The sequence below is a fragment of the Marinobacter albus genome, assembly GCF_030238305.1.
Classification (GTDB): Bacteria; Pseudomonadota; Gammaproteobacteria; order Pseudomonadales; family Oleiphilaceae; genus Marinobacter; species Marinobacter albus.
Map to the genome: position 1 here is coordinate 2,171,381 of NZ_JASSQD010000001.1, position 114,839 is coordinate 2,286,219.

Below are 114,839 nucleotides of genomic sequence, written 5' to 3' on the forward strand. Positions count from 1 at the left end.
TGGTACATTGATAACAACGTCGCCCTGGATCAGGAAGGTGTTGAATTGGAAGCATCACTTGAATTTTCCGGAACGATGCTGCGGGCAACCTACGCCTACCTTGACCAGGAGGGTCGATATACCGGTGATCCTGACAAGCTTCCCCCTAACACGCAACAACGAGCGGTGGACCTGCTGGGCCGACTCTCTGCCGGCCATTCAGGGAGTGCGGCCTGGATCCAGGACCTTCCCCTGGGATTGACCTCCTCTGCGGCTTTCTATATTGCTCAGGAGGTTCGGGATACGCGTTTCAAGCGGGCCGATTTCAGACTCGCCCGGCGAGTGGATCACTCGAATTTCAGCTACGTGCTGGCGTTGACCCTCCAGCATTACATCGACATGGAGCCCTGGATCAGCCCTGACAATATTATTGAGGACGCCAACCAGTATTTCGTTGAGGCCGGAATTAGATTCTGAACACTGACCAAGGATAGGACGTGACCCGGGACGGTATGACACGAGACCTCTGTTTCAGATGGCGGACCCTGATGCTGTCAGTCAGTCGTATTTGCCTTAAGCGGGTCCTCTGGGTTGTTGCCGGCCTGGTTTTACTGGCAACCGGTAACGCTCAGGAATCTCCCAACCAAACAGTCTACCTCGCCGGATCCGGGAATACCGCACTGGACCAACACGTTCAGGGATTGCTCCAAGAGAGGCTCGGCAACAACGTCACCATGCTGCCGATTGCCGACGAACAGATTCCGATGGTCGAGAATACACCAGTGGTCTCCATTGGGCCTTCAGCATTCTCCCGGGTACGCCAGGCCAATCGGTCGGCCCCGGTCCTCGCCATGCTGGTGGAGAAATCCTTCATCAAAGGCTTTGCAGAGATCGCGCCAGGCCAGATTTCAGGTGTCTTCTACGATGTTCCACTGCTGCGTCAGGCCCTGACGGGCAAGGCCATTCTGCCCCACGCCAATACGATTGCCATTCTGGCGACCACCAATTCTGTCGAACTGTACGAGCCGCTCATTGATCAACTCCCCGCCCACGAAATGAGTGCCCGGGTGTTTGTGGTCGATAGTAATGAGGATCTGATTCCCTCGCTGGTCAGAGCCCTCGGATACGGTGATTTCCTGCTTGCGGCACCGGATGACGCGATCTACAACCCGAGAACCATCAAACATATTCTGTTGACGGCATACCGACGCAATAAAATTGTCATCGGCCCGAGTCAGGCTTATGTCAAAGCCGGTGCCCTCGCCTCAAGCTATGCGCCCTTTCCCGCAATGGCTGATCGGGGCGCGGAGTTCCTGAACCAGTTCTTCGCGACCGGGAAATTTCCCGAGCCTGCCTATTCACCGGTATTCCGGGTTGAGGTTAATTACCAGGTAGCGCGCTCGTTGAACATTCCGGTTCCGGAGCGGGAGTACATCAATCAGTCCGTGCAAGATGAGTTAACCGGGAATGGAGGGCCAGCGGGTGAATAAACCAGAAAAAACCCAAGCCTCTCTGTCACGGAAACTGCTGCTGTTAGGGGCCATCCCCGCCATTGTCATGTTCATTGTCCTGATGAGCTTCTTCACGTCTGCACGGCTCGAGGATGCGCGCCAGGAACTGTCCGAAAGCAGCCAGATGCTCGCGGATAGTCTTGCGCCCGTTCTGGAATACGCCGTGGTTTCCGGGAATACCGTGGCGCTGGAGCAAGTGCTTTCCCAGTCACTCCGGCGCAGCAAAGCAGACTGGATACGTGTGACGGACGTGATGGGAGAGCAAATAGGCTTTGTCGCCACCGGCGCGACCAGCAACCCTGTGCAATCCGGCCAGTACGACATCTACGAGACGGAAATCCTTCAACAACCCCTGCAGCTCAATGGGGGGCGGGATAGCGAGTGGTTCACGCCAGAATACGGGTTTGACTCCGGAGCCCTCAGGGTCGGCACGGTTCAGGTAGGCGTCAGCACAGAACTGCTCGACAACCGACAACAGGATATCCTCTGGACGTCACTGGCCGTCGGAATTGCTCTGCTGTTATTTACCATTTTGCTGATCCATCACTATCTGAACACGATCCTTTCGCCCATCCGGGACCTCTCAGGCCGGGTAGCAAAACTCATCGACCGGAACTATACCGAAGAGCCACTGAGTGGCCACCGAAGCTCCCGTGAAGTGGTGGAAATAGAGGAACAGCTTAACGAACTCGCCACTCATCTATCAGGATTGCAGGCGGCCCGGGAGCAGACGCTGCTGGCATCGGAAAGTGCCCGTCAGAAAGCCGAATCGGCGAATCAGTCAAAGTCGGAATTTCTGGCCACCATGAGTCACGAGTTACGAACCCCCCTTAACGGGGTGCTGGGCATGATCGACCTGGTACAGGAGGAGTCTCTGAGCCATCGCCAGCGGGATTACCTGAATACCGCCCGCCAGTCCACCGAGGACCTCCTGACCGTCATCAGCGACATCCTGGACTACTCCCGAATCGACAACGGTTCCCTGGAACTGGATAGCCAGGAATTCGACCTGCGAAAACTGATCTCGAACTGCACGGCGACATATCGACATGTCGCCGAGGAACGGGGGCTCGCACTCAACCTCAGTTTCTTCGGCGACTGGCCGGACAACCCGAATGTGATTGGTGATGCACCGAGACTCCGACAAATCCTCGCTGGTCTGATCGACAACGCCATCAAATTTACCGGCGACGGTTTCATCAATATTCAGGCTGGCTGTTTTGCCCTCGAAGACGGCTGCATCATTCTCAATTGTACGGTCAATGACTCGGGCTCAGGCATTCCTGTGGAGCGCCTGCCCGACATCTTCAATTCGTTCGAGCAGCTAGACAGCGGAGACGGTCGGCTCTATGGCGGCACCGGCCTTGGACTGTCGCTGGTCCAGAGACTGGTGGAATTGATGGGTGGCCATATTCAGGTGGAAACCGACCTTGGCAAAGGCTCCTCGTTCCGATTCGAGCTCCCGTTTGAGCTCGCCAACGACCCCGGCACGACAACCCCACCTGAGACGGCGGCCCGCAACCGCGGAACCGGCCTCGCGCACGCACTGGTGGTCGAGGACAATCTTGTAAACCAGCGCGTGGCGAATGCCCTGCTCACTCGGCTGGGGTTCAAGACCGACTCGGCAAATAACGGCAGGGAAGCGCTCGAAATGGTCCAGTCGAATCATGCTGGTTACGACGTGATCCTCATGGACTGCCAGATGCCCATCATGGATGGGTACGAAGCCACCCGGCACATTCGCGAGTGGGAACAGGGAAATGGCCAGACCGGTACACCTATCATTGCGTTGACCGCCGACGTTCTGCCCGGCACTGAACACAGTTGCCTGGAGTGCGGCATGAATGACTATCTGGCCAAACCCGTTCGAAAAGAGAACCTGCAGGAAGTTCTGAAGCGCTGGGTTCAACTCTGACGTGGCGCCGGGCGAATGCCGATGACTAAAATCAGGCTGAGAAAATAGTCACGGTCGGGCGATGCCGCGACCCATCGGTGAGCGGGTGCTCGAAAGCCCCGCCCCTCCCAAACCAACTATTTGGTCGTGATGCTTCCCTGCGCTCGGCTGGTCCAGGCGCGCCCATCGCCGCGACGGGATGTAATGGTCGACGTTCCACTGCCGGTAGCGCCTTCATATTCGCCAGTACCGCCCATCACTGTCCAGGTCGCTGGCTGCTCTTCTTCACCAAGCAAATAGGAAAGATACAGCATGTCGCCATTGTCCGAGATACTCGTGCAATAGCCGGCACCTCCGGCTCGTCCAGAGCCATCGACGCCTTGGTGTCCAGTGCACCATTGGCTAGATACGTCGCCGTCTGCCTGAACCACGGTTGCATGGTTCCTGATGACCGTTCTACCTTTTGTCCCGTTAGGCATCTCCACAGCTAGCCCCGGGGCAGTTTGTACCCAATAGAGAGTGCTGTCGACCTTCTCGGTATCTGCCAGGGCAGTGAACGCTACGCAGATTGCAAAAGCGCCAATGGCGCCGGTATATATCTTTTCCATGATTGCGACCCCTAATCAGTTGTTATGACTTTTTGCGGGACTTCCCGCGCAGGGATTGGTATTTCCTGCATTGGCGCACAGGTCTCAGCAATCTTCAGCTGAAGAAGGGCCGCGCTAGCACACTCCATTGATACGCGTGTCCACGTAGTTAGTTAACGATTGCACATAGTTTCGGGAATGCAAGCCGGAAATCCGAAATCGGCAGACGACGCTAAAATGCCTCTTTTTAGCAGTGTCCACAGTAGGTGCCGATCACGACGAACAACTGTAGTGCGATGACCCACCGACCCCAAAGAGTTCCGACGGCTTCAGCCTGTAATATTTCTCTTCCACGTCTTTCGACTGCTCGGCATATGGCTGGGTCATGACTTCCTGCAACTCTCGCAGCAAAGAATAGTCCCCAGCCATCGCCTGCTGATACGCCGGCACAACAAGCCACTCCCTCAGACTGTATTTTGGATTGACGAACTTCATCTGGCGGGACAGCTCCTCACGAGAGCGAGGTTCAGTGAGCGACTTCCATTTTGTGAGCCATTCTGACCAGCGCCTATCCATCTCCTCGGGAGCTGCGTCATACGTCGAGCGCCTGTAGAAGCTGTTTTTAAGTGGGCCAATGTCATCGGGCACCCCCGAGAGCTCACGAAAGAAAATGGTGTAATCGACAGGCGTTTTAGCCATCAAGGATCCGAGCTCGCTCAACAAGTCCCCGTCAAAAGTGGGAAGTCCGAGTTTGGAAGCCCACATTTTCTCCAGTTGCGCCCGCATCACTTTTGGAAAATCACGTTGTATCTCGTCAAGTTGTTGCAGGTGGTCCAGATCCTCGGTCAGCAATGGCTTTAGCGCCGAACAAAACATCTGGAAGTTGCGCTCGGCTGCCACGGGCTGATTCAGGAATGAGAAGTGCTGTCCGCCACCCGTCCACGGCTGGTAGTGCGGATCAAAAACGTCACAGAATCCGAATGGACCGTAGTCGAGTGTGAAGCCGCCGGCCGCACAGTTGTCACTGTTAAAGTTACCTTGGCAGTAGCCGACGCGGATCCAGTCTGCCACAAGCGCGGTGAGCCGGCTCAGAAACTCGCGTGCAAGACACACCACTTTTTCGGCGGTGGCCAGCGTCTGGTCGATAACGTCACCGTACTCACGATCAATCAGGTGCAAGACGATCTTCTCGAGCTCCTCCATGGCTTGCGGATGTTCATTCTTGCGGGCACGCCGACTGAATAGCTCGATTTGGCCCACCCGAATGAATGACGGTGCAACACGCGTCGAGACAGCAACTGGCTCCGAGACAAGCACGTCTGGATTCGTCGAGCGTGAGCCTTCGGAGTACCACGGCCGCCTGACCTTCTCTGTTTTTGAAACGTACAAACTGAGCGACCGTGACGTTGGCACTCCAAGCGCGTGCATATGCTCCTGTGCCAGGAACTCACGCACACTCGACCGCAGGACTGCCCGGCCGTCCGCGCCGCGGCAGTATGGTGTCCGGCCGCCACCTTTTAGCTGCATTTCCCAGCGCTGGCCATTGATGACGGCCTCAAGCACTGAAATTGCGCGACCGTCGCCGTATCCGTTGCCGGTTTGAAACGGGCACTGTTGGGTATATTCGGTGCCAAAGATGGAAAGTGCATAGCCGCACGCCCACCCAACCGTGCGCATTGGCTCTGGAACGTGCGATAGGTCGCCGGAGAACACGCGCATAAAGTCGTTCGACCGCGCCATGCTGTCGGCGAAGCCCAGTTCATGAAACAAGGTTTGGCCGTGCGCAACGTACTCGGGGTTTTCGATTGGTGTGGGTTTGACCGGAACGTAGTGGCCCGAGAAGACTTGTCGCGGTGCATGGTCGGCTCCGTTTGCTTTCCCTTCAGGGTCACAGTTGAGAGTGTCCACGAGCGAGTAGTCTGCAAACTTGGCGAGATCGTCGAGAGTCGAGACCATAGTGGGTGTTTCCCGGGACGGTCGTTTTAGCATAGGGACTCCTCGTGGCCAAATGTGGTGGGCATTCTTCAAAACTCCACTACCGATTCCTGAGCACTGCTAACTATTGCGATAACTCGCAGGAAAGGCGCGGAACAGAAAGACGATACCGTTCGGGGTGGCCCGACCAGGTCGGACGCCTACTGTAGTAGGAGAAGTTGCCTGGCTGGGACCACATGTCCCAGCCAGGCGCCCAACTGATGACCTGGTTTGGCGCCGGCAATGAGCTGCACCGTGACTGGCGGAACGACGAATTAAGAACTTCGTGTGGTCGTCTACCGGGCCAGTACCGCGTCAGACCACCGGTTCTCTCATGGTGACGAATTCTTCCGCAGAGGTCGGATGGATACCGAGCGTGGCATCGAATTGCGCCTTGGTGGCACCGGCCTTGATTGCGACCGCCAGCCCCTGGGTAATTTCTCCGGCATCCGGCCCCACCATGTGGGCACCCAGCACCTTGTCATTCGACTCATCGACCACCAGCTTCATCAGGCATCGTTCATCGCGGCCGCTCAGGGTGTGTTTCATTGGGCGAAACTCCGACCGGAAAATCTTCAGACGGTAACCGGCTTCTCTGGCTTCATCCTCGGTCAAACCTACGGTCCCGATATTGGGCTGGCAGAACACCGCCGTCGGAATAGCCGAGTAGTCCATTTCACCCTCTCCGTCACCGAACAGTCGGCGCGAGAGAACCATACCCTGAGCGAGGGCCACAGGCGTGAGCTGAGGAGTTCCGATGACATCGCCAAGTGCGGTGATGGACGGGACCGTTGTCTGAAAGTGCTTATCCACCCGAACATGACCTGAATCCGCCAGTTCGACCCCGACGTTTTCCAGCCCAAGCCCCTCTACCAGAGCCTTTCGGCCAGTTGCCGCCATGACCAGTCCGGTTTCCAGAGTTTCGCCATTATTGAGATCCACCCGGTAATGCGCACCTTCAGGCTTGACCGATTCGATTGTGACTCCAAACCTGAGATTGACGCCTTTTTTACGCATCTCCTGCTCGGTGAAGTGACGGATATCGGTATCAAAGCCCCGGAGAAACAGGTCGCCGCGGTACAGCAGGGTTGTTTCAACACCAAGACCGGCAAGAATGCCTGCAAACTCAACCGCAATGTAGCCCCCGCCCCAGACGACTGCCTGCTTCGGAAGCTGTGGGAGGTAGAACATCTCATTGGAGGTCAGAATGCATTCTTTGCCCGGAACGTCCGGCACAACCGGCCAGCTTCCGGTAGCTACGGTAATGTGCTTGGCGCTGTACGACTGTTCACCAACCACGACGGTGTTGGCGTCCCTGAACGTGGCAGTGCCCTCAATGATCGTAACGCCGGCATTTTCCAGCAGTCGGCCATAAATCCCGTTCAGGCGTTCGATTTCTGCATTTTTATTCGCCACCAGTGTGGGCCAGTCGAACGTCACATCCCCAACCGGAACGTTCCATCCGTATCCTCCCGCGTCTTCCAACTCTTCATGGACATGGGCGCCGTAAACGAACAGTTTTTTCGGAACACAGCCTACGTTGACACAGGTGCCCCCCAGATAACGGGATTCAATCACTGCAACCCGGGCTCCACGCTGGGCCGACATCCTGGCGAGACGGACCCCACCGGAGCCGGCACCAATTACAATAAGATCAAAATCCTGGCTATCAGACACTGTGTCTCCTGTTACTCGTTAGAAACTAACTCTGGCCTGTCGCGGCCGCTTTGCTTTCGGGATGTACTTCCCTGAACAGAACGTGATCTTCGAAATCTCCGAGTCTGATCTTCCCCAGGCTGTGGAATCCCTCGGACTCATAGAACGGCAGGTAACGGCTGTTACCGGTATCCAGAACCAGACCGCTACCTCTCGGATTCTCGGAGCAGAGTTTCTCCACCGTCTTCAGGAGAAGGCGTCCGTAGCCACGATTCTGGTATTTGGGGTTGACCCCCATCAGCGGCAGCTGGTGGGCGAGAGGCTGGGGCAACATGTTCCGTATCTTTTCGTGGTAATCCAGATACCGGCGTGTCGATGCAAATCCGGTGGTCAGTACCATGCGAATGCGCCAACTGAACTGGTCGGCCAGATTCATACGTAACTCCGGATCCCCAATGAAGGCCACCGCCACCAGCGTATCGTCGACCATCACGCCAATCGCTTCCTGCTCGAACCCAAAATAAAGATCAATCAGCTCGCGGATGGTGGCACGGATACGCTGATCGTAACCCGCGCGGCGATGATCGAACAGATACTGGAACGTTGGCTCATTCCTGTACGCATGGTACAGGATCGATCGCGCCTCATTGGTCGCGGTTTCATCCAGGCGAACAATGACCGGCTCTGACTTATTTTTGTTTTCGCTGCCGTTACTCATCCTTACCCTCTCCTGCTGTGGTCCGGAGAATCAGCCCCGGAAACTGTGGAACGGAATCAGATTGTAAGTGTCAGGCGCACAGAAACGCGGCCCGGCTCATCGGCGCGGTCCATCGCCGCCTGATCAACAATGACGCCATGGCCGGAATTGAGTCTCTCCAACCAGGCAGCCACCTCTGCAAAGGGCGCATCCTCTATCCAGACACGGATAGCGTTCTCACCGCTGGGCTCGAAGCGCTGTAACGACAGCCCCGCTTCGCGGGCCGAACCGGTTACCAGCGCCATCAGCGCCCGACCATCTGCTACGTCGGCAGTGCCCTGGCCGGTCTGCCCGCCCGGAGTTCCCAGCCGTTTGATGGTGGTTTCATTCGCTTGCATCCAGGCGAGCAGCTCAGCCGCACTCTGCCGTTCGGCAACCGCAGCGTCATGAAAATCGGAGGCTGGCTGCCAGATCGCGAAGTAAAGCAGGCCCACAAAAACGGCGACCGCCAGCACTGTCAGCGCCTGCTGGTCCCGCCTCGGTAACTGGTCGTACTGCGCTATCAGTTTGCCGACAGCCGGCTGATCCTTGATTCTCTGGAACATCCGTTAACCTCCGGAAACGGTCAGGCGCCCACGGGCGCCACTGGCTTCATTCACAACCGATCCGATCTGGGCTTCCAACCCCTGATTGGTCAGCCCATTGCGCAGGGTACTCAGTCGGTCATAGCTGTCGGCCCTGACATCAACAACCAATTCACCGCGGGATCGGCTGAAGTTCACGGAGTTGAAGCTTACGGACTGTGAACCGGGGAGCTCGGAATATTCCTGCCCGGTGTACTTCATCAAGGTGATGAAATCCAGATCCGGCCCTTCCGCCCCTGCAACTCGCAACTGACCTTCTATTACTCGACGCACATTGCTGGCATTGGTACGAGTATCCCCGGGAAAGGCCTCGCGGTATATGACCATGGCCTGTTCCTGCAACTCGCTCGCCTTGTTGTCATAATAAAAACCGGTTCCGACTTGCAGTGCAACCTGGAGTCCAAACCAGACGGCGGCAACAGCAATTAGCGGTTTCCAGGGTTTAAGCGGACTGGTTTTGTTGACCCGGGTGGAAAATTTTCCCTGGCAGAGATTGATCGGATAAGAGAGATGATGGTGGTGGGCATGCGCCAGGAGTTCCAGGGGCATGAGTTCCAGAATTTCCCGATGTACTGCGAGGCGGCCCGGCGACTTTAACTCTCCAACCACCGACTGCTGATACTCGAACTCTTCCTCGGTGCCATAGAGTGTCACCGGAACTTCCGCAACCACTTCCTCTGACGGCGGTACCGCCAGGGTATGGGCGAACATCCCGAGATTGGCGGACTGCATGCTCAGCCACTCCCCACGGTCACTGACCATCAGGGCCGTCTCGCCGTCCAGACACACAGACCAGCCCCCTTCGGTCAGTGGTAACAGTGCCGCGTCCGGATATATGGCATCAAGGCGAACATGCTCCCAGCCGGAAAATAGCGCAACCCATTGCGCCATCCTCTCGTCGTCTATCGCCGCGACCCGGTACCCTTCGTCGGCATGACGGCCGAGGGCCAGATGCACCGTGTCGATATCCTGGGCAATCTGCTCTTCCACAGCGTAAGGAAGCGCCTGATTGATAAACCGGCTCTGCTTGGCCGGTATATCCGCAATGCAGAACAACGCCTCATCTCCCGGGATCAAACCGATCAGCAGCACATTATCGAGCGCATTCTGGCCCAGGGTCTGCTCGATCTCGACCTGAGTATCGCCGGTTCCACGTGCCTGGGTATCCCCGCTGGCATCATGCAACACCCAGTTAAAGGACTGTGCCTCGGGATTCACTTCGGGGTCCGCAAGCGGAGGCACCGGCCGCACATAAAGGCGAAAAGACATGGTTATCCTTCTGAGATAGTGAAAGGCTCTTTGGTAATTCTGTTCTTCTGTCCGGTATCCCTTCGAACCGTCCGGACTTCCCCTTCCGGGTTGCGGAAAACCGTAGCGACCATGTTCACAACACGGCTATCGTAGGTAATCCGTGATACAACTTCAAAAAAACGGGTTTGCAGGCTCAGGCCGGTCGACTTCAGTCCCAGTCCGGCAAATTCTGGCAGCGCCAGAAAATCCTGCAGATCCTCGAACCGTTCTTCCTTCCTTTTTTCAAGAATAGCCGCCGCCTGGGCATCCGTCAGTTCCTCATGGAGGGACCTCAGCACCTCAGCAGTGGCGGTGTTCACATTGATCCCCACACCGGACACCGGGAGCGCCGCAACATGTGGGCGCAGTTTCTGGTAGGTTTCCGGCCCCACACCTTCGACCAAACGCAACTCACTGACACTCACGAACGGCTGATTCCCCGCCCGATATGCTTGTTCCGCTGACAGGTATTGTCCGTCCTCAGCGCCGTAAGCGCTAACGGTCTGATCGTTCTCGTCGATCCAGTCAATCAACGCGTCCACACTGACTTCAGAGATCTCCAGAGCCGCCAGAAGACGGGAAAATCGTTCTTTCGCGAGCGTATTCACCTGGCCATTGGGAGCCACCAGATCATTGAGGTTGAAGCGTCCGCCGAGGTCATCAATCTGCACCTCTGCCACGCCGTTCTCGTCCAGAGGCAGGATGGCGGCGTTCATGGCCCAGAACTCATCGAGGCTATCGACCATTTCATTCGCTTCCTTGTCCTCCTCGTAATCCCGGACCAGAATCCGGCGAGCAAAGGCCTCGGCGCCCAGCGCAATACTGGTCCCCTGCTGCTGGGCCAGATAATGCCCCGCCTTGAAGACCCGAACGCTTTGCTGCTGTGTCATGCCAGCCGCCAACATTACGACCAGCGCCATCGCGAGCAACACCATGATCAGTGCTACGCCACGCTGCCCTGTACGACCAAAACGAGCGCTTAAATTGCCACTTGTCACCTTCAGCCCCCCTGCCCCTGGGCACCGGGATCGGTGTTATCCTCCGGAACTTCCTCTTCTTCGGTTTCACTGGCGGCTTCGGCAGCCTGATTGACGACACTCTGCGCCTCATTCGCATCAAAGTCCGGCAATACGAAAGTTCGCACCAAAACCCCAAACCGCTCATGCTCCAGGGTTACTTCGATGCCCATCGGTAATGGCGTTTCAGGACGACTACCAGGATTGATTCCCGCCATCATCTCGTTAGTTGGCCACTCTGGCTGCCAACTCCGCTCGTCATTGAGAAACCGGACTTCAAAGTCCAGTACGTCCTCAAGCAGCAACACATCCCGGCTATTATCTTCCTGTCCCTGATCCACCGTGGGCCAGTAACGCCGACGCAGTTCGTCACCGGTAAACTCCCATGCCGCTCGCTGAAGGCCACTTCGGCGGGTACCGAGAGGGTTACGCCAGCCCTGACGTGTCAGTATCAGCGCAAAATCCTCTTCGCGGCTTGTGAGCGCGGGCTTGTAGTCGCCATAAATATCGCGAGCGGATCGATTCACAATCTGGGTGATATCCCGTTCGAGAAGCAGCATGGCGCGCTGCAAACCATCAAAATCTTCTGCCAGTTCGTTAACCCGATCCCGTGAGGTGACGACGCCGCTGATTACCTGCCAGACACCAAGGCCAATGACGGCCGTGATGGTGACGGCGATGAGAACTTCCATCAGCGTAAAGCCCTGCTGGGAGCGCGGAGTCAAAGCAGCCATCAGTTCTGCCCCAAAAAAGCGGACAGGGTATGGACCGGAGCCGGATCGGATCTCTCATTGCGATAACGCGCCACGGTCACCTCCACGCGCCTCATCGTCGGCTCTTCTGTAGCCAGGACCCGGGTGGTTACTTGCCAGCGGAAGGGGCCGTAATCCGTGTCTCGGGAATTTTCGGAAATACCGGGCAGGTTCTCCTCCAGACGGAGTTCATTGATGCGGTTATCTGCAAGCCAGCCCGCCAGGGTTTTATCCCGGATTCGCTCATAGCTGGAAATGTATTGACTGCCCACCTCGGCCGCAGCAGTCGCAATCAGACCAAAAACCAGCAAGGCCACCAGAACCTCTATCAGGGTAAAGCCTTTCTGATGCCTCACAGCTCGGCCTCTTCGTCGCCCGGCTGTCGCCATTCAATGGGAGAGAAACCATCCGAAGCCAGCACGTGCACGTAGTCGTTGTTTTTGCCGATGGTGAACTCAATCTCAAACGGTGTTGTTTCGCCGCTGGAGAAGAACACGACATCCGGACGCAGTTCATCCTCGGCGGATGCCAGCCTGGGCGCGTCCCCCTCGACGAATTCCGTTACCACAAGCCAGTCCGGAAGGCTCCTCTCACGGAAAAGGCGTTCCCCGGAGGCTTTCCAGTCACCGGTCTCGTCCTGAAAGGCGACAAACTGATAACTATCGGGTTCCAGGAGCAGGCCAAGCTCCAGGTTATTGACAACCGCCTGCTCCGATGCCGTTTGCATCAGCAGATAGAGATCGCGAACCTCGTTCTTGAGTTCCCGCTGCTGGGAGCTGCCGCCCATTGTAAATACGGCAAGGGCGGCCAGCAGTCCGACGATAATCAGGACAACCAGTATTTCGAGCAGTGTGAAACCGGCCTGCTGCGTCCTGGAGTGCACAATGATTTAATCCTTTGTGTTCCAAGCGCTGATGTCCGCCGCATCACCTTCTCCGCCTTCCTGGCCGTCGGAACCGTAGGAGTAGAGGTCGTAGGGCCCTTCGGTACCCGGACTGACGTACTGATACTCAGTGCCCCAAGGGTCTTCGGGTACGCTCTTCAGATACCCATCCGGGTTCCAGTTTTTCGGTTCCGGGCTCCCGCTGGGCTTGGTTACGAGGGCTTCCAGACCTTGCTGGGTCGACGGGTATTGGCTGTTATCGAGGCGATAGAGGTCCAGCGCATTGGCAATATTGCTGAGCTGGGTCTCTGCGACCGTCACTTTCGCCTGGTCACTTCGGCCCATGATATTGGGAGCAACAATTGCCACCAGAAGGCCAAGTATCACCATGACCACCATGATCTCAATCAGGGTGAAGCCGCGATTTTGGGTACGCATTTTCAGGTTTGGAATCGTCATAGTCTCACTCGTCATTGGCGTGAAATCCCTTTTTTAACGTTATCAGGTCATCGAATACCTGGTGTTGTTAGCCCACCAGGTTACTCATATTCAGAATTGGCAGCATAATGGCCAGAACGATAATCAGCACCACCACACCCATGATCAACAACATCATCGGCTCAAACAGTCCAACAATCGCCGCAATCTTGGACTGCAGGGTGTTCTCCTGCATGCGGGCGGTCCGTTCCAGCATACTGTCCAGTTCACCGCTGGCCTCACCACTGGCAATCATGTGCAGCATCATCGGCGGGAAATATCCGGTCTGATCCAGAGAACGGTGCAAGGATCCCCCTTCACTGACCTTTCGTGCGGCTACTCTCAACTCACTCCGAAGGAAGTCGTTTGAAAGCACCTCGCCCGCAATCCGCATGGCTTCGACCAATGGGACACCGCTGGTCGTCAGGATACTGAGGGTGCTGGCATAACGGGCTGTACTCACCCCCCTTACCATTCCGGAAACCAGAGGCAAGTGCAGAAGGCGCTTATGAAACCGCATCCGGAAACCCGGTTTGCTCAGGGCGACGCGAAATGCCACCACTGCGATGATCAATAAAATAAGAAGGTAGACACCGTAATCCGCAAGAAATTCCGAGACCGTTAACATCGCCGTGGTCAACGCGGGCAGCTCCTGCCCCTGTTTGACGAACACTTCAATGATATCCGGAACCACATAAGTGAGCAGAAACACGACGATGGCAATCGCGACCACACTGAGAATGATCGGGTAGATGGCCGCCAACTGAATTTTCTGGCGCGCTTCCTGCCGGCTTTCGGTGTAATCCGCCAACCTGTTAAGAACCAGGTCAAGGTGACCCGCGTGCTCGCCGGCCGACACGGTGGACCGGTACAGGCGGGGAAACGCTCTCGGGAATTCCCCGAGGCTGTCCGCCAGGGTATACCCTTCCATGACCTTTGCCCGGATCGCGATCAGCATACTGCGGATTCTGGGCTTCGAGGACTGTTGGGCCGCGGCCGACAGTGCCTGTTCCACAGGAATGCCTGACTGTATCAGGGTCGACAGTTGCCGGGTAACCAACGCAAGATCCGGGGCTGAAAGTGATCCGCGACCGCCGAGGGGATTGGAGCGTAACTGTTTTTCGGTGGAAGGTTCCACAGCCAGGGGGGTCAAACCCTTCTCCCGTAGCTGCTGGCGAACAGCACGCGCTGCGTCTGCCTCCATCACGCCCTGCTTCTGCTTACCTCGGGCGTCCAGTGCTTTATAGTCAAATGCAGGCATGTGTTAGCGGCCCCGGTAGGTAACGCGCAGAACCTCTTCCACGCTGGTTATACCGTCCAGAATCTTCTGAACGCCATCAGCGTGGATACTAGGCCCATGTTGTCGCGCCACTTTTTCGAGTTCAAGTTCCCCGGCCCGTTTATCGATCAGCCCACTTAATTCGTCCGTTATTGGCACCACCTCATAGATACCTATGCGGCCCCGGTATCCCAGATCATTGCAATGTTCACAGCCTACGGAACGGTAAATGGTGGGAGGCAGAGAGGGATCCAGTTGCAGGAACTCGCATTGTTCTTCCGAAGGCGTATAGGATTCGCGGCACTCCTTGCACAAAACCCTGACCAGACGTTGCGCCACAATGCCTACGAGACTCGACGAAATCAGAAATGGCTCGATTCCCATATCCATCAACCGGTTAATCGCGCCGACAGCGGTATTGGTGTGAAGAGTGGATAGAACCAGGTGACCGGTTAAACTCGCCTGGACGGCGATTTCAGCGGTTTCGAGGTCCCGGATCTCGCCAATCATCACGACGTCGGGATCCTGCCGCAAGATCGCCCTGAGGCCGCGGGCAAAGGTCATGTCTACCTTGGCATTAACCTGGGTTTGCCCGATACCCGGCAAATCATACTCAATGGGATCTTCAACGGTCAGAATGTTACGGCTACGGTCATTGATCTCCTGCAGCGCGGCATACAGGGTTGTCGACTTACCGGAACCCGTTGGACCGGTTACCAGCAAGATGCCATAGGGGCGATAGATAAGCTTTCGGAGAATCTTGAGGTCGTTCCCGTCCATACCAAGAGATTCCAGGCGAATAGCCCCTGCCTGCTTGTCGAGGAGACGCAACACTACCCGCTCCCCGCTTGATGAAGGCATGGTGGACACGCGGATATCCACCTCTCGCCCGGCAACTCGTAACGCTATTCGACCATCCTGGGGCACCCGCTTCTCTGCAATATCGAGCTTGGCCATGACCTTGATTCGGGACACGAGCAAGGGCGCCAGGGCGCGCTTGGGCTGAACAACCTCTCTCAAAACCCCGTCGACACGAAACCGCACGACCAGCCGTTTTTCATAGGTTTCAATGTGAACGTCCGAGGCACTGGTTTTGACGGCTTCTGTCAGGATCGCGTTGATCAGGCGAATGATGGGAGCGTCATCTTCCTGTTCAAGCAGATCCTCGGTTTCGGGAACAGAATCTGCCAGGGAGGCCAGGTCCATATCATCACCGATGCCCTCCACCATTTGCATGGCTTCGGCAGAATCGTTCTGGTACGCGGCATTCAGCGCATGATCGAACCGATCCGGATCGATGGTGGAAAATCTCGCACGGCCACCGCTCACCCGGTTGGCTTCGGCGAGCGCCGAATGAGAAGCTCCGGGGCGAATCAGTATGATTGGATCGCCATCATCCGAGCGTGTCAGTATAACGCCGTTGCGTTTGGCAAACGTAAAAGGAAGACGGCCCAGCGGAGCATCCTGCTGCTGAAATTCGGATTCTGTAGTCAAGGTCTTCCCCGTCCTGAAATTCTTTTTGATTCAATCAATTCAGAAAGGCTACCACAGGATATGGAACCGCTGAATAACTCTATACACTATACTGCCAATAAAACATTGCCGTCTGATAACCTGTGGGCTTTTTTCCTGCCCACCAACATCATCCAGGATGATCAATGCTCTTATACAACGAACGGCTTCCTCTGCTCCTCGCCATTATTACAGGCGCGGCAATGGTGGGTGTGACAGCCTGGCAGGTCTATAGTTTCGTGCTGACCAAAAACCAGCGGGCCGTGCTCGACGAAACTCAACCAATCACTCGGAATGCCTCGGCGGTAGGCCAGCCACCGGAAATCGACTTGGCCTCTCTGACCCTGTTCGGTATTGCAGGCGAGGATGGCGCCGTGCGGCCAGAGGAGACCGAAAACCTCCCGGAAACCAACCTTCGCCTCTACCTCAGGGGCGTCCTTGCGGCAGAGGGTGAATTCCCCGGCAGTGCGCTTATTGAGGATCAGAAAGGCAACACCGAAGCCTATCCCGTCGGTGATGAACTGCCCGGAAATGCCACCCTTCGTTCCGTGCACCCGAACCGAGTTGTCATTGAACGGGGAGGTAAACTCGAAAACCTTTTCTTCCCCGAGAATGAAGACCGGTCGGGCATATCGTTTGCCGCCAGTGACGAGGAGGAACAGCAACAGACCACGCCCGTCTCACGGTCATCTACGGCCCCATCCAGGCAACCGTCGCCGGATGCGAACGATGAACAGCGCAGAGAGGAAATTCGCCGGCGCCTTGAGCAACTCAGGGAACGCCTCCGGAATAACAGTAACTGAGGCCGGACATGGTTACGGCCGCTTCAGCGTTTCGGCGCCGGACCTTTCTAGTGCCAGCACTGCTGTTGGCCACCGCTGTTTACGGCGCACTGGAACTCAGCAGCCGCCTGATGAACTACGTTCAGGAAGAGTTCGGTACGGAAGCCTACGAGCGCCTTGAAAACTGGCAGAGACTCCATACGCTTGCTGCCAACGCCCCGACTGAACGCCAGCTCCGGCTGGTTAACCGCTTTTTCAATCGAGTGAGGTTTGTCAGTGACATCCAGCACTGGGGCGAAGAAGACTACTGGGCCACACCGGTGGAATTCCTGACCACCAATGCCGGCGACTGCGAAGACTTCTCCATTGCCAAGTACCTCACCCTGAAATCCATGGGAGTCCCGGACGACCAGTTACGGGTTGTCTACGTCAAGGCTCTCGAGTTGAACCAGGCCCACATGGTGCTTGCCTGGTACCCCGAACCGGACGCCGACCCCCTCATCCTGGATAATCTGATAAATGACATTAAGCCTGCGTCACAACGCACTGATCTTGAACCCGTTTATAGCTTCAATGGTGAAGGACTTTGGCTTAACAACTCTGGCGGGGAGCGAAAGCGGATCGGCGAAGCCCAGAAGCTTTCCCGGTGGCAGGAACTCAACGATCGGCTGATCGATTCACTTCGGCCCTGACCCTGCTGGCGGCAAATGACACCCTGAATGTCGCCAAGCGACACCGCATTCGCTCCCGAAGCCACTAGAATGCCCGACATCAACCAAGTATCGGGGAGCAAACGCATGCGACGCTGGAATGGCTGGGGCGACGAGACTTTCAATCTGGCGCTGCCCAAGGAAGGCAAAGGGTTTCTGACGGAGCGCATAGGCATCGGCCAGCCCCTTGCCGACGCCGCTCTACAGGACGTTTGCGACAAGGTTCCTGAATCCCGGCTCCCCGCATCCTCAGGCAGCGCACTTGGCGGCCTGGTCGACACCAGCCCTGAGGCAAGGGTGCGGCACGCCCGGGGGCAAAGCCTCGCGGACTGGCTGGCCATGCGCAGCGGAGAGTTCGGGGTATTCCCCGACGGAGTCGCTCGCCCGCGTTCCGGTCAGGACGTCCAGACCCTCCTCCGCTTCGCAAGGGAAAACAATGTTCACCTGATCCCTTATGGCGGAGGCACCAGCGTTGCCGGGCACATCAACCCTTTGGCTGTCGACAAACCCGTGCTGACCGTCGATATGGGCGAGATGAACCAGCTCACAGACCTGGACACGGAAAGCCAGATTGCAACCTTCGGTGCCGGCACACCCGGTCCGCTGGTTGAATCCCAACTGCGCGCCCACGGCTATACGCTCGGGCACTTTCCGCAGTCGTTTGAATTGTCCACCATTGGGGGCTGGGTCGCGTCACGCTCCAGCGGACAGCAATCCCTGAGGTACGGTCGCATAGAACAACTGTTTGCAGGCGGGCGCGTTGAAACCCTGCTCGGAACATTGAACCTGCCAACCATTCCGGCCTCCAGCGCGGGCCCGGACATCCGCGAGGTAATACTGGGCTCGGAAGGCCGGCTTGGCGTGATTACTGAGGTCAAGGTTCGGGTCAGCCGGCTACCGGAACAAGAGAGTTTCCACGTGGTGTTTTTCCCGGACTGGGAACAGGCCCGGGCCGCATGTCAGCAACTGGTCCAGAATCGAACACAACTTTCCATGCTGCGGCTGAGTAACGCCGTTGAAACCGAAACCCAGCTCGCTCTTGCCGGCCATCCCCGGCTGATCGCTCTGTTGGAGCGCTATCTTTCCCTTCGGGGAGCCAGTGCAGCAAAGTGCATGATGACTTTCGGCCTCACCGGAAGCCGCAGGCAATGCAAGAGCGCATTGGCGGAGGCCCGCCAGGTTTGTGCCGAATTCGGGGGCGTATACACCGGTACCCACCTGGGAGCCAAGTGGGCGGAGAAGCGGTTTACGATGCCGTATCTGCGGGAAGCTTTATGGGAACTGGGCTACGCCGTTGACACCCTGGAGACAGCAACCGACTGGGACAACGTCGACAACCTGCTTGGGTTAATGGAAAACAGTCTACGGCACGGCCTTGAGGACGAGGGTGAATCCGTCCATGTGTTCACTCACCTCTCCCATTTCTATGGCCAGGGCTGCAGCATCTACACCACCTATGTATTCCGGGTGGCAGACACCTACGAGAAAACGCTCTCGCGCTGGATGTCCCTGAAACACAGCACGTCCGAACTGATCGTTGCCAACCGCGGCACCATCAGTCATCAGCATGGCGTCGGCAAAGACCACGCCCCGTACCTGCCCATTGAAAAAGGTGAGCTGGGCATGCTGGCCATCCGATCACTCTGCAACACCTTTGATCCGGATTCCCTGCTGAATCCGGGGACGCTGGTGGATTGAATATGGCTAACACCCGGGATCAGATTCTGGAAGCTCTGAAAGCCGGCAACCGCCGCTTTGATGTCGTGGTCGTGGGCGGGGGAATAACCGGCGCAGGAATCGCACGGGAGGCTGCGGGCAGTGGATTGCAAACCCTGCTGGTGGAACAGAAGGACTTTGCCTGGGGCACCTCCAGTCGATCTTCCAAGATGGTGCACGGCGGGCTTCGCTACCTTGGCAGTGGCCAATACCGACTGACCCGGGATGCGGTCCGGGAGCGCGAACGCCTGATGGCCGAGGCCCCGGGGCTCATACGACCACTTCGCTTCGTGATGCCGCATTACCGTCGCCAGTTTCCCGGCCCCCGAGTATTCCAGCTTCTTCTCGCTGTTTACGATCGTATCGCGAGGTTCCGCTCGCGTCGGCTGCTCACTCGATCAGAAGCCCCGCTTTGGGTGCCAGGGCTGAAGACCGACAACCTTCTGGGCGCCAGCGTGTTTTCCGACGCCGTGACCGATGACAGCCGCCTTGTCCAACGGATCATCGCAGAAGCTCGGCGAGAGGGTGCCCTGTGCCTGAATTACGTCAAAGCGCTCGAGGTTCTGCGAACCAACGGCCAGGTGTCCGGAATCCGGCTTCAGTCCGAGGAGAGTGACGAACCCTTCGACGTGTCCAGCCCACTTGTCATTAACGCGACTGGAGCCTGGGCGGACCGTTTACAGACAACATCGGGAGACCAGGCGGGGATGAACATCCGGCCGCTTCGAGGCAGTCACCTGGTCCTGCCCTGGTCCCGCCTTCCGGTTTCCTGCTCGGTATCCCTGCTGCATCCGGATGATGGCCGACCGGTCTTTGCCTTTCCCTGGGAGGGTACAACCGTTCTTGGTACCACTGATCTGGACCACTCCGGCAATCTGGACATTGAGCCCCGGATTTCCGGGGATGAAGTCGACTACCTTCTGAAAATTTCCAGCCGGCTGTTTCCGTCAAGCAACATTTCCTGTGAGGATATTATCTCGACGTGGGCCGGCGTCCGCCCCATCGTCACCGATGGCGCAGGCAAGGATCCGTCCAGTGAAAATCGTGAGCACGAATTTCGCGAGGACCGGGGTCTGATCAGCGTAGCCGGCGGAAAACTCACGACCTTCCGCCTGATCGCCAGGGAAGCGCTCTCCCGTGGCCTGGGTGACAGCGATGCCAAGTGTCTCCGGGATCAACATCTCCCTGTGTTCACGCCGGCGCCCAAGCTGACCCACCCGACTTCTCTTGGCCATCTGACCTGGAACCGGCTGAAAGGATATTACGGCCCGGACCTGGAAGCCCTGCTGGCCGACGGGCATAACGAAGAGATAAAGGTGGATGGGAAACCCTCCGGTCTGCTGTGGGCAGAATTACTCTGGGCTTGTGGTCATGAGAACGTGCAGCATCTGGACGACCTGCTGCTACGTCGTACCCGGCTCGGCCTTATAGCGCCAGACGGCGCCCGCAACCTGCTTTCTGATATAAGACGGTACTGCCAACCGGTTCTGGGCTGGGACGACGCCCGCTGGCAGGACGAGGAGATCCGATACCTGAGCATCCGAAACCGTGCCTACGCTTTGCCCGGAGAGGAGTCTGGTGATGCCAGCTGAACCTTTGATCCTTGCGATTGATAATGGCACCCAGAGCGTTCGCGCCCTGCTGTTCGACAAATACGGCAACCTGATAAGCAAGGGCAAGCAAGACCTCGATCCCTATTTCTCCGAACAGCCAGGGTGGGCCGAACAGCACCCGGAGTATTTCTGGGAGAATCTCGGGAACGCCTGCCGGTTGCTGTGGGGTAATACCGACGCGCAACCCAGTCAGGTCGTCGGAATCACCGTTACCACCCAACGAGGCACGGTGATTAACCTTGATAAACATGGCAAGCCGCTGCGCCCCGCCATCATCTGGCTCGATCAACGCCACGCCAGGGTGGACGGACCCGTGAAGGGCCCCTGGGGCTGGTTGTTCAAGCTGGCGCGACTGGAAGACACCATCAATCGCTTCCGCGAAAAAAACCAGGCCAACTGGATTGCCCAGAATCAGCCGGAGATCTGGCAACAGACTCGCCATTTTCTGTTGCTGTCGGGATACCTGAACTATCGACTGACTGGCCAGTTCAGGGACTCGACGGGAAGCCAGGTGGGCTACCTGCCTTTTGATTACCGAAAGCACCGGTGGGCCGGCCGCCGAGATTTCAAGTGGCAAACCATGCCGGTTACCCGGGCCATGCTGCCCGAACTCGTCGAACCGGGCGGTTCCCTTGGTGCCCTCACCCCCGAGGCAGCGGCACATCTCGGCCTGCCGGAAGGCCTTCCTGTGATGGCGGCCGCCTCTGACAAAGCCTGCGAAATCCTGGGCTCCGGCGGTCTGACGCCTGACATCGGGTGCATGAGTTATGGCACCACGGCAACGATCAATACCACCAGCGAACGTTACGTCGAGGCGATTAAACTGATGCCGCCTTACCCGTCCGCTCTGCCCGGACGCTACTCAACGGAAGTGATGATCTATCGGGGCTTCTGGATGGTGAGCTGGTTCAAGCGGGAATTCGGTCTGAGGGAACGCAAACTTGCCGAACAACGGGGCATCGAGCCGGAGGTTCTCTTCGATGAACTCGTCCGGGCCGTACCGGCCGGATCCATGGGCCTGATGCTCCAGCCATATTGGTCCCCCGGGGTCAGGCAACCGGGGCCCGAGGCCAAAGGTTCAATCATCGGCTTCGGCGACGTCCACACCCGTGCCCACATCTACCGTGCCATTCTCGAAGGCCTTGCCTATGCCTTGCGAGAGGGCAAGGAAAAGATCGAAAAACGGACCGGCACTCCAATCCGGAGCCTTCGTGTTGCCGGTGGTGGGTCCCAGAGTGATGCCGCCATGCAGCTGACTGCGGACGTGTTCGGATTGCCGGCCGAAAGACCGCACACCTACGAAACCTCCGGACTCGGCGCCGCCATTGATGCGGCCGTAGGGCTGCGCCTGCATCCGGATTTCCAGACGGCTGTCGCCGCCATGACCCGGGTTGGTGACGTGTTTCTACCGCAACCTGAGACCCATGCGCTGTACGATCGGCTGTATTCAGAGGTCTATCTGAAGATGTACCCTCAGCTCCAACCGTTGTATCGAAGAATTCGGGAGATCACAGGGTATCCCAAATAAATCCCGGACCAATAATCGACTGTTCATTTTTCACATTTTTGATTTATACTGTGAAAAATCGACAAAGGTTTCTGGTCATGAGTACCGCAAAAATTCACGACGAATCGACTCAGGACAAAGCCCTGCTATCGAAAGCCTTGATCAATGCCGGAAAGGCATTTGGCTTCAATCAGACCGAGCTGGCTGACATCGTTGGCAGAAACAGAACCGGCCTGGTCCGGGACGGCATTGACCCTGAGAGCAAATCAGGGGAACTTGCCCTGCTCTTCATCCGCCTCTACCGCAGTGTCTACGCGTTGACCGGTGGCGATCCGGACGCCATGAAACACTGGATCAACACGGAGAACCGGTATTTCGAGGCAATCCCCCGTCAGCTGGTCAAATCCGCCGAAGGACTTGTACGGATCAATTACTACCTGGACGCCATGCGGGGTAAGCTTTGAGCTATGAAGAGCGCATTGCCCGATGCCTGGAACCGTTGCAGGGAACGGTTTACCGGGTCGTAGAGTCCCAGGAAGAAATAGCCACAACCCGGCTGGTCGACAATATTCCGGAGCAGGCGCGGTTAGAGGAGTTGCTGGAAAAAACCAAGCCAGCCCATGCCAAGGGTACCCGCGGTCTTCATTACCTGCTCGCCACACCCTTCCGCTATCCACCACTGAAACACGGCTCACGTTTCGGGCAGGCCTTCGAGAAAAGTCTTTTCTACGGCGCCATGGCCATTAACACGGCTCTGGCCGAAACCGCTTTCTACCGGTTCGTATTTATTAACCACGTCGTCACCCCCTTCCCGAAGCCTTTGAGGACGCTTCATACAGTTTTCGGAGCCAGGATCCGGACCGAACGCGGTGTCCGTTTACAGGGAAATGCATGGCGCGAGCTCCATGAAGAGCTGACCCACCCCTCCAGCTACGAATTGACTCAATCTCTGGGATCTGAAATGCGAAACTTCGGTGTAACCGCGTTTCAGTTCCTGTCTGCCCGGGCACTGCAGGCTGGCTTGTATACGCTGCCCTATGACGCCCATGACGGCATGGAAGGAATAAATGCTGCCCTGTTTGAGCCCGGCGCATTGAAAGACCGAAAACCCCGCGAAAAGCTGCGGTTGATTGTCGTGACCGGCGCCGAGTCGGTATCGATGAGCCTGACCAGGGAGGATGGTTCCCGGAACGTGCTGGAATTTTCCCGAAGCCAGTTTTTGATCAACGGGAGCTTGCCGGATCCGGCCATCTGAGGGGATACAGAAGGCCGGATACGTCGAGGCGGACAACCGTGGCTAAAAGGCCTCAGGATCCACTCTTGGCAATCAGACGTCTGACCTGTTCCAGGTTTTCGTTTGCAGTGACGTAGTAACTCGGAGAGGCCTGCGCTGCCCGGGTAAAAAACTTCTCGGCATCTTCAAGTCTTTCACCACTCATGCAAATGTAACCCATGGTGTTCAGGGCTTCTGCTTCGGACATGACTTCGGTCAGGACCTCCAGCGCCTCATCGTAGCGTTCCTGGCGAGTGTAGAGCTGTCCCAGATTGCGCCAGGCCCTTTGGTGCCAGGGATCAACATTCAGGGCGGCAAGGTATGCCCGCTCCGCCAGATCCCACTCGCCCGAGAGATAATGCGAATACCCCAGATTATTCTGGAGCCGGGCGCTCAGGGGCGACAACATCAACGCGTCGTTGTAATGCTCTGCGGCACGCCCGAAATCGCCACGAAGATCCGCAAGAATGCCAAGGGCATTGTGGGCTTTACCCAGCTTTGGATCGAGGCTGACTGCTTTTTCCAGCACAATTCGAGCCCGCTCGGGCTGGCGCATTTGCATCAGGACCAACCCCATGCCCTCAAGGGCGCCGGCGTGATCGGGATCGTTCTCCAGAGCGCTCTGAAAGGCGGTATGGGCTTTGGTTAACTCCTCTTTTTGAAGATTGATGGCCCCGATCTTGTAGAAACTTTCGGGATTATTCGGCTCCAGTTCGAGTGTCCGGATGTACTCAAAAATGGCCTGGTCGAGCTCGCCCCGGGCGCGGGCGGCATCTCCCCGGGCGATTCCCTCGGCTGCCGATTCAATCGGCATCAGGGTCGAAAACGTCAGGTCGGATTTGCCACTGTAAAGACCTGAAAAATCGCTGTCCGGACCCGCCGGAGTCGACGCACAGCCAGCCAGAAACGCCAGCGTGAGAACAACACTGCTTCCTTTCACAATCCAATTCATGCCTTTCATGGGGCGTTACTCCTTTATCCTTTGAAAGCCTCATACCACCTTCGGCACGGCGTTACGCTAGTCCATTCATTGAATGTTAAAGTGGTCCAAAAGGCCCACAACCGCAGGACCTATCGCAACCACAAAAAACGCAGGGAACATGCACAAAACCAGAGGAAAAATCAGCTTTGTCGAAATTTTTCCGGCTTCTTCTTCGGCCTTCTGCATCCTTTTGTCACGAAACTCCTCGGAGTAAATCCTGAGGGAATCCGCAATGCTGGTGCCAAACCGAAGGCTCTGGCTCAACAAAGTAACGAGGCCGGCGATTTCCTCCAGCCCGGTACGGTCCGCGAGGTTGTGAAGGGCCTCTGACCGATCAACACCCGCCCTCATTTCAGCATTCACCAGGGCAAACTCCTCGGCCAGTTCCGGGTGGCCTACGGATACCTCATCGGCCACTCGTTGAAGGGCTGGTTTGAGACCGAAGCCCGCTTCTGTGCAGACCACCAGTAGGTCGAGAGCGTCTGGGAACCCGTGATAGAGCAGTCGCTTACGACGCTGAATCAATTTCGATAACACATAGTTTGGGGTCGCAACGCCGACGAGTACTGCAACTGCCGCTGACTGCAGAGCAATCATCGAAGTCACCGATGGGATCCAATTAATGATGAGCAGAACCAACAGTGGCAACCCTATGAATAACAGCGTCTTGATGGCATAGAAGGTCGCCAGGGCGTTGTCGCTCCGGAATCCTGCATGCATCAACTTTTCTCTGGTGCGACCGCGTTCGCCTTCCTTTTTGGGCAAAACGAAGGGAGCTACTTTGCCCACCAGAAGGACCATTGCGCCTGTTTTAGGAGGTTCGCCCTCCTGCTCAGTGCCCACAACCTCCTGGAGGCGGTTCCGTACCGGGTTGAAAATGGTCGAAACCAGAAATATCCCCGCAAGGCCAACGCAGAAAACCGCAGCCCCCATAAGGGACACGAAGGTCCATTCTGCTATCTGTTCGTTTTGCAGAGTGGAGTTTAGAAGTCCGATCAGGTAGTCCATGGCGTTACTCCCTTACACCTTCAGATTAAGAATCTTCTTGATCCAGAAAACACCAAGCACGATCAATACCAGAGCCACCAGAATGATGTCCCCGCCCCGGGGGCTTTCGGTCAGCATCGGCATGTAATCGGGATTGACCACCGAGATCACCAGGAACAGGACAAATGGGGTCATCGTGAGAACCCAGGCCGAGATTCGGCCTTCCGCCGAGAGCGTTCTCACTCTCCGCTGGAACCGGAATCGCCCCCGGATAACCGCTGCAATCTTCTCCAGCACTTCTGCCAGGTTGCCGCCCGACTCACGCTGCACCAGCACCGCAGTAACCAGTGCCATAACGAGTATGCTCGGAACCCGCTGCAACAGCCCCATCAGCGCGGCACGGACATCGCCTCCGTAATTGATCTCGTTAAACGTTGTCCTGAACTCCTCCCTTACCGGGCTCGGCATTTCCGTGGAAACCAACCGGATCGCTTCGACAAAGGGGTGCCCTGCCCTGAGAGCCCGAATGATCACGTCCACAACATCGGGTAACTGCTCTTCAATCCGCGCAATTCTGCTGACCCGTTTTTTACGGATATGCAGAAACGGCAGTATAAATCCCAGGGGCGCTCCCACCGCTGGCGCCCAATAGGCCTTATTTAAGCTCCACGCGATACCGGCGCCGATGGCCGCCAATGCCAGGGCAAGGAGCAACACCCTATAGGCGGGTGTCGTCATGCCACTCTGGGCGATCAGGTTCCTGAGCGGCTCCAGGACGTCCAGCAACTCAAGGCGTTTTTCCAGCGGATTGAGATTCTGCGTGTAATGGTCTCTCAACAGGGATACCCGTTTCTGGTTATCCGCATCCGCCGTCAGCGTTTTCATCCGCCGTCTCATCCGTTTTCTGGCACTTCGACTCTCGCCGAAAACGGGAATCACCAAGCCCTGTGAAAGCAGGAACACCGCGGTAAAGACGAGCGCGACAAATATCCAGAGGTTTTCGCCCAGCACTTCCATGACTCAACCCTCCAGGTCCGGATTATAGAGAGACAGAGGCACCTCGATCCCACGTTGTTGCAGATGCTCCTGGAACCTCGGGACTATGCCGGTTGCGGCGTAACTGCCCACTACCCTGCCGTTTTCATCCTTGCCGCGGCGCCGGAAGGTGAAAAGCTCGGACATGGTGATGATGTCTCCTTCCATGCCGTTGATTTCCTGAACACTCACGAGCCTTCGGGTTCCGTCCTCCTGACGCTCTACCTGTAGAACCACGTCGATGGCGGAAGCAACCTGGGTTCGAATAGCCTTCATGGGCATGCTGGCACTCGCCATCGATACCATGTTTTCAATCCGGGTCAGCGCGTCACGCGGGGAGTTGGCGTGCAGCGTTGTCATGGACCCGTCGTGCCCGGTGTTCATCGCCTGCAACATATCCAGAGCCTCAACGCCCCGGACCTCCCCAACAATAATCCGGTCGGGCCGCATGCGAAGGCTGTTTCTTACCAGATCGCGCTGGTTGACCTCACCTTTGCTTTCGATGTTGGGCGGACGGGTTTCCAGCCGCACCACGTGAGGTTGCTGCAATTGAAGCTCTGCGGAGTCTTCAATCGTAACAATCCGCTCATCGTGAGGTACAAAACCGGACAGGACGTTCAGCAATGTGGTCTTGCCCGAGCCTGTTCCGCCGGAAATCAGTACGTTCAGCCGTCCCTCGACGATGGCCTCAAGAAGCTCGGCAATCGGGGCAGTCAACGTGCTTTTTTCAATCAGGGCATCGACCGACAGACGGCCGATTGAGAATCGCCGAATCGACAGCAGTGGTCCGTCGACAGCCAACGGCGGAATGATGGCATTGACCCGGGATCCATCCTGGAGTCGGGCATCGACCATGGGTGAAGACTCGTCGATACGTCGACCAACGCTCGATACAATCCGGTCGATCACGTTCAGCAAATGGGAGTCACTGCTGAAGGTGACGTCAACCTTTTCCAGCTTGCCATTCCGCTCCACGTAAACGCTGTCAAAACCATTAACCAGAATGTCCGCTATGCTTTTGTCCGCCAGCAGTGGCTCCAGAGGGCCAAGGCCAAGAATGTCGTCGAGGATCTGCTTTAGCACCCGCTGCCGGGAATTCAGGCTCAGCGGCACCGAATCCTCGTTCATGATTTGTTGACCGATCGCCAGAATCTGGCTTTCGGCCTCGTCACGGCCCAGAGTGCTTATCAATGAAAGATCCAGGACCTTCATCAACTTCTGGCGCAGGTTTTTCTTGCAGATGCGCTCCTGCTCCTCCTCTACCCGCCGGGCCTGTTCACCATCGTTGCTGTGGCCATTGACCCCGAATCGCGCGTAAGAGATATCGTTCGTTCCATTGGTTGTCATGTCATACACCTCATGTCCGGGCCAGTTTACGAAGTACCCTGCCTAGCCCGAACTGACCGGCTTCGGCTTTCTTTCCACTCAGGGTTTCGGCCAGATTCACAATGCTTCGGCTTACCGGTGAAGACGGCGCGAAATCCAGCAATGGGGTCCCGAGGTTGGCACTCTCAGCGACCTTCGAAAAATCATTGGGAATGCAGATGAGATCTTCAATTTCCAGACTCTTGCGGATATCTTCGACATTCAGGTCGAGACGCTTATCCCAGCGGTTCACGACGATTCTCATGCGGTTGGGCGGGATGCCCAGATAGGTGTTCAGGTATCGAACCATCTGGCGCGCATCCTGGACGTGGGCAATGCTCTGCTGAACCACCAGAAGGATTACATCGGCAGATTCCAGAACCACCCCGGCCACCGGATCAATCTGTCGAGGCAGATCGGCGATCACCTGGTCATACCCTGACCGAACCACGTCGATCAGTTTTTTGAGCTGTCCTTCTTCGATGTCGCCGGGAACAATCAACTGCTGCGATGTATCCCCCAGAATGTGAAGCCCGCTTTTGTGTTTGAGCATGTGGCCTTCGAGGGCCATGGCATCCATGTTCTCGGAACGCACGATGGCGTCGACCAGGCCACCATCAGGGGGAAGATCGAACAGGGATGACAGATGCCCGAATTGGAAATCCAGATCCAGCAAGGAAACACGTTGGCCGATCCGGGCCGCGAGACTGTGCGCCAGGGTTGCCGCAATTATGCTGGCGCCAGAACCGCCTTTGGCATTGATGACGGCCGTCAACTTGGCGTTATGGATACCCGCATCTGCCTGGAGGCCCTCTGCAATTCGGTTAAGGGAATTCCGGAGGTCGTACTCCGGCATCGGGAAACTGAAGTAGTCACGCGCGCCTACCCGCATCGCCATTCTCATGACGGCAATGTTTTCCGGCCCAATGACAATCGTCGGCGGGCGTCGGGCCATGGGTCGCTCATCAAGTGCTCTGAGCTCCTCCTCCCAGGCACTGGTGACGCAGAAGACCAGCGTTTCCGGCATTTCAGGAAGGTTATAAAGAGGGTCCGAATTGCCATTGGTGATATGCCGTAGGCTCAGGATGTGCGACGTTCCGCTCACCATCACCTTTTCCATTTCTGCTAACTGGCTGGCGTCTCGTCCTGCCAGCAACACTCTCATAATTGGTTTCATACAGCTTTCCTCATCCCTGCTGATTCAGCTCACTGTTCCAAAACAGCCAGTTCCTTCGGGTGAAACCCCTAGGCTTTCCCGGGGTAAGACAGTGACAAATGACGGCAAATCAAACTCTTGAAAGAAAAACGGAATAATCAGACGATGACGAACCGAGGCGACCTCACTTCGCACGAAAACGATGTCCAGGTAATTGGTTGTCGGATCGACCGGTGTTCCACTTGCATCCAGGTAATCGATCCGAATGTTCGATTCATTCAACGCCGGCAGGACCGGACTGGAACCACTTGAGCCGGCCACATCGAACATGCCAACACGGCGAATAGCACTGTGATTGACTGGGCAGACCACTGCCACACGGGCGCTCTGGCGACTGACTTCACCAAGTGTGTTCCAGACGAACATCAGACGACCAAACTCAATTGCTCCAAAAAGCAGGATGAAGAACAACGAACCAACCAGAGCAAACTCGACGGTATGGGCACCACTCTGTGCCCTGCGGAAACTGTTCATAATGCCCTCATCTCTACAGTGCTCTGCATTTGAAAGGACAAACTCAGAGGCGTCCCGCCGTAGAAAGCCGGAATTCTCCCCACCAGCGGAACGTAGTTGTAAATTGCAGACACCCGGATATGACTCGCATCCGGACTGGTAACCGTTACATCCGCCCGCGTCCACCGTGGCAACAGGGGGTCTCCGGCTCCCGTGGTATTGCCGTAAACCACCAGATTCCCGGTTTCCTGCACAAGGGATGTGTCGAGGTAGATCATTCCGACGCTACCAATGAGGGCGCCGGACGCCATGTGCCTGGCACCATCGCGGGTGGCCCGAGTCATGGTGTGGTACTGATGGAACGCCCAGGCGAATTCGGTCACAGCAAAGACAATCACGATGAGCAGAGGCGCGGCGACCATAAACTCAATGGCCGCGATACCACTTTGTTTGCCCTTGACCGGTGATAGTTTTTTCATCGTCTGGCCGCTCCTTTTAAATTAACGCCTGTCCTTTGCACGGTAATGATTCATCAGCTGTCCCGGGTATCCGGATCCTTGTATAACTGGATTATGTGGGGTCCTGGCCCGGTCACCGGATCGGGACCCGGGATACCACTACCGCCGCAATCGTCCTTGAATTGCCCGAAAAATACGGCCTGACCGGTTTGCTCCATCCTGGTGATCATGTAGAAGCAGGCAAAACCGAGCAGATCAACAGAACTCTGTCCGCTTGCAAGACCATCGCAGTCGCCAACCGGAAGCGTCAGTATCCGACGGCCGGGTACGCCCGATGGGGGCAAAGCCGGGTCAACACCGGCCATTTGGCCGAGATACCAATCAAGGTCGTACCCAGGCGCTACCCCGCTCTCGTAATCCGTTTCTGTATAGCTTGTGTGGTCCGAGAACCAGTCGGGCGGGTAGTCCTCAGCGCTGACGGGGCCGTTGTATACGCCCACTCGGGTATTGATGCCCTGTGCAAACGGACCCACCGTATTGCCGGGTTCTGTTTCGATGGCCTCACCGGTACTCAGGCAACTGTCGTATTTCCCCGCCGCAGACTCCCTTACATCAGCGCCACCGGCATCACCATCGAGGCGAACAAGATAGAAATTCCCATTCCCTACGGAGGAAGCGTCCCCCGCGCCGATTTTCAGCATTTCCACGTCACCCCGGGAATAACCGTAAGTCGTCCCCGGCGCCGCCGTATCCGGAGAAGTGCCGCAGACCATCATCGGCGCAACATTGCAGACGTTACCCAGCGTCGGGCTCGGGCCGGCCACCGCAGTGCCAGGAATATCGGTACTGTTAAAACCAAACAGCGGAGCAAACCAGTTATCAACATCAAAACCTTCCGCCCGAACCCGAACATAGCGGGCGGGCAAGGTTGCCGGAATGAAGGGATTGAGTGTTGATGAGAACTCGACCGTCAGTGTCAGCGGCCCGGCGGCCAGCGCATTACCCAGGGCTGTGTTGCCCGGCTGCCCTGCATTGCCGGCGAAGGTATCGCGCCCCGCCGTTTCCGCGACCAGAGTGTTACCGGTTTGATCAAGCACTTTGGCAGCGCTGAGTGCGGCGGCGTCGAGGCTATTCTGTAAGCGCGTTTTCTGGAGGTGGGCATGGCTCATGTCCAATGCCAGCCCTGCCATTCCGAGAATGGCCAGCAACGATATTGCAAACAACGGGAGAATAGCGCCCTGCTGTTTTCGACAAACCGGTTTCGTCCAGTTGATACCTTGCATGATGCTGCCTCCTTGTCATCATCCCCTCACTGTTTTCAGAGCTCAGCGCCACCCATTCCTTCATAGATTCGTTGAGGTGCAGGGGCAGCCGTGCGGTTCCGTTCCACCGCACCGGCTGCACGGGCCCCATCCATTGTCGGTATCGCTGGAGGCTCCTGGCCGGGTGGCACATACTTCTGGGAGGCCACCATGGTGCGAACAGAGTTTCCGAAATCCCATTCGGAGGACGGCGATGCGCATCCGCCCAGGGACACCGCCACAACGATGGCGGACAGTACGAATTGTTGTTTGCTATTAATCAGTTTCATGGTGTCCACCTTAAAGTTCGTGTCCGAATTGACCTTCAACACCGCCCTTACGCATGGGCTTGGATTGCGGGCGATCCCCTGCCCCCCAGCCCTCGGTAAACCCAAGCAGATAGAATTCGAGAGAACTGGGTTCAACAAAGCGGTCTGTAGGAAGAGTGAATTTCTCTCGGTCGACCGGTTTGGCAAAATGCGGCGTAACGAGAATCACCAGTTCGGTTTTGCCCTGAATGTATTCCTGGCTGCGGAACAACTGCCCGAGGACCGGGATATCACCCAGGCCCGGGAACTTGTTCACGCGCTCCCGCAAGGTTTCATTGATCAGCCCGGCGACACCGATGGTCTGGCCATTTCCCAGCTCCACCGTTGATGACGCACTGCGACTGGTCAGTGAATTGATGAAGAAGGTGGCGCCGGCGTCTTCGATATTCAGGGCGACCGAATTCTGGTTACTTAGTTCGCTGACCTTGATGTTGAGCTTCAGGCTGATGGTCCCGGAATCCAGAACCGTCGGGAGAAAGCCCAGACTGATGCCGAACTCCTTGAATTCTATGGTGACTTCATTTTCCCTCCCGGCCACAGGAACGGGGAATTCCCCACCGGCGTGGAAGGTAGCTTCCTGACCAGTAAGGGTGGTCAGCGTGGGTTCCGCCAACACTTTCGCCAGGTTGTTTTCTTCCGCTGCTTCAATCACCAGGTCAAATAGGGTAGTACCGTCAAGGAAGCTGGCAAAAAGGCCACTGGTATCGTAGCCAAGCGGCTCCCGGACAATCGCTGTGACATCACCCGATATACCGGCTCCGCCTCCGGCAATCGGCGCACCCACCAACGCGGTCGCTCCTCGACTTGCGCCGGAGGTGACGTTCTTGGCCACATTAAGCACCTCAAACCTGGCGCCAATGTTTTTGAGCAGGTCCCGGGATACTTCGGCCACCTGGACTTCTAGCATGACCTGTTGGGCGCCCCCCACCTGCATCATGTTCAGGACATTGCCCGGGACCTCGCCAACGCCCTGGAAGCTGCGAGCCAGCTGGACCGCGGCATCGACACGCGGCGCACTGCTGACCTCTCCGCTGAGAACGATGTCACCCTGGGCTGAGCGAACCTCGATGGTTTCATCAGGGAGAATCTGATGCAGCCGGGATTTCAGGCCCTCCAGATCGTGCGTCACCTCGATGCCAAGTACGCTGACCACCGTGTTGTTATTGTCCCAGAGGGTCACGTTGGTCGAGCCCAGCTTTTTCCCGACAACGTACAGTTGGCGTGATCGGAGAATGAGAATATCGGCAATGTCGGGATTACCCAGCGAGACTTTCGCCACCGGCTCATCAAGATAAAGAATCTGGGATTGATTCAGAGCCACATCGACCAACTGCCGTTCAATGCCGGAGGACACCATGACCTGTGCTCCCAGACCAGGAGCCAGTCCCAGCAGGCAGAGCGCCATCACCCCGGCTTGAAGCCACTGCGTCCGGTTCTTCCTTGCCATTTTCATGATTGTTTTCATCGCCAACTTCTCCCTGCGTGACGTCCTTTTCTTATCGGACAGGCCTTTTACATAGATACTCTTGAGGTGCTTACATCCGTTCCCCGGATAACGGTTACCCGCTGAGAGGTCGCAACCACCCGCTTTCTAGGGGCCGGTTTTGGCTTCGGCGCTTCAGCGACGACTTCCGGCTTGGGTTCAGGTTTTGGCTTTTTGCTGTCATCAAGGGGGTTTCTCAGAGCCAGCTGGACCATGCCTTCCTGGGTTGCTTCAACCAGGAGCTCCGCTTCGAGCGGTGTCAGTTCGAGAGTGACCGCCCGCACGATGACCGGCTTGTCCTTTTCTGGTGAGGCGCTTTGATCGACCGCCAGCACCTTGACGTCTTCCAGCAGCGTTTCGGTCCGGTAGTCTCGGCGATTACCCTCCGGCTTGGCCGCAACGACATCGACACGGTTACCCGGCATCAGGAAGCCGGCAACCCCGACGACATCATTCACCCGAACGGTGACCGCTCGCTTGTTCCGCCCAATTACTGCAGATAACGCACTGCCTCCACCATATGGCGCGACCTTTTCCTTCATCACAATCTCATCGGGATAGATGGTGCCCATGGCGACGCTCCCGCTCAGGCTTTCAATGTCGTTGTAGGCGCTTGAAGGCACCAGGTGGCTCGGCATTGTTTCAACCCGCAGATCGGTCTCCTCGAGCTTCTTCCCGAAGGGAATCTGCATAGACGCCACCACCACCGGTATTCCAGCCTCCTCTTCAGAGACGGTCAGCCGCTTTATCGCCCAGCCCTTGGCCACAAAGGCCGCTGCAAGGCCCATGGCAAGGGCAAAGGTCAACATGACAAAAGTCCGTTTTTTAAACATAGCGATCACCTCTCATCCGCAAACTGCACAAAGTAGGTTTTCCAGGCCCAGCGAATGGCTTCGATACTCAATTCCGGAGCCTTGCCCCGGTAGCGACAATAGTCACTGACCAGGCTCAAAAGATCCCGGGGATGGCATGGCAGCAAAGCGCTTCCCTGCACTGGGTAAAGCTCCGTCATCATGTAACGGGTCACTTCAGGGTTGTTTTCAATTCCGTACTGCTCGCATACCTGTGCCCACAGTCGGAGGTATGGATCACTTTCCAGGGTGTTGAAGCGAATCTTGTGGCCAATCCGTCGGAGAAACGCTTCATCCGCAAGATCCAGCGGGTTCAGGTTGGTGGAGAAGACCAGCAGCATGTCGAATGGCACGGCAAAGTGCTGCCCGGCCCGGAGGTGGAGGAAATCCCGTTTCTCCTCCATGGGAACGATCCAGCGATTCAGTAATGACAAAGGAGGCATCTTCTGCCGCCCCAAATCGTCAATCAGGAACATTCCGTTGCTGGCCTTTAGCTGAAGCGGCGCCTGGTACTGTTTTCGGTCTGCGTCAAAGGTCAGGTCCAGGAGATCCATGGTAAGTTCTCCGCCGGTGACAACCTCCGGACGATGGCAGAGTTGATAGCGGGGATCGTGACCCTCCATCAAATGAACCGGATCTTGCTCCGCCCGGTTAACCGGATGGTGAAATTCCGGATCGAACACGGCTACCACGCTACCGCCAACCAATATGGAATAAGGCACATACACGGGACCGTTCAGCAGTTTGACCAGTTGCCGGGTTATGTAGCTCTTGCCACTCCCCGGCGGTCCGTAAATGAAAACTGCCCTGCCCGAATGCACGGCCGGGCCAAGTTGATCAATGAGCGACTCCTCCAGCACCGTGTTCCGGAACAGGTGACGAATATCGTCGGATGTCACTGAACAAAGGGAAACGGATTGCGCCCTGATCAACTGGGAGTATGCCTCCAGAGGGACAGGCGCCGGACCGGAATAACCGTCCCGCGACAGGGCATCCAGCGCAGCCGCGTAGCCTCGATCGGTTAATGCATAGCGAATTCCCTCGGCACCGGTTTCCGCTCCCCTCGCCTCAATCCGAGCCTCTTTTCGAAGCATCAACAGTACCGGTTCGATAACTGCGCCCGGCAAGCAGATATTCCTGGAAAGCTGGGCCAAGGTCTGGTTGCCCAGGTGATGGAGGTGCTTTAGCACAAGGTCCGCAAGGAAGTAGGCGTCGAGACCGGTTTCCTCAATGGTGTGGGGTCGCGGACATCTGACCGCCCGGTTTACAGAAAACGAAGACTCATCCAGAGAAAGATATTCCGCATCCATTGCAAAGCACTCCCATATACTGCCGGGCCGGTATCAGGCCAGATACCAGATTGAAAAGAACGATCCGCAGGCAATGGCCAGGGCGTATGGGAAGCGTTCAGCTGCAGCTTCCCCGGTGGCCGGCGCCAGGTAAACAGGCTGTCGAGAGGCCATCATCACGGCCATGCGGCTGTAACGCCGCCACAGCGCACCGAGTCCGCCACGCGACCCGATAAAAACCAGGGCGATTCCACCACCACAGACAATGGTCGCCAATACTCCGATTAATGCGGCTTGTGGTCCCAGCAGCGCACCCACTGACGTCATGAGTTTCACATCGCCAGCACCCATCGCACCGAAAATGTGGAGGGGCAGAAAACACAACAGCCCCACCAATGCCCCTCCCAGACCGGCAAACAATCCTTGCCACTGAGCCTCTGCAACCTGACCTACCAACGCCACGGTAAGCACACTGAATGTCAACCAATTCGGAATGCGGTGCGTTCTGAGATCCGTGATGACTGCGATAACGAGAGCGATTGCGAGAACCAAAAACATCCAGTTTGTTTCGATCATGAGAATCCATACTCCTGTGAGCTAGCGGTACGGGATCGGGGAGATCCCGTACCTACCACGTTTACGATCTAGCTCAATCAACCATAATGCTCAGGCTGGTGCTGCACCGGTAGTAATCACCGTTGTGATGTCGTCGATCGCTTCGCCAATTGCTCCTGACAACGCGCCGAAAGCCACTACAGTACCGATCACGATCAATGAACCTGCTACCGCGTATTCGGACAGTTCCAGGCCCTCTTCATCGCGAAGAAACTGAGACACTTTAGATTTGAGGTTTTCCATCATTTAGCTCCTGCTATTAATTATCAGAGATCCCTTACGGCGGTGTTTCCTTTCGCCGTAAGGTCAGATTAGGCAGGAGTGAGGCAGGAGGGTTAGGACTATTCTGGCAAAAAAACAGGAGAATCTTGCAGAAAGTTAATGTTCAGGGGCGCAGGGCCACCGGGACATTAAGGTCGGTCTGTTCATGCTCAACGCGTGTATTCAACCACTTACGTCGATACTGGGACGGTGTCATCCCGGTGTGCCGGTGAAACATCCTGGAGAAATAGGAAGCATCCCGAAAGCCAACAGTCCAGCACACGTCGGACACCGTAGCGCTTGCGTTACGAAGAAGCTCACCGGCCCGATCCAGCCGGCGGCGCATGATGTAATCCTGGAACGTGATCCCGTAGAGCTGCTTGAACGCCCGGCTCAGGTGGTAGCTGGTTGTGTTACACCGGTCCGCGATGTCGCTCTGGGATAATTTTTCGTGTAAGTGTTGCTCAATATGGGCCACCGCCAGTTCAACCAGCTTGTCCTCCGTCCGATGCTTCTGGAATCGCGCATCGTCAGGCAAGCGCTGCGGCGGAATGACAAGGTTCCGGCAATCCCTCGTTCGCGGTGATGCCATCATGCTGGCGAGAATGGATAACGACGATAGGACAGCCTCCGGTGCCACCGGCTTAACGAAATAGTTCCACACGCGAGCCCTCAGCGCCCAGACTGCGAGCGCTTCGGAGTGTTGCTCGGTAAACATCAGAATTGGAATCGAGGGGTGGTCGTGTTTCGTGTCGTTCAGAAGAGAAAGTGTTGAAATATCCGGAAAATCGAATTCAAAACAGAGAATGACGTTTTCGCCATTTGAACCAATATTTTCCAATCCAGCGCTCTTGTCACGGCGCTCCAAAGGAAACCTGGTTTTAATTACCCTGGCAAGCTCTTGATCTGCTCCATATTGGGTGGCATCCAAAAGCACAATGGTAGCCTTGTCCATGGTACGCACTCCGTCGCATTGACCCTGACATTTGTCAACTTTCTTTACACCTGGCTATTCTTGTTGTTAGCCAGTCGTTATATAGGCTTAGGTAGTTCGCGACTACATGTCAAGCTGGGCATTGACGGATTTTCACTACTACTTCTGATCGTAAGGGTTGCCCGGGACACTTTCAGGGCGCGTCTCAGCAAGTCCCGGAGCGCACCGAAACAGGAACTTTTCAGGAAGAATAAAGACTTACCGATCGGCAACTACCATGTAGATGTTTACGAGATGACACCGCGTTCCCTGAGTACCTTGATCGCATCGGAAGACAGCCCCAAAACTCGCCGCAGGACCTGTTCCGACTGCTCCCCCAACAACGGCGGTGCCGTTCGGTAGGTTACCGGTGTCAGTTTCAGCTTGATCGGATTGCCGACCGTTGGCACCTCCCCCAAGTCCGTATGGGTGACAGTCTGCCTCATTCCCCGGGCCAGAACCTGGGGGTCGTCAAATACCTGATCCAGGGTATTCACTGGCCCGCAGGGCACCCCGGCTCCTTCCAGGATTTCAACCCACTCCCGGGTTGAACGCATCACCGTGGCCTGCCTGAGCTTGGGAATCAATTCCCTGCGATTGGCCACCCGGGCGCGGTTTGTCGCAAAGCGCTCATCGCACGCCCACTCTGCATGCTCCAGCACCTCACACAGGCGGGCAAACTGCTGATCGTTGCCGATCGTCAGTACCATGTTGCCATCGGCCGTAGGGAAATCCTGGTAAGGAACAATATTGGGGTGGGCATTTCCCATCCTGACCGGTGCCTTACCCGTGGTCAGGTAATTCATGGCCTGGTTGGCCAGGCAGGCCACCTGCACATCCAGCAGCGCGGCCTCCACGTACTGGCCCTCGCCCGTTCGGTCCCGGTGGCTGAGAGCGGCAAGTACGCCGATCGTGGCGTAGAGCCCGGTCATGATATCCGTCAGCGCCACACCCACCTTCATCGGGCCCGCGCCAGGCTCGCTGTCCGGCTGACCGGTGATACTCATCAACCCGCCCATGGCCTGGATCAGAAAATCATAGCCGGGGCGGTTCGCGTATGGGCCGTCCTGGCCAAACCCGGTGATCGAGCAGTAAATGAGTTTGGGGTTGATACGTTTCAGGCTGTCGTAATCGAGGCCATAGCGCTTGAGGCCGCCCACCTTGAAATTTTCCAGGACCACATCCGATTCGGCCGCCAGTTTGCGGACCAGTTCCTGCCCCTCCGGATCGGCGATGTCCACGGCCAGCGACTGCTTGTTTCGGTTGGCGCTGAGGAAATAGGCGGAGAGTTCGGCGCTGCCATTGCCCCCCCGAAGATAAGGCGGTCCCCAGGAGCGGGTGTCGTCCCCTGTTCCTGGGCGCTCAATCTTGATGATCTCCGCGCCCAGATCGCCAAGGATCTGGCCGGCCCAGGGGCCGGCCAGGACTCTGGAAAGATCGAGGACACGCAGATGAGACAGGGAGCCTGCCATTCGATTCTCCTTGTAACCAGGGATTTAGCGCATGCCACCCAGGCACAGATATTTGAGTTCCATGAACTCGTCCAGGCCGTAGCGGGAGCCTTCCCGGCCAAGGCCGCTTTCCTTAACGCCACCGAACGGCGCCGCCTCCGTGGAAATGATGCCATCGTTGATCCCGATCATCCCGGTTTCCAGGGCCTCGGCCACGTGCCAGATGCGTCGGATGTCGTTACTGTAGAAATACGCGGCCAGGCCAAACTCGGAATCATTAGCCATGGCGATCGCCTGCTCCTCGGTATCAAACCGGAACAGGGGCGCCACCGGGCCAAAAGTCTCTTCACTGGCCACCAGCATATCCTGGCTGACGTCAGTCAGGATGGTCGGCTCAAAGAAAGTACCCCCCAGGGCGTGAGCCTTGCCACCGAGAACAACTTTTGCACCCTTGGCGGTGGCATCGGCGATGTGGCGCTTAACCTTATCGAGGGCCGCCTCATTGATAAGCGGCCCTTGCTGGGTCTCACCTTCGAGGCCAGCACCCACCACCATCTTGCTGACGGCCTCCTTGAGCTTTTCCACGAACGCTTCGTAGACACCGTCCTGGACATAGATGCGGTTGGCACAAACACAGGTCTGGCCGGTGTTTCGGTATTTGGAGGCCATCAGCCCGGCTACCGCCGCATCGAGATCGGCGTCGTCAAAGACGATGAACGGAGCATTGCCCCCCAGCTCCAGGCTTACTTTCTTGACCGTGCCACTGGCCTGGCTCATCAGCAGTTTTCCGACCGGTGTGGATCCGGTGAAGGACACCTTGCGAACAACCGGGTTGGTGGTCAGCTCCTTACCCACCGCCGGTGCATGATCCTTTGAACAGGTGATTATGTTGAAGATCCCGGGTGGAACTCCGGCCTCTTCTGCCAATGCGGCCAGGGCCAGCGCACACAGCGGGGTATCCTCCGCCGGCTTGACCACTACCGGGCAGCCAGCTGCCAGGGCCGGCGCAACCTTGCGAGTGATCATGGCCACCGGAAAATTCCAGGGCGTGATTGCAGCCACCACCCCGATGGGCTGTTTGATCACCAAGATGCGCTTGTCACGGCCATGGCCGGGAATTGTGTCACCGTAGGCACGCTTGGCTTCTTCGCCAAACCACTCGATGAAACTGCCACCGTAACCGACTTCGCCGCGGGCTTCCGCCAGCGGCTTGCCCTGCTCCGCAGTCATCAAACGCGCGAGGTCTTCCTGGTTTTGCATCACCAGATCGAACCAGCGGCGCAGGATTCCCGCACGCTCCTTGGCGGTGCGATCACGCCATTCCTGCCAGGCTCCCTCGGCTGCCTGGATGGCTATCCGGGCATCTTCGGCGCCCATGTCGGGCACATAGGCCAGGTGTTCACCATTGGCCGGATTTGTTACCGGAAGTCGGTTGCCAGAACGGGCCTGAACCCATTCGCCATTTATGTAGGCGCTTTCGCGCACCAGTTCCGGATTCGTCAAGCTGATAGTCATCACAGTCCTCACAGAAGAGAGTCGATACCCTCAGAGCAAATAGCTTTCAATCACATCCCTGACAAAGGCGGCATAGTCGTCAACGGCCACATTCTGGTCACGGTATTTCCTGCGCTTCAGGTACCAGTCCTGCAGCAGGGCCTTGATCATCGAGGCCACAAGGCGGGCGTTCCTTGGCCGGTATACTCCGGCCTCGATGCCATCCTCAATGACTGCCAGGAAGATCGCTTCGATCTCCAGCTCAATGGCTACCGCATCCCGCTTTTCCGGCGCCGGCAGGCTCTTAGCCTCCATGTAGGAGAAGTAGAACCAGGCCCGCATCAGCTCGCTCAGGTACAGGTGAGCCTTGATCGCCGAAAACAACTTGTCACGCACGTCATCCGCCTCCCCGGTGTAATGCAACAGGGTGCGCCGGGTGATAGTGAAGCCATGACTCTGGATCAAGTGGATCAGATCGTCCTTGTTGCGAATGTAGGCGTAGAGCCCACCCATGCTCATGCCCGAGTCCGAACACAGATCCCTCAGCGTCATGGCATGGAAGCCCTTGGAGTTAGCCAGTCTGAGCGTCGATTCGATGATCCTGATCAGATTCTTGACCGCCGTTGCCTCCTTCTTGATGCTGATACGATCCTGGTTCTGATGGTATACCTCACGGACCACGTCCTCCTTGGACATGCTCAACTCGTTGCGAAACGCCTCATAGTTTTCAATCATTGCTGCCACGCCTATCTGCTCCTGCGGCGGGGATTATAAATCAGATCACGCCACCGACAGGAACCGGTCCTGGGTTGCCTGATCAACGCGCAACTCGTCGCTGGTTGCCTCGTGCACCACTTGGCCCTTCTCGAGGATATACGCCCTGCGGGCATGCTTGAGGGCGAAGCGAACGCTCTGATCGGTGAACAGGATGGTAGTGGTCTTGCTGAGGTCGTCGATCAACTCGCCAATCTGCTGCACGATAACTGGCGCCAACCCCTCGTTTGGCTCGTCCAGCAACAACAGTCGGGGCTGGATCATCAGGGACCGGGCCACCGCCAGCATCTGCTGCTGGCCACCTGAAAGCGTTGCCCCGTCCTGGTCCGCCCGTTCACCCAGCATCTCGTACTTTTTGAGAATGCCATCCACAGTCCAGCGCGAGGCACTCCCCTTGCGCTGGTAGGACGCCACGTCGAGGTTGTCCCGCACGGTCAGACCGGGAAAAATCCGCCGGTCCTCCGGCACATAGCCGATCCCGGCACGGGCAATCCGGTGGGCTGGAAGTCCTTGTACCGGCTTATCATCAAAAATTACTTCCCCGGATCTCGGCGGCGTAAGGCCCATGATGCTTTTCAGTGTCGTACTCTTGCCGGCACCGTTCCGGCCCAGGATGCACACGGTCTCGCCCTCCTCCAGATGCAGGGTAACACCCTGAAGCGCCTGGCTCTCACCGTAGAAGGTCTGGATATTGCGAACATCAAGAATCATGTTTTGGCCTCCTCGACCGACTCGTCCTCTTCCTCACCCAGGTAGGCGACACGAACCTCCGGATGGTTCTTCACTTCCTCGGGGGTACCGGCAAAGAGCTTCTCACCGCGGTGCATGACCAGAATACGGTCCGCCAGGTTGAACACCACGTCCATATCGTGCTCGGTGATCATGAACGTGTAGTCACCGCTGTCCGCAAGCTTCTTGATCAGCCGGGTGGTGCGCCGGGTTTCATCCGGGGTCATCCCGGCGGTGGGTTCGTCCAGCAGTACCAGTTTGGGCTGAGTCGCCAGCACCATGGCGATCTCCAGCAATCGCTTGTCGCCGTAGCTGATCACTTCGGCACGCTGCGCCTTCAGGCTGTCGATGCCCAGACGCTTCAGAAACTCAACGGCCTCCTGTTGGATTGCGGCATTGCGGGACGCAATGTTGAACAGCTTACGGCTGTGGCCATGGTAGGCCGACAGCACCACCTCCACGTTTTCCTGCACAGTCATTTCCGGGAAAATGTTGTTGATCTGAAACGACCGGGACACACCGAGCCGGCTGATCTTGTGGGGTGGAAGGCCGGTGATGTCCATGCCATCCAGAATGATCTTGCCTTCAGTGGGCCGCATCCGGCCGGAAACCATGTTGTAGAAGGTTGTCTTGCCGGCACCGTTCGGCCCGATAATAGCGATGGTTTCCTTGGGCATGACTTCAAGATTGATATCGGAAACCGCAGTAACTCCGCCAAAACGCTTGGTAAGGTTTGAAATAGTGAGAACCGGATTGCTCATTTCTTCACCTCCATCCACCAGTCAATGGCAGTACCGAGCAGCCCCTTGCGGAAGAAGATCACCATCATTGCCAGGATGATCCCCAGAACCAGCATCCAGGACTCGGTATAAGTGGTGATCCAGGTTTCCAGCAATACGAACGCCGCAGAACCGATGAATGGGCCCAGGAAAAACCCGGTGCCACCAAGAATAGCCATCAGGATGGGTTCGGCGGACATGGACCAATGGAGAAGTTCCGGGCTTGCTACCCGCAGGAACGGAGCGATCAGACCACCAGCCAGGCCCGCAAAGGTACCGGCAATAACGAAAGCCACGAGACGGTAGGTCCTCACGTTCAACCCGGCGAAGGAGACTCGCTCGGGATTCTGCCGGATGGCCTTGAGAATCATGCCGAAGGAGCTGCGACAGATCACGTAGAGCACCACCGAGGCGATGGCCACAATGGCCAGAACCACATGGTAATAGACCGATGGATTAGCCAGCGTCAGATCAAGGCCGAGCCCGAATGAGCCGAGGGTAAACCCGGCAAGACCATCACTGCCGTTGGTCACCGAACGCCACTGATAGGCGATGGCAAAGACCATCATGCCAAAGGCCAGGGTGAGCATGGCAAAGTACACTTCGTTTAGCCGGACGCTCAGAAAGCCGATGACCAGAGCCAGCAAAGCGGATGCTCCCATGGAAACCAGCAGACAGGCCAGGAATGGCCACTCGAGGTGAATCAGCACCAGGGCCGTGGCGTAAGAGCCTATACCGAAAAACGCCGCATGCCCGAAGCTCAGCATACCTGTATAGCCGAAAATCAGGTTAAAGCTGGCCGCAAACAGACCCAAAATCAGGACTTCGGTAAAAATAAACACATAGAAATAGGAAGCAATCCAGGGCACCGCAATCAGCCCGGCAATCACCACAGCCAATATGGCCATCAGAACCTTGGTCTTCATGCGCTTGCCCCCTTGCCCATAATGCCGTTTGGCTTAAACAACAGAACCAGAGCCATGCCCACGAACGGCAACAGCAGGTTCACTTCCGGCAGGTAGCGGCCACCGAAGCCGTGAATCAGACCCAGAATGATGGCGCCAAGCAAAGCACCCGGGAAACTGCCAAGGCCGCCGATCACCACCACGATGAACGACTCGATAATGATCTTGTCCCCCATGCCCGGATCCAGCGCACGCATGGGTGCCGCCATCACACCACCGACAGCGGCCAGCCAGGCACCAAAGGCAAACACGCCGGTCACCACCAGCCGGGTGTTGATGCACAGCGCCTCGGCCATATCCCGGTCCAGTGCGGCCGCCCTCATGATGCGACCAACGCGGGTGCGGTTGAACAAATACCAGAGCCCGGCCAGCAGAAGCAGACCGATGATGATGACAAACAGGCTGTAGGTGGCAACGGAACTGCCCAGCAGATCCACCGAACCGGCAAGCAAATCCGGCGGCTGAACCACATGGATGCCACTACCCCAGATCATTCGCACACTCTCGTTGATGATCAGCAGGATGGCGAAGGTCAGTAGCAGGCTGTCTGCCACGTCCCGGGAATAAATGAATCGCAACAGGAACCGATCGATGATCACCGCGAGGATGGCAACACCAATCGGAGCCAGGAGCAGGGCCGCCCAGAAGGGCATCCCCGCAATGTTGATCAGGGTGAAGGCCAGGTAGGCCCCCAGCATATAGAGTGCCCCGTGGGCAAAGTTAATGATGTTAAGCACACCGAACACGATGTTCAGGCCCACTGCGATAATGAACAGCAGCAGGCCGATATCGAGACTGTTCAGCAACGCCGCTCCGATGCCAGACATGGATTACCTCATTAGATTGGAGCCGGTTTCGTGGCGCCCCGGAGGGCGCCACGGCAAGCGTAAAATCAACAATCAGATCAAAGCTTGCAACCGGTCTCTTCAATGGTGCGGGCTACTTTTTCGCCGTCAAAGATCTGCAGGTTCGTCAGCGTGCGAATGCCGTGTTCCGGATGCATGGGGCCGGAAACACCCCAGTTCGGGCTGACCATCGCCTGGTGATCACCCTCACGGAACGTCACCGTACCGTTCGGTGCCTCCAGGCTCATGCCGCTAAGCGCCTTGGCGACGGCAGGACCTTCGGTGGTGCCGGCAGTTTCCATGGCCTTTTTATAGGCATAGATCGCGGCGTAGGCGCCCTCGGCGTTGTAGCTCGGGGGTGTGCCGTAGGCTTTGAGGTACGCCTTAACGAAGCGATCATTCACCGCGTTGTCATAGGCTTCATACCAATAGCGCGTGGACAGATGCACACCCTCTGGCATTTCCTCGCCCAGAGCAGAGAGCACCTCGGTCGCGGCACCAACGGTAAACATCACCTCCATGTCCTTTTCGAAGAACCCACGGGTATTGGCCTGGCGGATAAAGTTGACCAGGTCACCACCCCAGACCGAAATCAGCACACCCTCGGCATCAGAGTCCATGACCCGGTCAATGAACGGGGTGAAATCCTCAGCACCAAAGCGCGGGAAGTTGGTCTCCGACATCAGGTTCACATCCGGCTTGAGCTCTTTGAGGTAATTGCCGAAGAACTCCCAGGACTGGTGGCCAAAGGCGTAGTCCGGGCCGATGGTGGTCCAGTTGGTGGCACCCGTATCTGCAGCCACCAGGGCCGCAGCCTTCATATTCTGGGCCACGTTCACGCTGATGCGGTAGGTAAAGGGATTACACAGATTGCCGGTGACGTCCGGGGTGGCGGCGTGGGTGATGATCAGTGGCTTCTGCACCTCCGGCATGGTCGGAACCATACCCTGGGCAACACCCGAGCTGTCCAGACCCACCAGGGCGTCGACACCCTCGGAATAAACCAGTTTCCGGGCTGCCTGAATGGCCACCGAGGCCTTGCCCTGGCTGTCCTCATAGACCATCTCGACCTGGCGACCCAAAATGCCGCCGGAGCCATTGATTTCATCCACCGCCAGGTCGATGCCCTTCTGGGCAAACTCACCGTAGGTGGCAGCACTGCCAGAGAGAATGTAGAGGCCCCCGATCCGGATAGGATCCTCGGCATAGCTGACACTGGCGGTACCAAGCGTCGCGGTTGCGGTCATCGCAACCAGCAGATTCTTGATGTTTGTTTTTTTCATGATTTTGCTCCTGTTTTCTTGTCTTTGTTGTCACTGGAACGTCCGGGCCCGTTTTGATCAGGACCGGCTTCGTTTTTCTGACTGCATTATTCGCGCTATCGCAACCTCCTGCTGACCGCGGCCAGCCCAATCATCGGGACAGCGAGTCCCGGAGTATGTTCTTGCGAATCTTCCCGGTAGCAGTCTTGGGCAGTTCGCCCAGTACCACCTTTCTCGGCGCCTTGAAATGCGCCATATGCTCCCGGCAAAAGGCAATAATCTCCTCGGGGGTGGGTTCCTCGCCGTCATCGATCGGATTGACGAAGGCACAGGGCACCTCGCCCCACTTCTCATCGGCCATGGCCACCACCGCCGCTTCGGACACCTTCGGGTGGCGGTAAAGGACTTCCTCCACCTCCAGGCTGGAGATGTTCTCGCCGCCGGAGATAATCACGTCCTTCGCACGGTCCCGAATTTCAACGTAGCGGTCAGGGTGCATTACCGCCAGATCGCCGGTGTGGAACCAGCCGTTCCTGAAGGCCTTGTCGGTGGCGTCCGGATTCTTCAGATACCCCTTCATCACCGTGTTGCCACGGATGCAGATCTCGCCCATGGCCTTGCCATCGGCCGGCACCGGCTCATCGCTCAGCATATCGAGGATGTCGACCTCATCCAGTCCATGGGTAGGTACGCCCTGGCGCGACATCATGACTGCACGCTCTTCCAGCGACAGTTCCTGCCACTCCGGCTGGGGTACACAGAGGGTGGACGGGCCGAAGGTTTCGGTCAGCCCGTAAAGATGAGTGATCTCGAAACCGATTTCCTCCGCCTTGCGAATCACGCTGCTGGGCGGCGCGGCGCCGCCAAGGGCAAAACGGGCAAGCCGGGAGAGCTTCAGGTTTTCGCGGCCGAGATCCTGCACCAGCATGTTCATCACCACCGGGGCCCCGCACATGTGGGTCACGCCATATTCCTCAACCCGGCGATAGATCTCCCGGGTATCCACTTCCCGCAGACAGACATGGGTGCCACCGACGGCGGTAATCGCCCAGGTATAGGCCCAGCCGTTGCAGTGGAACATCGGCAAGGTCCACAGGTAGACGGTCTCCGCCGTCATATCAAAAGCCATGGCGTTCGATAAGGCCGCTAGGTAGGCACCACGGTGATGGTAGACCACGCCCTTGGGGTTACCGGTGGTGCCGGAGGTGTAATTCAGGGTGATCGCGTCCCACTCGTCTTCCGGTCGCATCCACGATGCATCCGGGTCGCCCTCGCCCAACAGGGACTCAAAATTCAGTTCTGCCAGCCCCTCACTGACATCCGCCTTGCGCTCGATCGCCACCAGCAGAGGCGGCACCTCCAGCTCGGCAATTGCGGCCCGGACCTGATTTTCCCATTGGGTATCGTAGAACAGGACCCTTGCCTCGCCGTGGGCCAGGATGAACGACAGAGTGCCCGCGTCCAGTCGAATGTTGATGGCATTCAGGACCGCACCGGCCATCGGCACCGAGTAATGGCACTCAAGCATTTCATGGCTGTTGGGGGACAGGATCGCTACCGTATCGCCGGGGACAATACCCCGGGCGCGCAGGGCATCCGCCATCTGCCGACAACGACCATACAGTTCCTGGTAGGAAAGGCTCATGTCATCGTCGATGACCGCCCGCTTGTTTGGGTAGACCCGAGCCGAACGCTGTAGCAGCGTCAGCGGCGTCAGGGCGGAATGATTGGCGGCGGTCTTGTTCAGTTTTTTATACTGGTTCATATCACACCGTATTGGACTGTCCAGATGATTTCAGGTAGCCCGGATTGTTGATTCGCAACCGAGCCTCCGTCATACCCCTCAAAACCAATCTCAGTTCCGGTTCAGAGCCATCGAGCCGGCGTTCGCGGAGTGCCCGGGCCAGGGTCTGCTCTCCCTGCTCAGGGTTATCCGGCAGCTGATGCCCGGCGAGGAATTGCGACAGCGACCGATCGGTGGTTTCAGGCTCCCCCTGCTCCAGCTGCTCTATTTCCCGGATGGCCACGCCCATGGCGTTTGCAATCATCAGGGCCTGGTACTTCCTCTCCCCCGCCAATTCAGGCGCCAGCGAATCCAATAACACCTGGCGGGCCTCGGCCAGCAGATCGCGGGTATCCGGCTCGTTGATCATTGCGCTTCCTCCAATTCGGGAATCTGGTTCAGCAGATCGTATTCCATCTGGGCCACCATGCGACCGGTTAGGGCCAACTCCAGCGAGCGCTGTTCTCCGGACATATGCCGGCGCGCCTGCTGCAACGCGATCATGGCCCAGCGCACCAATGCCATGACCTCCCAGTAACTGACCGATGCCGGATCAAGGTCGACTCCACTCACTTCCCGGTAACTGTCGAGAAGGTCCTGTTTGTCTCCGATACCGCCAACTACCCGGGCATCCCCGCCGAAGCGCCAGCTGCGGCTGCAGAGCCAGCCCAGATCCTCACAGGGATCGCTCCAGGCCGCGAACTCCCAGTCCAGAACAGCAGTCAGCTCGCCTCCATCCACCATGTAGTTACCGGTCCGGAAATCACAGTGGCACAGCACCGTCGGGCCCGGCTCCGGAGCATGGTCCTCGAGCCAGTTCAGGGCCCATTCCAGCACCGGATGGGGCTCACCGATTTCCTCCAGGTAGCGGCGATACAGGGCTACCCGGCTCAGGGCCGGGTTTTCCGGTTCGGGCATCGCCAGGAAGTCCAGCGATGCCACCGGTGGCCGCACCGCGTGTAGCCTGGCCAACTCCGCACCAAACCGGCGTACAAGGTGCCTGCGCTGATCCTCGGTCAAGTCGCCTTTGACCAGTTTGCGGGGTGAGGCGCTGCCCGACGCCCGGGTCATGACGTAGAACACTCGGCCGCTGACTTCGGTATCTTCGCAAAGCCAGAGCGGCTCCGGGGCCGTCACCCCGGCCTCGAACGCCGCCTGCAAAACCCGGAATTCCTCCGGACGGGAAAGACTTTCCGCTACGCCGGATGGGGCATCCTGCCGGATTACGAAAGCCTGCCGGCCCGGCCGGTCGCCCCCTTCCAGCTCCAGGGTCAGACCGAAGTTGTCCTGGATCGCACCTCCCGAGAGCCGGTCAAACTCGACGACCCGGACACTCCGGGCACCGGTCTGCCGGGAAATGAAATTGCTGAAAGTGTCTGCAAGCCCGGACATCAGGCCTTCACTCCCCAGTGCCAGAAGTCGGTACGCTCGGCCAGCAACAGCTTCGAAAACACCATCTTGTGCACTTCCGAGGCGCCATCCACCAGGCGGGCCTGGCGGGCATAACGGTAAATCCACTCCAGCGGGGTGTCCTTGGAATAGCCCCGTGCGCCACACAGCTGGATCGCGGTGTCCACCGACTTATGCAGGGTGTCGGCCACCGCGACTTTGGCCATGGACACCTCCTTGCGGGCGAAGTCGCCCTGGTCCAGCTTCCAGGCGGCGTGCATGGTCAGCAGCCGACCGATCTGGATCTCCATGGCAGCCTCTCCGAGCAACCACTGGACACCCTCACGCTGCGCCAGGGTCTGGCCAAAGGATTCGCGCTTCTCAACATACTCGGTGGCAATCTCCAGGGAGCGACGGGCCAATCCCAACCACCGCATGCAGTGAGTCAGGCGCGCCGTGCCCAGGCGGATTTGGGTGACCTTGAGGCCATCGCCCACCTCCATCAGCCGGTTCTCATCCGGGATCTCCAGGCCATCAAAGCGGATTTCACAATGTCCACCGTGTTCTTCCGGACCCATGATCGGAATGCGACGGACAACCTCCCAGCCCGGATCGTCTTTATGGAACATGAAGGCACTGAGCCCCTTACGGGTATCGTCGGATGTACGGGCAATCAAGATGAAATGGGCGGCTTCACCCGCCCCGGTGATGTAATGCTTGTGGCCATGAATGACCCAGCGGTCACCCTTGCGGGTGGCGGTGGTCTGCATCATGCCCGGGTCCGAGCCGCAGCCGGGAGGTGGCTCGGTCATGGCGAATGACGACCGCACCCTGCCCTCGACGATGGGCTTGAGCCAACGCTCCTGCTGGGCTTCGGTACCCACCTTGGCAAGCACCATCATGTTGCCGTCATCCGGTGCCGCAGAATTGAACACCACCGGCCCAAAGATCGACCGGTTCATCTCTTCGTAACAGGCTGCCATACCCGAAATATCCAGACCCTGACCGCCGAGATGCTCGGGGATCTGCAGGCACCAGAGGCCCTGCTCTCTGGCCTTGGCCCGCATCTGCTCAAGATGCTCGGGCGCAATGTTCTCATGCTCATCGTAGGCCTCCGGGTTCTGCTCCAGCGGCAACAGTTCCTGTTCGACAAAGTCCCGGATGCGTTCCCGGTACGACTCGTTCCTCGGATTAAGATTAAAGTCCACGGCCTGCTCCTTACAGCGAGGATTGAAGATGACCGCCGTCCACCACGAGGGTGCTGCCGGTCATGTAATCGGAATAGTCTGAAGCCAGCAGCAGCAACGGGCCGCACAGATCCTCTGCCTGCCCCAGGCGGCGCTGGGGAATGCGACGGATCATCTTCTGTCCGGGCTCACTGGTGAAAAAGTCGCGGTTCAGATCGGTCTCAATGTAGCCCGGTGCCAACGCATTCACGCGAATACCGTAGCGGGCCCACTCCAGTGCAAACGAGCGGGTCAGCTGCTCAACACCGGCCTTGGCGGCCGCGTAGGGCGCCACATTGCCGGCCACGCGATGACCGAGAATAGAGGAAATCATGATGAGGCTGCCGCCCTTTTTCATGGCGGACAGGCGGCGGGCGGCCTCGTTGCAGACCAGCCAGCAGCCCTTGAGGTTGGTGTCGACCACCCGGTCCCAATCTGAGCCGGTCACATCCAGGGCTTTCTTGCTGGTGGCAACACCTGCATTGGAAACCACGACATCCGGAATGCCGACGCCATCCGCCATGGTATCGAACGCTTCGGTGACACTCGCCTCATCGGTAACATCCATGGTGACCACATGGATCCGATTGGCATGCTCAGGGAATTCGCTCTTGAGAGACTCCAGTGCCTCGCGGCGGCGGCCACTGGCAATAACCGTGGCTCCCGCCTCAAGCAGACACCGGGTAAAGCTTTGGCCAAGGCCTCCGGCCGCTCCGGTGACCAGGGCGGTCTTGCCATCAACACGCAGAGACCAGTTCGAATTGCGAGGGTTCGTATTATTGGAATTGTTCATATCTCGACCTCCGGAACCCAAAAATAGAACGAGCGCTCGATTTATTCAAGGGGTGATCGAATTTTTTTGGGAAAGATTGAACAGAAGAAGGAATGATCAATGACGGCCTAAAACATGCACCCTTCTGAAAATTGGTGACATTTTCATCGGATAGAGAAATGGAATTGCCGTGTATTCCATCAAAGATGGGCTGGCCACGCAGGATTTTCTGGAGGTAGTCGTTCAAGGGCGTACCGCTGTTACTCTGGAGCAGGTTTTTCGGTAGTGTTGGCCGAATGGTTCTGGAAGTTACCCTCACGACTTTTTTATAGCGGCGCTAATTACTGCCTACATTCTTTTAGCTATCTAAGGTAACCCCATGCAGAACGGAAAGATCCAGGGGAATGCCAGGCAATCTCCCACTCTTGCTTCATTCAACCAGAAGGTAAGCCAGTTAACCTGGCAGCCCCTCGGTGACCGCGTAATGGGCGGGCAGTCTGACGGCGCCGTTGTTTGCGCTGAAGGCGGCGTTGGCATCTTTCACGGTACTGTGCGACTGGATAACGGCGGCGGATTTGCCTCCGTGAAAGCGGACCTGCCCGAACCTTTCAATGCAGCTCACTACACCGGTATTGAGCTTCTTGCCCTGGGCGACGGCAAAACCTACAAGATCGGGCTTCGCAACAGCACGGACCGGCGCAGTATTGTGTACCAGCACGCGTTTACACCGGAAACGGAAGACTGGAGCCGCGTCCGGCTTCCGTTCAGTGAATTCATACCTACCTGGCGCGGCAAGACATTGACCGATGCGGAACCACTGAATCTTGAGCACCTGGCTTCAGTAAGCCTCTTCGTATCCGGCCGGCAGGTTGGTGAATTTCGGCTCAGGATGCAGGATTGGGTTCTGTTCTGATGGAGCTCAAACCGGTGACGACCACAAATACCTTTTCCCTAACTCTACAGCGGCCGTTCAACCTGCGCATGACGGTGGAAAGCCATGGTTGGTGCCAGCTTGCGCCCTGGCACTGGGACGGTGGGAATCTTGAACGAACGGTAAGAATTGGCGCCAAAGCGGAATGGGCGCGCGTCCACCAGCCCTCCGAAGATCAACTTCTTATCGAAACCTCCTCATCAAACACCGACGCTGTTTCCGAACGCGTCGCCCGCTGGCTGCAGCTGGACTGGGACCCCTCAGAGTTTCTCGCGCTTTGTGACAGAAACGACCCTGACATTGCCCGCTTCATCCGGTCCGGTGGCGGGCGATTCCTGCGCGGCGACACCTTCTTTGAGGATCTCATTAAAACGGTTTGCACCATCAACACGACGTGGAAACAGACGAAAACAATGGTCGCCTCATTGGTTACTCTGAGAGACGGCCTATTTCCCGAGCCCATGGAAGTCCGGACTATCGGCCCTGAGCGATTGGCAGAAGAGTGCAAGCTCGGGTTCAGAGCCAGGACGGTCGACACGGTAACGAGTCAATTGCTGGACGATAAAGCCATCAACCTTGATGGTACTGCTCGCGAAAGCATCGTTGACTACCAGTATTTAACATCGCTAAAGGGCATCGGGCCCTATGCCGCAGCACACACCATGATGCTTCTGAGAGATTTTCAGACCCTCCCGGTCGACTCGGAAGTGAGCGCGTATCTGCGTGACAGAAATCTCGACCCAAACAATGCCCAGAATGCCTTTCAACACTGGGGGCAGTATCGGTTTCTGGGGTATAAGCTCAAACGGATCGTGGACCAGGAAAACTGGATTGGAGACTGAGTATGGAAAATCGAAAAATCCGCTGGGGAATCATTGGTACCGCCGAAATTGCTACCAAGGTGGTGGCGGGAATGCATGATGCGAAAAACGCTGAGGTCGCCGCCGTTGCAAGCCGCGCTCTCGACCGCGCCCAGGCGTGGGCAGACGAGCACAACGTGCCGCAGGCTTTCGGTTCCTACGATGAGCTTCTGGCTGATGACAGTATCGACGCCGTATATCTTCCTGTCCCGACAGCGCTTCGTAATGAATGGATCAAGAAAGCAGCCCGCGCCGGCAAGCACGTTTACGCCGAAAAACCCCTGGCTGACGGCATCGACGACGCCATTGAAGTCTGCAAAGAAAACGGCGTCCAGTTCATGGACGGAACCATGTGGCTGCACAGCACCCGCACGCAAGAGATCGAGAAGCGTATTGCAAACGGCGACATCGGCGATGTCAGGCGTGTGACCAGCGCGTTCACCTTCAAGGCACCCTCCAGGGAATGGTATGAAGGCGGCAACGGCCGCACCGATAAGTCCCGCGAACCCATGGGGTGCTTTGGTGATCAGGGGTGGTACCCGATCAGTGCCACACTGTGGAGCTACGGGTACGAACTGCCCGAGCGCGTCCAGATGAACTTCGTCTCAAAGAACTCCATCGACACCATCGTCGCCTGCGGTGGCACCCTGTGGTTCTCCAACGGCCGTATGGCAACCTTTGACGCAGGTTGCGAACTCGCGCACCGCTCGCAGGTAGAAACGGTTGGCGACGCCGGCCTTATCCGCATCGACGATCTGGTTGGCGGACAAGGCAGAAGCGGCAACTTCGCCGCCTACGGAGAACGATTCACCGGAAGCTCGAGGTACATCCTGGGAGACGTGGAGGGCAAGGACACGGTGCAGGAGGTGGAGCCGTGCGACCACGTGGTGAAGCTCGTCGAGAAGTTCTCGGACATTATCCTGACGGGTGAGCTGGAGGACACGTGGCCGAAGCGCAGCCTGGCCTGTCACCGGGTCATGTCGGCGCTTTTCAAATCGGCAGAATCGAACGGTGCGGTTGTCTCTCTTTAAGACACGTTGAATGGATGAAATTCGGATGCGAATACTGCGATGACAAAACTGGCCCTGATAACCGGCGCCAGCGCCGGCATTGGCCGTGAGGCCTGCGACCTTTTTGCCCGGAAAGGCTACAGGGTGATCGCTCTCTCACGGCAGCCAACAGGCGTGGACTCCGCGGCTCTGGAAATGACACTGGATCTTGAGTCCTTTGATCAGATTGAGGGCCTTGCGGGCGCGCTCGACAGCGAAATCGCGGGCGCCGAACGGGTTATTCTGGTCAACAACTCCGGGTACGGGCAGTTTGGGGCGCTTCGCGACCTGCCCCAATCCATGTGGAGCAAGCAATTCAGCACCCATGTGTTCGGCCCCATCAAGCTGGCTGCCGTCTGCCTGGAACTCTGCGAACAACACGGCATACCCTTGCGGGTCATCGCAGTCAGCTCCGTGCTCTCCATAGCGCCCCAGAAAATGAAAGGCGCTTACTGTGCCGCCAAATCCGCAATGAACACGGCCCATGAAAGCTTCTGGTTTGATGAACAGGGCAGCAAAAGCCTGGAAAGTGTTTCGCTGGTGCTCCCGGGGCCGGTGAAGACACGCTTCAGAGAACATGCACTCGCGGCTTTGCAGCCCCTGCTTGGCCGGGCAAGCGCCGTGCACCGGGAAAAGTACAAAGCGATGGAAGCCGCGCTCGCGCCAGGCGCCAGCATCAAGCCTTTTACCGCCAGTGCGTCGGACGTCGCCAAAAAGATCTACAGGGCCGCAGAGGCGACACGACCCAAACCCAGATATCTGGTTACCCCACAGACCTACGCTGCCGAATTTATCACCCGGTTTATTCCCCGGTCGATCCAGAGAATCATCTTGCGATAAGCCGGGCCTTCTTCACCCGCCGGGCCCGGCTCAGTTCATCCTTCACGTAAGCCCCGACAGCCTTGAGGAGACCCAGATCCGGGTCAGCCTCTTTGTCATCGGCCAACCGGAAAATCTGCTGGTAATACCAGGCCTGGCCGCCCAGTACATTTATGATTTTGAATGGCATCAGCGGACTGGCCGGGGAGAAAAATCCCCGCTGGGCAAGCTTGACGTGATCTTCATGGCAAACCGTCTTTTCGATGCGCCCATCAAGCAGATCCCTGGGTGTATCCGGATCCGTGCAGAGCGGCCGGCCAAGGCCAATCATGTCGGTCTCACCGCTGGCAACCACCTCTTCCATCAACGTGCGCGTCCGGAATCCACCGGTGACCATCAGAGGGCAATCGCACACCTCACGAATCGTCTGGGCGTAATCCAGGAAATAAGCCTCCCGTTTGCGAGTGCTTTCCCGCACGGCCGGCCCGTCGCTCGCGGTTTCGGCATCGCCACTGTACCCGAGCAACCGAGGCTGTTCGTAGGTGCCCCCGGACACCTCCAGCAGATCAATACCCTCCTCATTGAGCCAGCGCACCACGCTCACGGACTCATCGAGCGAAAAGCCGCCCTTGCGGAAATCGTCGGAATTGAGCTTCACCGCCACCGGAAACTCCGGCCCCACAGCTTCGCGAGTCGCCCGCACCACTTCGAGCAGAAAACGGGCGCGATTTTCCAGCGACCCACCCCAGCGATCGGTGCGCTGGTTGGTGACCGGCGACAGAAAAGACGACAACAAATACCCATGAGCCCCATGCACCTGAACGCCGGTGAAGCCCGCCTCTTTGGCAATCCGGGCAACGTTGGCAAAGCGCTGGATAAAGTCGAGAATCTCCGGCTCCGTGAGTGCCCGTGGACGGGCATAGTTACCCATCAGCGATAGCTGCACCGCCGAAGGCCCCATCGGGCGCGAGGTAACATAACGCGGCGACTGCCGACCGGCATGGGAAATCTGCATCCACAAATGGTTGCCGTTGCAGGTGCCCGCCTCGGCCCAGGCACGCAATTGCGCCATACCCTCGGGCTCGCCCTTCCCTTTTGTTAAATCGGGCGCCGGATCAATCGCCACGTTACCCGGCCGCTCCAGCACCCGGTGATCAATCATCACGTTGCCGGTAATCAGCAACCCCGCCCCGCCATCGGACCAGCGCCGATAAAGGGTTTCATGGCGGTGGGTGGCGTGTAGCTGATCGTCTGCCAGCCCCTCGGTCATGGCGGCCTTGGCAATACGGTTAGGCAGGACTGCTCCGCAGGGGAGTTTCAGGGGTTGGGCGAGGGGCGATTGGGGCACGGTGAATTCCTGCTGTTTATTCATAAGGTTTCATTTCAGTTTTAACTTTAAGCCGATATTGCCGATCCGGCCTACAGGCCTAACCACTCTGCCAGCTGAAGATTGGTTTTCAGCCTCAATCGCTGCTGAAGCATCCCCTCAAAGACGCCCTCTAAGCTTCGCTCCTGCCCCAGCAATGGCAGCGAGGCTTCAGCCTCCGAGAAGAACTGCTCCTCACGAGATGTGCCCACAATAGCTTGCTCCCACCAATTCACTACTCGAGGGTGCGCCTTCTTGAGCAGCAGGTCTCCGGGCAGCTTTTCGGACTTGGAGGCATTCGCCGTATGAGTCGCTGGCATCAGGTTCCAGAGATCATTGTTGTTCCATCGTGACCACGGAAAACAGTGGTCGACGTCAAACCGCTTCGCGTTGAGATTTTGGGCTGTCCACACACACTCCACCCTGCCAGTCTCGAGCTGTTGGTTAATCATTTGACGGACAGCTGACGTATCGCGCCGACCTTCAACCCACTGCAAGCCACGGTGATAGACATCCATGGAGTAACGCAGATCCCAGCTTCCCATCAAATCAATCCATTCATTAACAATCGCAGGCTCAATCCAGCACGCATAGCGACTAAATGCATCCCAGAGAAATGAAGGAACACGGAAGGTACCGAACCGGGAAAGCGTCGCTTTATCCAAGCGCACTGGTGCCTTCTTGATGGTCATCCTGGCCGAACCGCCCTCGAAGATCGGACGGTTACTGCCGGGCCAGGTCGTAAAATGTGCGGGGTTCTTGAGAATGGTCGAGCAAGCATCCCGGATAGCGCGAAGCACCACCGGGGCAACATCCGCCGACAGCGACATACCCACTCTGAAATCCAGAGGCGTGAAATTCTGCAGCTTGAAGAAATCGTCCGTGGCAAAGCCATAGCCACGACTACCGGGCGCTTGCCTCAGCTGATGCCGGAGAACCAGAGGGTGATAGAGCATAATCCAGAACAGCCCGACAGCACCAAGCGGGATATCAACCCAGTCATCGGTACGTTTAAGCGCCAAGCCGGGCGCGCCGTCAGCAATCCGGACAAGCGTTCGCAACAAACCCAGCTTGTAAGTCGATGACTTATTATCATTAACAATGATGTGACGGACAGTCGGCAATGCGCCTGTACCATCGTCCGCCAACCGAAAAGCCAGCGTCTCCCAGGAAACCTCGTCCCTCTGAAGCTCATCCTTCTTGCGCCCAGCAGGCAACGGAAGCGGGATCAGTGCCCGGCGCTTGGCGAAACTCTCCAGTTCTTCCCTGCTGACATCGTAAAAAAGCCGTTCGCCATCACCTGGCCCATGCCGGAGTGTAACTACCAGCATTCCACCGGGCGCCAAAAGCTCAGTCAGGATTCGAAAAGCACGTTCACGATCAGATGGTGGGATATGCATCCAGACAGCGGAAACAAGAATCAGATCGAAGCGATAGCTCAGCTTCCGGATCTTACCTAGATCAGGCAATTGATCGTCTAGCCAGTGAATGCTCTGACTGCGAGTAGCGCCCTGCCCCAAGTCTCTTAAGCCGGCTGCGGGCTCAACCGCGACAACATCCCAGCCCCGCGCCGCAAGGGCACCGGAATCGCGACCGCTGCCTGCGCCTACATCCAGAGCGAGGCCTGATTTATCGCCAAGGAAGGAGAGCCAGTCTTGGTGAACCTGTTCAAAGGTTAACGACTGGTACTGGTCGTAAAAAACTTTAGCCCTCTGGCTATAAACGTCAGTCAAGAATATCTATTCCAACAAGGGACATAGGCATCAACACAAAGCGCTCCTGAATTGTCAATTAGATTATCAAGGAAAGAGCACTGGCGTGAATCTCTGGCATGAATCCAGTCCCGAACATATTCACAAATGAACGCGGCGTTTGGGTTCTGTTCCGTTACTGAAGACACACCTAAAAGTGGGCTGGACCTACCTCAGTGCCGTGTGGGTGAGTTGAAGCTAACCGAAAACTCAGAATAATCTGTCCCGGCTCCATCCCAGATAGCTGTATATATTTACAGTTATTTTTAAGGTATTCTTTACCGAAGATCTAGTCCACGGGCTTGCGAACACCTATAATGGAACTTACCAGTGAGTTTTCGTCACACATTTGACCCAGAGAGGGAGTGCGTCGTGAAAGACGAAGAGGGCCTCAAGCTTATCAAGGAACTGCTCGAAATCTACGATCAGGGGTTCATTGCCCAAACTCTGAATGACTTGGGGTTCGACTCCTGGTGCAGAGAGAGTATCAACCGCTGGGTGAAAGGAAAAGCTGACAGAAAACTTAGTCATGGCGAATTTGAACACCTCAAATCCCTGTTACCGAAACCCTTTCAAGAGCAGGGCCATGAATTCCGGTTCATAGATCTGTTCGCTGGCATTGGTGGAATACGACGCGGGTTTGACGAGATTGGTGGAAAATGCGTTTTTACCAGTGAATGGAACAAATACGCTGTAAGAACCTACAAGGCTAATCATTACAGCGATCCAGAACACATTTTCAACGAAGACATCCGTGAGGTCACTCTTTCTGACAGAGAAGATGTTTCTGAAGAAGAAGCTTACGCTCACATTGACAACCTCATTCCAGATCACGATGTCTTACTCGCCGGGTTTCCCTGCCAACCCTTCTCTATCGCCGGTGTCTCGAAGAAGAATTCATTAGGGCGTGCTCACGGCTTTGAGTGCAATACTCAGGGAACCCTTTTCTTTGATGTTGCCAGAATTATCCAAGCAAAACGTCCTGCAGCTTTCCTGCTGGAGAACGTGAAAAACCTCAAAAGTCATGACAAGGGTAAAACTTTCAAGATTATCCTCGAAGCGCTGGATGAACTTGGGTATGAGGTCTCAGATGTCAATTATGATGGCCCGCAGGACCCGAAAATTATCGATGCGAAACATTTCGTTCCACAGCACCGTGAGCGAATTGTGCTGGTAGGTTTCCGCCGGGATCTTGATGTACATAACGGCTTTACTCTAAAAGACATACGAAAGCACTTTCCGGAAAACGTAACCACATTCGGCGAGATCTTGGAGCCGGAAAAGGAAGTTGATGACCGGTATATTCTAACTCCAAAGCTCTGGCAGTACCTGTACGACTACGCCGCAAAACATAAAGCTAAAGGCAACGGATTTGGGTTCGGGCTTACTGGACCCAATGATGTGGCCCGGACACTATCCGCACGTTACTACAAGGACGGATCAGAAATCCTTGTCGACCGCGGATGGGATATGGAGGCGGGCTTCGACGATATGATCAACCAGGGAAACCGGCCAAGACGGCTAACACCTAAAGAGTGCGCACGGCTTATGGGCTTTGACGAACCCGATGAGTCAAACTTCAAAGTACCTGTGTCGGATACCCAGGCATACAAGCAATTCGGAAACTCTGTAGCAGTGCCGGTTTTTCGGGCTGTGGCAAAAATGATGAAACCGAGAATTCTGGAAGCAAAATTAAAAATTGAAAAGCGGGAATCCAAAGCCGCCTGATCATGGCCGATGTTCACGACAAAAAGACCCGAAGCCGCAATATGGCGGCTATTAAGGGAAAGAATACAAAGCCCGAAGTCTGGTTGAGGAAAGAGCTCTTCAAAAGAGGCTTCCGATACAGACTCCACCGGAAAGACCTTCCGGGAAAGCCTGATATAGTTTTACCAAAGTACCGCGCTGTTATCTTTGTACACGGTTGTTTCTGGCACGGGCACCTAGGATGCCCGTTGTTCCGCATTCCCTCAACACGATCCGAATTTTGGAAAGAAAAGATCTCCTCGAACAGACATCGGGATTCACGTAACGTCGCGAGGTTACACGAACTTGGCTGGAGAGTTCTTGAGTTATGGGAGTGTTCAATAAAGGGGAAACTCCGACTCGACGAACACACGCTTATCCAATATGCATCTGAATGGATCAGAGGCTCGGACGCAGAAGCAGAGATCTCAGGATTGGATAGTTCAAAAAGCATCATCAAAAAATGTCGATAGCAGGAAGTAAAACCGAATGTCAGATTTTGGATCTCTGAACGATTATCTATCCGGCGCTGCAGTCAAACGACTTACAGCAGTTGAATGTGATCCTTCACGTTCAAACGGCCACGAAATCAACGCTACAAGCATGAAGGCTTTCATGGGCCCTGACGCCCGTTCAGACATTCCCACAACATTCGTGCGCCTCGACGATGATGAGGAGCATATCGAAAGCGTCGAGGGCACATGCTCATGGTGGTTCAGAGACCGCACCGCACAAGGTAAAGGAGTCGAATACCGGCTTTATTATCAAGATAACCCTGCGATAACGAAGGCGGAAATTGGGGATGCGTTGGCAATAGTCATGAAACCCAATAACGAACTGATTTTCGTTACTGCACCGCAAGGTTCACAATCAGAGTTAGAGCTATTTGAACTCTTCGGGCAAGACTTTGGTAATCGTTTCAAGTCGCTTGATTTTACGGATGATGAAGAAGAAATCGGTCCGATAAAGCGGTTCATTCTCGAAGAATTAGGTATAGAGATAAAAGCCAACTTTGGGGTGAATTATTTGAGCACTATCGAGAGCCACTTTGGCCCTCTGACTTTTCCCAGCACCAGAAAATTTTCACAATTGGCCAGACAACTTGGCGGCGAGCTTAGAGAATTCGACAGCGCTGACACAGCCGTCGTAACCTGGTGGGAAACGGAAGAAGCCATGTTTCGTCAGCTGGAGGGTGCGATTATCGAGGAGCGACTCGCGAAAGGATTCACTGATGCAGAGGACTTCCTTTCTTTTTCACAGTCAATTCGGCAACGACGATCATCACGGGCAGGAAGCGCCCTCGAAAACCATCTAGAGCAAACCTTTTCTGAAAAAGGCGTTCGGTTCTCCCGAGAGAAGAAAACAGAGAAAAACAAGAAGCCGGACTTTCTTTTCCCGTCAGTAGAAGACTACAGAAACAAAGACTTTCCCGCAGAACAACTTACTATGCTTGGAGTCAAAACTACATGCAAAGATCGTTGGCGACAGGTTCTAGCCGAAGCGGGAAGGATCGAAAAAAAACATCTATTCACTCTACAGCCCAAAATTTCTAGTAACCAGACCAATGAGATGATCGATTCGAAACTGCAACTGGTAGTTCCCAGATCAATTCATGTGACTTACACGGATGAACAAAAGAGTTGGCTTTTGGATCTTGAGCAATTCTTAGACATAGTAAAAAAACGAGATTGCTAATTAGACAAGTCTCGCTATGCTCACATTTTGATTCACCATGCCCTTAAAACGTTAATGACTTCCTTTAATTGCTTACAACAAAGGGCGCTTCGTAAAAGACTTGCCTTCCGGACGTTCCTCCGAGCGCCCGGAAGACTTGAGACCAATCACAAATCAATTCACGTTAGGCATCAATCTCCTTAAACCTGTCAAACTCGCGAGGGAGAAGGCGCACCAAATCGTCGGGATCCATCGCATAGAAATCATAAGTGCGCTCAAATTGTTTTAGTACTTGACTCAGACGGCGAGCGCCGGCACCACCAGCCCCCCGCTTTCGTCCATTATTTTGCTTATCCCAGAACAAATGAAAAATAGCTCCTATCATGGAGCGGTTAGTAATGAGCTTCTGGTTTGCTGCAACCTGCGCCCATAGCTCTCCGGGAACATTCACAGGACCATTGAGCAGAACTACCAGCTCATCCTCCATATCTTTGTGTGCTGCATAGACCTGCCAAATTGACGCAAGGTAATGACGGTAATAGCGTTTCCAGTTGTCGGGCTCAGCTACCCAGATCGCCAGCTCGCCGGGGTTATAACGTCCGCTACTACGCTTGCACAACCTGTTGAAAAGGTACGCCGAGCACCAAGTCCAGAACCCCTTATCACGTTCTGCTGACTGCAAACCGAGGTTATGGACAACCTCGTCAAGTCCCTTCGCGGTTTTCAATCGATCAGAAAGATCCAAAGCATCAAGCCAACCTGTGTCACCACCAATCTCAGTAGCATATTCCGAAGGGACCAGAAGCTCTTGCGGAAATTCCTGAGGATGCTCGGTTTTCAGGCTATCGAGATACCGGATGAAGCGCTCAATTCCCTGTGCAGTTAAACGACATATCTTCATTTCCACACCCCTGAGTCAAACTCCCCAATAATCTGATTTCGGACACTGATCCGGCTGCTGATTAGTCTTACCGCATCATCTAGCCATCCCTCATGATCATCTGCATCTTCATCAGGCACGCCTGCCCCCAACTGTCTCGCGAACAGAAGCCAACGGGTTGAAAGTTCATCCGGATCGCTAAGCTCCGGATCCCATTCTGAAGAAACAATTTTGGCCAGAATCTGACGCATCGCAGCTGGGAGAATGAACCCCCGAAACAAGAGCGACCGAACTACCTGATCTTTGCTGCCCAACTCCTGTTCGACTTGTAGAGTTGCGTTCTGGTCATCGTAATTGACCCTCCAGAGGACTCCATAGCCCGACAGATCAGCACTTGCAACTGGCAGAATGCTCTTGTGGTTCTGATCCGGCTTGTCGTCTTTGTCATGCGGCCTGACGTTCTCGGCGATGGCTTCCAAGAGACCGACACTCTCGTCAACCACTTTGATCCGGAATGACAAACCTTCAGCGTCGTCAAACTCCTCAAGCGTGATCGAATTCTTTCTGACGCTCGGAGAGACCTTACCGAGTTCCTCCCGGGAGAAACGAGTCTTCGACTGCCCCTCAAGAAAAACCGTGCTTTCAGGTGAAAGATGATAATCAGCAAGGTCGACCGAAACATCAACAACGGGCTTCTCGTGAAAATCACCACGCAGCCTGATGCTGATGTCCTCACGGAGGATTTTTTTGCGGCCGGTATAGTTAAATCGTTTCATCTGTTTCCAGCGCCTCCGATCGCACGTCAACAATAATGTCGCGGTCAGGATCAAACCCTGTAATTTTCACTTCAAATTCGTTATCACGTGCCGAGAACTTAATCGTGTTACCACCCAACTCGAGGTTTTCGACATTCTCCGCCTGCGGCTCATCTACATACTTAGCCTTATCAAGTGCGAAGTCGTTTTTGTGGTACTTTTTCAAAGCACTCGCTTTTGATGCGCCCACAAAGTCGTATGCTACGGCAACCTCATAAGAGCGTGGCGAGGCTAAGGGCTCTCTTGGCCCCCTCAGAACAAAGCCTTCATCAACCTTGGAAAGCCTATAGTGCCTGGGCCTCGGTTCAGGGGGGTTGGGGGGCGTTGGTTCCGGCTGGCCACCAGTGTTTTTTTTCTTCTTTTTGAGCCGCTGGTCAGGGACGTCTTCTTCACTCTCTGGCTGCTCTAGGTAAAAGATGTCAGAAAGCACAGTGAAGTCCTCTTCCTCATCACCCTGACTCATGAGCTGTAGAGCCTTGCTAACACTAAGTCTGACGAAATCTATCGTGGTCGGGCCCCACTGGTATTTACCTTTAAACTTCGTAGCATTCTTTTCCCATTCCGTATGAGCCGGGTTTTCGGAATCTCCGAGAAGAGTGGCTAGCGGCCCACCCTCTATAACCACGAGACTTATAAACCCCCTCACCTTCGGCACGCGGTCCTCGGGTATAGTGATGCCCTCGCGAATAAAACGTGGCTTGCGCGACTGATCTGAAAGATCTCTGGTGAGATACATATCGAAATAGGACTCAACCGGCACAGCACCTTTTTTCTTGCTTTTAATGTAGAGCGGACATTTCAGATGCAAGATGACACCTGGCTCCTGAAGTTTCTCCTGGCACTGAGAAGCCAGCTCAGGAGTCATATAGTCCTTGTCCCAAGAAGGCTTTAAAGGAGTTTCCGGTAGCCTTAATACGATCTTGTGGACGCTCTTACAACCAACTACATCAGAAGCAAGCCTCACTAACGGCTCCATCTCCGGGATGCGTGCAGCGGGCAGCAAAGAACCGAGGTTATGATGAATAGAGTCGGCGTCAATAATGTGCTCAGTCATACCTCTGCAACCTCCACCAACAGCTGGCCATTCAAGATTGGCCAGAAATACTCATTCACGACATATTTTGAAAGGGTCTTTACGGAAATATCTTCCTGAACGTAAGGCATGATCAGTGAAAGGCCTGTCTTCTTCCGGTCTCTGGCAAGACCAAAGTTTTCAACGATCTGGTTAAATAGGGCTTCGCTTTCAACAGGCATTGGAAAGTAGTCATCACCACCCTCATCCTCGTCGAATACGCCCCACCACGCGTCTGGCGTATAAGCCACACCATCCACATGATGCGATTTGAGGACACTCTGACCGGCAATAAGACACCTTTGATCAGTGCTTCGAACGGTAACAGCTATAAAGGTTCGGATGCCGCTGGCCTTCGGGACCACATATTTCCCTATGCCGTGACGTCCCCTTACGCCATCCTGCTTTCCAGATTGCCCCTCAGCGCGCATGAAGTAGTAGAAAGAGTTTCCTGGTTGCTCGTCATTGACTTTCTCATCACCAATAAGCCCACAAGTATTAAAGTCTTCATATACCAGAAACCGGCATGGGTCAGATGGACAGGGAGGAGCTTCCAAACCATTATCCTCGGCAGAAAAATGCTTCCAAGCCTTTTCAGGAATGTAGCGGCGCATGACCCCGCTCTCAGGTTCATGCTTACCAATACTCAATCGGACCCTCACAGGTTCCTGCGATGCTGGATTTGCTTTCGCATCAAGCGAGTTCTGAATAAGCTCTCTTATCAATGCCTGCGCATCCTCATCAATGCTAGCGTTTGTAAAAAAACTTGCCTGCATCGGGTCTCTGGATTTCTGACTCCGACGCTTCCGCTCAAACTTCCAACTAGCTTCCATGACCGCCCTCCAGCATCATTATTATGATTCTGTTCAATATCAAAGCTTAAATATTTCGTCCTCATCGGCGCCTTTACTGTCGAATTTTGACTTCATATCTTCAACAGCTTTCTTAAGCGCTTGGTAGATTTTCTTCGCGTCCTCCTCTGTGTACGAATAGTTGCTCCTGTTGGAAAGATTACCAATCAATTTAATGTCCTTTAATGCCTTCGTAACCCTAGCTTCGGCCAACCGTACAAACTTCTCTCTATCCCTATTTTGAGGCATAGCTTAAAACCTCCGCTACCATTTTTTAATAGTACATACGATAGTACATTTTTCAAATATTGGCCAAATTTTTTTGAATATAACCATGCATGGAATATCTACCTGAGACAACACTCGCAACAGATAATGAAGAGAGCTGGACCCACTGATCAACACAAAGTCTTCAGTAAAAAACGGCTTCACAGAGCCTTTGGAAGTGTTAATGAAGCGTCTATGGCTTCTGCCAGCTTGAAGAAGATTTTATTAACATGGCTTCTAAATCCGCCCCCTTTTGCAAAGCACTGTTTTTTTTTGCAACAGCAACCTTGCAATCCGGCTTCTTGCCGCGGAGCTCTCCCATAGGTAACGGACAAATTCTGACTTGCTTCATTGAGGCAACTGACTACCCCGCTCCTTCGATGCATCAATATCCACAGGCGGCACCCCCAGGTCCTGCCACTTCTCCGGATGACAGGTAAACAGCAATATCTGATGCCGGCTGGCCGCATCAAACAGGATGCGCTTCATGTCTTCTAGTCTGTCGCTGTCACTATGCACCAGAGTGTCGTCGAGGATGACCAGCGTTGGCCTTCCCGCTTCCCGCAGCAGATCGGCATAGGCCAGACGGCTGATCAGGCCCATCTGTTCCCGGGCGCCAAAGCTCAGTTCGGTAATCAGCCCAAGCTCTGTGCCCCGGCTAAAGGTGCCCGGCCGTAGCTGTTCATCCACTTCCAGCGACGCTTCCGGGAAAAGCACAGAGAGGTAGTGATTGAGGTGCTTTTGCAGGGGCGCCTGAAGGCGGCGTGTCAGTGCCTGGCGTTTTTCCGTGAGCAAATTAAGCAGCAGGTCCAGCGCCTGGGCACGGCGGTGCAGTTCCTCGTAGCGACGATTGCATTGGTCGAGTTCCGCCTCTTTCTCGTTGAGCTGTTCTTCCAGCCCTTCCGCGCCCCAGGCTTCCAGCCTGACTTTGATATCGCGCAGTTCTCGCCCACGGTTTTCCTGGGTCTGGCGCAGCTGGTTGACCGCGTTCTGGTAGCGTTCGATGTCCTGTCGGAGAAAGTCCGGGCGGGCATCGCGAATTTCCCGTTCGCGACGCTCAAGGCTGGCTTCCAGTTCGGCCTGCTGCTTTTCGAGGTTGGCCAGATCGGTGGTTATCTGGCGAAGTTGCTGCTGGCGTTCCGGATTCTTTTCTTCATCCGCCAGCCGCTGCCATTCCCTTTTCGCATTGTCCCGGGCTTGCTTCAGGGCCGACAGCCTGGACTGGTGCGCTCGCTCGTCGGATTCCGCTTTGTCCAGGGCGGCGCTGGCCTGGGTAAACACGGCCTCGGCTTCCTCCAGAGTGGGAACTGTTTCGTTTGAGTCCGGTTTCGGCGTGGAATCGAGTTGTTTTCTGGCTTTTTCCAGTTCGCTTTCGGCCTCGCTTTGTTCAAAGACAAGTTGCTCGATACCTGCCGGGGCCACGGTTTTGAACAGATCTTCAGCGTGCTTTACGGCTCTTTCGGCACTTTCGAACGCGGAGAGACGATCCTCTGCCTGTTTTAACGATTCCACGCCAAGGGTCTTCAGCTGTTCCGCGAGGTTCTCCTCCAGCGCTTTGAGCTTCCGGCGCGTGCTGGCCAGTTCTTCCCCGCCGGGTGTTATGCCCAGGGTACCCACGCCGGGAATAACCAGTGTCGATTCTTCCAGAAGCTGTTGTTCGCCTTGCCCGACCAGCGGTTCGTTGTTCAGCGTCAGTGAAGCGTCAGCATCCAGTCGCCAGCTCAATCGAGTGGCGATGGTCTGTGAACGAATGGTTTCTTCGTTGAGCTGACTCCCGGTCGCTCGCAGTTTTTTGACCAACTCTGGATCGATCCGGTTTTCCCTGGCCTGCAGCCTGGCTTGCTCCAGCTGCCGCTGGTATTCCGTGGCTTTGGCGAGGTTCTGGCTGATCACTTGTTGTTGCTGTTCGAGCCGCCTCAGATCCTGCTCCAGCCGCTGCCGGGTTTGCAGCAGGCCCGCCAGTTTCCGTTGCTTTTCCGCTTGCTCGTAGGCGGTTCTGGCTTCGGTTAAACGGCCTGTGACGGCCGGCGTTTGTGCTTGAGCCACGGAGAGGTCGTGCTCAGCGCGATCCAGCTCTGCCTTTCGGCTCTCCAATTGGCGACTGAGCCCTTCCAGATGCTCTTTGTTCTGCTGCAACAGACGGTGGTTTTGCTGCTGCTGGGCAAACGTAGCCTTCTCCTGGTTTTGCTCCTGCTCCAGGCGCTCGACCTTTTGATAGCGCGCCCGGGCTTCCTCCAGATGGCGTTGAGCGTCTTCCCAGGGCCGCTCGGCTTCCGCCTGCTCAAAGTCCTGGGTCAGTTTGCCAAGCCGGTCGACCTGTTCCTGGTATTTATGAACTCGCTCCTTCAGCTCTTCGATTTCAAGTTGGTACTGGGCGCGGTCTTTTTCCAGTTTCAGATAATCTCCACGGGGCTTGCCGGTTCCGGTCAGCAGGATGTCCCGCTGGCTGCGAACCGTCTCGATCAGGTCATCGCCCCCGGAACTGGCCACTTCTCCGACCATGGAATTCAGGGCGGACTTCAGATGATCTCCGGCGTGTTCTATGGCCTGCTCAATGTCCTGCCCGGTGCCCTGCTCGACCCACAATAGTCCCGGTATGCCCCAGTGCTCGGCTTTGCTGGCGCCACGTTTCGGGTACTGGTAGCCCAGCAGTTCAGCCAGTTTTTCTTCCGCATCGTCTTCACTGTAGGACTCGGTGCCAACAACCAGGTCGCACCGTTTACGCTGCAGAAAGCTTTTAGTGAGCCGCCAAACGCGGTTGTCGTGCTCAAAGTCCAGCTCAATGGTGGGTGCCGCGGCGGAGTCGCCCCACGGGCGCAGATCGTCAACGGCCGTTGAACGATAACGCTCGAAAAACGCCGCTCGGATGGCACGTACCAGCGTGCTTTTACCGGACTCGTTGGGGCCGTGAATCAGGTTGAGGCCGGGCTGCAGGTTGTCCAGAACAAAGGGTTTGCGGAACTGGCGCAGCTGTTCAATGCGCATTCGCTGCAGCTTCATTGCCCCGCCTCCTGTTCACGCTCCCGCAGTAAACCCGCCAGGATGGCCAGCGCATCCCGGGCGGTGTCATCCTGCACGCCTTCCTGGCGCTCGCGCAGGCTCTCAACCACTTCGCCCACGTAGCCATCCGCTTTCAGAGCCGCGATGTCTTCGTCCGTCGGGGCAAGCTGGAGCCCACTTCGCTCGCAGCGAAGGCTGCGGAATCGTGCTTCCGCAACCGACAACGCCTTCAACAGGGTTTCTTCGCCGGCCAGGGTCACCGAGCCTTCAAGGCGCAGATCAACAACAGCAGATTCGGGCAAGGTGTTCAAACGTTCCAGCAACTGTTCAAGATCGGACTGAACTGCGAGAGTTTCCCGCCATTGGTGCCATTGATACCGCCCGGTTGGTAGTTGAGTCACTGTTGGGGTTGCCCCTGGCTCGGACACATCAACGATCAGGGCATTGCCCGCTTCGTTGTTGCGAAACCGTTCCGGCTCGGGCGTCCCGCTGTACCAGGTGCGTTCATCAATCTGTTTGGTGCCGTGCCAGTCGCCCAGGGCGAGGTAGTCGAGCCTGCTGGCTTCTGCGCGGTTCGGCGCGATGGGGTTGGTGGAATCGATCTCGTCCGGCAACAGGCCCTGGACACTACCATGGGCCAGGCCGATTCTGGGAAAACCTTCCGGCGTTTCGTATCCGCTGAAGGGCTCGGTGAGGTCACCATACGTGTGGCGCTGGGTCAGCGGCGCGCAGAGGATGCTGAGGCCCTGAGCTTCCAGATTGATAACGCCGGGCTGCAACGCGAAATGTACATTCTCCGGTACCGCACCCAGGCGCTGGGCTCTCGTCCAGACGCTCTCCGCGAGTGCGGCGTCGTGGTTACCCGGAATCATGACCCAGGGTCCGACAAATCCCTTTGTGGCGTTGAATACCCGCCGAATGGTGCGGTCGGACACCGTTTGTGCATCAAAAACGTCACCGGCTACCAGAACCGCATCGCAGTGATGCTCATTGGCCAGCCGTGCAAGCGTTTCAATGGCCTCGAACCGGGCCTCGACCAGGGCCGCACCGTCTTCCGTTTCGAAACGGGTAAACGCCCGGCCCATTTGCCAGTCTGCCGTATGCAAAAACTTTGGCATTTTATCTTCCTGAGAGATCTGGGAATTTTCGCGCCATTCTAGACTACCCGCGAACACTTTACAGATGCGATGCGACAAACAAAGTCGTCAGAGTTTCAGGGAAACAGGTCAGGACCGACCAAACGTCGACAGACGCAAGCCAGTGAAGGAATGCTTGGGTGGAGTAACTACATGGAGAAATAATGGAGGCGCGGGTCGGAATCGAACCGGCGTACACGGAGTTGCAGTCCGCTGCATAACCACTCTGCCACCGCGCCGGTAAAAGTCCATCAGGAATCTTCGGACTTTCATGCTCTCAGGTGGGCTGTGAGAGACTGTGTTGAGTTGGAGCGGGAAACGAGATTCGAACTCGCGACCCCAACCTTGGCAAGGTTGTGCTCTACCAACTGAGCTATTCCCGCTTGGTCAACGAGGGCGTATTCTACGGATTCGGCCGTTTTCGTCAACCTATTTTTTCAACTTTATGTTTTATATCGATTTCTGGCCATTATTTGTTCGACATGTTACATAGCCCTCACTGGCAGATACTCGCAGGAGTCTCTAAGCTTGTGAATAGACGGTAAAACAAACAATGGATTGTCAATTAACGTGACCAGCCCCGCCAGTGAGGAAAACCCTGTGTTCGCGGCGAGTGCTTCAACCCCCGGTGAAGCTGTCGTGGACGGCACTTCCCTCGTCATTCGTGGCGACTGGACGCTGTCGGATTATGAGCACCTTAAAGGGGTCGTCTCTTCCACGTTAACGAACCTCTCCCGCATCAAATCGTTCAACCTGTCCGGCCTCGGACGACTGGATACCGCCGGGGCGTCTCAACTGGTTTCCCTGCTTGGCGCCGAACGCCTTCATGACCTGGCTTCCCGTGAAGGCGCTGTTGCCCCTGAAAAGTCGGCGCTGCTGTGTGCTGTCTGTTCGGCCATGGCGAATCGTCCCGAGCCAGAGCTCGCTCGGGTTTCCAGGTTGACCCGTTTCCTGGCCGAAACCGGCGAGAAGACCGACGGAATCTTTCAGCTCCTCAAGACCCTCAACGGTTTCATTGGCCAGACATTGGCGACCCTGTTCTGGGTACTGCCACGACCCTGGCGCTGGCGCGTCACACCTTTTGTGGCTGCCATCCAGGAAACCGGGCTCAACGCATTACCGATCGTAGCGCTGCTTACCTTCCTGGTGGGCGCAGTCGTCGCGTTCCTCGGTGCTACTGTACTCGAGAGTTTTGGTGCGACCATCTACACCGTTAACCTCGTCACCTTTTCATTCCTGCGGGAATTCGGAGTGTTACTGGCCGCGATCCTTCTGGCCGGCAGGACCGCGAGCGCCTTTACCGCCCACATCGGCGCCATGAAGGTCAACGAAGAGCTTGATGCCATCCGGACATTGGGCCTCAATCCCATTGAAATTCTGGTGCTGCCCCGGGTGCTCGCAATGATGGTGAGCCTCCCGATCCTCACCTTTGTTGGCATGATCGCAGGTATCGCTGGAGGCGCTGCTGTCTGTGCCCTGTCACTCGACATTTATCCTGCACAGTTCCTGGCCATTGTCGAACGGGACACAGAACTCCGTCACTTCCTTGTTGGGCTCTCAAAGGCCCCGATTTTCGCATTCCTGATCGCTATCATCGGCTGCCTTGAGGGATTCAAAGTCAGCGGTAGCGCACAATCGGTTGGCGAGCACACCACCTCAAGTGTGGTTCAGTCCATTTTCATGGTGATTCTGTTTGATTCGATCGCCGCGATGTTCTTCATGGAGATGGGGTGGTAAGCGTTTATGAAACATCACCAGCTTGAACCGCACCCTGACTCCGTGGGCGAAACCGTTATCCAGGTGCGAGGTCTGTGTAACCAGTTTGGAACTCACGTCATTCACAAGGACCTGGACCTCGACCTGATGAACGGCGAGATTCTCGGCGTGGTCGGTGGATCCGGAACCGGTAAGACGGTTCTGTTGCGAAGCATCGTGGGGCTTAATCCCCCCTCGTCCGGCCATATTCGGGTGTTCGATAAAGACCTTGAACAATTACCGCCCAGGCAACGTTCCCTGGTCGAACAACGACTCGGCGTTCTGTTCCAGGGTGGCGCGCTCTTCACGTCGCTGAACCTTCAGGAAAACATAGCCGTTCCCCTGATCGAGCATGCCGGGCTGAGCCGTCCGGAGGCGGAACGCCTGGCCCGCATGAAACTGGCACTCACGGGATTGCCGCCCGAGGCGGCCCTTAAATATCCAGCGGAACTGTCCGGCGGCATGGTCAAACGTGCAGCACTGGCACGGGCCCTAGCCCTGGACCCGGAAGTTCTGTTTCTGGATGAACCCACTGCGGGTCTTGATCCGATTGGCGCGGCCGCATTCGACCGGCTCATTGTGACCCTTCGGGATGCCCTTGGACTCACAGTCTTTCTGGTGACTCACGATCTCGACACCCTGTATGCAACTTGCGATCGGATTGCGGTGCTGGCGCAGAAAAAAGTCCTGGTGGCGGATCGGCTGGAACGGGTTGCCGCCACCGATGACCCATGGATACAGGACTATTTTAATGGCCCCAGGGGACGCGCCGCACAAAACGCGTTCGAGGCCCACTCACCCAGGTCCCAGGAGTAAACACCATGGAGCCAAAGGCCCACCACGTGATTATTGGCTTGTTTACGGTTACGGCGTTTGCCGCAGCGCTTGGTTTTGCCCTCTGGCTTGGCAAGTCCACAGCCGATCGGGACTGGGCCTACTACGAAATCGGTTTTGACCACCCGGTGAGCGGACTTTCCGAGGGTAATCCTGTGCTCTACAGCGGTGTCCAGATAGGTGATGTTGTTGAAATGAAACTGGATCCCCAGGACCCCAGCCACGTCCGCGTGCTGATTCGTGTCGATCAGCAGATTCCGATACGGGAAAACACCCGGGCAGGCCTGGTGCTGGCAAACATTACCGGGAGCATGAGCATCCAGTTCAGTGGCGGCAGCCCGGACAGTCCCGCACTCAAAGGTGACCGACAAAACCCTCCGCTGATCATGGCCAAGCCCTCTGCGTTCGATAGCTTGCTGGCCAACGGCGAGGACCTGCTGCAAAAAGCCGATTCGCTGCTGGCCAACGCCAACCGAATGTTTTCTGATCAAAACACCGAGAATCTTACGATCATTCTTGCAAACACCCGGGAAGCAACGGATGCCTTGCTTGCCCAGAGGGATTACCTGGACGCGCTACTTGAACGACTCGACTCCGCTGGCAAACGGGCGGGCGAAGCTGCTGTCAAAGTAGCCATGGTGTCGGACAATGCCAACGCCATACTACAGAATGAGGGCCGCGCCGCGCTGACTTCACTGGATGAGGCACTGCAAACCCTTCAGGCGACCTCCTCCCGCATTGACAGGCTGACCCGGGAGAACGAGGGTGCGATGGACTCAGGTCTTCAGGGCATGGGCGAGTTGGCGCCGGCGTTGCGGGAACTGCGCAGCACACTGCGAAACCTCAATCAGTTCACGCGCCGGCTCGGGGAAGACCCCACTCGCACCCTCTGGGGCGGTGAAACCATGAAGGAGCTGTCACAGTGACCGGATTTCTGCCTTCGTTGACGATGACCACGCTGCTGCTGACCGCATTAGCCGGATGCACCGTATTCCCCACCCCGGAGCCTCCCCGGGTCATGGATTTCGCTGTGCCCGATCCGACCTTTCGGGCGCCGGAAACACGCCCTTACTCGTTTCGCGTGGATACACCCTATGCCTCGGACCCGTTGAGCAGCAACCGCATTCTGGCCAAGCCCACGCCCTGGGAGTTTCAGGTCTACGACGGAGTCCGTTGGCGGGATACCGTCCCGGTCATCGTACGTGACTTGCTGGTAAAGACCATTCGGGCCAGCGGCGGCTTTGAAAACGTCATCAGTGACACCAATCCGGCCGATGCCGACTGGACTCTGGTCATCGAATTGTCTGCGTTTCACACCGAAAATAATGCCGAGACGGTGACCGCGGTGATTGAGCTGCATGGTCAGGTTATCGATAACCGATCCCGTGCCACCCTGTGTTCCGACAGTTTCCGGATTGAACAACCGGCGGAAGGATCCGACATCGAAGCGGTGGTCAAGGCGTTCAGCCAGGCCGGTGAACGGCTCTCTCAAACCATCACTGAGTGGGCAACCCGGTGTAATGGAGCGGCAAGTCAGGAAGCAGGAAACAGGTCCGACCAAGCCGCTTTCAGGTAAAGCCCCATGGACCAGAGCGTCAAGCCAGCGGCGACATACAGCAGCGCGATGGCAACATCTGACCACACGACGCCCGGAGGAAAGGCCAACAGGCCAACAATGGCAGCCATCTGGGCCGTGGTCTTGATCTTGCCAATGTAGGACACCGCCACGCTGGCACGACTCCCCATTTCGGCCATCCACTCCCGAAGCGCCGAGATCACGATCTCCCGCCCGATAATAACGGTCGCGGGGATAGTAAGCAGAATCGCTGCATGCTCCTCAATCAAGACCGCCAGGGCCACAGCCACCATCAGCTTATCGGCCACCGGGTCGAGAAACGCCCCAAATGGAGTGCTTTGATCAAGTTTCCGGGCCAGATAGCCATCGAGCCAGTCCGTGAGTGCCGCCAGGGCAAAAATGCAGGCACTTACCAGATAACTCCATTCCACAGGCATGTAAAAAATGATCACAAAAACCGGGATCATGATAATGCGGGAAAGAGTGAGAATGTTGGGTAAATTCATGCTGTCCTTAATCGTCATGCAACGCTGCGTAGATGTTTTCCGCCAATGACTTGCTGATGCCTTGAACCTTGGTCATCTCATCCACACTGGCTTTGCGGAGTTCCTGTATCCCACCAAAATACCGGATCAGATCACGCCGTCGTTTGGGGCCGACGCCCTCGATGCCTTCGAGGGTCGACTGACGCCGCTTTTTATCCCGACGGGCCCGGTGGCCGGTAATCGCGAACCGGTGCGATTCGTCACGAATATGCTGGATCAGATGCAGTGCCGGCGAGTCGGCAGGCACCCGGAAGACATCGCCGGTCATGGCATCGATCAACTGTTCCATGCCCGCTCTTCGGGTAACGCCCTTGGCAACACCGATCAGCGGTATATCCGAAATCCCGAGCTCGTCAAACACTTCCCGGGCAATATTCAACTGGCCCTTACCACCGTCAATAAAAACCAGATCGGGACGTTTGCCCTCCCCGGCTACCATGCGCTTGTAGCGACGGCTCAAAACCTGTCGCATGGCCGCGTAATCATCCCCTGCGGTAATATTTTCGATGTTGTACAGGCGATAGTCACTTTTCAAGGGGCCATTTTCGTCGAAAACCACGCAGGATGCGACGGTATTTTCCCCATGGCTGTGGCTGATGTCGAAACATTCCATACGGGACGGCGTTTCAGCCAGCTCCAGCAAGTCGCGCAGCGCCAGCAACCGACGGTAAACCGTCTCCTTACTCGCCAGATGAGTCAAAAGGGTCTGGCGGGCGTTAGTCATGGCCAGTTCCAGCCAGCGCCGGCGTTCACCTCTGACGTTGCCACGAATCCGCGTTTCCCGGCTGGCCGCCTCTGACAGCGCTTCCGCCAACAGCTCCTGCCCGTCAACGTCGACCGGGACCAGGATGTCCCGGGGAATTTCCCGACGGGTGTTGCCGCCAAAATAATACTGGCCAAGAAACGCGCTTAACAACTCTCCTTCGGTTTGTTCTATGGAATAGCGGGGGAAATAGTCCTTGGTGCCGAGCACCCGGCCACCGCGCACGATAATCACCACAATGCACACGATACCGGCATCCTGGGCAATGGCAATCACATCGGCGTCCCCGCCTTCACCATCAACGGACTGCTGCTCCTGAACATGGCGCAGGTGATTGATCTGGTCCCGGTACGCTGCGGCCTTTTCGAACTCAAGGTTCTTCGAGGCTGCCTCCATGGCGTTCATCAGATCATGAAGAATTGCAGGGTTCTTGCCTTCCAGGAACATTGTGGCGTGCCGAATATCCTCCTGGTAGTCCTCCGGACTGATGTACTCGACACAGGGCGCTGTGCAACGATTGATCTGATACTGCAGGCAAGGGCGGGTTCTGTTTCTGAAATAGCTTTCACTACAGGATCTTATGCGGAAAACCTTTTGTAGTACGTTAAGGCTTTCCTTGACTGCTCCGGAGCTTGGGAAGGGCCCGAACCAGGTTCCGCCACCCTTTTTCGTTCGCCCTCGCCGAAAGGTCAGCGACGGGTAGTCGCTATGAGACGAGAGGTAAATATAGGGGTAGGATTTATCGTCCCGAAGCAGGATGTTATACGGTGGCCGAAGGGACTTGATCAGGTTCTGTTCAAGCAGAAGTGCTTCGGTTTCGCTTCCGGTGATGGTGACCTCTATGGACGAGATTTTGGCCACCAGGGCTTCGGTTTTCGGCGCCAAGCCGGTCTTGCGGAAATAACTGCTCACCCGCTTTTTCAGGTTTCGCGCCTTGCCCACGTACAGCACCGAACCGTCTTCATCGTACATACGATAGACGCCGGGCCGTTCTGTGAGCTGCTTCAGGAAGTTCTTGCTGTCGAACTCCGCTGGATAACTGGCGGGCTCAGACCTTGTCGGCATCAAGCAACCCGAGCCGGACGGCCATCAGGGCCAACTCAACATCGCTGGAAATTTCCAGCTTCTCGAAAATGCGGTACCGGTAGCTGTTCACCGTTTTCGGGCTCAGGCACAGCTTGTCCGAAATGTCCTGAACTTTCTGGCAGTCCACAACCATCATCGCAATCTGCATTTCACGCTCGGAGAGCCGCTCAAAGAGGGACAGCTCACCGTCGTCTTCCCGGTCACCACTCAACTGCTTGAGCGCCATTTTCTGAGCGATTTCAGGGCTTATGTAGCGCTGACCGGAGTGGGCCATGCGAATAGCGCGCACCATCTCTTTTATGTCGGCGCCCTTGGTGATGTAAGCCGTCGCCCCGCTCTGCATAACCCGGGTCGGATAGGGATCGTCAGCGCAGGCCGTCACGACAATCACGCGCACGGAATCATCGATCCTGAGGATGCGGCGGGTGGCTTCCAGACCGCCGATTCCGGGCATCCGAATGTCCATCAGGACAATGTCTGGTTGTTCCCGGCGGACAAAATCAATGGCATCCTCGCCGGAGGACGCCTGCCCTATGACTTCCAAGTCGGGGTTATCCGCCAGCATCCGGGTAATCCCGGAACGCACCAGCTCGTGGTCATCGACAACCAATACCCTGATCAAAATTCACCTCGTACACGGACTACGGGAAAACTGAGGGAGTGTACCGGGTACCTTAGCATCCGGACAGGATTAACCCTAACTTCTCCTTAGACAATACCTCAAGATGGCGCACCCAGCCCAGCGGTATTCTCCACCGGGTCAAACCAGACGACCAGGTCGCCTCGTTTGACTGCGATCCGCACCCGGCTTCGTTCAGCCAGGGGGTGCTCAGTATCGTTGAGCCCATGGTACCGGGTGCAGTACTCATCAACCAGCCCGTCAATCTGGTCTTCCGTCAGTAATTCACTGTCAACAATGAATTTTTCCTGTCGGGGGTCCGGTTGGGGCTGAAAGGCTGCGTCGTCGGTCATGGGTCCTCCTGTCTTGTCGGACATGGTAAGGACTATGGTCGGGCGAGAGAAGCCTTTTGTTCCGAAATCGGCCTTCCCAGGTGCTAAGCGGCATCATTGCCGGTTTTAAAGTGGGCAGTTAACTGACGCATGGTCAGATCATCCCTCCGCAGGGCCTCGCTGGCGGACCGGGTATTCTCAATGTTTGTGCCCAGGAAATCAGCGCTTTCATCCAACATTGCAGACCTACGTCCGACCCGGGATCGCTTCAAAAACCGGCCTCGATTGCCTATCATCCCCGACTCACGAAAGGTTGGACGCTAATGAATCATTCCGTTTTCAGGCTCACACTGCCCATCCTGTTTGGCTATCTTCCCTTGGGCATGGCGTTCGGGGTGCTTTTCGCCACCCAGCTGGACTACGCCTGGTGGATTGCCCCGTTGATGGGGATCCTGATTTTCGCCGGCGCCGGGCAGATTCTGGCCGTCAGTCTGCTGGCCGCCGGTGCGGGACTCGTGGAGGTTTTCGTGGCCATGTTCGTCCTGAACGCCAGGCATCTGTTTTACGGCCTGTCTCTTCTTGGGCAATTCCGGGGCGCGGGCTGGCGCAAGCTTTACCTGATCTTTGGACTGACCGATGAAACCTATTCACTTCTGACCAGCCGGCCTCGTGGGCCCGACAGGGCATACGAGCAAACGGTGGATTTTCGCATTACCGCTTTCAATCAGAGTTACTGGGTGATCGGCTGTACCCTCGGTGCGGTCCTTGCAGACAATGTGGTATTTGACAGCACCGGGATCGAATTCGCTCTTGTTGCCCTGTTCATCGTCCTGACTCTGGAGCAGTTCAAGGCGCTCGGAGACAGCTTCCCAATCTGGACCGGCGCTGCGGCGGCGGGCACCGCAATGGTGGTCATACCGCCGGCGCACCAACTGATCGGCGCAATCGGCATTGTCACCATGGTATTGCTCTTACATTACCGGAGGTCGGAAGCCAGACGTAAAGATGGGGAGGTCAGTCATGGATGAAACGACGTACATTGCCGCGTTCATAGCTGTCGCGGCCGTCGCAACGTTCGCGACGCGGGTGATTCCGTTCCTGTTTTTTGAACGCCACACTGACCATCCACTCGTCCAGCATCTAGGGCGCTACCTACCGGCCTCAGTAATGGCTCTGCTGGCGGTGATATTCCTCCAGCGCTCGGCGAGCTGGACCGGATCCGTGCCGGGCCTAGACGCCCTGGTTCCCGGACTTCTGGTGGTCTGCCTGCACCTGTGGCGAGGCAATGCTCTGCTGTCCATCGCCGCAGGTACCGCCAGCTACATGATGTTGAAGCAAACCGGGATACTGGGGGCCTAAGCCCGATCCTCCAGATTGGCTACCAACCGGGAATCCTGAACGGCGGCGGTACGATGCTTCACGACCCCCTTATAATCGGGACTTTCAATCATCGCCATAAACGCATCAATCGACGGGTAGCGAACCAGAAGAACCTGATCCCAGGATTCATCAGGCGGCGCAATCAACGAACCGACGCTGTGCCCGGACCAGATCACTTCCGCACCAACAGCCTTTACGCAGGCAGCGGCCTCTTGCATATAGAGTGTGTAAGCTTCCCAGCCTGACCGTTCAGGTGACTCGTCAGTGTAGTTGGCTCGATCCCGGAACCTCAGGAGGTTTAGCATGACCACGGGTTGGTCTTTGGGGGTATCCGCAAGCACTTTCTGAAGTTGCTCGTGGGTGGGATTTATGGCTTCCATCCTGATCCTCTAATTTTGCAGCATCCGGCCATCACTATATCCCAGCCCGGGTGCTGGGGCGAAAGCGATTTCATTACCTTTCGTTCAGGCTGCCCCTTTTGTGATGATAGTTTACTACCTACCAACCACTTACAATATCTCGCTCTTGATGCGTGACTCGTTCCGCATTCCATTCGCCGACTACTGGATCAGAACCCGGCATGACTCTGACTGCGATTTTCCTGCAAACCCTGGAGACCACCCTCCCCGTTTTCGCCATGGTTTTTATCGGGCTGGGACTTCGCCGCATTGGCTGGATAGACAGTGCCTTCATCCATACAGCGTCTGCCCTGGTCTTCAAAGCAACACTTCCAACACTGGTATTCCTGAGTATTATCCGGGCGGATCTGGATACCGCCCTGAACCCCGGGCTGCTCGCATTTTTCCTGCTTGCGACTTTCGCCAGCTTTGGAATTGCCTGGCTCTGGTCGCTCTGGCGAGTCGACCGGGAGGACCGGGGTGTGTATGTCCAGGGCGCCTTTCGCGGCAACTGCGGAATTGTGGGGCTGGCACTGGCCGCCAACCTGTACGGTGACTTCGGGTTATCGGCAGGCGGCATACTCCTGGGGCTTGTGATCATCTCCTACAACGCCCTGTCGGTAACCGTGTTGATTGCCTACCAACCGGGGCAATCCGCCAGCTGGCAGAAGATCTTTCACGACATTGTTCGCAATCCATTGATCCTCTCTGTGGTGGTGGCCATCCCCTTCGCCTGGCTCGACGTCCGGTTACCGACGTGGGTTATGACATCAGGCGATTACTTTGCTTCCCTTACACTGCCCCTCGCGCTTCTTTGTATTGGCGCCACCGTATCCTTGAGCGCAATCCGCAGTGACAGCAGAACGGCGTTCAGTTCCAGCACGCTGAAAATGGTGGTCTTGCCCGCCCTGTGCACGTCGGCAGCCTGGCTTGCCGGCTTTCGGGGCCCGGAGCTGGGGCTTATGTTCCTGTTCTTCGCCAGTCCTACCGCGGCGGCAAGCTTCGTGATGGTCAAGGCGCTCGGGGGCAATGACCGCCTGGCGGCCAACATCATTGCGCTGACCACATTGATGGCGAGCGTCACTGTCACGATTGGGGTCTTTCTGTTACGCAGTTACGGGGTCATCTGAGAGCAAACGTCGCGTACGGCGTCGAATCCACGCTGGCAGCCACCGAGATAACCGCCGCCAAACAGGTTGTAGTGGTTGAGGTAATGGTAGAGGTTGTAGATATCCCGCTTGCGGGGATACTCCGGTGTGCGGGCATACATGCGGTCGTAGGCCTCGTAAAACGGCTGCCCGAAGCCACCGAACATTTCGGTCATCGCCAGGTCCGCTTCCCTGTCCCCGCAATAGACTGCAGGGTCAATCAGCCAGGGCGAGCTCGCATCAAACAGGGCGTTACCACTCCAGAGATCGCCGTGCAGCAGGCTCGGGTGCTCGCAGGAACGATCCAGCCAGCCGGTCAGTCCCTTCCCGTAGCGTTCGAGTATTCCCTCGAATTCAGCCCGAATCTCCGGAACTCTGATCCTGCCCACCTGATAACCCAGCCGGTCGTTGACAAAAAACTCCCCCCAGGAATCCGACCACCGATTGGGTTGAGGAGAGAGTCCGATGTAATTATCTCGGCTCCAGCCGTACTGATCCTGCTTCAGCTTGTGCATCAGGGCGAGCCCTTCACCGAGCATCGAGAGGGCCTCATCAGTAGCGGGCTTCGACTGTATGGCCGTCATTTCAAGCAGATCGTTATTGACGTGTAGGACTTCCGGGATCCGGATACCCGTCACCCCTGCCTGTTCCAACGCGGCCCGGAGGCTCTCAAGCCCCTCCGCCTCACAAATCAGGGCGTCGGCGAATCCGGTGGTATTGTGTTTGGCAAACATGGCGCTACCCTTCCTTGAATCGCTTCCGGCCGGGGAGTTAGATTGACCTCAGGCTAACATGTAACGGAGTGCAGGACCGATATGGACAAGAAACGCTGGAAAATGACGATTTCAGGCAAAGTTCAAGGGGTGTATTACCGGGCCTCCACCGAAGAGGAAGCCAGGCGCCTGGGTCTCTGCGGCTATGCTCGAAACCTGCCGGACGGGCGCGTTGAAGTCATCGCCGAAGGAAGCCCCGAGGAACTCCGGCAACTGCATCAATGGTGCCTGGAAGGGCCGCCTGCGGCCAAAGTAACGGATATCGAGGTTGAGGAGCAGCGGGCCAATGGGGAATTCCACAATTTCGGGGTGAGATACTGAGGTTTCAAAGTTCCCGTATCCAGAAAGTCATGGGCTTTTCCGTCTCCTCGGACTCATTCACATCTTTCCAGGAATAGCGGGTGTTCAGCTCCGGTAGCCTGCGATAGCCCCGATTCCGCCAAAACCGGTCAAGTGGCTGGTAATCCAGGGGGCGCAGCGGATGATCCTCCGGCCGCTCGACAGCGCAAAAGCAGCAATGGGTAAACTGGCCCTGTTCTCGGGCATAGGCCTCACGGTAATCAAAGAAAGCCACACCAATCCCCTGGCCCCGGTACTCTGGATACAGCACCGATTCGCCGAAGTAGAAGATGCGGTCTGGATCGTATCCCTGCTCAACAAAAGGGCGCTTGAACTCTTCGGTTTCGTCGGCCATGGGAATTCCGGTGGCCGCACCAACAATTTGCTTTCCGTCTCTAGCAAGCACGAAAAGGCTGTCCTGCGATGAGGCATAGGTGTCCAGATATCTGCGCTCATAGTCCATATCCCCGTCATAGAGATAGGGGAAGCTTCGGAATACCCGGATCCTGAGGCGAGCAAGATCATCCATGTAAGGAGAGATCCCGTTTCCGGAAAAACAATCAATACGAATGGCCAAAACAGTCTCCGATCAGGTTTTACTGAAGATTCCGATGCCGGCATTCCCGAACCAGAGTGTCCTGCCAGGCATTCAGGTCAACGGAACAATGACTTAACACCTCGAAGTCCCGGTTTTCAAGGATCTCTCGTAGCGGAATCCCTGAGCTCTGGATCAATTGGTCACGGGCTTCGAGCAAGCCAGCCACATGGTACCGGTAAAGACGAATGAAATGGGTTATCCAGATGTTTACGGGCCAGCTTGGCGAGGCATGGTCAATCTCGAACTCTCCCAGATGAGGGATGACCTGGTCTGCAGTATGCCACTTCTCGTCGGTCACCCAACGATTGGTGGTGAACAGACCGATCGGATAACCCCAGGCATCCATGGAAATGGCAACGAGGTGCATCGTCCGATCCTCACCGTGAACCTCGTCTGGCACCCGCAGAAAGGTATGGAAATGCCCATGCTCAGGGCTGTCAGGGCGATGGGCGTGGTAGTAATACTGGCATCGGGTATCCCGGTCAAAGACATCGCCCTTGGGGTAATGCTCCATCTCATAGAAGGTGCCTTGCCCCTTCAGGATTTCACCAACGATATTCAGCCCGCCTTTCTCCAGCACGCGATAGCACTCCCGGACCCGGCTGGCCGAGTCCAGCAGATTTTCGAGTTCTTCATCCGCTATCGCCGAGAGGTCGGGCTGAATCTCCATCAGAGCCCCATCAGTTCCCGGACAGCGCCTTCCCTGCTGGTCTTCAGACCGGCCGCTCGCCCCTCCTCAATGGCAATTTCCGCCGGCACACCCATATGGAACCGGTACAGGGCCCACATGGCACCTACCCTATTGCTGCTCGCGCAGTGCACCAGGATGGGATAGTTTGTCGGCGATGAGGCGATCTTCGAGAATGCTTTCACCTGGTCCCAGGTGGGCGCGGTGGTCGAAACCCCAAGGCCATGGAAATTCAGGCCAGCCGCGTGTGCCTCGGTTTCCTCCTCGGCCACGCCCTCCTCTTCCGTGAGCAGACTGACCACCGTCTTGAAACCCTGTGCCTTCAGTTCAGTCATCGCTCCCTTCTCGACATACCCTCCGGCAGCAATGAATGGCGACGGACGATTGTAGTTCTTCACAACCGGAGGCATTTCGCTGCCAAACGGCACCTTGGCCCAGTCGTTTTCAATGGCATACGGCAAAGCGCGGTCAGGGTTTTGTGTGGCGCTACGCGGAACGGCAGCCGGCATGGCTCCCCCGGCGCCACTGTCTGACCCGGAACCAGCCGCACACGGGTTTGCCGACGGATTCGATGCTGCGCAAGGGTTGGCCGCAGCGCAGGGGTTCGCGGCAGCACAGGGGTTGGCGGCTGCCGTTTGACTGCTTGTCTGGGCCTGGGTTGCTGGTGGATTCTGGGAATCGGAGCACCCGGTAACCCCCATACCCAATGCGATGGTAATAGCCATTGGCAATGCGGCGCGCTTGAAACGATAAATGGTCATGGCAGTGCTCCTTCAGTTCTGTTTATTGCTTTCCCGGTATAGATCGGACGCCTGGTACGGCCCGCCAAGTTTGCGCTCGAGCGTGCTACCCAGTCTGAAACCACCCCAGGCCAAGGCCGCCAGAGCAAGAATGATCAGCCACTCCGGAACGCCGGTCAGATCCATCAGGGTTTGCCCTTCAGGTCCGGGTGTGGCGAGGTATAGCTGCTCCAGGGGTCCGAACCAGGCAGCGAACAACGCAGTGCCCAACAGCATCCCAATCATGAACACGAAGGCGTCAATGCGTCCGCCCGCGAGTCCCGCCACCGAGGTGCCCGGGCAGTAGCCACCGATGGCGAATCCTGCACCAATCAGCAATCCACCCACGGCCATCGCGACATAGAATGGCGAGGGCACGTAATAGCTGCCATTACCCATCAGCCCCATTTGCTTTGAAAGCCACAACAGCAGGGCCGCCACGATAACGGCGGTGAACATGACCTTGAACACCGACCAGTCTTCAAGGCGAAACTGCCCGGTGAGCTTCCGGGGGCTTCCAAAACCTGCATTCTCAAGCACAAAACCGAACAGAAAGCCGGCGAGTAAACCGGCCGCAATACCGGAATCATAGAGAGGCCAGATCATTGCCAATACCTCCTTACAATGAAGCTGAACAGGAACCCCGCAGCAAAGAAACAGATCAGGAATACAAAACCACCGACTGCCAGTGCGGCGCCGCCGGATAGCCCGAGGCCACTGGTGCATCCTCTTGCCAGTCGGGCACCCAGCCCGGTCAGAACGCCGCCGACCAGAGCCAGGACAAGCCGGCTCCCCACCCCGGATGACGGCCCCCGTTCAATCTGCGGTCTGAACCGGCGACCGGACAGCGCTCCTACCAACGCACCGACGAAGGCACCGAGCACTTCCCAGGTGATCCAGGCCTGCAAGGGTTCACCACGGACGTAATCGCCGAGATAACGGTTGGCCGCCGTCAGTTCTGGAGCCAGCCATTGACCGGCTTCCGCAGTAAGACGAGTGAAAAAGCCACTGGCACCCAAGCCATGGCCGGTGAGGACAAAAGTCAGAAAAAGGGCGAGCCCCAGAGCAATGCCTGCCCAGAGAGGTGACCAGAAGGGACGCGGGAACATGAGTGCTCCTTTTCATTCAGTTAGATATAATTATTTTATATATAGTTATTCCTAACTTTTAAACATCCCGGATCATAGACTGCTCGAGAAGTGATCTCTATCAATTATAGAGACTAAATTCGAGCCATAAAAAAACCCAGCGAATGCTGGGGTTTCTTATTGGTGGGCCAGTTGGGATGAATCTGAGCACTGGGAAATACCACTGCCTTGGCCTTTGAATTCATCAGGATAAAGGGTTCGTTGATTCTACGTGAGGGACTGAGTCCTCCACCCCTCAAGGAGTCCCCCTGAAAGCTGTAAAATGACAAAGCGCATTGGTCATTAATGCACCGATTTTGGGGAACGTTAAAAAAAGGCCGACAGCGGCCTCAGGTACCCGGTCTCAACCACGAAGGGTTCGGAGCTAGGATCTATACAACGCGTGTGGCAATGACAATAGAACGTAGCCCCAGGGTCACCCGACAATTCCATTTGACCGTTTAGGTCGCAAAGCGGACATTCAGTTTTTGCAATAACGCCTCAAACAGGGGCGTGTGTTAGCGCGTCCCGGCCGAAGGCACTTGCTGCTTTGTTTTGATAGGTTTTTCCATTTTGACAATTGCATGACCTTTGAACTCAGATTTCAGTAACTCGTGTAGTTCTGCTATTACTTTCTCTGTATCTGAAACAATCAAATCTACAAATTCGATAAGCTGATCTGTAAGATCTTTCATAGTCTCCGATAGGCGATGGCCAAGTGCAGCATTGATCTGATTGAGGGTGACATCTTGACCATTTTGAAAGCCTGCCTTGTCCGCTACAGGCTGCACATAATTAAAATGAATTTCTGACCTTTGGTTGATTAAATTAATAGTTGATTCTACTTCTGCTTGAGTTGAAGATAACTCATTGAGCATGTTTGCATTTTTTGATTTAAACAGGAAAGACAGAGATGCATAATCTAATTCCAAACCACAGACCATTTCGCCAATTATTGGTCTGATTGCGACAAAGCTAGCGGGATGATCTCTGAACGGGTCTATTGCCTGACGCTGAATACTAATAAACCTGTTGTGGCAACGCATTAAAGCGAAGATAGCTTTATTTCCTGCATCAACTCTCTCCTCAACTCTTTGCTCCAATTCTTTTCGTCTTTGGAGCAAATATGCTGCCCAAGCACCTGCAAAAGCTGCAACTAGCGTTACCAAAGAAGGCAGATAGTCTTTAAGTTGAATGTCTGTAATTTTGGCAACTAGACCAAGAGATACGCCAACGCAGAAAGACAGAATTGCTATTACTATTCTTCTTTCATTTTCTCCGGGAAATATCACAGAACTCTCCTAGAAGCCTAACGCCAGCCATAAGCGGCACCCTGACAAGCGCGTCCGGTGGAGGGCCATCGGCCCAGAACAACCTTGACGGCCTTGTTAGGCCTGACGGTCGACGAAATCTTTTGCGTCTTGAGCAGAGGCAAAAGATCTCCCCTCGATCCAGTAGGTTATAAAATTGTGCTTGATTGTGACGCCTTTATAGGTGAAAGAGTGTGGAGGTTCATTTCTTTTATCGAGAGCAGATTTCCTCTCTGCCTCCTCAGAAATCCCTTCCATTATTTCAATTTCATCTTTGATTGATTGAACTCGGTAACGAATATAGAGGGACTCAGCTTTCTGTTCCGACCCATCGCAATTCGCTAGTGCTTTTGCCCAGAGTCCGGCCCGCTTTTCACCTCTAGACAACTCTTGGAGGACTTGCTCATACAGTTGCTCCTCTTGCAGTCTGGCCGCGGCAGATTTCCTTCTGAACTTTTCAAACAAATCAAACTCTCCTTTGCCGCCTTAAGACAAGTTCAGGCGCGGCGAAGCCGTCGGCTGGAGCGCCTAGTTAGCTCCGAGACACGCTTCCAATAGTAGACTACCTTCGCGAGGATCTTGGAATTGTATTCTTTTTTGAAATCAACCGAGTAAACTTCGGTCTTGCCTATATCAACGACTGTAATATCAGAACACCAAAGTTCATGGTATCCGTGAGTGGTATCAACTGAAAAAATCATACGGCTGGGAATCTCAACCTCTCCAGTTACCTCAAGACGAATGTCGACATTCCCTTTCGCTGGAACTTCGAATTGATGTTTCAACGAAAAAACAGCATATCGGCTGGATAGCCGCTCAGCATACTGGGGCTTCCCGCCAATTCGTTGCTCCACCTCAAAAAACTTCCTTGAGTAGCAGTCTATTCTCTTCGTTTCAACGGGATACGCCTTTCTGTTTTTCGTCACAAGGATAAATGTTAGGCCCGAGTCCTTCTTTTGCACCACCACCCTAGGAATGGTAAGAGGCTTTCGCGCGCTGCTATACCAACCAATCAAGACAGACAGGATTGCGATGAACGCAGCCAACGAGGCAAGTGTATCCACAACAACTTTAAAATCCATGCTCTCTCCAAGAGCTAACGATGAAGCACAGCGGCGGCTGAAAGCCGTCCGGTGGCCGAAGGCCACTTAATGCGGCTGCTTGTTAGATTGCATTGGCACTTTGCCCCTCGACCTCTAAGAACCAGAAGCCTCCATACTGTTGCCAGGCTAGTTGGTAGTGCCTTTCCAACCGGAAACTGACCGCTTTCCCACCAATTGGAGTGTCAAACGTGTGAGGGCCAAATTGTGCCCCTTGCGACGTATCGTAAGCCCAACACTTGGAGCTCTTGTTTTTGGGGTTTACAAGGCGGGCCATGTCATTCATGACAAGAGAGACTCCTTGCGTAGCAATACCTGAGGCAACATATCTTTCTAGGAGGAAAATATCGAAATACAGATCTTTCATGAAGATGTCGGTCGCACCGCGATTCCCACCGGACGCCGCTTTCGTCCGGTAGCATTTCATCTCGATAGCGATCTTGTGAACGCCACCTGGCCCTTGGCCTGTGAACAAAAGATCAATCTCCCGATTCGTACCGTCAACGTTTACCCCTGCCTCAAGCTCTACCCGGGTCGCCTCATCTTCGTGAAATATGATCAGAGGGGCTAGCTGCTGCAAGATATACGCATACTGCAGTTGCATTGAGGCTTCCTTGTTCACAGGGATCAGCCCGCCCCCGACCTTGCGGGAAAAGATTAGCCAAGCCTCGCTGACGGCGGCTCGCATTCTCTCAGGGAGATCTTCTGCTTCAAGGTTTTTCACGATGCTTCCTTGCAATTCAACGCTGGGCTTTGCGGCGGTTTTAAAGAAGCGAAGCGACGAAAAAACCGTCCGACAACAGCCCCTTGTTAAGAGCACTATTCACGTGATTTCTTGCTCTGTTCAGTTTTAAGCGCTTGAATAGATTCGTCGCGTTGACTTCTAACCTTTTCTAGCCATTCGTCTGTTGCAGATAATAGGCCCGTTGCGGCCCCCATGAAAAATCCGAATACACACATGATTGCTACCGCTGACCCAGTCGCCCCGAAAATGGCCGAAACGAAAATCAGAGAGGCCAAATATAGAGGAACACTTTCACCAGCAGAACGTTCCCATTCTCTCTTCTTTCGAAGGTTATACCACCTAGATGAGAAGTGCCCGATCAAAGCAAATAGGTAAAACGGAACGACGAGATCTCCGAACGATAAGAAGTCTGGCATCCCCATCACAGCTCCCTCTGTGGCAAACTCTTAACGCTTGCAGCATGCGCGCCCACGGGATGGAGCCGAAGGCGCAATTTAGTGGGCGTCGCCGCGCCTGGACTGGTTATGCACATCCGGCACTAAGTTCATCAGTTGCTCCTCTCCGCCAATATTGAGAGAGCGATTAGATTGGCTTTTCCAGGCAAGTCCCTTACTGAGCTCAAAGTCCCGCTCAGCCTTGAAATTGGTGCATAAGACTTACCCGCTCTCACCAAAATTTGGGGCCACGGCTCTGACTCTTGAAGTCGCAACATGGTTTGTGACAACTGCACCCACCAATACGCTTCCCTGAGATCACTTTCAGACGAACGGATTTGGGAAAAGATGTACTCGGACTCCGAAACAAAAGTCTCGATCCTGCGCTGAATATAGATAGGATTGCTATTCAGATCTCCCAGCGCTTTTACCATAGCGTTGGTATCAAGATTCCCAATTTTTTGAACTTCAGATTTTACCCAGTCACTCTCAGAAGGGGTTGGAGCTTTAACGGACTGCTCGAGTTGGCCAACCATGCCTTCGAATAGCTCTAGGCCATACATCCGCGCTTCTCGGCTTTTGTAATCAAATTCGCCTCCGAGTAGGCCGAGAATTACTTGCTGCCTATCCAGCTCTTGTCCTGATGATACAGCTGGGAAGCCAAGTGTAAGTATGAGCATAGGGATTACTAGTTTATACACTTGCTCCTCCTTAACGCATGACAGTAATTAGGCAGCGCGCTTTATCATTGCAGAAATTTGACTACGTCATGATTACTGACTTTGAACCATCAATCGCGCTGCACATAAACCGATAAAACAATAGCTTAGCCGAGCATGATCATCTCTGCCATTTAATCATTCAGCGTCTGCAATTTGCTCCGCCAATCATACTGGATGAAATGGCTCTGATGAGCTTGGAGACTATGGAGGAAAGCCCTGACTCGAATGTTCGCTTTTGTTTAGAAAACTCTATATCCGGTCCGCCACATGCTGCATCGACCTGAGCAAAATTCGGCCAATTTATGGTGTCATGACCAATACAGCAGAGAACGGGTTGTGGCGGCCAATGAACCGGCTCCCTCTGCGGCTCCCGGCTCCCGCTCAGCGATGGAACTTCAGACAGTAATAGGTTTTCTCGCCTGACTAGCGGTTGGATTAGTCTCTGGCCGGTGGTGTAGAGTTAAGAAAATTAAGAAATCGGAGCTCCCATGCGGTTGATTATGCTGTTTTTTGCGATATTGAGCCTGGCTTCAACAAACGTCCATGCTACTGAAGCCGTCGCGGACTACTTTCAGAAGTATCGATGGATAGAAAATGGTGTGGACTTTCTAAAGAGCAGAAGTTTGGAATTGGCTCCGGTAACCAGCTGCAAAAAACTCAATGCCATGTTTGCTGAGGATGATCTCACCGCAATCCAGAAAAAGCGTGAATGGGAGGCCTATGACGACAAGCTGATACCGCTAACGGGCGTCGTTCAAGAAGTCGCTGAGATTCCCCTATCAGATGACTTCCTGGCGATATTCAAGTGTTCGGGGTCAAAATCGTTTGTTTCGGACTTCACTGTACGCATACCCGCCCACAAATCTGACCTTGCCTATGAAATGAATGTCGGTGAAAAACGCCGTGTCTATGTACGTCTGAAAGATTACAGTTCGCGAAGCGGCATTGAGACGGAGATGGATTACGGCTCGTTCGCAGGCGGGCTCGATGGATGCAAACCAACGCTTGCTCGCATAGCGAGGTCAAACGGCGAAATCGTTTACGGATGCAATGATAACGATTACTTGGTCCGGAAAATCGATGTGGACATGGGCGAAGGTACTTTGGAGCGCTTCTACTTGGTTGATCTGCGTGAGACCGGTGACACAGATAAAAACTTAGTTATCTATGCGTCGGGCCCGGTTCTGAAAGGCGAAAGCCTCTATCTGCATGTAAATTCTCAAAAAGAGGTAATTGGCCACGTTTCATCTGCTGGGAGTTGTGTTTTCGAAAATGAAAAGGATTTGGAATCTCCTCTCTCCGTTCTGTCTGATAAAGATAAGGAAAGAGTTGCCAGCATCAGAAGAATGAAAAACCCGACCGGTCGTGAAGCGATAAATAACTATCTACAATTCAAGAAAGACCTCACAGCATCAAATAGTGATTACTCTTGCGAAGTCAGGCAGCTGATGCATTGGGTAGCGATACGGAATGTCTTCGTCCTTGCAAAATGACTCCTGAGGTCCAACTAAACTTCGTAACATCTGGTTCGGCGCCCGCGCCGAACCCAAGACGCTGAAATACTATTGGGCCCATAATCTGGCCGCTTTCCAAGCGTAGTCAATCCTAAGGTCGCAAAGCGGACATTAAGACCCGAGTCCCACCTAACCATTCTCCGCTTCAATTAGTTCGAACCCTTCGGTTTTCAGGTTAATACGCAATCGGGGATCAACCTCTTCAAGGCTGTGAATCAGGCCTTTACGACGGTCGTCACGGAAGGCTATTCGACATCAATATTACAACAAGTCGGAATGAAAGATTGAAACCCGAGCTAAACTGAATGAGTAACGTGACCGCAAACTAACCAGCGAAGCCATCGAGCCGTGAAGCGATGAAAAAGGTTGCGTCGTTCTTGGGAGTTCATGATGAACGAAGAACTTGAAACGGACTATCTCATCGTGGGTGCCGGGGCTGCGGGCATGGCTTTTGCGGACTCGCTGCTCACCCATTCCGACGCATCTGTCACCATCGTTGATCGACGCCACGCGCCTGGTGGGCACTGGGTTGATGCTTATCCCTACGTCCGCCTGCACCAGCCTTCTTCCCTTTATGGGGTCAGTTCGGTACCGCTTGGTCAAAATGCCATCGATGGCACGGGCACGAATGCCGGCTTCTACGAGCTCGCCGGTGTCGACGAAATCCGGGCCTATTACAGCCACGTGATGCAACGCCACTTCCTCCCTGGTGGCCGTGTTCGTTATTTTCCGAACTGTGACTATCTGGGTGATGGCCACTTTACCTCCCGGCTGGGGCAAAAATCCTGGACGGCGAATGTCCGGCGTAAGGTGGTCGACACCACCTATACCGAAGGCGCCGTTCCCGGTGCCAGTGCGCCGCCGTTTGAAGTGGCCGACGGCGTTCACTGTGTCCCTGCAGGTGGAATTGCCAGTATCACGGACCGCCCGGAACGCTTCGTTATCATCGGTGCGGGCAAGACCGCTCTGGATGCCTGTGTCTGGCTGCTGGAACAGGGCGTTTCCGCTTCTGCAATTCAGTGGATCAGACCGCGCGAGTCATGGTGGTTGAACCGCCGCTTTCACCAGCCCAATGATCTGCTTCCGGATTTTTATCAGGGTATGGCTGTGCAGCTCGAAGCCATGGCACAGGCGACCTCGATTGAGGATCTGGTATCGAGGCTGGAAATTGACAAATTCTTTCTTCGCATTGACCCCGACATTGTTCCAACCATGTTCCGGGGTGCGGTGATCAGCGAAGCAGAACTGGAGCTTCTGCGTCAGATCAAGGACGTCATCCGCCTTGGGCATGTGCGGCGAATAGAACGGGACCAGATCATCCTTGAAGAGGGCAGCGTGCCCACAAGCGAGGGGACCATGCATGTCCACTGCGCATCGAAAGGGCTTTCGCGCCCGCCTCTTCGTCCGATTTTTGAGCCTGGCCTGGTAACCGTTCAGCCATTCCTGTGGGGGTTCGCGTGCTACCAGTTCGCGATGCTGGGCGTTGTCGAGGCAACTCTGGACAGTGATGACAAGAAAAATCGCCTGTGCCCACCGATCGCATACTGGGACGTGAATACAGATTATCTGTCGGCGTTCCTGAGTGGCCTTGCAAACGAACGTGCCCGGGCGGCCTACCCGGATCTGGCAAACTGGGCCAAGAATACAAGGCTGAACCCGCTCTGCGGAATCAAGCTCTACCGCGATCTGCCGAGCGTCGCCGATGCCCACGAACGCATCAAGCGCTCCGGGATGGCGGCGGTGGGCAACCTAGTGAAACTCGTCCGGACCAAAGCCGCCTGACCAAAAATGACTAATCGTTCTGCTGTAGTCCCGAAACGGTCTAATAATGCACTGGTATTCCGGCTGGAAGGGCGCAGGATAAAGAGTCAAGCCCCGTTGGGGCAGGGAGATGGTTATGACCAGTTTACAGCAAGGAACGGTTGATACCTTCAAAGAGCAGTTTGCTGGCCCTGTCTTTGAGCCGACCGACGCCGGTTACAACGAGGCTCGTCAAATCTGGAACGCCATGATTGACCGAAAACCGGCGCTGATTGCCAAGTGCAGCTCGGTGGAAGATGTGGTGTCTGCGGTCAACTTCGGACGTGATCAGTCACTGCTGATCTCGGTCAAGGGAGGCGGGCACAACATTGCGGGCAATGCCGTTTGCGACGATGGCCTGATGATTGATCTGTCGCAAATGAAGGACATCGAGATTGATGTTGAAAAACGTCGTGCGTTTGTCGGACCTGGCTGTACACTCGCCGATTTTGATGCGGCTGCCCAGATGCATGGCCTGGCGACACCGCTGGGCATCAATTCCACAACCGGTGTCGCAGGGCTGACCCTTGGGGGCGGGTTTGGCTGGCTCAGTCGCAAATACGGCATGACCGTCGATAACCTGATGTCCGTTGACATGGTGACAGCCGATGGCCGCCAGACACGCGCCAGTGCCAACGAGAATTCCGATCTTTTTTGGGGCACCCGCGGTGGTGGGGGTAACTTCGGTATTGTTACCCGGTTCGAGTTTGAGCTGCACCCCGTAGGGCCGGATTTGTTGAGTGGGCTGATGGTATTTCCGTTTGATCAGGCCAGGGCGGTGGTGACGCAGTTTGCGCGCTTTACTGAAACCATGCCTGATGAGCTCAATGTGTGGCTGGTTATTCGTCATGCGCCGCCCTTGCCTTTTCTGCCCGAGTCGGTCCACGGCCAGCCGATTGTCGCCCTGGCGATCTGCTATGTTGGAGATCCGGAGGCTGGCGAAAAACTGATTGCGCCCCTGCGCTCATTCGGCGACCTGCATGGCGAGCATGTAGGTGTTCAGCCTTTTGTCAATTGGCAGCAGGCCTTTGATCCACTGTTGACCGAGGGTGCGCGCAATTACTGGAAGTCCCACAACTTTGTAAAGCTGACCGACGATGTGGTAAAGGTTGCGCTGGAGTACGGGGACAAGCTGCCATCGCCCCATTGCGAGATATTTATTGCTTCCATTGGTGGCCAGACCGGCCGGGTGGCGCCTGATGCCATGGCCTATTCCAGCCGCGACGCAAATTATGTAATGAATGTGCACGCACGCTGGGAAACACCCGCGGAAGACGAACGTTGCCGCCAGTGGGCCCGCGCATTCTTTGATGCCACCAAACCCCATGCCAGCAGCGGCGCCTATATCAACTTCCTTTCAGAGGACGATACCGACCGGGTTGAGTTCGCCTACGGGGAGTCTTACGAGCGGCTGGTAGAGGTGAAGCAGAAGTATGATCCGGAAAACCTGTTCCGGATTAATCAGAATATCAGTCCCCACTGAGGACTTCCCCCGGCTTGAAATTCCCAGAAGGCCCGGAAAAGTGGGGTCACGGTTGTTTTTGGGCACGACCTGCCAGCAGCTCTTATCCGCTTTGATTTAGGCAATGGTTTATTATCCAGTCCACCCATGTAGTGGTCGACTAATTTCGGACCGTATTTTAAGTTTGTCCACATCGCACCCCCGGAGCACGTGAACACGGCTTTACCGGATGGTTACGGTTAATTTCGACCCTTTTCCGGTAATCCTTTGGCCAGCCGCTAACGCCATTGGCGTCTGGTAGCGCAATGCTGAATGGGGCCGGTTTTTCGGAGGGAGTTACCCACCGGCGGTTTTACAACGGCTTACCAATGTTCGCTTTTGTTTAGCTGGGCCCGGAGTATGCCCTGGTCGCAAAGCGAACATTCAGGTTTGGCAATAACGCATGCCAGCATGCGCGCCTTTGTTTAATAGCTCCCCTGCAAATGGAGGCCCACCCCATTCTCTTGCTTCCTTGTTTTCAGCAAGATTGTTTTCACCTCAGAATCGGACGACGAATTTAGTACTCTGTGTGGAATTCTGAATCAGCGCCCCATCCTCGGATCTACTTTAAGTTTGTTTTGGACTTTGTCTGGAGTTAGGCGGGTAATTTACTGATCTCTTGTTTAACGGCGGTTTATTGGATGCTGCCAAGTTCCATGAACAACAACACCGCGCATAAGTTAAATATTGTGCTGAATCCATGATCGCTCATCACTCGTTGCTACGTTTCGTGGTACTCGTTATCGAGTGCGCGGGTCAGGCTGGCCTTAATTTCACCCCAGATAGCCACGAAAAACTCGGTCAGCGGCACCGCCAGCACCATGCCGGTCCCCCCCTCTCGAAATAGTGGGCAAGTAACGCTGTTCCAAGCGAGCTGCTCTGCGACTCATCCAGTGACTCAGTAAACCCTGAAATTAAGGTCATAGATCTCCCTATCGTCACCGTTAACCGGTGTCATGTCCTGCGGGCAGGCAGACATTGCAACGATCAGATCTTCTAATGCCTCAAACTCCATTACATCGCCCGGCTTAGAAACCGGTGCGAGAAACTCAATAGCACCATCATCACTGAGTCCTACATTCATCCATAGGTTCAGAGGCGATGGGAGATGAGTAGCAGTCTCATCAACTGCTGCGAGCGCCATCCTCAGGTTATCGGTACGGATATCGTGATAACCAACAACTCCCAGCCCCTTATACCGACTGAGATCACAGGAAGCGATGAGCATGTCATGCACACCCGGAGAGGTGTCACTAGCGACTGATATTGATTTTCCGTCGGTTAAACCGCTATCGGCGTAACAAAATAAAGATCACGGTGGTGAAGGAGGCATCACCGTGATCTCCATGTCATAGGTGCCAGGCTACAAAAAAAGGCAGTTTTAGATATCAGTCGTTTGAAAAGCCGGAATCCAACCCCCCAGGGTTTACTGAGCCCTTTAGGTACGCATGGCAGTTCTGAACAAAAATGAGCCTTTTCTTGCCCACCACTTGAGATATCATTTGCTCGTCGACGTCCAGCAGCGCCACAATGCTCAACGCGCTTTTATTTCGAAGATCGCAGGCTGCGGCCATTAGTTCAACGGTGCTCTTTTTCTGAACGAATTTCAGATAAAACCACCGCCGCAAAAGCCCCTTCATCCCCTCAGTCGGTAAATAATTGCCCTGCGATACCTGAGTTAAACCGATCATGACGCCCTCCCGAACCTAATCGATTACCCGGGGTCAGGTCTTGCCTTTTGCCCCTGCTATTGGAAGCAAAAGGCAAGACCTGACCCTGGATCCATCGATCTGGCCACTGCAATAGCAGTGCACTGTTATCAACTTTGAAGGCCTGACAGAAGTCTGTCTGTTCGGTTGCACACCAAACGTCGCTTGAGCCCGTGGGGAAAGAAGGTTCGGTCACAAAGCGGACATTCAGATTGGCTGATAACGTCTGTCCTGAACGGTGAGAAAGCGGCAGTGAAGTGCAGGATGTTTATCCGATGCCTGACTTGGTAACTTCGCGATGGAGTCCACGCAGCGGATTTCAGGGCTCACCGACTAGGCAGCTCCTGTTAGCTAGCCTCCTGATAAGAAACCATGCGCTGCTTGTCTTCGTCCCAAAGGGCATAACGGAAGCAGTCTGCTATATCCCTCGGCGCGAGGGTCGTGGTCAACGGCGATTGTAGCTCCGGAATCGCCGCCATCACCTCGGGAAGGCGATAAAAAGGAATTCGGACGTTGAGATGGTGGATATGGTGAAAGCCAATGTTACCGGTAAACCACTGCATGACCCGATTCATCCGCATGAAACTTGAAGACTCCATGGCCCCCCGGTAATAGGTCCAGGCTTCGGGCGAAGCAATCTGCATACGCCGGAAACTGTGCTGGGCAAAAAACAGGTAGCACCCTAACGCAGAGGCAACAAGCATAGGGAGCAGGATGACAAAAAATGCCAGGCCGAAGCCACCCAACCACCAAAGCAGTCCAATCAGCCCGAAGTGAGTGATCAGCGCAATGAGGGAGTCAAGGTGTTGGGCTGGGGACCGAATTAACGGTATGAGTGTGATGTTGAGGCCGAAAACGATCGGATAACTCAGCACCACCACCAAAGGGTGACGCTGAACGCGATAGGCTAAGCGCTGCCACCGTGTTGAAGCCCGCCAGATACGGGTGGTCAAAAGCGGAAACGCTCCCACACTGGCGCCTGAGATCTGCCCCACATGGCCATGATGATAATTATGGCTAGCACTCCAGGAGCGGGTTGGAGTGAGGACAAAAGCGCCATAGGTATGAAAAAGCCAGTAAGCAACGCGTGAGTCTTTGAGAATGGCACCGTGAAGGTAATCATGGAAGGTGATAAAGGCACGTACCATCAAGAGTGCGCCCAGCAGGGAACACACAAGCTGAAGCGGCCACCACGGAAGCGCTCCGGCAGCTATCAGGGCCGCGATCATTAACCCGAAAGTAGGGCCGACTTGCCACCAACTTTGAACATAAGACTCTTCAACGTAAGGTTTGGTGGCTTGAATCAGCTCCCGGCCTACCCGGATATCAGCACTGTGTTCGGGCAAACTGCTGTTCATTTTCTGGATATCGTTCTGACGCATTGCGCGACCCTCCCTGCCTTAAAATTAAATCTTGAGGCAGGGAATTTCCAGCTCGCGGATCATTTAGAGATCACCACAGATATACATAGCGAATAATATGGGCTTCCTCGTCGCCTACCTCACTCATAACCCGCAGCCCAGCTGGTGCGGCCGAGCTCTGTGGCCCGGACAATGTCTGTCTCGGGAACCAACGACACGTCCCCCACTTCCCTCGTGTCGTAATGGAACACACACAAACGGGAAGCAAACTCAGCGAATGGGAGCGACGCTTCGCCATAGCGCTCACCATTACTCTGTGTTGAGCAGTTAATGCCCTGGCCCCAGTCCTGGCCGCTGTCGTTGTTGGGATTGAAAAAATAAAGCCGCATCAGGCCATCGCGATCGAGATTGACGCGAATAATGGTTATGGCGTGACGTCCAACGAGGCGCCCTCCACTATCGGTCACAGCTATACCCGCCGGCTGCGGGTGTATGACGGGTATGTTGCCGTTGTAGTAAGGGTGATAGCAGGCATAAAAGTGGCGGATAAAACCCTCATAATCATGAATTTTTCCGGTCTCCCGACTGGTAACACTGAGAAAGCCGTGTCCTACCCACCAGCCATACATTTCCGGATTGATCCAGCGATGCAAATCGTCGTCACGCACGCCGCACAGTCGCCCCATCTCGCCATATACGCGGTCAAGGTGGGGTATCAAAATCAATGAAACCGGATCGACATCGGTTGGGGGTTCCTTCGCGAGGCCAGCTTCCAGGCGCTGAGAATTAATGGTCTGGCCTTCGAACCGCATAACCACATCGTCATCACGGGCAGCCCAGGCGAGCAGTTGCAACAGGAAGTCAGCATCGTTGAAGGACCACATCGAAAGGCCAATGACTGACTGGCAGGTCGGATTGTTACCCTGGCCAACGCCTAACGGCTGCCCCAGAAGGCTCAGCACACCGGCCAGCAGATACACCCGCGGCGGGTGCGCATCACCGAAAACAGTGCTCAGTTTGTCCGCAGCGGTCTTGCACAGCTTCAGTTCAAGTTGCCGCCATAAACCCGCAGCCACGGGCGGGGTAAACAGGGACCCGCGTTCAAGAAACATGGCCAGGCCGTAGACAGCCTGGCAGGTTTCCGGATGAATAACCTCATCAATCAGTTCATGAACAATCTGACGGTAGCATTGGAGCACATCGTTGCCGGTGATACTCAGGCCCAATGCCAGGGGTAACAGGTCATCCCGGTGCTCCCGCAGCTGCCGTAACAGCATCGGATGATAGGGGGAAACCATGCCGGTTTCCTGCATCCCACTGGCAAAGCCTTTCGCCTCTTCAAACAGTGCAGCATCGTCCATGGCTTCCAGGCGTTCGCCGTAGACCGCGAGGCCCGGATCGTCACGGCAGCCCGGAGTTGGCCCGAATAAAGCGCTGACCAGACGCGCCGCTTTGTGCATGCCCGAGGTCTCGATTGCCGGATCGAACAGGCATTTGGCAATCTGGCTGACCATCTGTTTGATGCTGTCTGTCTGAATCGGGCGTTGAGCCAGCAGACGCCGTACTTCATCCACCAGGCTGTCGAGAATGCTCTCATAGCCCAGCCTGTTAAGCAGAAACTGATAAAGCGAATTGACGATGTGCCCGAGCCCTTGCGGACGCTCCCGATCCGCTTCGCTCATCTGACCTGACAACAGGTCCAGGTTCAGGGCCGTCACCTGAGCCAGGAAGTTTCTGGCCTGTTCCGCCGAGATTCCGGGATGCAGATAATCACCCATGGCCACGGCCAGCAGGCGGAGCTCACTCAGGGCTTCGATGACCGTATAGGCAGGGGCTCCCTGGCGTAACGTTCGCACAGCCAGCGCTGGCCGCAGAATGGCAGGCTGGTTCCAGTCACTATTGGCAAACACGCCCTTGGCCTCCATCGCCGGCACTCGATCGTACAACGCGTCAAGTCCTCCGGGAGCGGCCATGACCTGAAGTGCCGATTCCAGTACCTCGGTATTCGGCGCCAGAGGGTTGCTTTGGTGGGTCAGCGCAAGCTGTTCCAGGGCCTTGTCAAACGCTGCCACAGAAGCGCTGGCATCGGGATTAGAGCCGGAGAGAGTCACGATATCTTCCTTGCCTTTAATAAGGTGCATCGCGGATTAGCAATGCCTCGAAATAGTCCTGTCGAAGTGGTTTGGATAACAGGAAGCCCTGAGCATAGTTACACCCGATACGGGAGAGAAACTGCAACTGCTCGTCCATTTCAACGCCGCCCCCAACTACCTGTCCGTCTATCGCATGAGCCATAGCGATTATACCCTCCAGGATGCGGTCCGCACCGCCGCCTTGAGCAACGTCTTGGATCAGCTCTCGGTCTATCTCGGTCAAACCTTAAGTCACCGCTTTTTGACCAGGGATGTTCATGAAGTCTGAGGGCTCAGCGATTCTGCGAGTCTCGTAAATCTGAGCCTTCCCAGGATCTTCCGACAACCCCAAGATTACTAGCCGTCTGTTTTATCTTCGATGGCGTCGCCCGTATCCTCGACCGAATCATCAATTTCTTCGCCAGCTTCCTCTAAAGGCCCCTGCTGTTCGCAAGCAGACAGGGTGATCGTGAGACCACCCACAAACAAGGCGGCCAACATGGTTTTGTAAATGTTCATAGTTCTTTTCCTTTTCGACGAGATTGCTGAGAAGAAGACTGAAATACCACTGCATATCAAATTCAGTATGAGGGTCTAACTTACTCGAAGTGAGGTGGCCAGTCGGTTCGCTAACGCGCTTAAGAAAAGCAAGGGCCTCTCAGCGCAAAGGAAATGGATAGTGTTTAAAGGGGCCTGCTGACCTGCCCCCAAGCGCTGAACCGCTCTCTGCCTAGGTAGGGTCACTCCTGAGCCGGACGACCAATTTAGTACTTTGTTTGGAAACTGAAATCGGCCCGTTATTCTGGAATTTACTTTAAGTTTGTTAAGCACTTCGTGTGGAATTCGCGCCCTAACCTCGTGATCCCTGGCTTCAGGGGTTTAGCATTTTCTGTGGTCGTCCAACGAACTTCGGTCTGTCCTAGTGTGCAACTCCACTAAGGTGGTTTTATAGTTGAAAGCGTCTGGACGAAAACTGCCCCAATTCTCTATTGAGGAACATCAAAACACATAAATGAAGCCAACACCGATCTCCGCTTCATAATCATTCCGAGATATTGGGCTATCTGAAACGTCACTCCCATAGACCTCGTAAAGAGCTTCACCGAAGACCTGCCAGCTCTCGTTCAAGTAATTTCGATAGTTAACATTGAAACCAGTTGATCTATACCCGCTATCAACATCGGTTTCTGGAAGACCTGAATCTATGGATTGTTGTGTGTTCACACCAAAGTCCCGGTTGGCCAGCTTTCCATCGTGGAAAGTGACAACAGCGCCAACTTCCCAGCCAGTGCCGTTAGGTTGGCAACCCAAACAAGTTCCTGCGCCGAAAATCCCGAGCGTACCGATTTCTCCTGTTAATACACGGCCATCTAAAAAGTAGCGCCAATCTTCTGTAAGGGCATGACGCACTTCCAACAGCAATGTCACCCCAGAACTCGATTCGCCTAACCCATCCAGTCTGCCATCTTCTGAATCGCCCTCTTCACGGCCTTCTTCGTAGCCTAAAGAGGTTTGAAACAACCAGGCATCCTTGGCCAGTGTTCGCCACCCAATTGCTTCACCTGCCCAGAAAAAAATGTGTTCGCCAGTTCGCCACTGAACACCCCCAGCCGGATCGATCTCAGGTTCGAATTCGTCCGAACCCTCATAAGCAGACTCATATTCAACGCCCAGCCCAAGCCCAACACCCCAACCATCGCCATCTGTAAAATCGTCGATAGAAGGAAGCGGAACGAGAGGGGTTCTTGACTCCGCCGCGTTTACCGATCCAAAACATGAAAGAACGCCCAGACATGTGACGACTTGAAGGACTATTTTTTTCATGGTTTTTTCCCCTATCAAGCAAGAGGTGGTAACACGACTTACTCATCAGTATAGATTGTCGCCCGGCGTTTTCGGGTTTAACGAGGCCGCGTTTTAAAGGTGTCCACAGATTTCACTTATAGCTGCATTTATGCACAGTTAACTTCGCCGGGGTTTGATCGATTCCTGGAGGGCTTTTTGTGGGTGAGAAAAGGTCCGCTTTTGTTTACTTGTTCACTTTCTTTTCAACTATCCTTTTTGATAACGCGGTTGCCAAGGAGATAGCCCGACTTCTGGCAGATATAATGAGGGTTAAACCAAGAGGAACGATATCATGATGAAAATGATCCTGATGTTTCTTGCTTTATCTCTCTCAGCATTCAACGTGTATGCAAGTGATAACGATGATCGGTGCGACCCTGCCCAAAGCAAAGCGAATGGTCTATGCGTTTCCGGTGATCGAGATTGGCGCACCACACTTGGACTGAACAAGGATCACCGATCCGCTCATTTGTTGGCTTATGGTTCCGAACATGATCGCTGTTATTCAAGCTGTCAGGATCAATTGATGGCATGTGAAAAATCGGATTCAGCCTGCAATATGGAATTCCAGGAATGCACGAGCAGATGTGACTCGGAGTATATGTAGCCCTACCGTTGGTGCTTGATGAGCCGGTGCCATTATTGGAAACATCGAATTACTGAAGATAGTTAGCCCGGCTCCGACAAAAACCCAACGCCAACCTTACGGTGTTGGGTTTTTCTCCCTTTCATGCCCTCTTCCTACATTCCCATGAATGCAGGGTTAAAGCGGCCTGAGCCGCGCAGCCCCCGTCGAAGGTCCCTTAAATCACGGTCAAAGTTTTCGCGGGAACGAAACGTCTCTGGCTGTTGCAGAAAGCTCAACACACAACCGCTGACCAAGGGATTGCGCTGAACAGCGATTTTTCGGGACTTGGTTAACAGCGATACGCGTAAGGCGTGGAGGAACCCGCGATCACGGGCGAATTTCGGAAGGGGGATGCGGGTGTAATACACCCCGAAACTGCTACGCTGAAGGTACATAATTGTTCCACCTGATTGTTCCACCAGACGGACACAAACCTCAGCTATCGTATCTCCTCAGCAGGCCTTGCGGCGCAAGACATCGTCGGAAGATAATTGGCGGAGAGGGAGGGATTCGAACCCTCGATACGCTATTAACGTATACACACTTTCCAGGCGTGCGCCTTCAGCCACTCGGCCACCTCTCCAATAAACTGTTTCAAATCAGCAATCTCGTCGCTCATTTGAGGGCGCAAACTCTAATGGTTTTTCTCGCGTTTGGCAACTCCCTTTCGCCAAATCCTCCATTTTTTTCCAGCAGTCCGGGATTTCGTTGATTGGCTGAACCGTTTGAACGCTATTGTTAAAAAAGCCGATAATGAAACGCAATTTGTTGCCACAGGAACAAATACGCGATTGCGTTCCAAACGTATGGAAAAAGGAAGAAGGTGGGTTTCCGGCAGGGCCACAGGAGCAACCGCATGTTGATGAAAGCCGATCAATGCACTCTGGTGTTAATCGATCTCCAGGAAAAGCTGATGCCCGCGATCAGTCAGGGCGAGGAAGTCGTGGATCGGTGCCTCACACTGGCGACCATAGCCGGGTTACTGGATGTCCCGATCCTGGCGACGGAACAGCTGCCGGATAAGCTTGGCCACAATGTGGAAGCGGTTCGGGAACTTTGCCATCAGGTCATTCCCAAGCATCACTTTGACGCCTGCCCCGATGGCCTGATAGATCGCCTTCCCGAAGGACGACAGCAGGTCGTGATTGGTGGCTGCGAAACCCACGTCTGCATGATGCAGACGGCCCTCAGTCTTTTGGACGCCGGGTTCAAAGTTTGGGTGGTGGCCGATGCTACCGGGTCCCGCAATGAATTTGACAGGGATGTTGCTCTGGACCGACTCCACCAGAGCGGGGCAAGAATCGTTACTGTGGAGATGGCGGCGTTCGAGTGGATGAGAGACTGCAAGCACCCCAGGTTTCGCGATATTCAGAATCTGATCAAGTAGGATTCCAACTGCCCTATTCCATCTCCTGATCGCCTTTGTCTCTCGATGCGAGGCACATCAACTGTTGAGGTAACCCATGCTGAACATGGATTTTTCACAACGGGTAGTTATCCGTTCCGATAATGAGGACTGGCTTCCGAGCCCTGCCGGCGGTGTCCTGAGAAAGCCTCTGGCCAGGGAGGAGGCTGAGCGAGGTCACGCCACCAGTATCGTCCGTTATGAACCCGGCGCCTCGTTCAAGCGACACGAGCATCCTCTAGGGGAAGAAATTCTGGTTCTCGACGGCGTTTTTTCGGACGAAACGGGAGACTATCCGGCGGGAACCTACCTACGAAACCCACCGGGCAGCGGTCATGCGCCATTCAGCAAAGAGGGATGTACACTGCTGGTAAAGCTGCATCAATTCGATCCTCGGGATCTGGATACGGTTCGCATTGACACTCATGCGACACCCTGGCTTCCCGGTATTGGCGGCCTGGAAGTCATGCCCCTCCACGATTTCGAGCACGAGCATGTTGCGCTTGTGAAATGGCCCGCTCACGAACGTTTCCAGCCACACCGGCATTTCGGAGGTGAAGAAATCTTTGTCCTGTCCGGAGAGTTCTGTGACGAACACGGTCGTTACCCGCCGGGAACCTGGATTCGCAGTCCCCACATGAGCGCGCATCATCCGTTTGTCGAGCAGGAAACCATCATTTGGGTGAAAACCGGCCATCTCCCGATATGACCCGCAGGCTTATTGATCGGTCACAGGGCTCTGGTCGACGACGATCAGCCCTTCCAGGTTGAATCCCTCGGCTTTTGCCCGCTCCCGAAAAGCTCTCATTGCCTCGTCAGTGACGTCGGGTGTACGCGACAGGAACCACAGGTACTCACGGTTATAGCCCGTAATATAGGCATAGTTGTACCCGGATTGGTCCAGCTCGAACACCACGTAGGAACTATAAAACGGGCCGAAAAACGACACCTTCAGATGCCCGGTGTCTCGATCACCGACGAAAACGGCCCGACCATCAGCGACGCTCCATTCTCCCTTTTCAGTATTGTATCCCCGGTTCGTTACCTCGATGCTGCCATCGTCCATTAACGAGTACTCAGCGGTCACCCTGCTCAGGCCTTCTTCAAACGAGTGGTCCAGGCGAGCGACCTCATACCAGGTCCCAAGGTAACGATCCACGTCCAGCCCGGTGACAGGCTGGATTCCCTCCGGCACTCCCGTACAGGACGCCAGAAAAATGCTTACACACACCACCATCGCACGCATCATGATCCGTTGCTCGCCTCCCGCCTTGCATCCGCAACAATAACAGGTTCTTTCCCAACTCTTGCGGGAAACATACGGCGCCAGATAAAAAGAAGAGCAAAAAAAGGGCCCCGAAGGGCCCATCAGATCATCACGACAACGCTGTTTGACGCCAGTTGCTGCCGGGCAGGACATCGGCACCGCTGATTCCGAGTTCGCGTTCGACTACGGGCAGTTCAAACACGTGGTAAGCCTCAGGGCCAAACGGGTCCAGCGCGGTATCCAGATAGACGTAGTCATCGGGAACCGGCTCACCGGAAAATACCACCCGGAATTGCCGCTCAAGGTTGCGAGCACCAACGCTCAACGGCTGTTCCACCCAGAGATAAACGGATTTGTCGGGAACAAGATATTCACACCGAACAACCCGGAACCCCTCGCGAAGCAGGAGGGTGGTGGGCGCTTTCCCCTGCTCCAATCGAAATTTATGGATAGTCTTCATGGCAAGTGCTCCTCTGCAATCGCATCCAACAGTTTTATAATGGACAGATTGAGAGCTCGACAAAATAAGCTTTTTTAAGCCGATTACCTCGATTATTTCGAGGTTCTCTGGATGGGCTGGAAGCTCACATCCCCCTGGCAGATGGCACGCACGCCATCATGAGCGGGATTCTTGCCACGCGTAATCGCGAAGAGTTCATCTTTCACATCATCAATGGATGCTATCTGCTCAACCTCATATTGCCGGCAAACTTCTTCACTGATGGCCGTCGGCGCCGCGAACACGCCCAATCCCTGGCGACCAAAAACCTTGATCAGTGCGCTGTCATCGATTCTTGCCACCAGGTTCATCCGAACCCCCTGCAGCGAGAACCAGTTCATGAGCTTTTCGAAATAGGGAGCGTCGGTGGCGTTAGCCAATAATGGCTCACCGTTGAGAGAGGCTGGAAAGCCTTTTCGCAGCCTCCTGGCCAGCACTGGCGAGGCAAAAAGGCTTATGGTGGACCCTGCCAGCGCATGCACAGCAAAACTTCCCCGCTCATTTACACTCGGCATGCGGTCGATTAGCACGATATCCAGCTCCTTACGTTTCAGCCGCAGCAGCAAATCCTCGGGGCCGCCAGTCTGGCAGTTCAACTGAATCTGCCGGGGAAGAACCATCGCCGGTTGCAGGAGGTAATAGGCTATCAATTTGTGAATGGATGCCGAGACTCCGGCAGAAAGGGTAAGGGGGCGATCGGAAGGCGCAAGGCGGAGGGTTTCATTGAGTTCCCCGGCGAGCGTAAAAATCTCTTCGGCATAACCAAGGACCGTGCGCCCCAGGTCTGTCAGGATAAGTTTGCGCCGTTCCCGCTGGAACAGAAGGCCTCCAAGCGAGGATTCAAACGTAGCCAGCTGGCCGCTCAGGGTCTGGGGGGCAAGCTCCAATACCTCACTGGCCCTGGCAATCGACCCTTCCCGGCTGATCATCCAGAAATAGTAAAGGTGTCTGAGATTGAGTTGATCCACGGAAGCCACCATCGCTGTGCTTTCAGGAAGGGCGCGGCACCTTCACTATATCACCGAAGGTCACGTATTCACTGCCACCCAATCGGCCGATTGGATCAATGGTGGCGGCATCAATCCTGAGCCGGTTCTGGTCATCGTACGCAATGGCCTGATCCGAGACGTAGGCCCCTTTCACGAGACCGAAGACCAGGCTCTGGGGCGCCGCACCAATCTCCTTGATTTCATACAATTCACAGGCGAACGCAACGTGACAATCCTTCAGCCGGGGCAATCGCGATCCTTCGAACGGCACGAGCTCCAGCCCGAGCCGAGCCAATTCTGACTCACCGTGCGGCAGGGTCCGGGAGGTTTCAGTCATCGCCGTGGCCAGTTCCCGATGGGCAATGTGGACTACAAAATCTTTTCGCTGCTCAATGTTGACCCGGGTGTCCTTGAAGGCGTTGTCGGTCGGTTTTCGACCGACGGACAACATCAGCAGCGGCGGATTGCTGGTAATAGGGGTAAAGAATGAAAACGGCGCCAGGTTGTAGTCGCCATCCGGGTTTTCACTGAGAACCCAGGCTACCGGTCGCGGAATAACCGTCTGGGTCAGAGCATGATAGACATCCGCGGAGTTCATTCCTTCAAAGTCGATAAACATCAGTTTCTCCTATGGGCTTCCTGGGCCGAGGACGGTGATCGAACCAGCCAGACCGCCATCAGTATTCCGTGGAGCATCAGGAACGGGATGGCAACCAGTACCAGACCGCCCCACCCCAGCCAGCTCAGCACGGCCCCGGCGGTAAGGGCCGCGGTCGCCTGGGAGCCAAAAACCATCATATCGTTAAGCCCCTGAACCCGGAATCGTTCAGTGTCGTGGTAGCCTTCCGGAAGCAGCGAGGTACCGCCAACAAACAGGAAGTTCCAGCCGACGCCCAGCAAAAGCAGCGCGCCGAGGTAATGATGGAAGCTGACGCCATTGGCCGCCAGCACGACACACCCCAGATAGGCGACCAGTCCAGCAGCCATCAGGATCGGAATACCAACCATCCGGGTCAGCCAGCCACTGATCAGGGAAGGCAGATACATGGCCATGATATGCAGTTGAATCACACGTTTGGCGTCGTCCAGATCGTGGCCCGCGATTTCGGTCATGCTTAATGGCGTTGCGGTCATAATGAAACTCATGACGGCATAGCCCACCGCGGCTGCGCTGATTGCAGCCCACACCAATGGGTTTTTCAGAATTTCAGACAGCGGCCGACCGCCACCGGACTGTGAGCTTCTGACCAGCTCACCTCTGGCCCTGTAGCCCAACGCAAGGATGATCAGTGCCGCGGCCTGAACCACTCCGAGCGCCACCCAACTGCTCAGAAATGGATAAACTTCCCCGGTACCGCTGCCGATGGCCGCCACCTCCGGCCCAAGCCACGCCGCCACCAGACCTCCCAGCAGAACCCGGGCAGCCGCAGACCCAGCCATACCAGCCGGCACCGACTCCATGGCTGCAAACCTGTACTGGTGCACAACCGCCAGTCCGGTGCCTCCGACTACCGAGGCAATGCAGAGAAGCAGGAAGCTTCCCTGCCAACTGGATACAGCGCCGAGAACGGCGGCAAGGATCCCCATGACAGCACCAAGCAGCATCACCTGCTTGCGCCCGGTTTTCTCCATTAACCAGGTCGCCGGTTTAATGGCGAGAACCGTTCCCACCACGACCAGTCCAACCGGCAGGGTCGCAAATTCCGGTGCCGAAGCGAGCAGGCGCCCCTGAATACTGCCGATGAATACAATGAACGGCGCCGTACACATGGCCAGCGCCTGCGCCGCAACCAGGACCCATACATTGAGGGGCATAGTTTTATTTTTTCCTGTAGATAATGCCCGGGTGGCACTGCACCATTTCATACAGGTCAGGCAGGCCATTGAGCGATTCGGACGCACCGAGGATCAGGTAACCACCGGGATTCAGAGCCGCGTGAATTCGAGTCAGAATATCCTTCTTGAGGTCGGCGGAAAAATAGATCAGGACATTCCGGCACATGACAATGTCGAACTTGCCGAGCATATAGCGCTCCAGGAGATTCAACTCCCTGAACTCCACCATGGCCCTCAACTGGGGTTTGATCTGCCAGCCGCCATTCGGTGACGGCGTGAAGAACTGTCGCTGGCGTTCCGGCGAGAGACCCCGGCCGATGGCAATCATCTCGTACTCGCCGCGGCGTGCCACCTCCAGAACGCTCCTGGAGATATCGGTGGCGGTTATTTTTACGTCCCGGAGCCTTCCGGGTCGCTGGCGTCGAAACTCCTCCACGATCATCCCTGCCGAGTAGGGCTCCTGGCCGGTAGAGCAGGCTGCAGACCAGATGCGCAGCGGCTGTGTTGTCTTACGCTCGGCAAACTCCGGCAGAAGTTTTTCCTGGAGAATTCGGAAGGGATGGTTATCCCTGAACCACAGTGTCTCGTTGGTCGTCATAGCATCGATGACAACCTCACGCAGGTTCGCACGGCCCGGGCGTTTGAGGCGTTCGAGGAGTTTACCGAGGGATTCGAGTTCGTTCTCTTCCAGGATGCGACGAAGGCGGCTCTTCACCAGGTACTGCTTATTCTCACCCAGCAAAATACCACAGGCATCCTGCAGGAATGTCTTGAAGGCTTCGTATTCCTGTGGCGTTATATCCGCTTTCATTGGATCTCTGTTCTGAGTGATTCTGTGCGCAGTGACATCAGGCCTGATCGATTATCTCCATGACCCGCTCTGCCAACTCATCCGGACTGAACTTGGCCATGAAGTCGTCCGCGCCAACTTTCTGAACCATTGCCCTGTTGAACACTCCGCTCAACGACGTATGAAGCATGATGAACAGATCCCGGAGTGCGGGATCATCCTTGCATCGGGACACCAGTGTATACCCGTCCATTTCCGGCATTTCGACGTCTGAAATCACCAGCGCCAGATGGTCACACGCATTTGAACCATCTTCCGTAACCTTCTTGAGATACTCAAGCGCCTGTTTGCCATCGTTCCTGATGACAACGGTCATTCCGATCGCCGTCAAACAGCGCTCAATCTGGCGGCGGGCGACAGCCGAATCGTCCACGACAAGGACCGGCAAATGCCCGGCGACGCGCTCGGAAGTCTTGCTCAGCACGGCGTCCGTGACATCTTCCCTCAGAGGAGAAACTTCTGCAAGAATCTTCTCTACATCGATGATTTCTACAAGTTTATCTTCTATTTTAGTGACAGCGGTCAGATAGACATCCTTGCCAGCACCCTTGGGCGGCGGAAGAATGTCTTCCCAGTTCATGTTCATGATCCGGTCCACACCTGTCACCAGAAAGCCCTGGGTCTTGCGATTGTACTCGGTGATGATGACAAAACTCGTTGGCACGGTTTCCTGCGGGATGCCTGGCAGCCCAATCGCCATACTCAAATCGATGATCGGGATGGTTTCACCTCGTATGTGGGCGACCCCCTGAACGACCGTGCGACTGTTAGGAATGGAAGAGAGCTTCGGACACTGGAGGACCTCTTTCACCTTGAACACGTTGATGCCATACATCTGCCGGCCGCGCAGACGGAACAGCAGCAGCTCAAGCCGGTTCTGCCCCACCAGCTGGGTCCGCTGGTTCACACTGTCCAATACACCTGCCATGTTCTCTCTCCCGGCCCACCGGACTGCCGCCGGCATGCATTTTGCTGCCATTTTCTCTATATCAAGGAGACGACAAAATCTTGTCGTTGCTTCCTTAACCAGCCTGTTTAACGGCTGTCCGCCCCGAATCCTTAGTTCTGGAGGGGGAGGTTTGGACGGTTTTTGACAGCATAGGACAAAGTGACACGTATGCGCATCACCATTTTCGCCCTCTTCCTGCTCCTGACCGGGATCACTGACGCCAGCGCAAAGACGACCGCCGACCAGATCGAAAAAGCGGCCAGCCGCTTCCTTGAGGCTTTTTCGACGCAGCAGGCCGAGGAAGGCTACGAAGTAACCTTCGAAGCCGGAACGGTGGACGACCGCCTGTCGCTGGCGAGCTGCGAAGCCCCTCTTGCCGTCGAATTCACCGGTGATCCCTGGAAGAGTACGCACCCTTCCCTTCAGGTTGCCTGCGAGGGCAGCAAACCCTGGCGTATGTTTGTCACCGCTTCCGTCTCCATTAATGGGCCCGCACTGATTGCCGCCCGCCCCCTGGCACGGGGAGAACGAGTCACCAGCGATATGCTGACAACGCAGTCGGTGGTTGTTAACGCCAGCCGCCGAGGCGTTATGCGCAGCGCCGATGACGTAACGGGTATGGAGGTGCGGCGTCCGGTCAATAGAGGATCTGTCATTACGCCGGATCTGCTCGCTGCCCCGGACGCAGTGGAGCGGGGTGACCATGTTATGATTACCGCCAGCAGTGGCGGATTCTCGGTCACCTCCAGAGGTAAGGCCCTGGCCAATGCTTCCATCGGTGAACAGGTTCTGGTCGAGAACCTTCGGACTGCACGCACCATAAGAGCCAATGTTGTTGCTCCCGGACGAGTCGAGATTCCGATGTAGAAGCCTTGCAAGGCAATGATCTGCCGTGCGGCAATTTGCTGCCGTCGGATTATCCGGAGATGCAGCCGAAAGATGGACAAGGCGTAATGAAATTTTGAAAAATTTCGTTAAAGAACTGTTTGGCGCGGCCGTTACATAGATACACACTCGAGTAAGTCATGCTCCGGCGTGACACCACAGGTAAGCAGGTAACGATATGTCAGTTGACTTTAATGGAATTGGCCGAGGCCAGGTCAACACCCAAAGGACCACAGCCGATAAATCCACCGGCAGCCAGAACACCCAGCCGGAGCCCAGCGAACAGGCGAAAACCCAGACCCAGGGAGCTCGCGGCGACAACGTCAGTCTCAGCAGTCAGGCCAAAGACCTGAAACAGCTCGAGCAGAAACTGGGTGATTATCCCGAGATGGATGATGACCGTATCGCCGAAATCCGGTCAGCCCTGGAAAACGGAACGTACAAAATCGATGCTGAAAAGCTGGCCCAGAAAATGCTTGATATGGATAAAAGCATATTCGGGTGAGTAGAACATGGCCACAATCGATGATCTAAAAGACCTGCTCTCGCAGGATGTTCATCAACTGCAGGAACTGGCAGAGCTTTTACAGAAAGAGAAAGCCTGCCTCTCCTCCTCCGATGTGCGGGCCTTGCAAGGTCTCACATCTGAGAAAAACCAGCTTCTGGAACAGGTTCGGGGACGTGCCCGGCAGAAAATCCATTGCCTGGTGGCCATGGGCTACAAACCGGACAGCGGCGAACCGTCCCGCTTCCTGCGCAGTGCCGGACTTACCGAGCTGTATGACCTGTGGAAGCAGGCAGACACCAGCATGCGCAAATGTCAGGCTTTGAACCAACACAATGGGCGGGTAATGGCCCACCTTCAGAAGCGACTCTCGCGCCTCACCGATATCTTCCGGGGCGCCACCGGCCAGCAGAAACTGTACGGTCAAAAAGGCGAGCATACGACGGTCTCAAGCCGAACCATCCTGGCCAGCGCGTGACACCAGACGATATTCCCAATGAAAAACGCCCGGAAGTCCGGGCGTTTTTTTTATCGCGTGTATATGGTCATCCGCGAGTCGGGATCGAAACGGATATCGTGAATGCTGACATTACCCATTGACGGGCCTCGACTGCCACTGACCCGGATGTTATCCATTCTTATTACCTCGATACGTTCCGGAAATGCCAGCGTCAGCGCTCCATCCCCGCGCACAGCGTAGCGCGGTTCCCCGTCCCGGTAGTGAACTCCGGAAATGGTCAGGTCCGAGTCCAGGAAATTCAGTACCGGCACAAAAATATTGGCGGTCAGCTTCAGGCCCTCAATGACATCGGCTGAGATGCTGCCATCACTCTCCGACGAGGTTTCGGCCATCCTCGAGACTTGTTCAATCCGGTCCAGAAGCGAAGGATCCCCCTGGCCGAGAACCCGGTCGAGTTCCGAATCCACCAGGGGCCTCATCGCGCCGCGCTCATAGACCTCACCCATCGCCGCGGAACTCTGTGCGGCACTGGTGCTGCTGCTCGCGGCAAAACTGACCAATGGCTGAAACGGCAAGGTGACAACGGTGACCAGTGCCGCCGCATTGCGGTAGCGCGACTGGTGCTTCAGTACCCGATGCAATTCCTTTTCGGTGAGCCAGCCCGACTGGATGAACACTTCCCCCAGTCTCTGACCGGTTTCCCGCTGCACCCGGAGACCGTCTTCGAGCTGTTCCTCGGACAAATAACCGCGACTGATCAATAGCCGCCCAAGACGCGACTTTTCTTCAAATCCCTGACGGATTCTCACTCGATTCTCCTTTCCCATAGTGAAAACCGTACAACTCGGCCCGGTATGAAATGATCGTAAAACCGACACCCATTGAGCGTAGCCCACTTGCTAAAAACTGCGCCTGTGCAATCGCCGAAAAAAACGCCGCATTCTGCTAAGATCCTGCTCCAGAAAGCAGATACCATGAATTATTGCAGGAAACGTCTCTGCAGCTAACGAGGAGAGAACCGTTAAAATGCCAAATTCCGTAAAACCGTCCCGGTCTGTGATCCCTGCACTGATTCTGTCTTTGGCCGCCCTGCTGCCACTCCAGAGCCACGGTCAGAGCACGGGCCAGGAAAACGTGGAACAGCTCCCCAAGGTAAAGATTGTTACCAATAAAGGGCCTTTCGTTCTGCAACTGCGCCCGGACGTGGCGCCAAAAACGGTTGAGAACTTTTTGGAGTACGCTGAAAGCGGCTTCTACAACAACACTGTTTTTCACCGCGTGATTCCCGGGTTCATGGTTCAGGGGGGCGGCTTTACCGCGAAACTTTCCCGGAAATCCACGAGCGATCCCATACCGAATGAGGCCAGTCCGACCCTGAAGAACCTTCGGGGCACCGTTGCCATGGCCAGGACCAGTGCACCGGATAGCGCTACCTCACAGTTTTTCATCAACCTGGTCGACAACGGCTTCCTGAATGCCGGCGTTCGCGGTGCCGGATATGCCGTATTCGGCAAAGTGACCGAGGGCATGGGGGTTGTGGACGCCATCGGCGGGGTAGAAACCGGGTATTCCAAGGGGATGGCGGATGTACCCGTGGAGCCCGTGGTGATCGAGAGTGTCTCGATACTGGAGCAACCCCGGTAAAGCCATGACTGCGGATGTTCTTTCGCCGAGGATCGAGGCGGCAACGGTGCGTTGGCACGAAGGGGTCCCGGAGTCGGTCAGGTTTGGAGATGTCTATTTCAGCCGTGACAACGGGCTGGCGGAGAGTCGCTACGTCTTTCTGGACAACAACGGTTTGCCAGAAAGGTTCAGCACGGTTCCGGCAGGCGGGAATTTTGTCATCGCTGAATCCGGTTTCGGTACGGGCCTCAATTTCCTTGCCGCCTGGCAGGCCTGGCGCGACCATGGCCCGGAGCATGCCGCATCGCTTCATTTTATCTCTGTGGAACGCTTTCCGTTGACACGGGAAGACCTTTCCAAAGCCCTTGATCTCTGGCCGGAGCTCTCCGCCCTCGCCTCACAACTAATCGACCACTACCCGCCACTGATCCGGGGGGTGCACAGGATCCTGTTCGATGCCGGGCGCGTCCGCCTGACCCTGTATTTCGGCGACATCCTTGAAGCCTGGCAGGCGCTGACCTTCCAGGCTGACGCCTGGTTCCTGGACGGATTCGCCCCTTCCATGAATCCTGAAATGTGGCTCGATCAGGCAATGACTGCAATCCGCGCCCACAGCAAACCGGGAACCACGTTGGCGACGTTTACCTCTGTTGGCCGTATTCGGAGAGCATTGGCATCAACCGGGTTCGAGATGCAGAAAACCCGGGGATACGGACGAAAACGGGACATGCTGATCGGCAAACTGCCGGCCGGGACGGAAGTCGGAGACACAGCCACACCGGGCTCGGTTGCCATTGTTGGGTCAGGCATCGCCGGCTGCCTGTTGGCGCGTAACCTGGCGGAACGCGGCGTACCCGTGACCCTGGTCGACTCATCACCTGAGGCCGGTTCCGGCGCCTCAGGGAACCGACAGGGAGCCACCTACGTCAAGCTCGGAGTGGAGTTCAACGACCAGACCGAACTGGCCCTGTCTGCCCTGATGTTCAGTCAACGTATCTACCGTGCCTACACGGAGGATTACTGGCATCCGACCGGCCTGCTCCAGCTCGCCTGGAACGAACAGGAAGCTGACCGCCAGCAAAGATTTCTGACAAGGAATGACTACCCCGGGGAAGTTCTGTACCCCGTCACCCAGGAACAAGCCACTCAACTGACCGGAGTCCCCACCCAATCCGGAGGACTCTGGTTTCCCCGCAGCGGTTGGCTTGAGCCCTCCGAACTCTGCAAGTCTCTCGCCCAGCACCCGGGCATAAAAAGGATCTTCGATTTCAAGGTCACAGCGCTCACCCCCTCCCAGGGCCAGTGGCGTCTCTCGTCAGCCACGGCAGCCGATCTAATCGCTGATCGGGTTGTGGTGTGTGCTGGGCATGTAACCCCGGAGCTTCTTCCAATCCCGGGGGAGTTCCGTTTCAAGAGTATTCGTGGCCAGGTGAGCCATCTGGAGGAAAAACAGGTACGGACGCCGAAGGCAGTCATCTGCGGCCCAAGGTACCTTAATCCTGTTCATGAGGGCGTCGCAGTGACTGGCGCAACCTTTGATCTTCGAGACATGAACCCGGCCCCCACAGCGGCAAGCAACGAGCAGAACCTCTCCGAACTCGAGACCATGCTGCCGGATATCCTGATCGATCAGTCCAATACCGGAGAGCCAATTGAAGGACGGGTCGGATTCCGGTGTACCACCCACGATTATCAGCCCGTTGCGGACCAGTTGCAGGACAAGGACGGCAACCCTGTCCGTGGGATGTACCTGTTTACCGGCCTGGGAAGCAAGGGACTTACCTACGCTCCGCTGCTGGCTGAATACCTTGCCGACTGGCTTTCAGGGCAACCCCGATGCCTGTCAAGGAACCTCGCACGCCGGGTAGCGAGCCGGCGCATGCACAGGACCTACGAGAACGATTCGGGATCGTAGTAAACTCAAGAAATCTGAAATGCGGCCGATAATCAGGTAATACCTGTTGCCATCGCGGGGAACCAGAGCCATGTCAATCTTCGTCAGCGAACCTGGGCGTCCTGTCGGTACCCGATTACCGGAGGTTTTCCGGGGTCGCCGAGTGGGCGACGTCACCGAGCTGTCGGAAAGCCCTTCCATCAGCCCCAGTCATAGCGACGTAACGGATGCTGAGTTCCAGCAGGCCGCCAATTCCGGTCGCCATCGCGCCCTGGAAGAGTATGGCGCAGCCGCCGGTGAGCCAAGAAGCCAGCGGGCATATTTGCCAGTATCCACGATCTGTTCCCGCGCCCTCTATTCCCTGCCGGCCTCATCGACAATATCCGATGCCCTGACGAGCATGGAGGAACACGGTGTCCACCATCTGGTGATCACTGCCGAGGACCATGTAGCGGGACTTGTGGATTTGCGTTGGCTACTGAGTTGGCTGCACACCAATCCGGCGGAGGGGCTGAACCAGAGCATGGTCTATGTTGAGTTGCCGGCTTTCCTCACGGCATCGCCTGAAACCGATGCCCACCAGTTGGCCCGGCTGATGTTGGCCCATCAACTGAGTGCTGCCCTGGTAGTCGATGCCGGTGGCGAGCCCTCGGGCATCGTTACCAGCACCGATTATCTGAAACTGTATGCCAGCACCAGTCGTCACGAGGGTGCTGTTTAATTCAGGGCAGACAGTAAAACCCCTTCTGGACTGAAAACGAGCAACAACCGAGCGGCACCACGCCGCGCCAAAGCAACGATTTCGTCGTCACGATAATTGGCCAATACCAGCACTTCGGTGTCATCTTCGGGCAGTTGATAGTGCCACTCATTCCTGAACGGCGTTTCCTCGGCGCTTTCGCCCTCCTCTGTCAGTGACACCCGAGCGAGAATCGCCTGCTCTCCGGTTCCCGGCGTGTTACCTGCGCTGAATTCTCCATCGGTGGCGCCGCCCACCACGATATCCCCGTCAAAAATAAAGACCGCCTCGAAACGATCTCCGGACAGATCATCCGAATCGTTCACGGTGAATGCGCGATTGAGTACCCCTCCAGACGAAT

117 protein-coding genes, 3 tRNA genes and 1 pseudogene (2 of these 121 running past the window's edge) are annotated in these 114,839 nt (G+C 55.8%); 37 read left to right on the plus strand and 84 right to left on the minus strand.

What is annotated here, in order from left to right; translation table 11 throughout:
* From QQF73_RS10040 to QQF73_RS10050, 3 genes are all read left to right on the plus strand, one after another.
* Positions 1-456, plus strand: partial view of a TonB-dependent receptor plug domain-containing protein gene (locus QQF73_RS10040; RefSeq protein WP_285368111.1) — the end only. Its footprint begins 1,524 nt before the window's first position; only the last 456 of its 1,980 coding nucleotides appear in the window; the start codon falls outside the window, past its left edge; it ends in the stop codon at positions 454-456.
* 71 nt (positions 457-527) lie between these two features.
* Positions 528-1,469, plus strand: a complete 942-nt coding sequence (locus tag QQF73_RS10045) for an ABC transporter substrate-binding protein (RefSeq protein ID WP_228743167.1) — start codon at positions 528-530, stop codon at positions 1,467-1,469.
* A complete protein-coding gene (locus tag QQF73_RS10050) occupies positions 1,462-3,405 on the plus strand; it encodes an ATP-binding protein (RefSeq protein WP_285368112.1) in 1,944 nt (647 codons plus the stop codon). The genes QQF73_RS10045 and QQF73_RS10050 overlap by 8 nt, the downstream gene beginning before the upstream one ends.
* A 116-nt stretch (positions 3,406-3,521) precedes the next feature.
* On the opposite strand, the gene QQF73_RS10055 is transcribed toward QQF73_RS10050, so the two are convergent.
* Positions 3,522-3,992, minus strand: a complete 471-nt coding sequence (locus QQF73_RS10055) for a hypothetical protein (protein WP_285368113.1) — start codon at positions 3,990-3,992, stop codon at positions 3,522-3,524.
* Positions 3,993-4,244: 252 nt separating this feature from the next.
* Positions 4,245-5,960, minus strand: a complete 1,716-nt coding sequence (locus QQF73_RS10060; protein WP_285368114.1) for a protein adenylyltransferase SelO — start codon at positions 5,958-5,960, stop codon at positions 4,245-4,247.
* Positions 5,961-6,136: 176 nt separating this feature from the next.
* Between QQF73_RS10060 and QQF73_RS10065 the strand changes: the two are divergent.
* Positions 6,137-6,217, plus strand: a pseudogene (locus QQF73_RS10065) (hydrolase); the annotation flags it as partial.
* Positions 6,218-6,260: 43 nt separating this feature from the next.
* Here QQF73_RS10065 and gorA read toward each other — a convergent pair.
* From gorA to gspE, 11 genes are all read right to left on the minus strand, one after another.
* Positions 6,261-7,622: a glutathione-disulfide reductase gene (gene gorA, locus QQF73_RS10070; RefSeq protein WP_219865605.1), complete on the minus strand. Its 1,362-nt coding sequence runs from the start codon at positions 7,620-7,622 to the stop codon at positions 6,261-6,263.
* Positions 7,623-7,647: 25 nt separating this feature from the next.
* The gene (locus QQF73_RS10075; RefSeq protein ID WP_219865604.1) at positions 7,648-8,319 is read right to left on the minus strand and encodes a GNAT family N-acetyltransferase; all 672 of its coding nucleotides are present in this window, start codon (positions 8,317-8,319) and stop codon (positions 7,648-7,650) included.
* Positions 8,320-8,375: 56 nt separating this feature from the next.
* Positions 8,376-8,903, minus strand: a complete 528-nt coding sequence (gspM, locus tag QQF73_RS10080; RefSeq protein ID WP_219865603.1) for a type II secretion system protein GspM — start codon at positions 8,901-8,903, stop codon at positions 8,376-8,378.
* 3 nt (positions 8,904-8,906) lie between these two features.
* Positions 8,907-10,211 (minus strand): type II secretion system protein GspL, encoded by a 1,305-nt coding sequence (gspL, locus tag QQF73_RS10085; RefSeq protein ID WP_219865602.1) that lies wholly within the window; start codon positions 10,209-10,211, stop codon positions 8,907-8,909.
* Positions 10,212-10,213: 2 nt separating this feature from the next.
* Positions 10,214-11,230 carry a type II secretion system minor pseudopilin GspK gene (gene gspK / locus QQF73_RS10090; RefSeq protein ID WP_285368115.1) on the minus strand — a complete coding sequence of 339 codons (1,017 nt, stop codon included), beginning with the start codon at positions 11,228-11,230 and terminating at the stop codon, positions 10,214-10,216.
* A 2-nt stretch (positions 11,231-11,232) separates the two neighbouring features.
* Entirely contained in the window at positions 11,233-11,982 is a 750-nt protein-coding gene (gene gspJ, locus QQF73_RS10095; RefSeq protein ID WP_219865601.1) for a type II secretion system minor pseudopilin GspJ, read from the minus strand.
* Positions 11,982-12,356, minus strand: a complete 375-nt coding sequence (gene gspI / locus QQF73_RS10100) for a type II secretion system minor pseudopilin GspI (protein ID WP_219865600.1) — start codon at positions 12,354-12,356, stop codon at positions 11,982-11,984. The genes gspJ and gspI overlap by 1 nt, the downstream gene beginning before the upstream one ends.
* Complete coding sequence (gspH, locus tag QQF73_RS10105; RefSeq protein ID WP_425607956.1) at positions 12,353-12,889, minus strand: type II secretion system minor pseudopilin GspH; 537 nt, start codon at positions 12,887-12,889, stop codon at positions 12,353-12,355. The genes gspI and gspH overlap by 4 nt, the downstream gene beginning before the upstream one ends.
* A complete protein-coding gene (gspG, locus tag QQF73_RS10110) occupies positions 12,890-13,342 on the minus strand; it encodes a type II secretion system major pseudopilin GspG (RefSeq protein WP_285368116.1) in 453 nt (150 codons plus the stop codon).
* Positions 13,343-13,409: 67 nt separating this feature from the next.
* Positions 13,410-14,621: a type II secretion system inner membrane protein GspF gene (gene gspF / locus QQF73_RS10115; RefSeq protein WP_219865597.1), complete on the minus strand. Its 1,212-nt coding sequence runs from the start codon at positions 14,619-14,621 to the stop codon at positions 13,410-13,412.
* Between the two features lie 3 nt (positions 14,622-14,624).
* The gene (gene gspE, locus QQF73_RS10120; protein ID WP_219865596.1) at positions 14,625-16,133 is read right to left on the minus strand and encodes a type II secretion system ATPase GspE; all 1,509 of its coding nucleotides are present in this window, start codon (positions 16,131-16,133) and stop codon (positions 14,625-14,627) included.
* Positions 16,134-16,297: 164 nt separating this feature from the next.
* On the opposite strand from gspE, the gene QQF73_RS10125 reads away from it, so the two are divergent.
* The 7 genes from QQF73_RS10125 to QQF73_RS10155 all read left to right on the plus strand — a co-directional run bounded on the left by QQF73_RS10125 (position 16,298) and on the right by QQF73_RS10155 (position 23,734).
* Positions 16,298-16,954: a type II secretion system protein N gene (locus QQF73_RS10125; RefSeq protein WP_219865595.1), complete on the plus strand. Its 657-nt coding sequence runs from the start codon at positions 16,298-16,300 to the stop codon at positions 16,952-16,954.
* Between the two features lie 8 nt (positions 16,955-16,962).
* Positions 16,963-17,625, plus strand: a complete 663-nt coding sequence (locus tag QQF73_RS10130; protein ID WP_219865594.1) for a transglutaminase-like cysteine peptidase — start codon at positions 16,963-16,965, stop codon at positions 17,623-17,625.
* Positions 17,626-17,730: 105 nt separating this feature from the next.
* Positions 17,731-19,341 carry an FAD-binding oxidoreductase gene (locus tag QQF73_RS10135; RefSeq protein WP_285368118.1) on the plus strand — a complete coding sequence of 537 codons (1,611 nt, stop codon included), beginning with the start codon at positions 17,731-17,733 and terminating at the stop codon, positions 19,339-19,341.
* 2 nt (positions 19,342-19,343) lie between these two features.
* On the plus strand, positions 19,344-20,951 hold the full coding sequence (locus QQF73_RS10140; RefSeq protein WP_285368119.1) for a glycerol-3-phosphate dehydrogenase/oxidase: 1,608 nt from the start codon (positions 19,344-19,346) through the stop codon (positions 20,949-20,951).
* On the plus strand, positions 20,941-22,500 hold the full coding sequence (locus QQF73_RS10145) for an FGGY-family carbohydrate kinase (protein ID WP_219865591.1): 1,560 nt from the start codon (positions 20,941-20,943) through the stop codon (positions 22,498-22,500). Before QQF73_RS10140 ends, QQF73_RS10145 begins: the two co-directional genes overlap by 11 nt.
* A 77-nt stretch (positions 22,501-22,577) precedes the next feature.
* Positions 22,578-22,943, plus strand: a complete 366-nt coding sequence (locus tag QQF73_RS10150; RefSeq protein WP_219865590.1) for an MbcA/ParS/Xre antitoxin family protein — start codon at positions 22,578-22,580, stop codon at positions 22,941-22,943.
* A complete protein-coding gene (locus tag QQF73_RS10155) occupies positions 22,940-23,734 on the plus strand; it encodes an RES family NAD+ phosphorylase (RefSeq protein WP_219865589.1) in 795 nt (264 codons plus the stop codon). Before QQF73_RS10150 ends, QQF73_RS10155 begins: the two co-directional genes overlap by 4 nt.
* Positions 23,735-23,786: 52 nt before the next feature.
* Here the strand turns inward: QQF73_RS10155 and QQF73_RS10160 are convergent, their stop codons facing one another.
* The 28 genes from QQF73_RS10160 to QQF73_RS10295 form a co-directional block, all read right to left on the minus strand.
* Complete coding sequence (locus QQF73_RS10160; RefSeq protein ID WP_219865588.1) at positions 23,787-24,713, minus strand: tetratricopeptide repeat protein; 927 nt, start codon at positions 24,711-24,713, stop codon at positions 23,787-23,789.
* A gap of 66 nt (positions 24,714-24,779) precedes the next feature.
* The gene (locus QQF73_RS10165; protein ID WP_219865587.1) at positions 24,780-25,742 is read right to left on the minus strand and encodes a type II secretion system F family protein; all 963 of its coding nucleotides are present in this window, start codon (positions 25,740-25,742) and stop codon (positions 24,780-24,782) included.
* A gap of 12 nt (positions 25,743-25,754) precedes the next feature.
* Complete coding sequence (locus tag QQF73_RS10170; RefSeq protein ID WP_219865586.1) at positions 25,755-26,738, minus strand: type II secretion system F family protein; 984 nt, start codon at positions 26,736-26,738, stop codon at positions 25,755-25,757.
* 3 nt (positions 26,739-26,741) lie between these two features.
* Complete coding sequence (locus tag QQF73_RS10175) at positions 26,742-28,103, minus strand: TadA family conjugal transfer-associated ATPase (RefSeq protein WP_219865585.1); 1,362 nt, start codon at positions 28,101-28,103, stop codon at positions 26,742-26,744.
* A 10-nt stretch (positions 28,104-28,113) separates the two neighbouring features.
* Entirely contained in the window at positions 28,114-29,298 is a 1,185-nt protein-coding gene (locus tag QQF73_RS10180; RefSeq protein ID WP_219865584.1) for a CpaE/TadZ family protein, read from the minus strand.
* Positions 29,299-29,322: 24 nt separating this feature from the next.
* A complete protein-coding gene (locus tag QQF73_RS10185) occupies positions 29,323-29,811 on the minus strand; it encodes a TadE/TadG family type IV pilus assembly protein (protein ID WP_219865583.1) in 489 nt (162 codons plus the stop codon).
* Positions 29,808-30,269 (minus strand): TadE family protein, encoded by a 462-nt coding sequence (locus QQF73_RS10190; protein ID WP_219865582.1) that lies wholly within the window; start codon positions 30,267-30,269, stop codon positions 29,808-29,810. Before QQF73_RS10190 ends, QQF73_RS10185 begins: the two co-directional genes overlap by 4 nt.
* Before the next feature lie 53 nt (positions 30,270-30,322).
* Positions 30,323-31,531: a Tad domain-containing protein gene (locus QQF73_RS10195; RefSeq protein WP_219865581.1), complete on the minus strand. Its 1,209-nt coding sequence runs from the start codon at positions 31,529-31,531 to the stop codon at positions 30,323-30,325.
* Positions 31,532-31,566: 35 nt separating this feature from the next.
* Complete coding sequence (locus QQF73_RS10200) at positions 31,567-31,839, minus strand: hypothetical protein (RefSeq protein WP_219865580.1); 273 nt, start codon at positions 31,837-31,839, stop codon at positions 31,567-31,569.
* 10 nt (positions 31,840-31,849) lie between these two features.
* Complete coding sequence (locus QQF73_RS10205; RefSeq protein ID WP_219865579.1) at positions 31,850-33,343, minus strand: type II and III secretion system protein family protein; 1,494 nt, start codon at positions 33,341-33,343, stop codon at positions 31,850-31,852.
* 47 nt (positions 33,344-33,390) lie between these two features.
* Positions 33,391-34,194, minus strand: coding sequence for a Flp pilus assembly protein CpaB (gene cpaB / locus QQF73_RS10210; protein ID WP_219865578.1), 804 nt, complete (start codon positions 34,192-34,194; stop codon positions 33,391-33,393).
* A gap of 5 nt (positions 34,195-34,199) precedes the next feature.
* A complete protein-coding gene (locus QQF73_RS10215; protein ID WP_219865577.1) occupies positions 34,200-35,522 on the minus strand; it encodes an AAA family ATPase in 1,323 nt (440 codons plus the stop codon).
* Positions 35,523-35,555: 33 nt separating this feature from the next.
* A complete protein-coding gene (locus QQF73_RS10220) occupies positions 35,556-36,077 on the minus strand; it encodes an A24 family peptidase (protein WP_285368120.1) in 522 nt (173 codons plus the stop codon).
* A 90-nt stretch (positions 36,078-36,167) separates the two neighbouring features.
* Positions 36,168-36,362, minus strand: coding sequence for a Flp family type IVb pilin (locus tag QQF73_RS10225; RefSeq protein ID WP_219865575.1), 195 nt, complete (start codon positions 36,360-36,362; stop codon positions 36,168-36,170).
* 139 nt (positions 36,363-36,501) lie between these two features.
* A complete protein-coding gene (locus tag QQF73_RS10230) occupies positions 36,502-37,332 on the minus strand; it encodes an AraC family transcriptional regulator (protein WP_219865574.1) in 831 nt (276 codons plus the stop codon).
* 266 nt (positions 37,333-37,598) lie between these two features.
* Complete coding sequence (locus QQF73_RS10235; protein ID WP_285368121.1) at positions 37,599-38,822, minus strand: CaiB/BaiF CoA transferase family protein; 1,224 nt, start codon at positions 38,820-38,822, stop codon at positions 37,599-37,601.
* A gap of 24 nt (positions 38,823-38,846) precedes the next feature.
* Positions 38,847-40,310: an NAD-dependent succinate-semialdehyde dehydrogenase gene (locus tag QQF73_RS10240; RefSeq protein WP_285368299.1), complete on the minus strand. Its 1,464-nt coding sequence runs from the start codon at positions 40,308-40,310 to the stop codon at positions 38,847-38,849.
* A gap of 36 nt (positions 40,311-40,346) precedes the next feature.
* Positions 40,347-41,030, minus strand: a complete 684-nt coding sequence (locus QQF73_RS10245; protein ID WP_219865938.1) for a TetR/AcrR family transcriptional regulator — start codon at positions 41,028-41,030, stop codon at positions 40,347-40,349.
* Between the two features lie 45 nt (positions 41,031-41,075).
* Positions 41,076-41,780, minus strand: coding sequence for an ABC transporter ATP-binding protein (locus tag QQF73_RS10250; protein WP_219865571.1), 705 nt, complete (start codon positions 41,778-41,780; stop codon positions 41,076-41,078).
* Complete coding sequence (locus QQF73_RS10255; protein WP_219865570.1) at positions 41,777-42,559, minus strand: ABC transporter ATP-binding protein; 783 nt, start codon at positions 42,557-42,559, stop codon at positions 41,777-41,779. The genes QQF73_RS10250 and QQF73_RS10255 overlap by 4 nt, the downstream gene beginning before the upstream one ends.
* Positions 42,556-43,503, minus strand: coding sequence for a branched-chain amino acid ABC transporter permease (locus QQF73_RS10260; RefSeq protein WP_285368122.1), 948 nt, complete (start codon positions 43,501-43,503; stop codon positions 42,556-42,558). The genes QQF73_RS10255 and QQF73_RS10260 overlap by 4 nt, the downstream gene beginning before the upstream one ends.
* A complete protein-coding gene (locus QQF73_RS10265) occupies positions 43,500-44,369 on the minus strand; it encodes a branched-chain amino acid ABC transporter permease (protein WP_219865568.1) in 870 nt (289 codons plus the stop codon). Before QQF73_RS10265 ends, QQF73_RS10260 begins: the two co-directional genes overlap by 4 nt.
* Before the next feature lie 77 nt (positions 44,370-44,446).
* Entirely contained in the window at positions 44,447-45,670 is a 1,224-nt protein-coding gene (locus QQF73_RS10270) for an ABC transporter substrate-binding protein (RefSeq protein WP_219865567.1), read from the minus strand.
* A 130-nt stretch (positions 45,671-45,800) separates the two neighbouring features.
* The gene (locus QQF73_RS10275; RefSeq protein ID WP_285368123.1) at positions 45,801-47,414 is read right to left on the minus strand and encodes a long-chain-fatty-acid--CoA ligase; all 1,614 of its coding nucleotides are present in this window, start codon (positions 47,412-47,414) and stop codon (positions 45,801-45,803) included.
* Position 47,415: 1 nt separating this feature from the next.
* A complete protein-coding gene (locus QQF73_RS10280) occupies positions 47,416-47,802 on the minus strand; it encodes a DUF6285 domain-containing protein (protein ID WP_285368124.1) in 387 nt (128 codons plus the stop codon).
* Complete coding sequence (locus QQF73_RS10285) at positions 47,799-48,824, minus strand: phosphotransferase family protein (RefSeq protein ID WP_285368125.1); 1,026 nt, start codon at positions 48,822-48,824, stop codon at positions 47,799-47,801. Before QQF73_RS10285 ends, QQF73_RS10280 begins: the two co-directional genes overlap by 4 nt.
* Entirely contained in the window at positions 48,824-50,029 is a 1,206-nt protein-coding gene (locus tag QQF73_RS10290) for an acyl-CoA dehydrogenase family protein (RefSeq protein ID WP_219865563.1), read from the minus strand. Before QQF73_RS10290 ends, QQF73_RS10285 begins: the two co-directional genes overlap by 1 nt.
* 10 nt (positions 50,030-50,039) lie before the next feature.
* Entirely contained in the window at positions 50,040-50,840 is an 801-nt protein-coding gene (locus tag QQF73_RS10295; RefSeq protein ID WP_285368126.1) for an SDR family NAD(P)-dependent oxidoreductase, read from the minus strand.
* 358 nt (positions 50,841-51,198) lie between these two features.
* Between QQF73_RS10295 and QQF73_RS10300 the strand changes: the two genes are divergently transcribed.
* The 4 genes from QQF73_RS10300 to QQF73_RS10315 are packed head-to-tail and all read left to right on the plus strand — an operon-like array spanning position 51,199 to position 54,499.
* A complete protein-coding gene (locus QQF73_RS10300) occupies positions 51,199-51,732 on the plus strand; it encodes a CIA30 family protein (protein ID WP_285368127.1) in 534 nt (177 codons plus the stop codon).
* On the plus strand, positions 51,732-52,592 hold the full coding sequence (locus QQF73_RS10305) for a DNA glycosylase family protein (protein WP_285368129.1): 861 nt from the start codon (positions 51,732-51,734) through the stop codon (positions 52,590-52,592). Before QQF73_RS10300 ends, QQF73_RS10305 begins: the two co-directional genes overlap by 1 nt.
* Before the next feature lie 2 nt (positions 52,593-52,594).
* Entirely contained in the window at positions 52,595-53,641 is a 1,047-nt protein-coding gene (locus tag QQF73_RS10310) for a Gfo/Idh/MocA family protein (protein ID WP_285368131.1), read from the plus strand.
* A gap of 39 nt (positions 53,642-53,680) precedes the next feature.
* Entirely contained in the window at positions 53,681-54,499 is an 819-nt protein-coding gene (locus QQF73_RS10315; RefSeq protein ID WP_285368133.1) for an SDR family NAD(P)-dependent oxidoreductase, read from the plus strand.
* Here the strand turns inward: QQF73_RS10315 and QQF73_RS10320 are convergent.
* Positions 54,486-55,850: an NADH:flavin oxidoreductase/NADH oxidase family protein gene (locus QQF73_RS10320; RefSeq protein WP_285368135.1), complete on the minus strand. Its 1,365-nt coding sequence runs from the start codon at positions 55,848-55,850 to the stop codon at positions 54,486-54,488. The two genes, QQF73_RS10315 and QQF73_RS10320, sit on opposite strands and share 14 nt — an antisense overlap.
* 47 nt (positions 55,851-55,897) lie before the next feature.
* Positions 55,898-57,577, minus strand: a complete 1,680-nt coding sequence (locus QQF73_RS10325) for a class I SAM-dependent methyltransferase (RefSeq protein WP_285368137.1) — start codon at positions 57,575-57,577, stop codon at positions 55,898-55,900.
* 390 nt (positions 57,578-57,967) lie between these two features.
* Here QQF73_RS10325 and dcm point away from each other — a divergent pair, with 390 nt between their 5' ends.
* From dcm to QQF73_RS10340, 3 genes are read left to right on the plus strand one after another with little or no spacing between them, the layout of a single operon-like run.
* Positions 57,968-59,323: a DNA (cytosine-5-)-methyltransferase gene (dcm, locus tag QQF73_RS10330; protein WP_285368140.1), complete on the plus strand. Its 1,356-nt coding sequence runs from the start codon at positions 57,968-57,970 to the stop codon at positions 59,321-59,323.
* Positions 59,324-59,364: 41 nt separating this feature from the next.
* The gene (locus QQF73_RS10335; protein ID WP_425607957.1) at positions 59,365-59,814 is read left to right on the plus strand and encodes a very short patch repair endonuclease; all 450 of its coding nucleotides are present in this window, start codon (positions 59,365-59,367) and stop codon (positions 59,812-59,814) included.
* Positions 59,815-59,830: 16 nt separating this feature from the next.
* The gene (locus tag QQF73_RS10340; RefSeq protein WP_285368144.1) at positions 59,831-61,036 is read left to right on the plus strand and encodes a type II restriction endonuclease; all 1,206 of its coding nucleotides are present in this window, start codon (positions 59,831-59,833) and stop codon (positions 61,034-61,036) included.
* Positions 61,037-61,199: 163 nt separating this feature from the next.
* Here QQF73_RS10340 and QQF73_RS10345 read toward each other — a convergent pair whose 3' ends face one another.
* The 8 genes from QQF73_RS10345 to QQF73_RS10380 all read right to left on the minus strand — a co-directional run bounded on the left by QQF73_RS10345 (position 61,200) and on the right by QQF73_RS10380 (position 69,419).
* Complete coding sequence (locus QQF73_RS10345) at positions 61,200-61,922, minus strand: hypothetical protein (protein ID WP_285368145.1); 723 nt, start codon at positions 61,920-61,922, stop codon at positions 61,200-61,202.
* Positions 61,913-62,671: a hypothetical protein gene (locus QQF73_RS10350; RefSeq protein ID WP_285368146.1), complete on the minus strand. Its 759-nt coding sequence runs from the start codon at positions 62,669-62,671 to the stop codon at positions 61,913-61,915. Before QQF73_RS10350 ends, QQF73_RS10345 begins: the two co-directional genes overlap by 10 nt.
* Positions 62,658-63,764, minus strand: a complete 1,107-nt coding sequence (locus tag QQF73_RS10355) for a hypothetical protein (protein ID WP_285368147.1) — start codon at positions 63,762-63,764, stop codon at positions 62,658-62,660. The genes QQF73_RS10350 and QQF73_RS10355 overlap by 14 nt, the downstream gene beginning before the upstream one ends.
* Positions 63,761-64,615 (minus strand): hypothetical protein, encoded by an 855-nt coding sequence (locus tag QQF73_RS10360; RefSeq protein ID WP_285368148.1) that lies wholly within the window; start codon positions 64,613-64,615, stop codon positions 63,761-63,763. Before QQF73_RS10360 ends, QQF73_RS10355 begins: the two co-directional genes overlap by 4 nt.
* Positions 64,616-65,248: 633 nt before the next feature.
* On the minus strand, positions 65,249-67,900 hold the full coding sequence (locus tag QQF73_RS10365; RefSeq protein ID WP_285368149.1) for an AAA family ATPase: 2,652 nt from the start codon (positions 67,898-67,900) through the stop codon (positions 65,249-65,251).
* Positions 67,897-69,018, minus strand: coding sequence for a metallophosphoesterase family protein (locus QQF73_RS10370; RefSeq protein WP_285368150.1), 1,122 nt, complete (start codon positions 69,016-69,018; stop codon positions 67,897-67,899). The genes QQF73_RS10365 and QQF73_RS10370 overlap by 4 nt, the downstream gene beginning before the upstream one ends.
* Positions 69,019-69,201: 183 nt before the next feature.
* A tRNA-Cys gene (locus tag QQF73_RS10375) sits at positions 69,202-69,275 on the minus strand.
* A gap of 68 nt (positions 69,276-69,343) precedes the next feature.
* A tRNA-Gly gene (locus QQF73_RS10380) sits at positions 69,344-69,419 on the minus strand.
* A gap of 187 nt (positions 69,420-69,606) precedes the next feature.
* Between QQF73_RS10380 and QQF73_RS10385 the strand changes: the two genes are divergently transcribed.
* The 4 genes from QQF73_RS10385 to QQF73_RS10400 are packed head-to-tail and all read left to right on the plus strand — an operon-like array spanning position 69,607 to position 73,201.
* Entirely contained in the window at positions 69,607-70,773 is a 1,167-nt protein-coding gene (locus tag QQF73_RS10385; protein WP_425607953.1) for an MlaE family ABC transporter permease, read from the plus strand.
* A 6-nt stretch (positions 70,774-70,779) separates the two neighbouring features.
* Positions 70,780-71,607: an ABC transporter ATP-binding protein gene (locus QQF73_RS10390; RefSeq protein WP_219865541.1), complete on the plus strand. Its 828-nt coding sequence runs from the start codon at positions 70,780-70,782 to the stop codon at positions 71,605-71,607.
* Positions 71,608-71,612: 5 nt separating this feature from the next.
* Positions 71,613-72,551 carry an MlaD family protein gene (locus tag QQF73_RS10395; RefSeq protein WP_219865540.1) on the plus strand — a complete coding sequence of 313 codons (939 nt, stop codon included), beginning with the start codon at positions 71,613-71,615 and terminating at the stop codon, positions 72,549-72,551.
* On the plus strand, positions 72,548-73,201 hold the full coding sequence (locus QQF73_RS10400) for an ABC-type transport auxiliary lipoprotein family protein (protein WP_285368152.1): 654 nt from the start codon (positions 72,548-72,550) through the stop codon (positions 73,199-73,201). The genes QQF73_RS10395 and QQF73_RS10400 overlap by 4 nt, the downstream gene beginning before the upstream one ends.
* On the opposite strand, the gene pgsA is transcribed toward QQF73_RS10400, so the two are convergent.
* The 4 genes from pgsA to QQF73_RS10420 form a co-directional block, all read right to left on the minus strand.
* The gene (pgsA, locus tag QQF73_RS10405; RefSeq protein WP_219865539.1) at positions 73,159-73,707 is read right to left on the minus strand and encodes a CDP-diacylglycerol--glycerol-3-phosphate 3-phosphatidyltransferase; all 549 of its coding nucleotides are present in this window, start codon (positions 73,705-73,707) and stop codon (positions 73,159-73,161) included. The two genes, QQF73_RS10400 and pgsA, sit on opposite strands and share 43 nt — an antisense overlap.
* Before the next feature lie 7 nt (positions 73,708-73,714).
* Positions 73,715-75,574, minus strand: coding sequence for an excinuclease ABC subunit UvrC (uvrC, locus tag QQF73_RS10410; RefSeq protein WP_219865538.1), 1,860 nt, complete (start codon positions 75,572-75,574; stop codon positions 73,715-73,717).
* Positions 75,558-76,217, minus strand: coding sequence for a UvrY/SirA/GacA family response regulator transcription factor (gene uvrY / locus QQF73_RS10415; RefSeq protein ID WP_219865537.1), 660 nt, complete (start codon positions 76,215-76,217; stop codon positions 75,558-75,560). The genes uvrC and uvrY overlap by 17 nt, the downstream gene beginning before the upstream one ends.
* Positions 76,218-76,315: 98 nt before the next feature.
* Positions 76,316-76,567, minus strand: coding sequence for a YheU family protein (locus tag QQF73_RS10420; protein WP_285368156.1), 252 nt, complete (start codon positions 76,565-76,567; stop codon positions 76,316-76,318).
* 302 nt (positions 76,568-76,869) lie between these two features.
* Between QQF73_RS10420 and QQF73_RS10425 the strand changes: the two genes are divergently transcribed.
* Positions 76,870-77,574: an AzlC family ABC transporter permease gene (locus QQF73_RS10425; RefSeq protein WP_285368157.1), complete on the plus strand. Its 705-nt coding sequence runs from the start codon at positions 76,870-76,872 to the stop codon at positions 77,572-77,574.
* Positions 77,567-77,905, plus strand: a complete 339-nt coding sequence (locus tag QQF73_RS10430; protein WP_219865534.1) for a branched-chain amino acid transporter permease — start codon at positions 77,567-77,569, stop codon at positions 77,903-77,905. Before QQF73_RS10425 ends, QQF73_RS10430 begins: the two co-directional genes overlap by 8 nt.
* On the opposite strand, the gene QQF73_RS10435 is transcribed toward QQF73_RS10430, so the two are convergent.
* A complete protein-coding gene (locus QQF73_RS10435) occupies positions 77,902-78,306 on the minus strand; it encodes a DUF1330 domain-containing protein (RefSeq protein ID WP_219865533.1) in 405 nt (134 codons plus the stop codon). The genes QQF73_RS10430 and QQF73_RS10435 overlap by 4 nt on opposite strands.
* A 200-nt stretch (positions 78,307-78,506) precedes the next feature.
* Between QQF73_RS10435 and QQF73_RS10440 the strand changes: the two genes are divergently transcribed.
* A complete protein-coding gene (locus QQF73_RS10440) occupies positions 78,507-79,454 on the plus strand; it encodes an AEC family transporter (protein WP_285368158.1) in 948 nt (315 codons plus the stop codon).
* Here QQF73_RS10440 and QQF73_RS10445 read toward each other — a convergent pair.
* On the minus strand, positions 79,439-80,206 hold the full coding sequence (locus tag QQF73_RS10445; RefSeq protein ID WP_285368159.1) for a fructosamine kinase family protein: 768 nt from the start codon (positions 80,204-80,206) through the stop codon (positions 79,439-79,441). The genes QQF73_RS10440 and QQF73_RS10445 overlap by 16 nt on opposite strands.
* Before the next feature lie 81 nt (positions 80,207-80,287).
* Here QQF73_RS10445 and QQF73_RS10450 point away from each other — a divergent pair, with 81 nt between their 5' ends.
* Complete coding sequence (locus tag QQF73_RS10450) at positions 80,288-80,566, plus strand: acylphosphatase (protein ID WP_285368161.1); 279 nt, start codon at positions 80,288-80,290, stop codon at positions 80,564-80,566.
* Between the two features lie 4 nt (positions 80,567-80,570).
* Here the strand turns inward: QQF73_RS10450 and QQF73_RS10455 are convergent, their stop codons facing one another.
* The 10 genes from QQF73_RS10455 to QQF73_RS10500 form a co-directional block, all read right to left on the minus strand.
* Positions 80,571-81,113: a GNAT family N-acetyltransferase gene (locus tag QQF73_RS10455; RefSeq protein ID WP_228743163.1), complete on the minus strand. Its 543-nt coding sequence runs from the start codon at positions 81,111-81,113 to the stop codon at positions 80,571-80,573.
* A gap of 67 nt (positions 81,114-81,180) precedes the next feature.
* Positions 81,181-81,852, minus strand: coding sequence for a DUF6969 family protein (locus QQF73_RS10460; RefSeq protein ID WP_219865528.1), 672 nt, complete (start codon positions 81,850-81,852; stop codon positions 81,181-81,183).
* Complete coding sequence (locus tag QQF73_RS10465) at positions 81,852-82,631, minus strand: protein tyrosine phosphatase family protein (protein ID WP_219865527.1); 780 nt, start codon at positions 82,629-82,631, stop codon at positions 81,852-81,854. Before QQF73_RS10465 ends, QQF73_RS10460 begins: the two co-directional genes overlap by 1 nt.
* Positions 82,632-82,643: 12 nt before the next feature.
* Positions 82,644-83,255: a DUF6691 family protein gene (locus QQF73_RS10470; RefSeq protein ID WP_219865526.1), complete on the minus strand. Its 612-nt coding sequence runs from the start codon at positions 83,253-83,255 to the stop codon at positions 82,644-82,646.
* Positions 83,252-83,758, minus strand: a complete 507-nt coding sequence (locus QQF73_RS10475) for a YeeE/YedE thiosulfate transporter family protein (RefSeq protein ID WP_219865525.1) — start codon at positions 83,756-83,758, stop codon at positions 83,252-83,254. The genes QQF73_RS10470 and QQF73_RS10475 overlap by 4 nt, the downstream gene beginning before the upstream one ends.
* Positions 83,759-84,294: 536 nt before the next feature.
* A complete protein-coding gene (locus QQF73_RS10480) occupies positions 84,295-85,068 on the minus strand; it encodes a hypothetical protein (RefSeq protein ID WP_285368163.1) in 774 nt (257 codons plus the stop codon).
* A gap of 96 nt (positions 85,069-85,164) precedes the next feature.
* On the minus strand, positions 85,165-85,551 hold the full coding sequence (locus tag QQF73_RS10485; RefSeq protein ID WP_285368164.1) for a hypothetical protein: 387 nt from the start codon (positions 85,549-85,551) through the stop codon (positions 85,165-85,167).
* Positions 85,552-85,583: 32 nt separating this feature from the next.
* The gene (locus QQF73_RS10490; RefSeq protein WP_285368165.1) at positions 85,584-86,168 is read right to left on the minus strand and encodes a hypothetical protein; all 585 of its coding nucleotides are present in this window, start codon (positions 86,166-86,168) and stop codon (positions 85,584-85,586) included.
* Between the two features lie 82 nt (positions 86,169-86,250).
* On the minus strand, positions 86,251-86,910 hold the full coding sequence (locus tag QQF73_RS10495) for a hypothetical protein (protein WP_285368166.1): 660 nt from the start codon (positions 86,908-86,910) through the stop codon (positions 86,251-86,253).
* A gap of 568 nt (positions 86,911-87,478) precedes the next feature.
* Positions 87,479-88,066, minus strand: a complete 588-nt coding sequence (locus QQF73_RS10500; protein ID WP_285368168.1) for a hypothetical protein — start codon at positions 88,064-88,066, stop codon at positions 87,479-87,481.
* A 509-nt stretch (positions 88,067-88,575) separates the two neighbouring features.
* Here QQF73_RS10500 and QQF73_RS10505 point away from each other — a divergent pair.
* From QQF73_RS10505 to QQF73_RS10515, 3 genes are all read left to right on the plus strand, one after another.
* Positions 88,576-89,580, plus strand: a complete 1,005-nt coding sequence (locus tag QQF73_RS10505; protein WP_285368170.1) for a hypothetical protein — start codon at positions 88,576-88,578, stop codon at positions 89,578-89,580.
* A 408-nt stretch (positions 89,581-89,988) separates the two neighbouring features.
* Complete coding sequence (locus QQF73_RS10510) at positions 89,989-91,383, plus strand: NAD(P)-binding protein (protein WP_285368172.1); 1,395 nt, start codon at positions 89,989-89,991, stop codon at positions 91,381-91,383.
* 115 nt (positions 91,384-91,498) lie between these two features.
* The gene (locus QQF73_RS10515; protein WP_219865520.1) at positions 91,499-92,884 is read left to right on the plus strand and encodes an FAD-binding oxidoreductase; all 1,386 of its coding nucleotides are present in this window, start codon (positions 91,499-91,501) and stop codon (positions 92,882-92,884) included.
* Positions 92,885-93,800: 916 nt separating this feature from the next.
* Here QQF73_RS10515 and QQF73_RS10520 read toward each other — a convergent pair.
* The 8 genes from QQF73_RS10520 to QQF73_RS10555 all read right to left on the minus strand — a co-directional run bounded on the left by QQF73_RS10520 (position 93,801) and on the right by QQF73_RS10555 (position 101,160).
* Positions 93,801-94,169: a DUF1989 domain-containing protein gene (locus QQF73_RS10520; protein ID WP_285368301.1), complete on the minus strand. Its 369-nt coding sequence runs from the start codon at positions 94,167-94,169 to the stop codon at positions 93,801-93,803.
* 121 nt (positions 94,170-94,290) lie between these two features.
* Positions 94,291-94,593, minus strand: coding sequence for a hypothetical protein (locus QQF73_RS10525; RefSeq protein WP_228743159.1), 303 nt, complete (start codon positions 94,591-94,593; stop codon positions 94,291-94,293).
* Between the two features lie 365 nt (positions 94,594-94,958).
* Entirely contained in the window at positions 94,959-95,993 is a 1,035-nt protein-coding gene (locus QQF73_RS10530; RefSeq protein ID WP_285368174.1) for a fatty acid desaturase family protein, read from the minus strand.
* A 119-nt stretch (positions 95,994-96,112) separates the two neighbouring features.
* On the minus strand, positions 96,113-98,113 hold the full coding sequence (locus QQF73_RS10535; protein WP_285368176.1) for a hypothetical protein: 2,001 nt from the start codon (positions 98,111-98,113) through the stop codon (positions 96,113-96,115).
* Positions 98,100-98,348, minus strand: a complete 249-nt coding sequence (locus QQF73_RS10540; RefSeq protein ID WP_219865510.1) for an EAL domain-containing protein — start codon at positions 98,346-98,348, stop codon at positions 98,100-98,102. Before QQF73_RS10540 ends, QQF73_RS10535 begins: the two co-directional genes overlap by 14 nt.
* Before the next feature lie 113 nt (positions 98,349-98,461).
* Positions 98,462-98,623: a lipoprotein gene (locus QQF73_RS10545; protein WP_219865509.1), complete on the minus strand. Its 162-nt coding sequence runs from the start codon at positions 98,621-98,623 to the stop codon at positions 98,462-98,464.
* A 480-nt stretch (positions 98,624-99,103) separates the two neighbouring features.
* Entirely contained in the window at positions 99,104-99,928 is an 825-nt protein-coding gene (locus QQF73_RS10550; RefSeq protein ID WP_219865508.1) for a MipA/OmpV family protein, read from the minus strand.
* A 1,141-nt stretch (positions 99,929-101,069) separates the two neighbouring features.
* Positions 101,070-101,160, minus strand: a tRNA-Ser gene (locus QQF73_RS10555).
* A gap of 273 nt (positions 101,161-101,433) precedes the next feature.
* Between QQF73_RS10555 and QQF73_RS10560 the strand changes: the two genes are divergently transcribed.
* Both QQF73_RS10560 and QQF73_RS10565 read left to right on the plus strand, forming a co-directional pair.
* The gene (locus QQF73_RS10560) at positions 101,434-101,964 is read left to right on the plus strand and encodes an isochorismatase family protein (protein WP_285368179.1); all 531 of its coding nucleotides are present in this window, start codon (positions 101,434-101,436) and stop codon (positions 101,962-101,964) included.
* A gap of 76 nt (positions 101,965-102,040) precedes the next feature.
* Positions 102,041-102,691 carry a cupin domain-containing protein gene (locus QQF73_RS10565; protein ID WP_285368180.1) on the plus strand — a complete coding sequence of 217 codons (651 nt, stop codon included), beginning with the start codon at positions 102,041-102,043 and terminating at the stop codon, positions 102,689-102,691.
* 9 nt (positions 102,692-102,700) lie between these two features.
* Here the strand turns inward: QQF73_RS10565 and QQF73_RS10570 are convergent, their stop codons facing one another.
* From QQF73_RS10570 to QQF73_RS10600, 7 genes are all read right to left on the minus strand, one after another.
* Positions 102,701-103,231, minus strand: a complete 531-nt coding sequence (locus QQF73_RS10570) for a lipocalin family protein (RefSeq protein ID WP_219865505.1) — start codon at positions 103,229-103,231, stop codon at positions 102,701-102,703.
* A 127-nt stretch (positions 103,232-103,358) separates the two neighbouring features.
* A complete protein-coding gene (locus tag QQF73_RS10575; RefSeq protein WP_285368182.1) occupies positions 103,359-103,709 on the minus strand; it encodes a DUF7352 domain-containing protein in 351 nt (116 codons plus the stop codon).
* Between the two features lie 92 nt (positions 103,710-103,801).
* Positions 103,802-104,716, minus strand: coding sequence for a LysR family transcriptional regulator (locus QQF73_RS10580; RefSeq protein WP_285368183.1), 915 nt, complete (start codon positions 104,714-104,716; stop codon positions 103,802-103,804).
* Between the two features lie 22 nt (positions 104,717-104,738).
* A complete protein-coding gene (locus QQF73_RS10585) occupies positions 104,739-105,356 on the minus strand; it encodes a flavin reductase family protein (RefSeq protein WP_285368184.1) in 618 nt (205 codons plus the stop codon).
* On the minus strand, positions 105,356-106,552 hold the full coding sequence (locus QQF73_RS10590) for an MFS transporter (protein WP_219865501.1): 1,197 nt from the start codon (positions 106,550-106,552) through the stop codon (positions 105,356-105,358). Before QQF73_RS10590 ends, QQF73_RS10585 begins: the two co-directional genes overlap by 1 nt.
* A 4-nt stretch (positions 106,553-106,556) precedes the next feature.
* Positions 106,557-107,384: a CheR family methyltransferase gene (locus QQF73_RS10595; RefSeq protein ID WP_219865500.1), complete on the minus strand. Its 828-nt coding sequence runs from the start codon at positions 107,382-107,384 to the stop codon at positions 106,557-106,559.
* Positions 107,385-107,421: 37 nt separating this feature from the next.
* Positions 107,422-108,351: a chemotaxis protein CheV gene (locus tag QQF73_RS10600; RefSeq protein WP_285368186.1), complete on the minus strand. Its 930-nt coding sequence runs from the start codon at positions 108,349-108,351 to the stop codon at positions 107,422-107,424.
* Positions 108,352-108,540: 189 nt separating this feature from the next.
* Here QQF73_RS10600 and flgA point away from each other — a divergent pair, with 189 nt between their 5' ends.
* The 3 genes from flgA to QQF73_RS10615 all read left to right on the plus strand — a co-directional run bounded on the left by flgA (position 108,541) and on the right by QQF73_RS10615 (position 110,240).
* Complete coding sequence (gene flgA, locus QQF73_RS10605; RefSeq protein WP_219865498.1) at positions 108,541-109,239, plus strand: flagellar basal body P-ring formation chaperone FlgA; 699 nt, start codon at positions 108,541-108,543, stop codon at positions 109,237-109,239.
* A 196-nt stretch (positions 109,240-109,435) separates the two neighbouring features.
* Positions 109,436-109,762: a flagellar biosynthesis anti-sigma factor FlgM gene (flgM, locus tag QQF73_RS10610; RefSeq protein WP_285368187.1), complete on the plus strand. Its 327-nt coding sequence runs from the start codon at positions 109,436-109,438 to the stop codon at positions 109,760-109,762.
* Positions 109,763-109,769: 7 nt separating this feature from the next.
* The gene (locus QQF73_RS10615; protein WP_219865496.1) at positions 109,770-110,240 is read left to right on the plus strand and encodes a flagella synthesis protein FlgN; all 471 of its coding nucleotides are present in this window, start codon (positions 109,770-109,772) and stop codon (positions 110,238-110,240) included.
* Between the two features lie 50 nt (positions 110,241-110,290).
* Here QQF73_RS10615 and QQF73_RS10620 read toward each other — a convergent pair whose 3' ends face one another.
* Positions 110,291-111,031, minus strand: a complete 741-nt coding sequence (locus QQF73_RS10620; protein WP_285368188.1) for a cyclic di-GMP-binding domain-containing protein, MshE-related — start codon at positions 111,029-111,031, stop codon at positions 110,291-110,293.
* A gap of 217 nt (positions 111,032-111,248) precedes the next feature.
* On the opposite strand from QQF73_RS10620, the gene QQF73_RS10625 reads away from it, so the two are divergent.
* From QQF73_RS10625 to QQF73_RS10635, 3 genes are all read left to right on the plus strand, one after another.
* Positions 111,249-111,866, plus strand: coding sequence for a peptidylprolyl isomerase (locus QQF73_RS10625; protein ID WP_219865494.1), 618 nt, complete (start codon positions 111,249-111,251; stop codon positions 111,864-111,866).
* A 4-nt stretch (positions 111,867-111,870) separates the two neighbouring features.
* Entirely contained in the window at positions 111,871-113,760 is a 1,890-nt protein-coding gene (gene mnmC, locus QQF73_RS10630; protein WP_285368189.1) for a bifunctional tRNA (5-methylaminomethyl-2-thiouridine)(34)-methyltransferase MnmC2/FAD-dependent 5-carboxymethylaminomethyl-2-thiouridine(34) oxidoreductase MnmC1, read from the plus strand.
* Between the two features lie 70 nt (positions 113,761-113,830).
* Positions 113,831-114,460, plus strand: a complete 630-nt coding sequence (locus QQF73_RS10635; protein WP_285368190.1) for a CBS domain-containing protein — start codon at positions 113,831-113,833, stop codon at positions 114,458-114,460.
* On the opposite strand, the gene QQF73_RS10640 is transcribed toward QQF73_RS10635, so the two are convergent.
* On the minus strand, positions 114,457-114,839 hold the 3' end of the coding sequence (locus QQF73_RS10640; RefSeq protein ID WP_285368191.1) for a hypothetical protein. Its footprint extends 2,335 nt past the window's final position; only the last 383 of its 2,718 coding nucleotides appear in the window; its start codon lies beyond the right edge, outside the window; it ends in the stop codon at positions 114,457-114,459. The two genes, QQF73_RS10635 and QQF73_RS10640, sit on opposite strands and share 4 nt — an antisense overlap.

Coding starts and splice junctions, on each gene's coding strand:
- QQF73_RS10045 (WP_228743167.1), top strand. CDS start 528: ATGCTGTCAGTCAGTCGTATTTGCCTTAAGCGGGTCCTCTGGGTTGTT.
- QQF73_RS10055 (WP_285368113.1), bottom strand. CDS start 3,992: ATGGAAAAGATATATACCGGCGCCATTGGCGCTTTTGCAATCTGCGTA.
- QQF73_RS10060 (WP_285368114.1), bottom strand. CDS start 5,960: ATGCTAAAACGACCGTCCCGGGAAACACCCACTATGGTCTCGACTCTC.
- QQF73_RS10075 (WP_219865604.1), bottom strand. CDS start 8,319: ATGAGTAACGGCAGCGAAAACAAAAATAAGTCAGAGCCGGTCATTGTT.
- gspM (WP_219865603.1), bottom strand. CDS start 8,903: ATGTTCCAGAGAATCAAGGATCAGCCGGCTGTCGGCAAACTGATAGCG.
- gspL (WP_219865602.1), bottom strand. CDS start 10,211: ATGTCTTTTCGCCTTTATGTGCGGCCGGTGCCTCCGCTTGCGGACCCC.
- gspJ (WP_219865601.1), bottom strand. CDS start 11,982: ATGGCTGCTTTGACTCCGCGCTCCCAGCAGGGCTTTACGCTGATGGAA.
- gspG (WP_285368116.1), bottom strand. CDS start 13,342: ATGACGATTCCAAACCTGAAAATGCGTACCCAAAATCGCGGCTTCACC.
- gspF (WP_219865597.1), bottom strand. CDS start 14,621: ATGCCTGCATTTGACTATAAAGCACTGGACGCCCGAGGTAAGCAGAAG.
- QQF73_RS10125 (WP_219865595.1), top strand. CDS start 16,298: ATGCTCTTATACAACGAACGGCTTCCTCTGCTCCTCGCCATTATTACA.
- QQF73_RS10130 (WP_219865594.1), top strand. CDS start 16,963: ATGGTTACGGCCGCTTCAGCGTTTCGGCGCCGGACCTTTCTAGTGCCA.
- QQF73_RS10135 (WP_285368118.1), top strand. CDS start 17,731: ATGCGACGCTGGAATGGCTGGGGCGACGAGACTTTCAATCTGGCGCTG.
- QQF73_RS10140 (WP_285368119.1), top strand. CDS start 19,344: ATGGCTAACACCCGGGATCAGATTCTGGAAGCTCTGAAAGCCGGCAAC.
- QQF73_RS10145 (WP_219865591.1), top strand. CDS start 20,941: ATGCCAGCTGAACCTTTGATCCTTGCGATTGATAATGGCACCCAGAGC.
- QQF73_RS10150 (WP_219865590.1), top strand. CDS start 22,578: ATGAGTACCGCAAAAATTCACGACGAATCGACTCAGGACAAAGCCCTG.
- QQF73_RS10160 (WP_219865588.1), bottom strand. CDS start 24,713: ATGAAAGGCATGAATTGGATTGTGAAAGGAAGCAGTGTTGTTCTCACG.
- QQF73_RS10165 (WP_219865587.1), bottom strand. CDS start 25,742: ATGGACTACCTGATCGGACTTCTAAACTCCACTCTGCAAAACGAACAG.
- QQF73_RS10170 (WP_219865586.1), bottom strand. CDS start 26,738: ATGGAAGTGCTGGGCGAAAACCTCTGGATATTTGTCGCGCTCGTCTTT.
- QQF73_RS10175 (WP_219865585.1), bottom strand. CDS start 28,103: ATGACAACCAATGGAACGAACGATATCTCTTACGCGCGATTCGGGGTC.
- QQF73_RS10180 (WP_219865584.1), bottom strand. CDS start 29,298: ATGAAACCAATTATGAGAGTGTTGCTGGCAGGACGAGACGCCAGCCAG.
- QQF73_RS10185 (WP_219865583.1), bottom strand. CDS start 29,811: ATGAACAGTTTCCGCAGGGCACAGAGTGGTGCCCATACCGTCGAGTTT.
- QQF73_RS10190 (WP_219865582.1), bottom strand. CDS start 30,269: ATGAAAAAACTATCACCGGTCAAGGGCAAACAAAGTGGTATCGCGGCC.
- QQF73_RS10195 (WP_219865581.1), bottom strand. CDS start 31,531: ATGCAAGGTATCAACTGGACGAAACCGGTTTGTCGAAAACAGCAGGGC.
- QQF73_RS10200 (WP_219865580.1), bottom strand. CDS start 31,839: ATGAAACTGATTAATAGCAAACAACAATTCGTACTGTCCGCCATCGTT.
- QQF73_RS10205 (WP_219865579.1), bottom strand. CDS start 33,343: ATGAAAACAATCATGAAAATGGCAAGGAAGAACCGGACGCAGTGGCTT.
- cpaB (WP_219865578.1), bottom strand. CDS start 34,194: ATGTTTAAAAAACGGACTTTTGTCATGTTGACCTTTGCCCTTGCCATG.
- QQF73_RS10215 (WP_219865577.1), bottom strand. CDS start 35,522: ATGGATGCGGAATATCTTTCTCTGGATGAGTCTTCGTTTTCTGTAAAC.
- QQF73_RS10220 (WP_285368120.1), bottom strand. CDS start 36,077: ATGATCGAAACAAACTGGATGTTTTTGGTTCTCGCAATCGCTCTCGTT.
- QQF73_RS10225 (WP_219865575.1), bottom strand. CDS start 36,362: ATGATGGAAAACCTCAAATCTAAAGTGTCTCAGTTTCTTCGCGATGAA.
- QQF73_RS10230 (WP_219865574.1), bottom strand. CDS start 37,332: ATGGACAAGGCTACCATTGTGCTTTTGGATGCCACCCAATATGGAGCA.
- QQF73_RS10235 (WP_285368121.1), bottom strand. CDS start 38,822: ATGGCAGGCTCCCTGTCTCATCTGCGTGTCCTCGATCTTTCCAGAGTC.
- QQF73_RS10245 (WP_219865938.1), bottom strand. CDS start 41,030: ATGATTGAAAACTATGAGGCGTTTCGCAACGAGTTGAGCATGTCCAAG.
- QQF73_RS10250 (WP_219865571.1), bottom strand. CDS start 41,780: ATGATTCTTGATGTTCGCAATATCCAGACCTTCTACGGTGAGAGCCAG.
- QQF73_RS10255 (WP_219865570.1), bottom strand. CDS start 42,559: ATGAGCAATCCGGTTCTCACTATTTCAAACCTTACCAAGCGTTTTGGC.
- QQF73_RS10260 (WP_285368122.1), bottom strand. CDS start 43,503: ATGAAGACCAAGGTTCTGATGGCCATATTGGCTGTGGTGATTGCCGGG.
- QQF73_RS10265 (WP_219865568.1), bottom strand. CDS start 44,369: ATGTCTGGCATCGGAGCGGCGTTGCTGAACAGTCTCGATATCGGCCTG.
- QQF73_RS10270 (WP_219865567.1), bottom strand. CDS start 45,670: ATGAAAAAAACAAACATCAAGAATCTGCTGGTTGCGATGACCGCAACC.
- QQF73_RS10275 (WP_285368123.1), bottom strand. CDS start 47,414: ATGAACCAGTATAAAAAACTGAACAAGACCGCCGCCAATCATTCCGCC.
- QQF73_RS10280 (WP_285368124.1), bottom strand. CDS start 47,802: ATGATCAACGAGCCGGATACCCGCGATCTGCTGGCCGAGGCCCGCCAG.
- QQF73_RS10285 (WP_285368125.1), bottom strand. CDS start 48,824: ATGTCCGGGCTTGCAGACACTTTCAGCAATTTCATTTCCCGGCAGACC.
- QQF73_RS10295 (WP_285368126.1), bottom strand. CDS start 50,840: ATGAACAATTCCAATAATACGAACCCTCGCAATTCGAACTGGTCTCTG.
- QQF73_RS10300 (WP_285368127.1), top strand. CDS start 51,199: ATGCAGAACGGAAAGATCCAGGGGAATGCCAGGCAATCTCCCACTCTT.
- QQF73_RS10305 (WP_285368129.1), top strand. CDS start 51,732: ATGGAGCTCAAACCGGTGACGACCACAAATACCTTTTCCCTAACTCTA.
- QQF73_RS10310 (WP_285368131.1), top strand. CDS start 52,595: ATGGAAAATCGAAAAATCCGCTGGGGAATCATTGGTACCGCCGAAATT.
- QQF73_RS10315 (WP_285368133.1), top strand. CDS start 53,681: ATGACAAAACTGGCCCTGATAACCGGCGCCAGCGCCGGCATTGGCCGT.
- QQF73_RS10320 (WP_285368135.1), bottom strand. CDS start 55,850: ATGAATAAACAGCAGGAATTCACCGTGCCCCAATCGCCCCTCGCCCAA.
- QQF73_RS10335 (WP_425607957.1), top strand. CDS start 59,365: ATGGCGGCTATTAAGGGAAAGAATACAAAGCCCGAAGTCTGGTTGAGG.
- QQF73_RS10340 (WP_285368144.1), top strand. CDS start 59,831: ATGTCAGATTTTGGATCTCTGAACGATTATCTATCCGGCGCTGCAGTC.
- QQF73_RS10350 (WP_285368146.1), bottom strand. CDS start 62,671: ATGAAACGATTTAACTATACCGGCCGCAAAAAAATCCTCCGTGAGGAC.
- QQF73_RS10355 (WP_285368147.1), bottom strand. CDS start 63,764: ATGACTGAGCACATTATTGACGCCGACTCTATTCATCATAACCTCGGT.
- QQF73_RS10360 (WP_285368148.1), bottom strand. CDS start 64,615: ATGGAAGCTAGTTGGAAGTTTGAGCGGAAGCGTCGGAGTCAGAAATCC.
- QQF73_RS10365 (WP_285368149.1), bottom strand. CDS start 67,900: ATGAAGCTGCAGCGAATGCGCATTGAACAGCTGCGCCAGTTCCGCAAA.
- QQF73_RS10370 (WP_285368150.1), bottom strand. CDS start 69,018: ATGCCAAAGTTTTTGCATACGGCAGACTGGCAAATGGGCCGGGCGTTT.
- QQF73_RS10390 (WP_219865541.1), top strand. CDS start 70,780: ATGAAACATCACCAGCTTGAACCGCACCCTGACTCCGTGGGCGAAACC.
- QQF73_RS10395 (WP_219865540.1), top strand. CDS start 71,613: ATGGAGCCAAAGGCCCACCACGTGATTATTGGCTTGTTTACGGTTACG.
- pgsA (WP_219865539.1), bottom strand. CDS start 73,707: ATGAATTTACCCAACATTCTCACTCTTTCCCGCATTATCATGATCCCG.
- uvrC (WP_219865538.1), bottom strand. CDS start 75,574: ATGCCGACAAGGTCTGAGCCCGCCAGTTATCCAGCGGAGTTCGACAGC.
- QQF73_RS10420 (WP_285368156.1), bottom strand. CDS start 76,567: ATGACCGACGACGCAGCCTTTCAGCCCCAACCGGACCCCCGACAGGAA.
- QQF73_RS10425 (WP_285368157.1), top strand. CDS start 76,870: ATGAATCATTCCGTTTTCAGGCTCACACTGCCCATCCTGTTTGGCTAT.
- QQF73_RS10430 (WP_219865534.1), top strand. CDS start 77,567: ATGGATGAAACGACGTACATTGCCGCGTTCATAGCTGTCGCGGCCGTC.
- QQF73_RS10435 (WP_219865533.1), bottom strand. CDS start 78,306: ATGGAAGCCATAAATCCCACCCACGAGCAACTTCAGAAAGTGCTTGCG.
- QQF73_RS10440 (WP_285368158.1), top strand. CDS start 78,507: ATGACTCTGACTGCGATTTTCCTGCAAACCCTGGAGACCACCCTCCCC.
- QQF73_RS10445 (WP_285368159.1), bottom strand. CDS start 80,206: ATGTTTGCCAAACACAATACCACCGGATTCGCCGACGCCCTGATTTGT.
- QQF73_RS10450 (WP_285368161.1), top strand. CDS start 80,288: ATGGACAAGAAACGCTGGAAAATGACGATTTCAGGCAAAGTTCAAGGG.
- QQF73_RS10455 (WP_228743163.1), bottom strand. CDS start 81,113: ATGGATGATCTTGCTCGCCTCAGGATCCGGGTATTCCGAAGCTTCCCC.
- QQF73_RS10460 (WP_219865528.1), bottom strand. CDS start 81,852: ATGGAGATTCAGCCCGACCTCTCGGCGATAGCGGATGAAGAACTCGAA.
- QQF73_RS10465 (WP_219865527.1), bottom strand. CDS start 82,631: ATGACCATTTATCGTTTCAAGCGCGCCGCATTGCCAATGGCTATTACC.
- QQF73_RS10470 (WP_219865526.1), bottom strand. CDS start 83,255: ATGATCTGGCCTCTCTATGATTCCGGTATTGCGGCCGGTTTACTCGCC.
- QQF73_RS10475 (WP_219865525.1), bottom strand. CDS start 83,758: ATGTTCCCGCGTCCCTTCTGGTCACCTCTCTGGGCAGGCATTGCTCTG.
- QQF73_RS10490 (WP_285368165.1), bottom strand. CDS start 86,168: ATGGATTTTAAAGTTGTTGTGGATACACTTGCCTCGTTGGCTGCGTTC.
- QQF73_RS10505 (WP_285368170.1), top strand. CDS start 88,576: ATGCGGTTGATTATGCTGTTTTTTGCGATATTGAGCCTGGCTTCAACA.
- QQF73_RS10510 (WP_285368172.1), top strand. CDS start 89,989: ATGATGAACGAAGAACTTGAAACGGACTATCTCATCGTGGGTGCCGGG.
- QQF73_RS10515 (WP_219865520.1), top strand. CDS start 91,499: ATGACCAGTTTACAGCAAGGAACGGTTGATACCTTCAAAGAGCAGTTT.
- QQF73_RS10525 (WP_228743159.1), bottom strand. CDS start 94,593: ATGATCGGTTTAACTCAGGTATCGCAGGGCAATTATTTACCGACTGAG.
- QQF73_RS10530 (WP_285368174.1), bottom strand. CDS start 95,993: ATGCGTCAGAACGATATCCAGAAAATGAACAGCAGTTTGCCCGAACAC.
- QQF73_RS10535 (WP_285368176.1), bottom strand. CDS start 98,113: ATGCACCTTATTAAAGGCAAGGAAGATATCGTGACTCTCTCCGGCTCT.
- QQF73_RS10545 (WP_219865509.1), bottom strand. CDS start 98,623: ATGAACATTTACAAAACCATGTTGGCCGCCTTGTTTGTGGGTGGTCTC.
- QQF73_RS10550 (WP_219865508.1), bottom strand. CDS start 99,928: ATGAAAAAAATAGTCCTTCAAGTCGTCACATGTCTGGGCGTTCTTTCA.
- QQF73_RS10560 (WP_285368179.1), top strand. CDS start 101,434: ATGTTGATGAAAGCCGATCAATGCACTCTGGTGTTAATCGATCTCCAG.
- QQF73_RS10565 (WP_285368180.1), top strand. CDS start 102,041: ATGCTGAACATGGATTTTTCACAACGGGTAGTTATCCGTTCCGATAAT.
- QQF73_RS10570 (WP_219865505.1), bottom strand. CDS start 103,231: ATGATGCGTGCGATGGTGGTGTGTGTAAGCATTTTTCTGGCGTCCTGT.
- QQF73_RS10575 (WP_285368182.1), bottom strand. CDS start 103,709: ATGAAGACTATCCATAAATTTCGATTGGAGCAGGGGAAAGCGCCCACC.
- QQF73_RS10585 (WP_285368184.1), bottom strand. CDS start 105,356: ATGTTTATCGACTTTGAAGGAATGAACTCCGCGGATGTCTATCATGCT.
- QQF73_RS10590 (WP_219865501.1), bottom strand. CDS start 106,552: ATGCCCCTCAATGTATGGGTCCTGGTTGCGGCGCAGGCGCTGGCCATG.
- QQF73_RS10595 (WP_219865500.1), bottom strand. CDS start 107,384: ATGAAAGCGGATATAACGCCACAGGAATACGAAGCCTTCAAGACATTC.
- QQF73_RS10600 (WP_285368186.1), bottom strand. CDS start 108,351: ATGGCAGGTGTATTGGACAGTGTGAACCAGCGGACCCAGCTGGTGGGG.
- flgA (WP_219865498.1), top strand. CDS start 108,541: ATGCGCATCACCATTTTCGCCCTCTTCCTGCTCCTGACCGGGATCACT.
- flgM (WP_285368187.1), top strand. CDS start 109,436: ATGTCAGTTGACTTTAATGGAATTGGCCGAGGCCAGGTCAACACCCAA.
- QQF73_RS10615 (WP_219865496.1), top strand. CDS start 109,770: ATGGCCACAATCGATGATCTAAAAGACCTGCTCTCGCAGGATGTTCAT.
- QQF73_RS10625 (WP_219865494.1), top strand. CDS start 111,249: ATGCCAAATTCCGTAAAACCGTCCCGGTCTGTGATCCCTGCACTGATT.
- mnmC (WP_285368189.1), top strand. CDS start 111,871: ATGACTGCGGATGTTCTTTCGCCGAGGATCGAGGCGGCAACGGTGCGT.
- QQF73_RS10635 (WP_285368190.1), top strand. CDS start 113,831: ATGTCAATCTTCGTCAGCGAACCTGGGCGTCCTGTCGGTACCCGATTA.